This window comes from Planococcus sp. TJ-302, from assembly GCF_058268455.1.
In genome coordinates this window covers 2,130,177-2,245,519 of record NZ_JBZDOI010000001.1, presented here as the reverse complement: position 1 = coordinate 2,245,519, position 115,343 = coordinate 2,130,177, and the positions used below count along the sequence as shown (strand labels likewise).

General features: G+C 47.0%; 101 protein-coding genes and 4 riboswitches (2 of these 105 cut by a window edge). Of the genes, 73 read left to right on the top strand and 28 right to left on the bottom strand.

Going from position 1 to position 115,343, the window contains the following annotated elements; translation table 11 throughout:
* The 13 genes from AC4EHB_RS10850 to rlmH all read left to right on the top strand — a co-directional run.
* On the top strand, positions 1-1,962 hold the 3' portion of the coding sequence (locus AC4EHB_RS10850) for a DHH family phosphoesterase (protein WP_490975568.1). The gene continues 15 nt to the left of window position 1, outside the view; 1,962 of the gene's 1,977 nt are visible here — the last part of the coding sequence; its start codon lies off the left edge, out of view; its stop codon occupies positions 1,960-1,962.
* A complete protein-coding gene (rplI, locus tag AC4EHB_RS10845) occupies positions 1,959-2,408 on the top strand; it encodes a 50S ribosomal protein L9 (RefSeq protein WP_490975567.1) in 450 nt (149 codons plus the stop codon). The genes AC4EHB_RS10850 and rplI overlap by 4 nt, the downstream gene beginning before the upstream one ends.
* A 13-nt stretch (positions 2,409-2,421) precedes the next feature.
* Positions 2,422-3,777 carry a replicative DNA helicase gene (gene dnaB / locus AC4EHB_RS10840; RefSeq protein WP_135500517.1) on the top strand — a complete coding sequence of 452 codons (1,356 nt, stop codon included), beginning with the start codon at positions 2,422-2,424 and terminating at the stop codon, positions 3,775-3,777.
* A 132-nt stretch (positions 3,778-3,909) separates the two neighbouring features.
* Entirely contained in the window at positions 3,910-5,196 is a 1,287-nt protein-coding gene (locus tag AC4EHB_RS10835) for an adenylosuccinate synthase (protein ID WP_490975566.1), read from the top strand.
* A 761-nt stretch (positions 5,197-5,957) separates the two neighbouring features.
* Positions 5,958-6,665, top strand: coding sequence for a response regulator YycF (gene yycF / locus AC4EHB_RS10830; protein WP_490975565.1), 708 nt, complete (start codon positions 5,958-5,960; stop codon positions 6,663-6,665).
* A 5-nt stretch (positions 6,666-6,670) separates the two neighbouring features.
* Positions 6,671-8,494 (top strand): cell wall metabolism sensor histidine kinase WalK, encoded by a 1,824-nt coding sequence (gene walK, locus AC4EHB_RS10825; protein ID WP_490975564.1) that lies wholly within the window; start codon positions 6,671-6,673, stop codon positions 8,492-8,494.
* Positions 8,491-9,828 (top strand): YycH family regulatory protein, encoded by a 1,338-nt coding sequence (locus tag AC4EHB_RS10820; RefSeq protein ID WP_490981464.1) that lies wholly within the window; start codon positions 8,491-8,493, stop codon positions 9,826-9,828. The genes walK and AC4EHB_RS10820 overlap by 4 nt, the downstream gene beginning before the upstream one ends.
* Entirely contained in the window at positions 9,815-10,627 is an 813-nt protein-coding gene (locus AC4EHB_RS10815) for a two-component system regulatory protein YycI (RefSeq protein ID WP_490975562.1), read from the top strand. Before AC4EHB_RS10820 ends, AC4EHB_RS10815 begins: the two co-directional genes overlap by 14 nt.
* 12 nt (positions 10,628-10,639) lie before the next feature.
* Positions 10,640-11,428, top strand: coding sequence for an MBL fold metallo-hydrolase (locus tag AC4EHB_RS10810; RefSeq protein WP_490981463.1), 789 nt, complete (start codon positions 10,640-10,642; stop codon positions 11,426-11,428).
* A gap of 523 nt (positions 11,429-11,951) precedes the next feature.
* Complete coding sequence (locus AC4EHB_RS10805; RefSeq protein WP_490981517.1) at positions 11,952-13,169, top strand: S1C family serine protease; 1,218 nt, start codon at positions 11,952-11,954, stop codon at positions 13,167-13,169.
* Between the two features lie 109 nt (positions 13,170-13,278).
* Positions 13,279-13,782, top strand: coding sequence for a DinB family protein (locus AC4EHB_RS10800; RefSeq protein ID WP_490975560.1), 504 nt, complete (start codon positions 13,279-13,281; stop codon positions 13,780-13,782).
* Positions 13,783-14,076: 294 nt separating this feature from the next.
* Positions 14,077-14,241, top strand: coding sequence for a CxxH/CxxC protein (locus tag AC4EHB_RS10795; RefSeq protein ID WP_490975559.1), 165 nt, complete (start codon positions 14,077-14,079; stop codon positions 14,239-14,241).
* Positions 14,242-14,330: 89 nt separating this feature from the next.
* Positions 14,331-14,810 (top strand): 23S rRNA (pseudouridine(1915)-N(3))-methyltransferase RlmH, encoded by a 480-nt coding sequence (rlmH, locus tag AC4EHB_RS10790; protein WP_490975558.1) that lies wholly within the window; start codon positions 14,331-14,333, stop codon positions 14,808-14,810.
* A gap of 178 nt (positions 14,811-14,988) precedes the next feature.
* Here the strand turns inward: rlmH and AC4EHB_RS10785 are convergent, their stop codons facing one another.
* Positions 14,989-15,738: an SDR family NAD(P)-dependent oxidoreductase gene (locus AC4EHB_RS10785; protein WP_490981462.1), complete on the bottom strand. Its 750-nt coding sequence runs from the start codon at positions 15,736-15,738 to the stop codon at positions 14,989-14,991.
* Between the two features lie 367 nt (positions 15,739-16,105).
* Here AC4EHB_RS10785 and AC4EHB_RS10780 point away from each other — a divergent pair, with 367 nt between their 5' ends.
* Positions 16,106-16,501 carry a VOC family protein gene (locus AC4EHB_RS10780; protein ID WP_490981461.1) on the top strand — a complete coding sequence of 132 codons (396 nt, stop codon included), beginning with the start codon at positions 16,106-16,108 and terminating at the stop codon, positions 16,499-16,501.
* A 268-nt stretch (positions 16,502-16,769) separates the two neighbouring features.
* Here AC4EHB_RS10780 and AC4EHB_RS10775 read toward each other — a convergent pair whose 3' ends face one another.
* On the bottom strand, positions 16,770-18,014 hold the full coding sequence (locus AC4EHB_RS10775; protein ID WP_490981460.1) for a DUF4153 domain-containing protein: 1,245 nt from the start codon (positions 18,012-18,014) through the stop codon (positions 16,770-16,772).
* Positions 18,015-18,596: 582 nt separating this feature from the next.
* On the opposite strand from AC4EHB_RS10775, the gene AC4EHB_RS10770 reads away from it, so the two are divergent.
* From AC4EHB_RS10770 to AC4EHB_RS10750, 5 genes are all read left to right on the top strand, one after another.
* Entirely contained in the window at positions 18,597-19,553 is a 957-nt protein-coding gene (locus AC4EHB_RS10770) for a hypothetical protein (protein WP_490981459.1), read from the top strand.
* Between the two features lie 154 nt (positions 19,554-19,707).
* Complete coding sequence (locus AC4EHB_RS10765; RefSeq protein WP_490981458.1) at positions 19,708-20,325, top strand: NAD(P)-dependent oxidoreductase; 618 nt, start codon at positions 19,708-19,710, stop codon at positions 20,323-20,325.
* Positions 20,326-20,756: 431 nt separating this feature from the next.
* Complete coding sequence (locus tag AC4EHB_RS10760) at positions 20,757-21,248, top strand: GNAT family N-acetyltransferase (protein WP_490981457.1); 492 nt, start codon at positions 20,757-20,759, stop codon at positions 21,246-21,248.
* Positions 21,249-21,326: 78 nt separating this feature from the next.
* Positions 21,327-21,809 carry a nucleoside deaminase gene (locus AC4EHB_RS10755; protein WP_490981456.1) on the top strand — a complete coding sequence of 161 codons (483 nt, stop codon included), beginning with the start codon at positions 21,327-21,329 and terminating at the stop codon, positions 21,807-21,809.
* A 147-nt stretch (positions 21,810-21,956) separates the two neighbouring features.
* On the top strand, positions 21,957-23,150 hold the full coding sequence (locus tag AC4EHB_RS10750) for a DUF4317 domain-containing protein (protein ID WP_490975551.1): 1,194 nt from the start codon (positions 21,957-21,959) through the stop codon (positions 23,148-23,150).
* Positions 23,151-23,222: 72 nt separating this feature from the next.
* Here the strand turns inward: AC4EHB_RS10750 and AC4EHB_RS10745 are convergent, their stop codons facing one another.
* The gene (locus tag AC4EHB_RS10745) at positions 23,223-24,191 is read right to left on the bottom strand and encodes a sugar phosphate isomerase/epimerase family protein (RefSeq protein ID WP_490981455.1); all 969 of its coding nucleotides are present in this window, start codon (positions 24,189-24,191) and stop codon (positions 23,223-23,225) included.
* Between the two features lie 199 nt (positions 24,192-24,390).
* Between AC4EHB_RS10745 and AC4EHB_RS10740 the strand changes: the two genes are divergently transcribed.
* From AC4EHB_RS10740 to AC4EHB_RS10720, 5 genes are all read left to right on the top strand, one after another.
* Positions 24,391-25,380 carry a LacI family DNA-binding transcriptional regulator gene (locus AC4EHB_RS10740; RefSeq protein ID WP_490975549.1) on the top strand — a complete coding sequence of 330 codons (990 nt, stop codon included), beginning with the start codon at positions 24,391-24,393 and terminating at the stop codon, positions 25,378-25,380.
* A 117-nt stretch (positions 25,381-25,497) separates the two neighbouring features.
* Positions 25,498-26,481 (top strand): substrate-binding domain-containing protein, encoded by a 984-nt coding sequence (locus AC4EHB_RS10735; protein WP_490981454.1) that lies wholly within the window; start codon positions 25,498-25,500, stop codon positions 26,479-26,481.
* Positions 26,482-26,887: 406 nt separating this feature from the next.
* The gene (locus AC4EHB_RS10730) at positions 26,888-28,402 is read left to right on the top strand and encodes a sugar ABC transporter ATP-binding protein (protein WP_490981453.1); all 1,515 of its coding nucleotides are present in this window, start codon (positions 26,888-26,890) and stop codon (positions 28,400-28,402) included.
* Complete coding sequence (locus AC4EHB_RS10725) at positions 28,395-29,369, top strand: ABC transporter permease (RefSeq protein WP_490975546.1); 975 nt, start codon at positions 28,395-28,397, stop codon at positions 29,367-29,369. The genes AC4EHB_RS10730 and AC4EHB_RS10725 overlap by 8 nt, the downstream gene beginning before the upstream one ends.
* Before the next feature lie 11 nt (positions 29,370-29,380).
* Entirely contained in the window at positions 29,381-30,439 is a 1,059-nt protein-coding gene (locus AC4EHB_RS10720) for a Gfo/Idh/MocA family protein (RefSeq protein ID WP_490981452.1), read from the top strand.
* An 81-nt stretch (positions 30,440-30,520) separates the two neighbouring features.
* Here AC4EHB_RS10720 and AC4EHB_RS10715 read toward each other — a convergent pair whose 3' ends face one another.
* On the bottom strand, positions 30,521-31,090 hold the full coding sequence (locus tag AC4EHB_RS10715) for a YdeI/OmpD-associated family protein (RefSeq protein ID WP_490981451.1): 570 nt from the start codon (positions 31,088-31,090) through the stop codon (positions 30,521-30,523).
* A 227-nt stretch (positions 31,091-31,317) separates the two neighbouring features.
* Here AC4EHB_RS10715 and AC4EHB_RS10710 point away from each other — a divergent pair, with 227 nt between their 5' ends.
* Together AC4EHB_RS10710 and katG are read left to right on the top strand one after the other, a co-directional pair.
* Positions 31,318-32,097 (top strand): nitroreductase family protein, encoded by a 780-nt coding sequence (locus tag AC4EHB_RS10710; RefSeq protein WP_490981450.1) that lies wholly within the window; start codon positions 31,318-31,320, stop codon positions 32,095-32,097.
* 217 nt (positions 32,098-32,314) lie between these two features.
* Entirely contained in the window at positions 32,315-34,564 is a 2,250-nt protein-coding gene (gene katG / locus AC4EHB_RS10705; RefSeq protein ID WP_490975542.1) for a catalase/peroxidase HPI, read from the top strand.
* Positions 34,565-34,740: 176 nt separating this feature from the next.
* Here katG and solA read toward each other — a convergent pair whose 3' ends face one another.
* Positions 34,741-35,883 carry an N-methyl-L-tryptophan oxidase gene (solA, locus tag AC4EHB_RS10700; protein WP_490981449.1) on the bottom strand — a complete coding sequence of 381 codons (1,143 nt, stop codon included), beginning with the start codon at positions 35,881-35,883 and terminating at the stop codon, positions 34,741-34,743.
* A gap of 256 nt (positions 35,884-36,139) precedes the next feature.
* Positions 36,140-36,246: riboswitch (SAM riboswitch) on the top strand.
* 113 nt (positions 36,247-36,359) lie between these two features.
* On the opposite strand from solA, the gene AC4EHB_RS10695 reads away from it, so the two are divergent.
* From AC4EHB_RS10695 to mmuM, 4 genes are read left to right on the top strand one after another with little or no spacing between them, the layout of a single operon-like run.
* On the top strand, positions 36,360-37,169 hold the full coding sequence (locus tag AC4EHB_RS10695) for a transporter substrate-binding domain-containing protein (RefSeq protein WP_490981448.1): 810 nt from the start codon (positions 36,360-36,362) through the stop codon (positions 37,167-37,169).
* Between the two features lie 23 nt (positions 37,170-37,192).
* The gene (locus AC4EHB_RS10690; protein WP_490975539.1) at positions 37,193-37,915 is read left to right on the top strand and encodes an amino acid ABC transporter permease; all 723 of its coding nucleotides are present in this window, start codon (positions 37,193-37,195) and stop codon (positions 37,913-37,915) included.
* Positions 37,912-38,652 carry an amino acid ABC transporter ATP-binding protein gene (locus tag AC4EHB_RS10685; RefSeq protein ID WP_490975538.1) on the top strand — a complete coding sequence of 247 codons (741 nt, stop codon included), beginning with the start codon at positions 37,912-37,914 and terminating at the stop codon, positions 38,650-38,652. Before AC4EHB_RS10690 ends, AC4EHB_RS10685 begins: the two co-directional genes overlap by 4 nt.
* Positions 38,653-38,692: 40 nt before the next feature.
* A complete protein-coding gene (gene mmuM, locus AC4EHB_RS10680; RefSeq protein ID WP_490981447.1) occupies positions 38,693-39,631 on the top strand; it encodes a homocysteine S-methyltransferase in 939 nt (312 codons plus the stop codon).
* A gap of 61 nt (positions 39,632-39,692) precedes the next feature.
* Here the strand turns inward: mmuM and AC4EHB_RS10675 are convergent, their stop codons facing one another.
* Both AC4EHB_RS10675 and AC4EHB_RS10670 read right to left on the bottom strand, forming a co-directional pair.
* The gene (locus AC4EHB_RS10675) at positions 39,693-40,064 is read right to left on the bottom strand and encodes a VOC family protein (RefSeq protein ID WP_490975536.1); all 372 of its coding nucleotides are present in this window, start codon (positions 40,062-40,064) and stop codon (positions 39,693-39,695) included.
* Between the two features lie 69 nt (positions 40,065-40,133).
* Positions 40,134-40,859 (bottom strand): DUF4386 domain-containing protein, encoded by a 726-nt coding sequence (locus AC4EHB_RS10670; protein WP_490981446.1) that lies wholly within the window; start codon positions 40,857-40,859, stop codon positions 40,134-40,136.
* A 476-nt stretch (positions 40,860-41,335) separates the two neighbouring features.
* Here AC4EHB_RS10670 and AC4EHB_RS10665 point away from each other — a divergent pair, with 476 nt between their 5' ends.
* Complete coding sequence (locus tag AC4EHB_RS10665; RefSeq protein ID WP_490981445.1) at positions 41,336-42,880, top strand: malate:quinone oxidoreductase; 1,545 nt, start codon at positions 41,336-41,338, stop codon at positions 42,878-42,880.
* 97 nt (positions 42,881-42,977) lie between these two features.
* Here AC4EHB_RS10665 and AC4EHB_RS10660 read toward each other — a convergent pair whose 3' ends face one another.
* Positions 42,978-43,520, bottom strand: coding sequence for an ECF transporter S component (locus tag AC4EHB_RS10660; RefSeq protein ID WP_490975533.1), 543 nt, complete (start codon positions 43,518-43,520; stop codon positions 42,978-42,980).
* A gap of 559 nt (positions 43,521-44,079) precedes the next feature.
* Here AC4EHB_RS10660 and AC4EHB_RS10655 point away from each other — a divergent pair.
* Entirely contained in the window at positions 44,080-46,122 is a 2,043-nt protein-coding gene (locus tag AC4EHB_RS10655; RefSeq protein WP_490981444.1) for a GAF domain-containing protein, read from the top strand.
* A gap of 20 nt (positions 46,123-46,142) precedes the next feature.
* Here AC4EHB_RS10655 and AC4EHB_RS10650 read toward each other — a convergent pair whose 3' ends face one another.
* Positions 46,143-46,349: a hypothetical protein gene (locus AC4EHB_RS10650; protein WP_490981443.1), complete on the bottom strand. Its 207-nt coding sequence runs from the start codon at positions 46,347-46,349 to the stop codon at positions 46,143-46,145.
* A 131-nt stretch (positions 46,350-46,480) separates the two neighbouring features.
* Between AC4EHB_RS10650 and AC4EHB_RS10645 the strand changes: the two genes are divergently transcribed.
* Entirely contained in the window at positions 46,481-47,422 is a 942-nt protein-coding gene (locus AC4EHB_RS10645; RefSeq protein ID WP_490981442.1) for a Gfo/Idh/MocA family protein, read from the top strand.
* Between the two features lie 79 nt (positions 47,423-47,501).
* Here the strand turns inward: AC4EHB_RS10645 and ptsG are convergent, their stop codons facing one another.
* Positions 47,502-49,568: a glucose-specific PTS transporter subunit IIBC gene (gene ptsG / locus AC4EHB_RS10640; RefSeq protein WP_490981441.1), complete on the bottom strand. Its 2,067-nt coding sequence runs from the start codon at positions 49,566-49,568 to the stop codon at positions 47,502-47,504.
* 185 nt (positions 49,569-49,753) lie between these two features.
* Positions 49,754-50,593, bottom strand: coding sequence for a glucose PTS transporter transcription antiterminator GlcT (gene glcT / locus AC4EHB_RS10635; protein WP_490975528.1), 840 nt, complete (start codon positions 50,591-50,593; stop codon positions 49,754-49,756).
* Positions 50,594-51,226: 633 nt separating this feature from the next.
* On the opposite strand from glcT, the gene AC4EHB_RS10630 reads away from it, so the two are divergent.
* On the top strand, positions 51,227-52,090 hold the full coding sequence (locus AC4EHB_RS10630; protein WP_490975527.1) for an HAD family hydrolase: 864 nt from the start codon (positions 51,227-51,229) through the stop codon (positions 52,088-52,090).
* Between the two features lie 52 nt (positions 52,091-52,142).
* Here the strand turns inward: AC4EHB_RS10630 and AC4EHB_RS10625 are convergent, their stop codons facing one another.
* Both AC4EHB_RS10625 and AC4EHB_RS10620 read right to left on the bottom strand, forming a co-directional pair.
* Entirely contained in the window at positions 52,143-54,032 is a 1,890-nt protein-coding gene (locus AC4EHB_RS10625) for an LTA synthase family protein (protein WP_490981440.1), read from the bottom strand.
* 29 nt (positions 54,033-54,061) lie between these two features.
* The gene (locus tag AC4EHB_RS10620) at positions 54,062-54,604 is read right to left on the bottom strand and encodes a recombinase family protein (RefSeq protein WP_490975525.1); all 543 of its coding nucleotides are present in this window, start codon (positions 54,602-54,604) and stop codon (positions 54,062-54,064) included.
* 178 nt (positions 54,605-54,782) lie between these two features.
* Between AC4EHB_RS10620 and AC4EHB_RS10615 the strand changes: the two genes are divergently transcribed.
* The 5 genes from AC4EHB_RS10615 to AC4EHB_RS10595 all read left to right on the top strand — a co-directional run bounded on the left by AC4EHB_RS10615 (position 54,783) and on the right by AC4EHB_RS10595 (position 60,295).
* Complete coding sequence (locus tag AC4EHB_RS10615; protein ID WP_490981439.1) at positions 54,783-56,243, top strand: SulP family inorganic anion transporter; 1,461 nt, start codon at positions 54,783-54,785, stop codon at positions 56,241-56,243.
* A gap of 21 nt (positions 56,244-56,264) precedes the next feature.
* A complete protein-coding gene (locus AC4EHB_RS10610; RefSeq protein WP_490975523.1) occupies positions 56,265-56,684 on the top strand; it encodes a universal stress protein in 420 nt (139 codons plus the stop codon).
* Between the two features lie 64 nt (positions 56,685-56,748).
* The gene (locus tag AC4EHB_RS10605) at positions 56,749-58,026 is read left to right on the top strand and encodes an MFS transporter (protein WP_490981438.1); all 1,278 of its coding nucleotides are present in this window, start codon (positions 56,749-56,751) and stop codon (positions 58,024-58,026) included.
* Positions 58,027-58,132: 106 nt separating this feature from the next.
* Complete coding sequence (locus AC4EHB_RS10600; protein WP_490981437.1) at positions 58,133-59,125, top strand: Gfo/Idh/MocA family protein; 993 nt, start codon at positions 58,133-58,135, stop codon at positions 59,123-59,125.
* 120 nt (positions 59,126-59,245) lie between these two features.
* Positions 59,246-60,295 carry a lipid II:glycine glycyltransferase FemX gene (locus AC4EHB_RS10595; RefSeq protein WP_490981436.1) on the top strand — a complete coding sequence of 350 codons (1,050 nt, stop codon included), beginning with the start codon at positions 59,246-59,248 and terminating at the stop codon, positions 60,293-60,295.
* Between the two features lie 224 nt (positions 60,296-60,519).
* Here AC4EHB_RS10595 and pgeF read toward each other — a convergent pair whose 3' ends face one another.
* Together pgeF and AC4EHB_RS10585 are read right to left on the bottom strand one after the other, a co-directional pair.
* Positions 60,520-61,278, bottom strand: coding sequence for a peptidoglycan editing factor PgeF (pgeF, locus tag AC4EHB_RS10590; protein WP_490981435.1), 759 nt, complete (start codon positions 61,276-61,278; stop codon positions 60,520-60,522).
* Positions 61,279-61,409: 131 nt separating this feature from the next.
* Positions 61,410-61,859: an SRPBCC family protein gene (locus AC4EHB_RS10585; protein WP_490975518.1), complete on the bottom strand. Its 450-nt coding sequence runs from the start codon at positions 61,857-61,859 to the stop codon at positions 61,410-61,412.
* A 197-nt stretch (positions 61,860-62,056) separates the two neighbouring features.
* Between AC4EHB_RS10585 and AC4EHB_RS10580 the strand changes: the two genes are divergently transcribed.
* The 6 genes from AC4EHB_RS10580 (at position 62,057) to AC4EHB_RS10555 (ending at position 67,581) form a co-directional block, all read left to right on the top strand.
* Positions 62,057-62,842 (top strand): nucleotidyltransferase domain-containing protein, encoded by a 786-nt coding sequence (locus tag AC4EHB_RS10580; protein ID WP_490981516.1) that lies wholly within the window; start codon positions 62,057-62,059, stop codon positions 62,840-62,842.
* Positions 62,843-63,116: 274 nt separating this feature from the next.
* Positions 63,117-63,299, top strand: a riboswitch (Lysine riboswitch).
* A 133-nt stretch (positions 63,300-63,432) separates the two neighbouring features.
* Positions 63,433-64,278 carry a transporter substrate-binding domain-containing protein gene (locus AC4EHB_RS10575; RefSeq protein WP_490981434.1) on the top strand — a complete coding sequence of 282 codons (846 nt, stop codon included), beginning with the start codon at positions 63,433-63,435 and terminating at the stop codon, positions 64,276-64,278.
* Positions 64,279-64,342: 64 nt separating this feature from the next.
* On the top strand, positions 64,343-65,110 hold the full coding sequence (locus AC4EHB_RS10570; protein ID WP_490975516.1) for an amino acid ABC transporter permease: 768 nt from the start codon (positions 64,343-64,345) through the stop codon (positions 65,108-65,110).
* 30 nt (positions 65,111-65,140) lie between these two features.
* Positions 65,141-65,875, top strand: coding sequence for an amino acid ABC transporter ATP-binding protein (locus AC4EHB_RS10565; protein WP_490975515.1), 735 nt, complete (start codon positions 65,141-65,143; stop codon positions 65,873-65,875).
* Between the two features lie 181 nt (positions 65,876-66,056).
* Entirely contained in the window at positions 66,057-66,392 is a 336-nt protein-coding gene (locus tag AC4EHB_RS10560; RefSeq protein ID WP_490975514.1) for a zinc ribbon domain-containing protein YjdM, read from the top strand.
* Between the two features lie 364 nt (positions 66,393-66,756).
* Entirely contained in the window at positions 66,757-67,581 is an 825-nt protein-coding gene (locus tag AC4EHB_RS10555; RefSeq protein WP_490981433.1) for a YxiH-YxzG fusion protein, read from the top strand.
* A gap of 220 nt (positions 67,582-67,801) precedes the next feature.
* Here AC4EHB_RS10555 and AC4EHB_RS10550 read toward each other — a convergent pair whose 3' ends face one another.
* Positions 67,802-68,590 (bottom strand): lipid II flippase Amj family protein, encoded by a 789-nt coding sequence (locus AC4EHB_RS10550; RefSeq protein WP_490981515.1) that lies wholly within the window; start codon positions 68,588-68,590, stop codon positions 67,802-67,804.
* A gap of 827 nt (positions 68,591-69,417) precedes the next feature.
* Between AC4EHB_RS10550 and AC4EHB_RS10545 the strand changes: the two genes are divergently transcribed.
* From AC4EHB_RS10545 to AC4EHB_RS10515, 7 genes are all read left to right on the top strand, one after another.
* The gene (locus AC4EHB_RS10545; protein WP_490981432.1) at positions 69,418-70,047 is read left to right on the top strand and encodes a class I SAM-dependent methyltransferase; all 630 of its coding nucleotides are present in this window, start codon (positions 69,418-69,420) and stop codon (positions 70,045-70,047) included.
* 63 nt (positions 70,048-70,110) lie between these two features.
* Positions 70,111-70,467, top strand: coding sequence for a hypothetical protein (locus tag AC4EHB_RS10540; protein WP_490975508.1), 357 nt, complete (start codon positions 70,111-70,113; stop codon positions 70,465-70,467).
* A 357-nt stretch (positions 70,468-70,824) separates the two neighbouring features.
* On the top strand, positions 70,825-71,349 hold the full coding sequence (locus AC4EHB_RS10535; RefSeq protein ID WP_490981431.1) for a sigma-70 family RNA polymerase sigma factor: 525 nt from the start codon (positions 70,825-70,827) through the stop codon (positions 71,347-71,349).
* Complete coding sequence (locus AC4EHB_RS10530) at positions 71,342-72,226, top strand: hypothetical protein (RefSeq protein ID WP_490981430.1); 885 nt, start codon at positions 71,342-71,344, stop codon at positions 72,224-72,226. The genes AC4EHB_RS10535 and AC4EHB_RS10530 overlap by 8 nt, the downstream gene beginning before the upstream one ends.
* A 227-nt stretch (positions 72,227-72,453) precedes the next feature.
* A complete protein-coding gene (locus AC4EHB_RS10525) occupies positions 72,454-75,603 on the top strand; it encodes a DEAD/DEAH box helicase (RefSeq protein ID WP_490981429.1) in 3,150 nt (1,049 codons plus the stop codon).
* Positions 75,604-75,617: 14 nt separating this feature from the next.
* A complete protein-coding gene (locus AC4EHB_RS10520; RefSeq protein WP_490981514.1) occupies positions 75,618-76,232 on the top strand; it encodes an NUDIX hydrolase in 615 nt (204 codons plus the stop codon).
* A gap of 655 nt (positions 76,233-76,887) precedes the next feature.
* Entirely contained in the window at positions 76,888-77,922 is a 1,035-nt protein-coding gene (locus tag AC4EHB_RS10515) for a branched-chain amino acid aminotransferase (RefSeq protein WP_490981513.1), read from the top strand.
* A 133-nt stretch (positions 77,923-78,055) separates the two neighbouring features.
* On the opposite strand, the gene AC4EHB_RS10510 is transcribed toward AC4EHB_RS10515, so the two are convergent.
* Entirely contained in the window at positions 78,056-82,018 is a 3,963-nt protein-coding gene (locus AC4EHB_RS10510; RefSeq protein ID WP_490981428.1) for a PxKF domain-containing protein, read from the bottom strand.
* 421 nt (positions 82,019-82,439) lie between these two features.
* On the opposite strand from AC4EHB_RS10510, the gene AC4EHB_RS10505 reads away from it, so the two are divergent.
* The 10 genes from AC4EHB_RS10505 to AC4EHB_RS10460 all read left to right on the top strand — a co-directional run bounded on the left by AC4EHB_RS10505 (position 82,440) and on the right by AC4EHB_RS10460 (position 94,038).
* Positions 82,440-83,312 carry a proline iminopeptidase-family hydrolase gene (locus AC4EHB_RS10505; protein WP_490981427.1) on the top strand — a complete coding sequence of 291 codons (873 nt, stop codon included), beginning with the start codon at positions 82,440-82,442 and terminating at the stop codon, positions 83,310-83,312.
* A 167-nt stretch (positions 83,313-83,479) separates the two neighbouring features.
* On the top strand, positions 83,480-84,175 hold the full coding sequence (locus tag AC4EHB_RS10500) for a hypothetical protein (protein ID WP_490981426.1): 696 nt from the start codon (positions 83,480-83,482) through the stop codon (positions 84,173-84,175).
* 93 nt (positions 84,176-84,268) lie between these two features.
* The gene (locus AC4EHB_RS10495) at positions 84,269-85,177 is read left to right on the top strand and encodes an HD-GYP domain-containing protein (RefSeq protein WP_490981425.1); all 909 of its coding nucleotides are present in this window, start codon (positions 84,269-84,271) and stop codon (positions 85,175-85,177) included.
* A 245-nt stretch (positions 85,178-85,422) separates the two neighbouring features.
* The gene (locus AC4EHB_RS10490; RefSeq protein WP_490981424.1) at positions 85,423-86,628 is read left to right on the top strand and encodes a multidrug effflux MFS transporter; all 1,206 of its coding nucleotides are present in this window, start codon (positions 85,423-85,425) and stop codon (positions 86,626-86,628) included.
* A gap of 220 nt (positions 86,629-86,848) precedes the next feature.
* Positions 86,849-88,246 (top strand): alkaline phosphatase, encoded by a 1,398-nt coding sequence (locus AC4EHB_RS10485; RefSeq protein ID WP_490981423.1) that lies wholly within the window; start codon positions 86,849-86,851, stop codon positions 88,244-88,246.
* A gap of 68 nt (positions 88,247-88,314) precedes the next feature.
* A complete protein-coding gene (locus AC4EHB_RS10480) occupies positions 88,315-88,956 on the top strand; it encodes a hypothetical protein (RefSeq protein ID WP_490975498.1) in 642 nt (213 codons plus the stop codon).
* A gap of 178 nt (positions 88,957-89,134) precedes the next feature.
* Positions 89,135-89,485 (top strand): PadR family transcriptional regulator, encoded by a 351-nt coding sequence (locus tag AC4EHB_RS10475; protein ID WP_490981422.1) that lies wholly within the window; start codon positions 89,135-89,137, stop codon positions 89,483-89,485.
* Between the two features lie 305 nt (positions 89,486-89,790).
* Positions 89,791-91,227: a carbon starvation CstA family protein gene (locus AC4EHB_RS10470; RefSeq protein ID WP_490981421.1), complete on the top strand. Its 1,437-nt coding sequence runs from the start codon at positions 89,791-89,793 to the stop codon at positions 91,225-91,227.
* 417 nt (positions 91,228-91,644) lie between these two features.
* Positions 91,645-92,766 carry a glutamate 5-kinase gene (proB, locus tag AC4EHB_RS10465; protein ID WP_490981420.1) on the top strand — a complete coding sequence of 374 codons (1,122 nt, stop codon included), beginning with the start codon at positions 91,645-91,647 and terminating at the stop codon, positions 92,764-92,766.
* A 3-nt stretch (positions 92,767-92,769) separates the two neighbouring features.
* Positions 92,770-94,038, top strand: a complete 1,269-nt coding sequence (locus tag AC4EHB_RS10460) for a glutamate-5-semialdehyde dehydrogenase (RefSeq protein WP_490981419.1) — start codon at positions 92,770-92,772, stop codon at positions 94,036-94,038.
* Between the two features lie 31 nt (positions 94,039-94,069).
* Here AC4EHB_RS10460 and AC4EHB_RS10455 read toward each other — a convergent pair whose 3' ends face one another.
* From AC4EHB_RS10455 to AC4EHB_RS10435, 5 genes are all read right to left on the bottom strand, one after another.
* Positions 94,070-94,483 carry a DUF4395 domain-containing protein gene (locus AC4EHB_RS10455; protein ID WP_490981418.1) on the bottom strand — a complete coding sequence of 138 codons (414 nt, stop codon included), beginning with the start codon at positions 94,481-94,483 and terminating at the stop codon, positions 94,070-94,072.
* A gap of 477 nt (positions 94,484-94,960) precedes the next feature.
* Positions 94,961-95,494 (bottom strand): 1,2-dihydroxy-3-keto-5-methylthiopentene dioxygenase, encoded by a 534-nt coding sequence (locus AC4EHB_RS10450; protein WP_490981417.1) that lies wholly within the window; start codon positions 95,492-95,494, stop codon positions 94,961-94,963.
* Between the two features lie 15 nt (positions 95,495-95,509).
* On the bottom strand, positions 95,510-96,127 hold the full coding sequence (locus AC4EHB_RS10445; RefSeq protein WP_490981416.1) for a methylthioribulose 1-phosphate dehydratase: 618 nt from the start codon (positions 96,125-96,127) through the stop codon (positions 95,510-95,512).
* Positions 96,124-96,789: a 2-hydroxy-3-keto-5-methylthiopentenyl-1-phosphate phosphatase gene (locus AC4EHB_RS10440; RefSeq protein ID WP_490981415.1), complete on the bottom strand. Its 666-nt coding sequence runs from the start codon at positions 96,787-96,789 to the stop codon at positions 96,124-96,126. The genes AC4EHB_RS10445 and AC4EHB_RS10440 overlap by 4 nt, the downstream gene beginning before the upstream one ends.
* 5 nt (positions 96,790-96,794) lie before the next feature.
* Positions 96,795-98,009, bottom strand: coding sequence for a 2,3-diketo-5-methylthiopentyl-1-phosphate enolase (locus AC4EHB_RS10435; protein WP_490981414.1), 1,215 nt, complete (start codon positions 98,007-98,009; stop codon positions 96,795-96,797).
* A 79-nt stretch (positions 98,010-98,088) separates the two neighbouring features.
* Positions 98,089-98,198: riboswitch (SAM riboswitch) on the bottom strand.
* A gap of 601 nt (positions 98,199-98,799) precedes the next feature.
* A riboswitch (SAM riboswitch) is annotated at positions 98,800-98,954 on the top strand.
* 77 nt (positions 98,955-99,031) lie between these two features.
* Between AC4EHB_RS10435 and mtnK the strand changes: the two genes are divergently transcribed.
* The 8 genes from mtnK (at position 99,032) to AC4EHB_RS10395 (ending at position 107,304) form a co-directional block, all read left to right on the top strand.
* On the top strand, positions 99,032-100,216 hold the full coding sequence (gene mtnK / locus AC4EHB_RS10430; RefSeq protein ID WP_490981413.1) for an S-methyl-5-thioribose kinase: 1,185 nt from the start codon (positions 99,032-99,034) through the stop codon (positions 100,214-100,216).
* Positions 100,216-101,277, top strand: coding sequence for an S-methyl-5-thioribose-1-phosphate isomerase (gene mtnA / locus AC4EHB_RS10425; protein WP_490981412.1), 1,062 nt, complete (start codon positions 100,216-100,218; stop codon positions 101,275-101,277). The genes mtnK and mtnA overlap by 1 nt, the downstream gene beginning before the upstream one ends.
* Positions 101,274-102,356, top strand: a complete 1,083-nt coding sequence (locus tag AC4EHB_RS10420; RefSeq protein ID WP_490981411.1) for a sugar ABC transporter substrate-binding protein — start codon at positions 101,274-101,276, stop codon at positions 102,354-102,356. The genes mtnA and AC4EHB_RS10420 overlap by 4 nt, the downstream gene beginning before the upstream one ends.
* A gap of 62 nt (positions 102,357-102,418) precedes the next feature.
* Entirely contained in the window at positions 102,419-103,975 is a 1,557-nt protein-coding gene (locus AC4EHB_RS10415; protein ID WP_490981410.1) for a sugar ABC transporter ATP-binding protein, read from the top strand.
* Positions 103,899-104,936, top strand: coding sequence for an ABC transporter permease (locus AC4EHB_RS10410; RefSeq protein WP_490975484.1), 1,038 nt, complete (start codon positions 103,899-103,901; stop codon positions 104,934-104,936). Before AC4EHB_RS10415 ends, AC4EHB_RS10410 begins: the two co-directional genes overlap by 77 nt.
* A gap of 293 nt (positions 104,937-105,229) precedes the next feature.
* Positions 105,230-105,628: a cytochrome-c oxidase gene (locus AC4EHB_RS10405; RefSeq protein ID WP_490975483.1), complete on the top strand. Its 399-nt coding sequence runs from the start codon at positions 105,230-105,232 to the stop codon at positions 105,626-105,628.
* Positions 105,629-105,767: 139 nt separating this feature from the next.
* Positions 105,768-106,163, top strand: coding sequence for a cytochrome-c oxidase (locus AC4EHB_RS10400; protein ID WP_490981409.1), 396 nt, complete (start codon positions 105,768-105,770; stop codon positions 106,161-106,163).
* 151 nt (positions 106,164-106,314) lie between these two features.
* A complete protein-coding gene (locus AC4EHB_RS10395; RefSeq protein ID WP_490975481.1) occupies positions 106,315-107,304 on the top strand; it encodes an EAL domain-containing protein in 990 nt (329 codons plus the stop codon).
* A 126-nt stretch (positions 107,305-107,430) separates the two neighbouring features.
* On the opposite strand, the gene AC4EHB_RS10390 is transcribed toward AC4EHB_RS10395, so the two are convergent.
* The 4 genes from AC4EHB_RS10390 to AC4EHB_RS10375 all read right to left on the bottom strand — a co-directional run bounded on the left by AC4EHB_RS10390 (position 107,431) and on the right by AC4EHB_RS10375 (position 111,249).
* Positions 107,431-108,438 (bottom strand): FecCD family ABC transporter permease, encoded by a 1,008-nt coding sequence (locus AC4EHB_RS10390; RefSeq protein WP_490981408.1) that lies wholly within the window; start codon positions 108,436-108,438, stop codon positions 107,431-107,433.
* Positions 108,435-109,433, bottom strand: coding sequence for a FecCD family ABC transporter permease (locus AC4EHB_RS10385; protein ID WP_490975479.1), 999 nt, complete (start codon positions 109,431-109,433; stop codon positions 108,435-108,437). Before AC4EHB_RS10385 ends, AC4EHB_RS10390 begins: the two co-directional genes overlap by 4 nt.
* A gap of 100 nt (positions 109,434-109,533) precedes the next feature.
* Positions 109,534-110,451 (bottom strand): iron-hydroxamate ABC transporter substrate-binding protein, encoded by a 918-nt coding sequence (locus tag AC4EHB_RS10380; RefSeq protein ID WP_490975478.1) that lies wholly within the window; start codon positions 110,449-110,451, stop codon positions 109,534-109,536.
* A 6-nt stretch (positions 110,452-110,457) separates the two neighbouring features.
* Positions 110,458-111,249: an ABC transporter ATP-binding protein gene (locus AC4EHB_RS10375; RefSeq protein ID WP_490981407.1), complete on the bottom strand. Its 792-nt coding sequence runs from the start codon at positions 111,247-111,249 to the stop codon at positions 110,458-110,460.
* A gap of 126 nt (positions 111,250-111,375) precedes the next feature.
* Here AC4EHB_RS10375 and AC4EHB_RS10370 point away from each other — a divergent pair, with 126 nt between their 5' ends.
* Together AC4EHB_RS10370 and AC4EHB_RS10365 are read left to right on the top strand one after the other, a co-directional pair.
* Positions 111,376-112,425, top strand: a complete 1,050-nt coding sequence (locus AC4EHB_RS10370; RefSeq protein WP_490975476.1) for an NAD(P)/FAD-dependent oxidoreductase — start codon at positions 111,376-111,378, stop codon at positions 112,423-112,425.
* A 79-nt stretch (positions 112,426-112,504) separates the two neighbouring features.
* Positions 112,505-112,921 carry a cupin domain-containing protein gene (locus tag AC4EHB_RS10365; protein WP_290212370.1) on the top strand — a complete coding sequence of 139 codons (417 nt, stop codon included), beginning with the start codon at positions 112,505-112,507 and terminating at the stop codon, positions 112,919-112,921.
* Between the two features lie 47 nt (positions 112,922-112,968).
* Here the strand turns inward: AC4EHB_RS10365 and AC4EHB_RS10360 are convergent, their stop codons facing one another.
* Positions 112,969-114,168: an MFS transporter gene (locus AC4EHB_RS10360; protein WP_490981406.1), complete on the bottom strand. Its 1,200-nt coding sequence runs from the start codon at positions 114,166-114,168 to the stop codon at positions 112,969-112,971.
* Positions 114,165-114,599, bottom strand: coding sequence for a MarR family winged helix-turn-helix transcriptional regulator (locus AC4EHB_RS10355; RefSeq protein ID WP_490975473.1), 435 nt, complete (start codon positions 114,597-114,599; stop codon positions 114,165-114,167). Before AC4EHB_RS10355 ends, AC4EHB_RS10360 begins: the two co-directional genes overlap by 4 nt.
* Positions 114,600-114,800: 201 nt before the next feature.
* Between AC4EHB_RS10355 and AC4EHB_RS10350 the strand changes: the two genes are divergently transcribed.
* Positions 114,801-115,343: the 5' portion of a PP2C family serine/threonine-protein phosphatase gene (locus AC4EHB_RS10350; RefSeq protein ID WP_490981405.1), read on the top strand. The gene runs 261 nt beyond the window's last position; 543 of the gene's 804 nt are visible here — the first part of the coding sequence; the start codon lies at positions 114,801-114,803; the stop codon falls past the right edge of the window.

Sequence of the window (115,343 nt, the reverse complement as noted above, 5' to 3'; positions counted from 1 at the left end):
AGACAAAGAAAACTTCGGTATCCGCTCTTGGCGCTGCTCCTCTTAGGAGCGGCCGCAATCATTTTGATCACCCTTTGGTCCGAATGGGCCGCCGGCATTTTTACGTTATTGTTCGGCTTGGCTTTTACAGCTGCATGGGTGACAGAAAAACGGGTATATGAAGAAACTGAAAAACACATAGAGACCTTGTCCTACCGGATGAAAAAGGTCGGAGAAGAAGCGCTCCTCGAGATGCCGATTGGAATTCTCCTGGTCAATGAAAATTTTGATATTGAATGGGCAAATCCATATATGACATCGACTTTGGAGTACGATACGCTGATCGGCGAATCGCTTTACAGCTTATCGGATGAATTCCACACATTGGTGAAATCGGATGAAATAAAAGATATGACCGTCACGCTCGGCGAACGCAAATACAAGGTTTATTACCGGGCGGATGATCGTTTGTTCTATTTGTTCGACATTACCGAGCAAGTGGAAATCGAGACGCTGTATTACGCGGACCGCACTGTCATCGCCACTTTGTTCATTGATAATTACGATGAATTGTCGCAAGGCATGGATGATCAGACGCGAAGCAATTTGAATAGCCTGGTCACGTCGCTGGTCAATGAATGGGGAGCGAACCATGGCATTTTTGTCAAACGGATTTCGTCAGACCGCTTTCTTGCTGTATTCAATGAATCGATATTAAAAGACCTTGAGCTATCAAAATTTGCGATTCTCGATGATCTGCGCGAAGTGACGTCGAAAGACAATCTCGCTTTGACGCTGAGCATCGGCGTCGGCGCCGGTTCGGCATCGCTTGTCGAGCTTGGCAGCATGGCACAGTCCGGCCTGGACCTCGTCCTCGGCCGCGGCGGCGACCAAGTGGCCATCAAGCACCCAAGCGGAAAAGTGAAATTTTACGGAGGCAAGACCAATCCTGTCGAAAAACGCACCAGAGTGCGCGCACGCGTCATTTCACATGCGCTGCGCGACCTTATCCAGGAAAGTGACCAAGTCTTTGTCATGGGCCATAAAATGCCCGATATGGACGCAATCGGCGCAGCTGTCGGCGTTGCCAAAATGGCTGCGATGAATAAAGTCAAAGGACGCATTATCCTTGATTTCAATGAATACGACCGCAGCGTCATGCGCTTAATGGAAGAAATTGAAGAGGACGACGAGCTGTACGAGCGGTTTATCACGCCGGAAGAAGCGCTGGCGGATATGACAGAGAACTCTTTGCTTGTCATCGTCGATACACATAAGCCCTCTATGGTCATTGATGAGCGGCTGCTCCAGCGCATGGAGCGCGTCGTGCTGATCGATCACCACCGCAGAGGCGAAGAATTCATTACCAATACGCTGCTCGTCTATATGGAACCTTACGCATCGTCTACGGCGGAGCTGGTGACCGAATTGCTTGAGTACCAACCGAAGCACGAAAAGTTATCGATGCTTGAAGCGACAGCGATGCTTGCAGGCATCATTGTCGATACCAAAAGCTTTACGCTGCGGACAGGTTCGCGGACCTTTGAAGCGGCATCGTACTTGCGCTCGAATGGCGCGGATACCGTATTGGTCCAGCGTTTGCTGAAGGAAGATTTGGAAACATATATGGAACGCGCGAAAATCGTCGAAACCGTCGAGTTCGTCGAGGATGGCATCGCGATTGCCAGAGGCGAAGCGGGTAAAATCTACAGCCCGGTGCTGATCGCTCAAACCGCGGATATCCTGTTAACGATGAAAGACGTAAATGCATCGTTTGTCTTAGCAGAGCGATCGGAAGGCGGCGTCGGCATTTCAGCCCGTTCGCTGGGAGAAGTCAACGTCCAGATCGTTATGGAAAATATGGGCGGCGGCGGCCACTTGACGAACGCAGCGACCCAAATGCCGGATGCAACGATCGATGAAGCAATTGCCGAATTGAAACAAGTGATAATGGAACAATACGAGGGAGGCCAAACAGAATGAAAGTGATATTTTTAAAAGACGTTAAAGGCAAAGGCAAAAAAGGGGAAGTCAAAAACGTGGCGGATGGCTACGCGCATAACTTCCTGTTGAAGAATAATTTTGCGATTGAAGCGAATACGGCGGCCGTCAGCAAATTGGACGGCCAGAAGAAAAAAGAACAAAAAGAAGCTGCGGCTGAGTTGGAAGAAGCACAAAAGCTGAAAGCGACATTAGAAGCCCTGACCATCGAATTGACAGCGAAATCAGGCGAAGGCGGCCGTTTATTCGGTTCAATCACGACGAAGCAAGTGGCCAAGGAACTTGAAAAGGCACACGGCATCAAATTGGATAAACGCAAAATGGAATTGGACGATGCCATCCGCGCGCTCGGCTACACGAACGTTCCGGTTAAAGTCCATCAAGATGTTGTTGCTACGCTTAGAGTCCATGTAACAGAAGAAGCGTAAGGTGATGAACTCGATGAATGAAGCAATAGATCGCGTCCCGCCGCATAACCATGAAGCCGAACAATCGGTCATCGGCGCCATTTTCCTGGAACCACAGGCGTTGATCACGGTTGCAGAGATTGTAAATCCTGAGGATTTCTATCGCATTGCCCACCAGAAAATCTTCGATACGATGATCAATTTGTCCGACCACGGCAAAGCGATTGACGTGGTAACAGTGACAGAGGAATTGTCGGTCAAAAAAGAGCTGGAAGATGTTGGCGGCTTGTCGTATTTGGCGGAAATCGCCAATGCTGTCCCTACCGCAGCGAATGTCGTGCATTATGCACGCATCGTTGAAGAGAAAGCGCTGCTCCGGCGTTTGATCCGTGTAGCGACAACGATTGTCGAAGACGGCTTCACGCGTGAAGACGAAGTGGAAACGCTTCTCGCAGAAGCGGAAAAAAAGATGATGGAAGTATCGAGCCGGAAAAATGCTGGTGACTTTACCCACATCAAAGACGTTCTTGTAAGCACGTATGACAATATTGAATTGCTGCATACCCGCAAAGGCGATGTCACCGGAATCCCGACCGGCTTCCGTGACCTCGACAAAGTCACCGCTGGTTTCCAGCGCAATGACTTGATCATCGTGGCTGCACGGCCATCTGTCGGTAAGACGGCATTCGCGTTGAATGTCGCGCAGAATGTCGCCACAAAAACCGACGAGAACGTCGCTATCTTCAGCCTGGAGATGGGCGCTGAACAGCTCGTCATGCGTATGCTGTGTGCAGAAGGCAACATCGACGCGCAAGTACTCCGTACAGGGGCTTTGCAGACGGAAGACTGGCGCAAGCTGACGATGGCAATGGGCAGTTTGTCGAATGCCGGCATCTTCATCGATGACACGCCGGGCATCCGGGTCAACGACATCCGTGCCAAATGCCGCCGCTTGAAACAAGAGTACGGACTTGGCATGATTATGATCGATTACCTGCAGCTGATCCAGGGGCCTGGACGCTCGGGCGAAAACCGCCAGCAGGAAGTATCCGATATTTCCCGTTCATTGAAAGGGCTGGCGCGTGAACTTGAAGTGCCGGTCATCGCATTGTCGCAGCTATCGCGTGGAGTGGAACAGCGCCAGGATAAGCGGCCGATGATGTCGGATTTGCGAGAATCCGGATCAATTGAGCAGGATGCCGATATCGTTTCCTTCTTGTACCGGGAAGATTATTATGACAAAGAAACCGAAGACCAAAACATGATTGAAATCATCATCGCTAAGCAACGTAACGGCCCGACCGGTACGGTAAAACTGGCTTTCGTCAAAGAATACAATAAATTCGTCACCATCGACTGGAGCCAGCACGAATCCGGCGGAGACTTTTAAACACGAACATTAAATGTGAAGACACATTTATATGTTCGTGTTTTCTTCTGTTTATTATTGACTAAGGGTGATTTCGTTGATACAATGAAGACTGTTTGAAACAAGGGCATAAGCCTAACGGAGGTGCGGACGATGACATCAGTCGTAGTAGTAGGAACGCAATGGGGAGACGAAGGAAAAGGGAAAATCACTGATTTTCTATCTGAACACGCAGAAGTAATTGCGCGTTACCAAGGCGGAAATAACGCAGGACATACCATCATTTTCGGCGGAGAAACGTATAAATTGCATTTGATTCCATCAGGGATTTTCTATAAAGACAAAATTTCAGTAATCGGCAACGGCATGGTCGTAGATCCGAAAGCGCTTGTAAAAGAATTAAAAGGCCTTCATGAGCGTGGAGTGACAACTGAGAACCTGCGCATTTCAAACCGCGCACACGTTTTGTTGCCATACCACATCAAGCAGGATGAAGTGGAAGAAGCACGCCGCGGAGTAAATAAAATCGGAACAACGGGCAAAGGCATCGGCCCTGCTTATATGGACAAAGCAGCACGTGTCGGAATTCGCATGGCGGATTTGTTGGACCATGTTGTGTTCGAAGAAAAGCTGCGCATGAACTTAACAGAGAAAAACCGTCTGTTCGAGAAATTCTACGAGACAGAAGGATTCACTGTAGAAGAAATCATGGAGGAGTATTTTGCGTACGGACAGGAAATCGCGAAATACGTAACCGATACGTCAAAAGTGCTTAACGATGCAATCGATCACGGCCGCCGCGTATTGTTTGAAGGCGCGCAAGGGGTCATGCTCGATATCGACCAGGGTACATACCCATACGTTACATCTTCGAACCCGGTAGCGGGCGGCGTGACAATCGGAGCCGGCGTTGGGCCGACTACGATCCAACATGTCATCGGCGTCTGCAAAGCATATACATCCCGCGTCGGCGACGGACCGTTTCCGACCGAATTGTTTGACGAAGTGGGCAACCGGATCCGCGAAGTCGGCAAAGAATACGGCACGACAACAGGGCGCCCGCGCCGCATCGGCTGGTTCGACAGCGTCGTTGTCCGCCACGCGAGACGTGTCAGCGGATTGACAGACCTGACAGTCAACTCAATCGACGTATTGAGCGGACTGGATACGGTGAAAATCTGTACTGCTTACCGCCACAACGGCGAACTGATCACAGAATACCCGGCAAACTTGCGCATGCTAGCTGAATGCGAACCGGTATACGAAGAGCTTCCAGGCTGGTCTGAAGACGTAACAAGCTGCAAATCATTGGATGAACTTCCTGACAACGCACGCCATTACCTTGAGCGTATCGCGCAATTGACAGGCGTCCAGATTTCCATCTTTTCAGTAGGACCTGACCGCAACCAAACAAACATCGTCACAAGCGTGTGGCGCTAACGAATAAGATCCAAAGGAAAGAGCTGAAACGGCATCGTTTCAGCTCTTTCGGTTTAAAGAGCCGTTCGCAGAGGCGAACGGCTTTTCATATTCAGCTTTTGAACTTAGAATATGGATGGCACTAGCTAGCTAGTGCTGGTTAAAATTCGAGCAATGTCTGATGATTCTCTAATAGTGCATGTTAACTTCAAGACAGTGCCTGATAACCAAGAACTAACTCCTAATAATTGTTAACAGTAGAACCTTCTCTCAAAAACTAGACAGGCTCAACAAGAAACTACAGCAAGCTTTGTCTTGAAGCTCTTTGATCACAGAACTGGTTCATTATTAAGAACACCCTTTAAATGGAGCGAAAGGCGCTCGACTCCTGCGGGGACAGCACGAGCCGAAGACCCTGGACTGAGCAGAGCGAGGGAAGCGGCTGAGGCCGTGCCCGCGGAAAGCGTCTGCCTGAAGCGCAATGAAAAGAGTTAACAACGTCTTTTATCTTTTTCTTCGAAGAGCATTCCACTGGCGCAAATGAGCGTTTTGAAGTATCTTTAAAAGGTATTCTCAACAATCCATCAAAATATAAAGCTTCAAAGATCGGCCAGCAGCTTGGGCCGATCTTTTTCAATTCTCCGCTAATTATTTCCCGGGAAATAACCGCCGGGGAATGAGAGGTGCGAAACCTTCAAAACAGTGATAAAGTAAGGGTAGAAAAGAATGCATAGCGGAGGGAATTCCATATACAAAAGTTGGAATACGAAGGGGAGAAAATGATGAATAAGACGATTTTAGTTGTAGACGATGAAAAGCCGATTGCAGATATTCTGCAGTTTAATTTAAAAAAAGAAGGCTTCAATGTAGTGTGTGCTTATGACGGTGACGAAGCGGTCAAACTGGCTGAAGAACTTCAGCCGGATTTGATGCTTTTGGATATCATGCTGCCGAACCGCGATGGCATGGAAGTGTGCCGTGAGATCCGCAAGAAGTTTGATTTCCCGATCATCATGCTGACTGCCAAAGACTCGGAGATCGACAAAGTGTTAGGCCTTGAACTAGGAGCGGACGATTACGTTACGAAACCGTTCTCGACGCGCGAATTGATTGCGCGGGTAAAAGCGAACTTGCGCCGCCAGAACGTCGTGCCGCTTGAAGAAGGCGGACCCAATTCGAACGATATCGAAGTGGGCGTGCTGACGATTCAACCGGACGCTTATCTGGTCCAGAAACGCGATGAGACAATCGAATTGACGCACCGTGAATTTGAATTGCTGCATTACCTTGGCAAGCACATTGGCCAAGTGATGACGCGTGAACATTTGCTGCAGACGGTATGGGGATATGATTATTTCGGAGACGTCCGCACAGTGGATGTAACCATCCGCCGCCTGCGTGAAAAAATAGAAGACAATCCGAGCCACCCGGCCTGGATCGTAACCCGCAGAGGAGTAGGCTATTACTTGCGGAATCCTGAACAGGAGTAGGTTGAATGCATAAAGTAAGTTTTTTCAAATCGATTCACGTTAAGTTTGTGCTTATTTATATCCTGCTGATTTTATTGGCGATGCAAATCATCGGCCTTTACTTTGCCCAGCAGCTTGAAGAAACGCTGATTGATAACTTCAAAAGCTCGATTGAAGACCGCATGAACATTGTGGAGTTCAGTGTGCGGGAGGAATTGATCAAAGAACGGACGGATGAGGACTTGACCGCTGAGCAAAGCTTGCGGTCAGTCCTTAACGGCTTTAAATCGGACGATATCGACGAAATTCGCGTAATTGATTCACGCTACCGGATTTTGGCATCTTCTGCTGTGGAAAATCAGTCGCTTGTCGGCCAACGTTCGACGCACGACATTGTCATGCAGTCGATTGTCGGAGAAGCGGCTTATGACCGGAATTACGTCAATGCCCAAGCTGAGCGTATTTGGGTCCGCACTCAGCCGATTATGGCTGAAGGCGGCGAAGTGCTCGGCACTTTGTATATGGAAGCGGATATTGAAAATGTCTATAATCAGATGGACGATATCAACTCGATCCTGGCAGGCGGGACCGCCATCGCATTGGCGGTCACCGCAATTCTCGGCGTACTGGTCGCCCAGACGATCTCCAAACCGATTTCGGATATGCGGAGGCAGGCGCAGGCAATGGCCAAAGGGAATTTCTCGCGCAAAGTGCGCGTTTATGGGGACGATGAAATCGGCCAATTGGCGAAATCGTTCAATAACCTGACAAATCGGCTGCAGGAATCCCAGCAGTCTACGGAAAGCGAGCGACGCAAATTGGCGTCGGTACTGTCGAATATGACAGACGGCGTCCTATCGACCGATAGGCGCGGCCGTGTCATCCTCATCAACGACCCGGCGCTGCGCTTGCTCAATGTTTCACGTGAAACGGTTATCAACCGCCCGATCACCTCAGTCCTGAAACTGGATATGGAGTACACGTTTGAAGATTTGATTCACTTGAAAGAAGCCATTACACTCGATTTCAGCAAATACGATGAAAGCACGCTTCTGCGTACGAGTTTTTCGGTTATCCAGAAAGAGACTGGCTTCGTCAACGGCGTCATCGCTGTGCTGCACGACAATACCGAGCAAGAGAAAATCGATGTCGAGCGGCGCGAATTCGTGGCCAATGTTTCGCATGAGCTGCGTACGCCGCTGACGACGATGAGAAGCTACCTCGAAGCGTTGGCAGATGGTGCATGGGAAGACCCGAACTTGGCTCCAAACTTCTTGAATGTGACGCAGACTGAGACTGAGCGTATGATTCGCCTGGTCAACGATTTGTTGAAGCTTTCGAAAATGGATGCCAGCGAAACCGAGCTCAACAAAGAGATGGTCGAATTCGGCCGTTTCTTTAATCGCATCATTGACCGGTTCGAGATGTCGAAATCGCAGAAGCTCCGCTTCGAGCGTTATTTGCCGAAAGAGCAGTATTTTGTTGAAGTCGATCCGGATAAATTGACGCAAGTTATTGATAACATCATTTCCAACGCCTTGAAATATTCTCCGGAAGGCGGGAAAGTCCGCTTTGACATGACCGTTGAAGACGGCTTCTTGCTGATTCGTGTCAGCGATCAGGGCATGGGGATTCCGAAAGAAAACGTCGACCGCATTTTCGACCGTTTCTATCGCGTCGACCGCGCCCGCTCGCGTGCAATGGGCGGGACCGGACTGGGCTTGGCAATTTCAAAAGAAATGATCAACACCCATGGCGGCGCTATTTGGGCAGAAAGTGAATTTGGAAAAGGCACAACCATCTTCTTCACGCTGCCATTCGAAGAGGATGACGGAGGTGAGTGGGAATGAAATACGTTGAACAAATAAAAACGATCTTTTTATTCCTACTGATTTTCTTGAGCTTGGCGCTAACTTTTACCATCTGGACATTTACGCCGACATTCCCGCAAATTGAAAGTACACCGGCCACAGAAGTGGAGCTTGGAGCGAACAAGGACGTCGAAGAAGTGGTCCAGGCGACGAAAGTGCTTTACCACTCGGAAGAAGAAGCGAAAGGCACAACAAGCCAGCAGCAGATTGATTTGCTGCTGGATGTCATGAAGCAATGGCAAATCCATGATATTACGACGATTTCAGAAGATACACCGGTCAAGAAATTGGCTTCATTTATGCACGGGCCAGACCGCGCAACAATCTATTTCCCCGGCCCCGTGCCGTTCCCGGTCATCGATAGCATCCTGACCATCACAGATGACAGCATGCCGGAGGCGTCATTCGACCGCATTGTCGTTGCATGGGAAGAAGCGAGTGAGACGGATTTCATGTTGTATTTCATCAATTCCAAATCCGGTCGCGTGCACCAGGGCAATGTTTCGACCACAGAGCTGGAGAACTTGATGAACGCCGTTGTGGAACCGGCTTTCGGAAATTACTCAACCTACATCACCAGCAAAAAAGTCGGCGTGCTGCCGATTTACGTCCCGGAAAGCTCGGAGGTGCTGAACACTTACCGCTATCTGCAGGAAGACATTCCGGAACAGAAATTGGTTGACGGCCTGTTCGAAAATCCGGGCAGCGTGACGACGACTGGGGATTTAGTGAACCGGGAGTACAGCGATGAATCGGATGCCCTGATGAGCTTTGATGAAAATGCTAAAAGCGTCAATTACGTGCAGCCCCAAGCAGAAACAAATGACCCGGCCATCCCCTCCGAATTGATTTTTAAGACGGCGGATTTTATTAACAGCCACAGTGGCTGGACAAATGATTACCGGTATTTCGGCATGGAGCCGCTGAACCAGAAAATCGACTATCGCCTGTATCAGGATAATCTTCCGGTCTTCAGCCAGACATTCGAAACCGACCTTGAAGTTGTTTGGGGTGTGGAAGCTGAAATGGAAAAAGTATTCCGCTATAAGCGGCCCTATTATGTGCTGGAGTCGTTGGGCGCATCGGGTTCGCTGGAATTGCCTTCCGGCGCAGCTGTATTGCACGCCATTGAACATATGGACATCGAACCTAAAAGCGTTTCGGAAATCGTCCAGGGCTATTCAATGGCCCGTGATGAAAAAGAACCGGAGCGGCTGATCAGCCTGCAGCCTGCCTGGTATTACAAAGCGGATGGCGTTTGGACGCAGCTGCCAGCAGAAGTGTTAGGAGGCGATCCCTTTGGATTGGAATAAAACCAAATCCATTTTCATCATTGTCTTTGCCATACTGAACGTTTTCCTGTATTCGCTGTATCTTGACCGCTACAACGAATCGCAGAACGTCGTCTTTCTTGTCGAATCTTCCAACGAAGAAAAGCTGGAAGCCGATAAAATCAGCTATTCCAATCTTCCGGAAGGGGTGGAAAGCCAGCCATACGTAACCGGCAAGATGAAATCTTTTGTCGCAGCAGATGTTCCGGGTCCGGATTCCACAGGGGACGTGTCGAACGACAAATCCTTGGCAGTGAGATTCAATGAACCGATGCCGCTTGGAGAAAAAGTGAGTACAGAAGTGTTGCAGGAATTTGTGGACAAAACGGTCTACAGAGGCGACAATTACGTCCTCTGGCGAATTGATGAAAAAAATCGCCAAGCGGTCTTTTTCCAGGAAATCAGCGGCCAACCGCTTTATTACAGCGATGGCGGCAAGTTGACGGTTTACTGGAACGACAATGCAGAAGTGGTGAATTACGAACAGACGATTTTTGAGAATGTGGAAGAAAGCGAACAGCAGAAAACCTTGATTCCGGCTATCCAAGCGATTCATACGCTTTACCAGAAACGCCTGCTGCCGACGAATACGGAAATTGATTCGGCGGAAATCGGCTATTCGGAGTATGTGACCGTATCGGAAGAAACGCAAATGTTCTTGCCGACATGGCGCATCCAAGCGACGCTTGAAGACGGCACACCGCAAGAGTTTTTCGTTAACGCTGTGAAAGATGGCGTTATCGAGCTGAAGGAAAAGGAAGAGGAAGAACCTGCACAATAAGGAGTTTTTATTATGCGTTTTAGTGTATTAGCAAGCGGCTCTAAGGGCAACGCTATATATATAGAAAGCGGCAGCCAATCGTTCTTAGTCGATGCCGGACTGAGCGGACGCAAGCTGGAAGCCCTGTTTGCTTCAATCGGCAAAAGCATGAGCGATCTAGACGGCATCCTGGTTACGCACGAGCATAGCGACCACATCAAAGGGCTTGGCATTGTGGCGCGAAAGCATAAGGTGCCTGTATACGCCAATGCCAAGACCTGGACGGCAATGGACGGGCTCGTCGGCGCGATTCCCATTGAGCAGCGATTCCATTTTGACATGGAGACGGTGAAAACTTTCGGCGGGCTCGACATCGAGTCGTTCGGGGTGTCGCATGATGCTGCCGACCCGATGTTTTACGTATTCCATGAAAATGGCCGCAAGCTTTCGCTTATCACGGACACGGGCTATGTCAGCGACCGCATGAAAGGCATCATCCAGGCCTCGGACGCGTTCGTTTTCGAAAGCAACCACGACGTGGGCATGCTGCAGATGGGGCGCTATCCCTGGTCCGTTAAGCGGCGGATTTTAAGCGACGTGGGCCACGTATCGAATGAAGATGCAGCAGTCGCTATGAGCGAAGTGATGGCTGAAAAGCCGACGCGGATTTATTTGTCCCACTTAAGCGCGGATAACAATATGAAAGATCTGGCGCGCATGAGCGTCGAGCAGACCTTGCAGACAAAAGGCATTATTGTCGGCGAGTATGTCGATCTCCTGGACACAGACGCCAATATCCCGACCGAGCTTGTTATTGTATAGAGGAACCAAAAGGCTGCACCGAAACCCGGTGCAGCCTTTTTTCTGTTATAGCTGATATTCCGCCAAAAAGCTACGCTTGCCGCGGGCGAGCGCCAAGCCTCCTCAGTCACTTCGCTCCCTGCGGGGTCTCGGCTGTCTCGCTATCCCGCAGGCGTCTCCGCTTTTTGGCTCCATATCAGTTACAAGTGTCAGTGCATCTTTTAGAATTGAAAGATGAATTAATAACAAAAGTGATAGACATGTTCCAGTGATTCAAGATTTTTAGCGTCGAGCGACTAAGGGCCTGGCTTCCTGCGTGAGCCAATGAGATGGCCAAATGGAATTTGGACCATTTCATTTGCGACGAACTTGCGCAGGAGCAATCATCTTTGCCCCACCCGAAGCGTCAAAAGCGAGTGGCAACACGAATAATACACATTCTCCAATTTGTCTAGCGGCCAGCAGTTGCTGTGGCTTGCCAACGCCGGTTCGGATTCTTAAACTAAGGCTATACAACAGTAAAGAGCAGGAGAGGATGGGTGCAGTGGGATATTACAATCAGCCGCCAGAGGGTCGGCGCCGGCCTAGGCGCACGAGTTCGTTTCTAGCCGGACTGGCCGGAGTTGCTGTCGGGGCTTTGCTGGTTTGGTTTTTGTTTCAGTCGGTGCCGCAATTGATGCCGGGTGCAGGCAATAATAACGCAGGAAATGGGACAGGGAATAACGCAGGTGCCGGCCAGGAGGAGCGGCAGTCCGAATCCGTGTCGGTGGATGTGACGACCGATGTGACAGAAGCGGTGGATAGTGTGGCGGATGCGGTTGTCGGTGTGACGAACCTGCAGGAATCGTCCGATTTCTGGTCGCAGACCGAGCCGCAAGAGGCAGGGACAGGGTCTGGCGTTATTTATAAAAATGACAACGGACGGGCGTTTGTAGTGACGAACAACCACGTCATTGATGGCGCCAATAGCATCGAAGTGACGCTCGCAGACGGGACGAAGGTAGCGGCGACTCTTGTCGGGACAGATATTTGGACCGATCTCGCAGTCATTGAAATGGACGGCGCAGCTGTCCAGGATGTGGCGGAATTTGGCGACTCGGACGCATTGAAGCGCGGTGAACCGGTTATCGCGATCGGCAATCCGCTGGGTCTTGATTTTTCCGGTTCGGTGACGACGGGAGTAGTGTCCGGCAAGGATCGTGCCATTCCTGTCGACTTGGATGGCGATGGGACGGAAGACTGGCAAGCGGAAGTGCTGCAGACGGACGCAGCGATCAATCCAGGCAATAGCGGAGGTGCGCTGGTCAACCTCAGCGGCCAGCTGATCGGCATCAATTCGATGAAGATTGCCACGTCGAATGTCGAAGGAATCGGTTTTGCGATTCCGATCAATTCGGCAATCCCGGTTATTGAATCGATTGAAGAAAATGGCGAAATGATCCGTCCTGCAATGGGTGTGACCTTGATTGATTTGGCGCAAGTGCCGCAAGCACAGCGCGAGGAGACCTTAAGCCTTCCTGCAGAGGTCAAAGAAGGTGTTGTGGTCAATTCGGTGCTCGATGATTCAGCAGCTGCTAAGGCGGGCATGCAGCAGTTTGACGTCATCATCGAGTTGGACGGCAAAGCTGTGGGCGATTTGATCGAGCTTCGCAAGCATTTGTACAATACAAAGGAAATCGGCGACACGATGGCCGTCAAAGCCTACCGCAATGGGGAATTGATGGACTTTGAACTGGAGCTTGTCGATAATTCCGCTTTATAGCATTCAATAGAGATTTGGAAGCCCTTGCTTCCAGATCTTTTTTTGGGGCAGGAAATGGCGGGCCGGCGGCGAATAAAGGAAAAGACACGACATGATGTGGAGGGATTGGATGTTTAAAACATTGGATGATTTTTTCAAAGAATGGAAGGCCGAAGAACAAGCGACGCAGAAAGTTCTGGATGTGTTGACGGATGAGTCGTTGAGCCAGCCGGTCGCAGATGGCTACCGAACGCTTGGGCGACTCGCCTGGCATCTCGCGACGGCGCTCGATGAAATGGTTGGCCATACTGGCCTGCAGTTTTCAGCGGCGCGATTCGGCAATCCGGTGCCGGACACGGCGCAGGAAATTGCGGAAGCGTACCGTTTTTCCAACCAGTCGATGGTGATGGCGATGCGGGACAATTGGACAGATGACACTTTGGTGGAAGAACATAATATGTACGGCGAAATGTGGAGCGTCGCAACCATTTTGAAAGTGCTGATGACGCACCAAATCCACCACCGCGGACAAATGACAGTGCTGATGCGCCAAGCAGGTTTGAAAGTTCCCGGGATTTATGGCCCAGCAAAAGAAGATTGGGCAGCGATGGGAGCAGAGCCGCCGGAAGTATGAAAAAAGTCCACGATGCCAACCTGCGTATCGTGGACTTTTTCGTCCCTTTTTCTTGTGTATTGTTATTGTAAGTTTTGTAAACAATCCGACTGATTTTGATAAGCAATGTTCGTGAAAGCAAAAAAACGTCATGTGGATAACTTATTTCTATCATCGAAGGAAATAACTATCCACAGGGCTTTCGAAGCTTTGCTATTCCCGGGCTTTCACTTCTGTTAAAATAGGGTGTGGATAAACATGAACGAAATGTGTATAACTATGTAGAATATTCGGAAATCGAAAGGATTTGATAAAATGAAGATTTATTGCTGCAAAACCCATGTGGAGCATGCGTTAGACGTGTTCGTGGCAAAGACAGAAAGTTATCCGATTTTAACGGAATTGCCAGACGAAGAAAAGTTATCCACAAAGTGCGAATACTGCGAAGAGCCCGCGATGTATCTTGTGGCAAGTGAATGAGTCAACACAATATGTAGAAACACCTGTGGATATGTGTATAACATCTGGGGGTAACTTGTTTGTAAATTTTAAGTAAAGGGGGATAAGTTGTGAATATCTCAATTATCAGTGTCGGCAAACTAAAAGAGAAATACTTGAAAGCCGGCATTGAAGAATACACGAAACGGCTGGGAAGCTACACGAAGATCAATGAAATCGAAGTGGCGGACGAAAAAGCGCCCGAGCAATTGAGCGAGGCCGATATGGAAATTGTAAAGAGGAAGGAAGCCGACCGAATCCTGGCAAAAATTTCCCCAGATGCCTATGTTATCGCGTTGGCAATTGATGGCAAGATGAAGACTTCCGAAGGGCTGGCAAAAGACATCGAATCTCTCATGACTTACGGCCGCAGCAAGATCGTATTCGTCATCGGCGGCTCGCTTGGCCTCCACGATGAGGTATTGAAACGCGCCGATGAGAAATTGTCGTTCTCGAAAATGACGTTTCCCCATCAATTGATGAAATTGATCTTGGTGGAGCAGGTTTATCGGGCTTTTCGGATAATGAAGGGTGAACCTTATCATAAGTAAACTAAACTATGAAGGGACTCTAGCAGGTCCCTTTTATATTTATTAGCTGAAATAGAGCTTATCGACCAAATATGTAGCTGCTGTCCGAGCGTTATCCTAAAATCAAGGCCAATCCTGGTAGCATAAAAAAGGGGACAGGGACTGTGTCTTAAAACAAAGTCCTTGCCCCTAAATCTATTTATTTTAACGAGTAGCCGCCATCTACGACTATTTCTGCACCGTTTATATATGATGCTTTGTCTGATGCTAAGAATAGAACGACTTCTGCAATCTCACTGGGTTTCCCGTAACTTCCTCTAGGATGTCCCTTTGATTGTTTTTCATAATTCTCTATTCCGCCATATGCAGTAATGGCCAAATCGGTTTCTGTAGGGCCAGGGGATATGCAATTTACTCGGATTCCTACGTTAGCAAAGCGAAGTGCAGTGCTTTGCGTCATCGCGACAACCGCTGCTTTTGTCCCGCTATAAGCTGGCAGCATAGAATTGACCTTATGGTTTCCAAGGATGGCTGCATTATTAATAATGACTCCATTTTTTTGTTTATTCATTACAGCTAAAGAATATTTCATGTAGAGGAAGATCGCCGTTTGATTGACGGCAATCAACTGATTCCAGTCAGCCAGCTTTACCCGAGACAATGGCCCCATTCCTGTGGACAGAATACCGGCATTGTTGAATAGAATGTCAACATTGTGCCCATCATTTTCAAGTGCTTTAAAAAAGTTTTCGATTTCTTCCGCGTTTTCGTTTTGGACTTGGTAAAAATGAGCCTGCCCGCTGCATTCACTCTCTACCTGAGAGCCTTTGTCGCTATCTCTTCCAGTAAAATGAACGGCAGCCCCTTCTTTGCAAAAGAAACGAACCACTTCCTTGCCAATTCCATCCGTTCCACCATTAACAATGACTACTTTGTTTTCGAATATCATGAGATCCCCTCCGAACGTCATAGTAAAGTCATAGTGCATGTAATCAGTATATAACATTTGTATAACCATAGGAAATCCAGGTACTCACTGCCATTTGACTAAAGTTAATGTTTTATCCTATTCCAACATTAAAGTGAACCTTATCATAAGTAATAGGCGAGTTTCCCAAAATGAAAGGTCTTTTTTAAAGAAGAATTATAAATTCGAAAAGTGCCTCTAAGTTAAGAAAAGATATTACCACAGACACTACCTCTGGATTTTGAGAGAATGCGACAGGCAAAAGTCATTTATACTAATTCATAGGGAAGGTGCTGTAAGCATCTGACATATTATTTTAGGTTTATATTCGATTGGGAGGTGGACAAGTTTGAGAGGACTATTAAATCATGTTGAAATATATGTATCGGACCTGGAGAAAACGAGAGAATTTTGGGGATGGCTACTACCGAAACTAGGATATAAAGAGAAGCTTAATTTAGATGTAGGTATTATCAATTATGTTTTGGGTGAAACATATATTGTATTTGTTCAAACACAAGAAAGTTTTCTTGATATTTCCTATCACCGCTGCAGAGTTGGGCTAAATCATTTAGCATTTCATGGTGATGGGACAGCTTTTGTAGATGAAATCACCGAAGAATTAAGAAGAAGAGGAATAAAAATTTTATATGAAGAAAAACATCCTTATGCAGCAGGGCCTGATTATTATGCGGTCTTTTTTGAAGACCCGGATAGAATTAAAGTGGAAATTACGGCACATTAAGGAATCTAAATAAAAATAAACGATCTAAAAAACCTATGCTATTCTGTATAGGTTTTGTTTAAAGGAGTAACCATCTTTTACTGGAAGTTCAACAACTAAAAATTATTTTGAAACATTACAGTGAACTTTATCATAAGTAACTAAGATTTTATAAAAACAAAAAAAGCCAAGAACACCAAGCAAGATAGAAAAATTGCCTGGCATTCTTGGCTTTTGTAAATTCATGATAAAAAGAAAAAGTCTCATTAAACAAACAGAACTTTTCTGATCAAAAAATTATCGGGAAAGTAAAGATAACGAAGGCTGCCCAAATTCCGTAGACCGGCAAATATTTCGTAACGGCATCTTGGATGGTGGAAGGGCCGGTTTTATTTCGCAGAAAACGCAGATAGGAAAGCATGATCCAGATTAAATTGGCCCAAACCAGGATGTTTACGCCTAAAACCGCAAGGCGGTTGGGCGTAATGCCATAAGAAGTCAGCCTGAACATGATGGCGGATAAAGCGACGCTGTCGATGATCAGCGCCAGCACAATCAAGGCAACATTTACATAATCAGAGATGTTCTTTTTCTCGTCTGAGCCGCTTTCGGTAATGGAAAAGATGGTGACGGCCAGCACACCAAGAAGGATGCCGTTGAAGATTATCAGGAAATCACGGTCCAAAAATGGATTTTTCCCGAGCCAAATAATTGCGATGAGATAGGCTATTAATGTTGCCAGGACGAGCGGGCTGAAAATCTTCGCTATATACGGGGCAACATTTTTAGCGAGTTTCAGGTTCCGTGAAACCACGTATGCTGTCACGACAGCGAGAGCAGCAGCTCCAAATAAAACGATATTGCTGAAATAGAATTCTTCTATGTCTAAGCCAACAAAGCTGAATAACTGCGTAGTAACTGCCGCCAGCAGCATGCCGCTGATCGCCAAACTGGCGTAGAGCATAACGAAATTCAAATTGAATTTGAGATAGGCTACCCGGGTGCTGTCATTGCTGTATTTATTCCCAGCGAATGCAAGGCCAACCAATGCCCATAGGAATATGGGAAGGTGCAAGTAAGCAAGAATGATGCTGTCTGTATATTCTAAGGGCAGCATGTTGAGATAAACTCCTGAGATTAGGAATAGCAGCATAAGGAAGTACAGAACACTTTTTTTCGGTGGATTTTTATAGACAAAATAGGCGGCAATAAAGGGAAGTACGCAAAAAGCAAGGTTAATGGGGGCAATTGCCTGCAGTTCGACAAAATGGAAGATGATCCGGGTGCTTATGCCGGACAGAATTGCTAACATGCCCATGAATAAAAATTCCTTTTGAAGAAAGAAATTTTTATCTGTATTTGCCACCTCCTTGAAATGCAACCTTTCATACCAAACGGCAAGAACCGGTGAATCAGGATTTTGCTCGAAAGCTTGTACAAATGCATTTTTAAAAGCTTTTGGGTCTTCTCTGAACAATCTTTCCAGCGCGTTGGGATCAGCAATATTTTCGATAATCATATTGTAACTGTCCACAATTTTTACCTCCTCTTTTAATTGTCATTAATTAATGTTTTGGGTTTTATGAAAAGCAGCTCACATAGGTATCGTTTATATGATTTTAACAGATTATTTATTGATTAACAATAAATAATTGTCTATTATCATGATATTTTTGTTGTTTACGAATTAATTTAAAAAATAAAAAGCATTCATCTATCAAAGAATGCTTTAAAAATTTAACTGTTATTAGGGGGATTTTCAGTCGCAATGGGGTTCTTTGTAAAGATTTTAGGAATGGATTTAAGGCGATTATCGTATGTAGGAAAATGTATGTGAAGTAAAAATTGTGTTCTCTAAAATTAAAAACCTCATTAAAATATCACCATGGCCCTTATCATAAACCACCATGAAATTTTAATAGATATAATGTAAAGCGCCTACATTTATGTGGACGCTTTTTATTACAAATAAATTTTTATTTGTAAATTATTAGGACAATTTATGGTAGATAAGTGATATAATATAAAAAATATTTGCTACTGAAATATTTTCTATCAATCTCGGCCAAAATTTTTTATTGTGTTATTCCAATCGTACATTAGGAGAGAGCTGCAAATGGAGTCGGAAAAGAAGAGGGCTAGGTCTAACGCGAAACAATCAATTCGAAGATATTTGTTTCCAATTACATTAATTTCATCGATTTTGATTTCAGGGGCAGTCGGGTATACAGCTAGTCATGTAGCTGTCAATAATGGTTCTAGTGACTCAGCAGAGATAAACACCATGAAGAACCAAGTAACTGAGGCTAAGAAAGACTCAGTAAAAGTACTAGAAGCAGAAATACCAAAAATAATTAGCGATCTAGAAAAATATAATCAGGATATAAATTTGATAAGTAAAAATGTTAACTTTCTAAAAGAAAATTTAGATCCTGTAAAAGATGCAATAGGTAAATTTAATACAACTATTTCGGTCATAACGGGAGTCAACAATTTTGTAGATGTTCCTTTTGTAAGTAAAATGGAAAATGAGCTAGCTTTTGCACAAAGTAGGCTTGAAGATATTGATAATATATTACTTCATATGGAGAACTTAACAGTTATTCAAAAAGAGATGAATGATTCTCATCAAAAATTAAATTCATTATATGAAGAATATCAAGAGGAAAAAAGTGTTGAACAGTTACTTCTAATTGAACAAGAGTTAAACTCGAACTTGATTTATCAAATTGAAGATCTAAGAAATATTACTGTAGAAGCCCATGAAGTTTTTGAATTATCTTCAAGTATTTTAATTACCGTAAATAATGCTAAATCCTTTTTTAATTCCATACAGGAAAAGGGTGGAGCTGCACTAGATGCAATTCAGTTTTGGAAAGACAATGAAGAGGATATTAAAATTGAGACGAATATAAAAAAGGATTTAAAAAAGGATTTAGAAGCTTCTAAAGAAGAGATTAAAGATTTGCCTAATGAATTAGCTCAACAATCCAAGGACAGTATTACATCAATAAATAAAGTCCAAAAGGAGCTGCAGACTCTAAGAATAGCCGAAATGGTTATTGGTGAATGAAGAGCATATGGATAGATTCTTCTTTTAACTTTTTCCGTATACAGACGATTAGATTAAGGCGTCTCATAAGTTAAAATACGTATCTACTCGTTTTTCTTTTGGAATAAGACTCTTTAGAAAGAAGAAATAAGTATGGGAAAGGAAGGCGACGACTATGAAAATCATCATCTTTGGCGCAAGCGGCGGAGTAGGTCAATCCGCCGTGAAGCAGGCAGTAGAAAACGGTTTTGAGGTCACGGCATTCGTCCGGACACCAGCAAAGCTGGAAGTTGCCCATGAGAATTTAACGGTTATAAAAGGAGATGCCTATAATCCAGCAGAAGTTTCAGACGCAATTGCTGGCCATGATGCTGTCGTGTCGTGCTTAGGCTCGGATAAAGGGATGAAAAAATCGACGGCGCTCCAGGATATGCTGAAAAACATAGTCGCGGGCATGCAGGAGCATGGCGTGAAACGAATCATCTACACCGCTTCTGCAGGCGTCCATAATGAACTGATAGGCGTGAGCGGGAAACTGATGATGGGCATGTTGAAGAATGCCCTAGCCGATCACCGTGCTGCTGTAGATCATATTGAAGCGCATAGACTGACCTATACGATTGTCCGGCCGATGGGCTTGACCAACGGTCCTTTTACAGGCAAGTACCGAGAAGCTGCATCGGGTGTGCCGGAAAAATCCAAGACCATTCCCCGTGCGGATGTTGCACATCTCATTCTGAAAACATTGAACAATGCAGAATATGAAAACAGATCTATTGGAATTGCGACTTGAACCGCTGCAGAATTCTGCGTATGGTCCCGCTGATTTTTAGTTAGGTTTTTCAAGTTGAACTGACCCCCAAATGGTAGACACTTTAAAAAAAGTGACCCATTTGGGGTTTTTTCTGTTTTCAGACCCCGTTATACTAACTTTAGCTAACTTGGACGGGAGAAGATCAGAGGAGTAAAATCATATTCAATGAATACCAACAACAGGTCTTGGAGGCGAATCCCTATAAGCAACTGGCCAAAGCTACACAGGAACACGCGGTCTGTGGAACATGAGTCAGCAACTTCGAGAGAGAAACTTCAATACCAGCCTGATAAATTGGCTCAACAATCCAAAGATGCCATTACATCAATAAATACTGTTCAAAAGGAACTTCAGACGATAAAGATAGCTCAATAATCATTGGTGAATGAGGAGAGAGGGTGAAAGAGTCCATGATAAACGATGAAATGAAAGTAATCTTTGAATCCGAAAGATGCTACACAAGACGTTTTGCCGAAAGCGATCTGAATGATTTTGTATCATACCGCAACGATCCAGAATGGATGAAATTTCAATTCTTTAAAGGGTTATCGCGGGAGGAATACGAAGAGATCCTTTTGAAGAGAGCGACTGTGGACAGCGGCGCGCAGTTTGCGATCATCAGGAAAGATGATGAAATTCTCATCGGGGATGTCTTTATTAAAAGGGAAGCTGACACTTTCTGGATTGGCTATACCGTCAGCCCGTCCTTTAAAAGGCAGGGTTATGCATATGAAATAACCCAAGCAATGATCCAGTGGATCCAGCAGCAAGGCGAATTTAAGATTATGGCCGGAGCGGCGCCCGAAAATATTGCGTCGGTTCAGCTGCTGGAGAAATTGGGATTTGCGCAGGTGGATGAGGAGAACGGGGAATCCATTTTTTTATTGCGTCAACGTTCATAAGGCTCCATACAGAGGACTCCATTGAACAACAAAAAATAGTTTGAATTCCAATGATAACTTTTTAAGGAGGACTTAAAAATGATCGGAGAAACGGATTTAAAGTATTTACAGCGTTGTGTGGAATTGGCGGAAATAGCTTTGGACAAAGGCGACGAGCCATTCGGGTCCGTGCTGGTGTCAGCTGCCGGCGAAGTGCTGTTTGAAGACCATAACCACGTGGCGGGAGGTGATCATACGCAGCATCCCGAGTTTGCGATTGCGCGTTGGGCAGCAAATAACCTGTCAGCGGAAGAAAGAAGCAAGGCGACGGTTTACACATCGGGCGAGCATTGCCCGATGTGTGCGGCGGCGCATGGCTGGGTCGGTCTTGGCCGGATTGTCTACGCCAGTTCGTCGGAGCAGTTGTCGGGATGGATGAGTGAATTGGGTGCACCGCCTGCGCGAGTCCGCAACCTGGCCATTAGAGATGTCATCGTGAATGCAGAAGTGGCTGGCCCCGTGCCGGAACTGGCGGAGCAAGTGCATGAGCTCCATCGGCGGTTGCACGCGGCAAAGCGTTAAACCGGCCACTTCGTTGTTTTCTGTATCGTGATGTCTGTTTCATCCGAAATCTTGTTATACTGTAAGGGCACCAAAAGCTGAACAAAGCTTTGGTTGCTCTTTTTTTGTACATACCACGTATTTTGAATCAGGGAGTTGGAATTATAAATGAACAATAAAGATATCGCAGATATTCGCAAACGATTTAAGTTGGATACGGATTTATTGAAAATCGCTGAAATTTACAATGTCTACATCCAGCAGGAAAGCAGTGAGATCTTCCATGAGGAGGGCCGCTCGTTTTCCTTATTGGACCGTGAGCAGCAGGAGCTGTTCCTTGCCAATTTCAAGAAGGTCCTGGGCGGAAAAATGGATGTGAAGCTGTTTGAAGTGAAGTTCCAGCCGCAGGAAGAAGGACAGGCGGACCATACGCAGCGGCTCCTGTATGAAGGACTGGAGGCAGAGGACGCAGCTGAATGGAAAACGAATATGCAGCGCATCGCCTTGAAGATGGTGGAAGAGAAACCGTATGAAAAGGACATGGTAGTCACGTTCATCCGGGGGACTTATTTTAAAACGACGAAGCGCCAGGCGGATGAAACAGAAATCGATCTGCGCGATGAGGTGTACACGACGCCGTTCATCCTCTGTAGCATGAACGAGACGGAGCTGCCAAAAAGTTCGTTGGTGTTTGATTTTGTCGAAAAAGAATTCAAGTCGAATGTGCTAGTCGACCCGGTCATTAAATTGGCTTCGCCTGTCGGAGGCTTCCTATTTCCGAGTTTCACGGACAACGCCGCGGATATCCATCACATCGTCTATGCTTCGGGCAAAGCGAATAAACCGGATTTCCAGTTTATCGAAAATGTCTTGAACGGCAATGAAATCATGACGGCCGAAGAAGACAAAGCGGTGTTTGAGGAAATCGTCAAAGCCGTGATCGGCGACGAAGTGAATTCGCGGACGCTCGCCGGCCTTTATGATGAAATCAACATCATGCTGGAAGTGGAAAAAGAAGCGGAGAAAGAAGATGTGGAAACGCCGGTTTTGGATACGGTGGAAGTGACGCGTGTGCTGAAGGCGAGCGGCGTGAAAGATGTCAGCATCGAAAAAGTGGAACGGGCTTTTCAGCAGGTCGTTGAAGACCGAAGCTATGAAATGAAAGCCAGCCATGTCGTACCAAGCTACGCCTCGAAATCCATCAAAATCAGCACGAAAGTCGCGGAAATCAAGATCAGTCCGCAAGACTTACGTTACGTCAAAGAAGTCAATTACAACGGCAAGCGCTGCATTTTGATCGAAGTGGAAGAAGACACGATGATTGAAGGATTCAAGCTGCTTGCGGAAGAAGAGCTGGAATAGAAAAAGAAATAAACCTCATTTAGCCCTGTTGCAGGGAGCTAAATGAGGTTTTTCTTTTGGCTGGCAACAGAATCACGCCCACCACATCGCCCCAACCGATTCTTTCACCATCACCGGCTTTAAATTTTCCACCGCTTTGGTAAAGCCTTCGTTGATCGACATCAATCCGTCTTCGTGCTCGATGCTGACGACGTAATCGTAGCCATAGAGGCGCAGCGTGCTGATGATGTCGGCCCAAGTTTTTTGGTCATGGCCGAATCCGACTGTCCGGAAATACCAGGCGCGGTCTTTCATCTGGGAATAATCGGTCATGTCCGTCAAGCCGTTTCGGTTCATATTCGTTTGGTCGATGATGGTGTCTTTGGCGTGGAAATGGTGGATCGCGTTTTCGCGGCCCAGAATTTTGATGGCTTCCACCGGATTGATGCCTTGCCACCACATATGGCTCGGGTCCAGATTGGCGCCGATGTAAGGGCCGCATGCTTCGCGCAGCCGCAGCATTGTCGCCGGGGTGTGGACGGAAAATCCGCCATGCAGCTCCAAGCCGATTTTCACGTTGAGCGATTCCGCCAAGCTGTTTTTTTCTTTCCAGTAAGGGATCAGCTTCTCCTCCCATTGCCATTTGAGGACTTCCTGGAAATCGTGCGGCCAGGCGGCGACTGGCCAATTCGGATAAAGCGCGTTCTCGTGGTCGCCTGGACAGCCGGAAAACGTGTTGACGACCGGCACGTGCAGTTTCGATGCCAGTTGCATCGTCTTGATAAGCAATTCATCCGCTGGGCCCGCAACTTGTTTTTGCGGATGAAGCGGGTTGGCGTGGCAGCTGAGAGCGCTGATGATCAAGCCGGCATCTTCGATTTGCTGCAGAAACGCTTGCTGCTTTTCTTCATCGGCCAGCAATTCGTCCAATTTGCAATGGGCATCGCCCGGATAGCCGCCAGTGCCCAGTTCAATTGCCTCGATGCCTTTTGACGATACATAAGCCAACATATCTTCAAAGTTTCGATCGGAAAACAATACAGTAAAAACTCCCAGTTTCAAAAAATCCCCTCCTATCTAAATTTCTGAATATACTGTCATGTAAACCGTTACATTATTAACATATAGAAATAAAGCGTTAAAATCAACGTATTTCTAATAAAAAAATACTTATTGACAGATAATTCTGATTAATTTATTATGAAAATGTAATCGATTACATTTTGAAGCAAGAGTGTCGTGTCAGAAAGAAGGAAAGAATATGGCAAATATCCAACAAGTGGCTAAGCATGCAGGGGTTTCGGTGGCAACCGTCTCCAGAGTGCTCAATGGCCAAACGACAGTAGCAGCAAAAACCAAGCAGAAAGTAGAGGAGGCGATCCAATACTTAAATTACGAGCCGAGCATGCTGGGCCGGAACCTGCGGAATTCAGAAAGCCGCATTGTGCTGATTTTAATCCCGACTATTTCCAATCCGTTTTATTTTGAAATCATCAAAGGAATTGAAAATATGGCATTGAGCCAGAATTACAGCATTTTGCTATGCGAAACGGATTCGAAGCCAGAAAAAGAGGAAATCTATTTCGACTTGCTGCGGAAAAAGATGGCGGATGGCATTATTTCGATGGATCCGGCTGTAAACGTCGAGACCTTGAAAGAATTGGCTGAAAACTACGCCATCATCCAGTGCAGCGAATACGGCGGCGGTGTGGACATTCCTTACGTCACGATCGACAGCGAAGAAGCTTCTTACCGGGCCGTTAAGCACTTGATCCAAATCGGCCATCAAAAAATTGCGCTGATGAATTCCGACGAGAAATTCCTCTATGCCCGCGAGCGGCGGATGGGGTATGAGCGCGCGCTCCAGGAAACCGGCATTCCGCTGAATAAGGACTATATTTTTTATACGCAGGAATTGGGCTTTGAACAAGGGCAATTGGCGGTGAAAAAAATCCTCCATTTAAAAGACCGTCCGACAGCAGTGTTTGCTGTATCGGATTTATTGGCAATCGGGGCCTTGAAAGAAATAAAAGCCGCGGGGCTCCAAGTGCCGCAAGATATTGCCGTAGTCGGTTTCGATAAAATCGATTTCTCCAATATGACGAACCCGGCGCTGACGACAGTCGCCCAGCCGATGTATAAGATGGGGACCGTTGCTGCGCGGATGCTGATCGACAAGATACAAGGAAAACCCGTAGACAGCGTCGTCTTGGGCTTTGAATTGGTCATACGGGAATCGACTACCGGATAAGGCAGCTGAGGCCGGCGCTCTATGATTAAAGGGATTGATAATAGAGCGCTGGTCTTAGCTAAGAAAAAGATCGTGTGCAGTGAAGGGTGCTTTAAAAAACTTAAAGGGGTGGATACAGTGAAGAAATTATGGCTCATTTTATTGTCTTTCGTAACAATTTTCGGTTTGGCAGCGTGCGGCGGCGGTACAGAAAGCGGCGGTGAGACCGGTTCAACGGACGAAGGGGGAGACGAGCAATTGACGATTGGCATCTCCCTCCCTTCAGCAACGCATGGATGGATGGGGGCTTTGATCGACAGCGCTGAAAAACAGGCGATGGCTTTAAAAGAAAGCGATGGCATTGACTACGTCATGACCAATGCGGCAGACCCGAACAAACAAGCAAACGATGTCGATGATTTAATCGCGCAGGGCGTTGATGTGATTGTCATGCTGCCGATTGAATCTGCAGCTTTGACCCCGGTCGGCCAAAAGATAAAAGATGCCGGCATTCCGCTCGTCATTGTGGACCGGGAACTTGAAAACGATGCGGCAACGGTTGTAGTAAAAGGGGACAATGAAGGAATCGGCGTCAATGCCGGCAAATACTTCGTGGAACAATTGGATGGCAAAGGGAAAATCGTTGAAATCACCGGTCCTCCAAGTTCGGTGACCGAACAGCGGGGCGCTGGCTTTAAAGAAGCTGTGGAAGCTGCACCAGGCATGGAAATCATTGCATCCCAAAGCGGCGACTTTTCTACTGAGAAGTCATTGGAAGTCATGCAGAACATTTTGCAGGCGAACCCTGAAATTGATGCCGTCTTCACGCAAGATGATGGCATGGCACTAGGTGTCTTGCAGGCTATCAAAGAAGCTGGCCGTACGGATATCCAATTTGTCACAGGTGCAGGCGGAGCTAAGGGTGTCTTTGAAGATATTCAAAACGACGGGCTGATGAAAGCGACGTTCCTTTACTCACCGACGATGGTAGAAGATGCGGTGACAATCGCGGCAGGCATCGCTCAGGGCGAAGATCCGGCTGAAGCGATGGTTGTAAAAGAAGCGACGCAAGTGACAAAAGAAAATGTGGAAGAATATTACGATCCAGAATCGAAATTCTAAACGGACTGCCAGGAAATGCAATGGAATAATTGCATTTCCTCAGACTGTCGAGAACCTTAGATGATTGTTTTGCATTTCGCTTCAGGCGGACGCGTTCCGCTTCATTCCAAGGTATTTCTTATTAGCGAGTTATTTCTTTTACTGAAGAACAAGAGAAATACACTTTTGCAGTTTCTTTCGTGTTCTCCAGATATGGAGCATAACAGCGTAGACGCCTGCGGGAAAGCGAGACAGCCGAGACCCCGCAAGGAGCGAAGCGACTGAGGAGGCTTGGCGCTCGCCCGCGGCAAGCGCAGCTGTTATGCGGAATATCGGCTCTATCAGAAAAAGGATTTACCTTTCTCGACAAACTCAGGAAATGCAATGGAACCATTGCATTTCCTCTTTTCCTATAGGGGGGTAAGACATGGCAATGCATCCTTTTGTGGCAATGAACGGAATCGAAAAATCGTTTAACGGCGTGCCGGTTTTGAAAAAGGTGACGCTGGAAGTGGAACGGGGCGAAATTCATGCTTTGCTTGGCGAAAACGGGGCAGGCAAATCGACACTGATGAATATTTTAGGCGGCGTCCACCAACCGGACAACGGGCAGATTTTGATCGACGGCGAGGAAATCAAACTGGCGAATCCGCATGTTTCGCAGGCACAAGGCATCAGCTTTATCCACCAGGAACTGAATATGGTCGGCGACCTAAGAGTCTATGAAAACATGTTTCTAGGTTCAGAAATTCGCACCAAATTCGGGTTTTTGAACGTGGAAGAAATGTGCCGCCAAACCCATGAAATTTTAGCGCAGCTTGGAGTTTCCATCGATCCGAAAGAATATGTGCGGAATCTTGCGACCTCCTACAAGCAATTGATCGAGATTTCAAAAGCATTGCTGCATAAATCACAATTGATCATTATGGATGAACCGACAACGTCGCTTGCAGAACATGAAGTGAGCCGGCTTTTTATCTTGATGAAAAACTTGAAAAAGTCCGGCGTTTCCATCATCTACATTTCCCATAAATTAAAGGAAATCCAGGAAGTTTGTGATCGCTACACCATTTTACGGGACGGCCAGCTGGTGAAAACGGATGTGATGCAAAACGAGAATCTGGAAGTGATCACCAAGCTGATGGTCGGGAAAGCCATTTCGCAGGATCGGTACGTGCATGAGCATGCGTTTGGCGAATTGGCGTTGGAAGTGGAAGGATTGACGAGCGCGGGTTTATTCAAAAACATCGATTTTACCGTCCAGCAAGGCCAAATCGTGGGCTTTACCGGGCTTGCGGGTGATGGCCGAACAGAGCTTTTTGAAAGTTTGTTCGGCTACCGGAAAAAATACACGGGCATTGTGAAAGTGAAAGGCAAGCTTGTGAAAATAACGCATCCCCGAAAAGCGCTGCAAGCGGGGATGGGCTATGTGCCGAAAGACCGCAAAGAAAATGCCATCATCAAAGACTTGAGTGTGATCCACAATATGACCCTGTCGTCGATGGGGAATTTTGAGCGGATGGGGTTTATTCAAGACAAAAAAGAGCAGCAGAAATTCAATACGTATAAAAAAGCATTGAATATCAAAGTGCACAATCCGCGCATCACCATCGATAAGCTAAGCGGCGGAAACCAGCAGAAAGTCATCATCGCGAAATGGCTGGAAGCGGAAACGGACATCCTGATTTTCGACAACCCGACACAAGGAATCGATGTGGGCGCGAAACAAGAAATTTATCAGCAGATCCTGACGCTCGCGAAGCTCGGCAAAGCCATCATTATCCTGTCATCTGAAGCCCCGGAAGTGATGCGGATCTGCCACAACATCTACGTCATGTACCACGGCGAAATCACTGCGCGGTTCACTGGTGACGAAGCGAGCGAAGAAGAAATCATGCATTATGCCACTGGAGCGAAAAGGGAGGGAGAGAAAATTGGCTAACATCGACACAAAAGAATACAGTCCGGAATCGCCAAGCGTGAAAAGCCGGCTGTCCTGGCTCTGGTCGGAATACAGTGTCATTATCGCATTCGTCATTATTTACATCGGCGCTTCCGCGATGAACCCCAGATTTCTTGATATCAATAACCAATTGAACATCTTGATGCAGGTCTCGATCATCGGCATTATCGCACTCGGCATGACAGTCGTCATGCTGTCAGGCGGCATCGATTTATCCGTAGGCTCTGTCTTGGCGCTTGCCGGCGTGATTTCCGTGCTGGCATTAAATGCGTCCGGCAGCATTTTAGTGGGAGTTTTCACGGCGCTGCTCGTCGGTTCATTTGCCGGATTCCTGAATGGCCTGATGGTCGCAAAAGGGCGGATCGCTTCATTTATCGCCACGCTTGGGATGATGGCAGGCGCGCGTTCAATCGCGCTTTATATCGCCGAAGGCGGCAGTGTCTCCGGTGAAGTCAGCGGTTTTACGGCAATCGCCAATAATAATTTATGGATTTTCGATTTTCCGGTCATCATTTTCTTCGTGATGGCGGTGCTGATTTATGTATTGATGCACAAAACCCGCTTCGGCAGGTACGTCTATGCCTTGGGGTCGAACGAAAAAGCAGCGATGCTGTCAGCAATCCGCGTGGACCGCATCAAAATCGGTGTATATACACTGATCGGTACGCTCGTCGGCATCGCGGCGGTCATTGAAACTTCGCGCCTGAATTCGATTTCTTCTTCCAGTTCAGGGTCGCAATACGAACTCGACGCCATTGCCGCCGTCATCATCGGCGGCACGCGGATGACCGGCGGACGCGGAAAAATAATCGGTACGATTTTCGGCATCCTGATTTTGGGTATCCTGAATAATATGATGAACCTGATGAACGTCTCTCCCCATCTTCAAGGGTTCGTTAAAGGGCTCATCATCATCATTGCAGTCGTGTTCCAAAAAAGAGAATAGGAGGAAATCCGATGGGCATCAAAGTAGGTATTATCGGGTGTGGGTCCATCACAAAAATGCGCCACGCACCGGAATATTCAGCGAATCCATATGTCGATGAAATCGTCTTTTACGACCGGAACCTCGACCGTTCCGAAGCGATGGCGGCGATGTTCGGCGGAATGGTCGCAGAAAGTGTCGATGAATTGTTTGCCGACCCCGACATCGTAGCCATCAGCGATTGTTCATCGAATGAGCATCATCATGTATTCTCCACCCAAGCGCTGTTGAGCGGAAAGCATGTGCTGTGCGAAAAACCGATTTCCCTGACGGTGGAATATGCCAAAGAAATTCTGGCGGCCCAGAAAACATCCGGCAAAAAACTGATGGTTGACCATAACCAGCGTTTTACGCGCGCCCATCAGAAAGCGAAGGAAATCATTGCCAGCGGTGAACTCGGCAAAGTGCTGACGTTCCGCACGGCATTCGGGCATTCAGGCCCGGAAGCCTGGGGCATCAATAAAACCAAGTCCACCTGGTTTTTCAAGAAAGAACGGTCCGGATTCGGCGTCGGCGGCGATCTCGGCATCCACAAAATCGATTTGCTGCATTACCTGCTCGACGATCAAATTGTCCAAGTCAGCGCGTTCCAAGGCGCGCTGCACAAGGTGGACGAGAACGGCGAAGCGATTGAAGTCTGCGACAATCTGGTGTGCAGCTTGGTGACAGAAAAAGGGTGCCTCGGAAATGCCGCTTTCTCCTGGACGTATTACGGAGAAGAAGACAACAGCACCGTGGTCTATTGCGAGAAAGGCATTATGAAAATTTACCACGACGAAGAATACCAGCTTCAAGTCATCATGCAATCCGGCGAAAAAATAAATTACCAGCTGGAAGCGATTCAAACAAACGACAACCAGACAAAAAGCGGAGTCATTGACGCTTTTATCGATTCCATCCGCTTGGATCAGGAGCCGATTGTCACTGGCGAAGATGCACTCCGGTCGCTGAAAGTCATTTTAGGCATCATGGAAGCTGCCGAAACAAAACAGGTCGTCACGATCGAAAAAGAATCGCTTCTTTATAAATGAACAAGACTCCGGCTGCCTGCTTTAGAAAAAACGGGCAGCCAGGGTTCTGTTTGTAGAAGGGTCTTTTGATTTCATGATTCTTCAATAATCGATCAAACGGCCATTGTCATTCCATTGGCCGTACATTTTGTTTTCTCTTGTATTTTTAATAAACTTATCCAGCCTTTTATTGAAAATAGCAGGGTCATTTCTAGAACTTTGAATGGTATCAATTCGGATCCTCCGGTACAGTTCAGGAAAGTTCAGGAAGTTCTCGTATACCTGGCTGTCTTCTTTCAGACGGGTTTCAATATCCTTGTCTATAATAAAAGATTCAGGCCGCATATCGGGGAGAATTTTCAACCCTTCCTCTTTCATCCTTCCCAAGTTAACTAATCTTCGTACCCGTTCCTTATTCAATTCTGTCCAATTGCTTGTTTTCTTTCGCGGAGAAAACCGTTGAGCCAATTCAGCAGCTGATATTTTCTTTGCTATGCCATCGATCCAACCAAAACACAAGGCCTCTTCCACTGCATCTAGATACTGAATGACACCTGATCGTTCAGGTACACTTACGATTACCCAACAACATTTTTCTGTTGTTGAATTTTCCTCAAGCCAATTTCTTAATTCTTGCCTTGTCTTAACTTTGAGCAGATTCTCAATTTCCAATGTGGATGCATCCTTTCAAATTAGTTTTGGCAGGAAGTTAGTGATAGTTACTAATAAAATATATTCTCTCAAACAGTTCAGTCAAATCGACTGAACTGTTTTATTACTAAATGACGGTAATCTAGTTCTGCAGAGCCTGATCATCATCCAAAAAAGCTTTTAACATGCAATCTTTAATTTCAGAACATTCTTATTTAATGCTATCATTTGAATAAGGAGTGATGATTTTGGAGTTGAAAGATGCTATTCATAGACATAGATCCATAAGAGAATATGAGGATTGGGAAATCAGTCCGGAACTGCTGGACGAAATATTAGAGGCGGGCATTCGTGCTTCTTCAAGCGGCAATATGCAAACTTATTCGATTGTTGTTACGCAAGACAAAAAACTTAAAGAAAAATTATACACAGCACACATGGAACAATCGATGGTAGTTGATGCTCCAGTGCTGGTCACATTCTGCGCTGATTTTAATAGAATGAGAAAATGGCTGGCTCTCAATGATGCGCCTGTCCATTTTGATAATTTCATGAGCCTGATGATAGGTGCCATTGATGCAACTTTAGTGGCGCAGAACTGTGCATTGGCAGCAGAGGATGCGGGACTGGGCATTTGTTATATGGGCTCAACGCTTGCGAATTGTGACCAAATTGGCGAACTCTTGAACTTGCCGGAAAATGTTGTGCCAATAGTAGGCTTTTCTTTAGGATATCCGGCAGAAAATCCTGCTCCGCGAGACCGGCTGCCAATGCATGGAATTGTTCACTACGATCAATACCGTGATTATTCGGAGGAAAAAATTCTGGAAATTTATAAAGAAAGAAATGAAAAGGGATGGGACCGCTATATGGAGGTTCCCAGGCTAAAGGAAATGACGGAACAGCTAGAATTAACGAACCTTGCGCAAATCTATTCAGTGGCCAAATATACGAAGGAACCTCATCTTGAATTTTCCCAAACGGTGCTGGACTACTTGGAAAAGCAAAATTTCATGAATAATAGATGAAATTTCCTTGATTCCTAAGAACGGAAAGACATGAATTTGAAGGAGTAAAATAGAAACTTCCTTTAAATCTAAAACGGAGAACCTTATTGCTGTTCAGTCTATATCTACTTTAGTATAATTCTAATGTAAGAATTATTGTATGCCGTTAACAATAGTTGGCCTCAATAATTATGGATTAGAGTTCACCATTTTCATTATCATTAGGAGGGTTTAAAAGATGGATAACAATGACCAAAAGCGTCACACAGCTGCATCAGATGCACAATGTCCGATAACGGGCGCAGGAGGCGGGCAGCCAACCAGCCAAACAGGTGGGCACAGAGATAGTGCCATTACAACTTCGAACAAACCAGGCAAAACCCAAAATAAAGACTGGTGGCCGAACATGCTGAACGTCAACATTCTGCATCAGCATGATAAAAAATCCAATCCTCTAGGAGAAGAGTTTGATTACAAAGCAGAATTCGAGAAATTGGATTATGATGCATTAAAGCAAGATCTTCACGCTTTGATGACCGACAGCCAAGACTGGTGGCCGGCTGACTATGGCCATTACGGTGGTTTATTTATCCGTATGTCATGGCACGCCGCAGGTACTTACCGTACATTGGATGGCCGTGGAGGCGGTTCTACCGGAAATCAGCGTTTTGCACCGCTTAACAGCTGGCCGGATAACGTAAACTTGGACAAGGCCCGTCGTTTGTTGTGGCCGATCAAGAAAAAATACGGAAACAAAATTTCCTGGGCTGATTTACTCGTCTTGACGGGCAACGTGGCACTTGAATCAATGGGCTTCAAAACGTTCGGATTCGGCGCAGGCCGTGAAGACATTTGGGCACCGGAAGAAGACGTTTATTGGGGCAATGAAAAAGAGTGGTTATCGGATAACCGTTATTCAGGAGACCGCGAATTAGAAGAACCTCTTGCTGCAGTTGTAATGGGCTTGATTTATGTGGATCCGCAAGGACCAAATGGCAAGCCTGATCCTCTTGCAAGTGCTTACGATATCCGTGAGACCTTTGGCCGCATGGGAATGAACGATGAAGAGACAGTTGCGTTAATCGCAGGTGGACATACATTCGGTAAAGCTCATGGAGCTGGAGATGCTTCTGAGGTAGGTGACGATCCGGAAGCAGCTGTTATGGAAAACTTGGGAATGGGCTGGAAGAGCACATACGGTTCAGGAAAAGGCCGCGATACGATTTCAAGCGGTATCGAAGGGGCTTGGACTGCCAACCCGACACAATGGGATAATGGCTATTACGAGCAATTGTTCGGCTACGAGTGGGAGTTAACGAAATCTCCTGCTGGTGCATACCAATGGACGGCAAAAGATTTGCCAGAAGATCATATGGCGCCTGACGCAGAAGATGCATCCATCAAAGTGAAAACAATGATGACAACGGCAGACATGGCGTTGCGCATGGACCCGGCATACGAAAAGATTTCCCGCCGTTACTATGAAAATTTGGAAGAATTCCAAGATGCCTTTGCTCGCGCATGGTTCAAGCTTCTCCACCGTGACATGGGGCCAACAGTGCGTTACTGGGGACCAGAAGTTCCAGAAGAAGTATTGATTTGGCAAGATCCAGTACCGGAAGCACCAGGTACATTAAAAGACAAAGAATTGGATGAGCTGAAAGTGAAGATCCTTGAAAGCGGACTAAACCCACAGCTATTGGTTAAAACAGCTTGGGCTTCTGCCAGCACGTACCGTGATTCAGACAAGCGCGGCGGCGCCAATGGAGCACGCATCCGATTCGCTCCTCAACGCGATTGGGAAGTAAATGAGCCAGAAGAATTGGCCAAAGTTCTTTCTTTCTACGAGCAGTTGAAAGCAGAAACCGACAACAAAATCAGCATCGCTGACTTGATCGTGCTTGGAGGAAACGCTGCAATTGAACAATCTATAAAAGCAGCTGGATATGATATCGCTGTGCCATTTACTCAAGGTCGCGGAGATGCACTCGAAGTACACACCGATGCAGAAAGCTTCAAAGTGTTGGAGCCGATTTCAGATGGTTTCAGAAATTACCAGAAGAAAGAATATGCAACAAGCCCAGAAGAAATGCTGCTTGATAAAGCGAGCTTGCTTGGCTTAACAGCTCCAGAAATGACTGTGTTAGTCGGCGGCATGCGCGCATTCGGTGCAAATTACCAAGGGGCTACAGAAGGAATCTTGACCGACAAAGTCGGCGTGTTAACAAACGATTTCTTCGTTAACTTGTTGGATATGAACATCGAATGGACGCCAGTCAAGTTCAATAAATACGAAGGCAAAAACCGTACGACGGGCGAAGTCGTACGCACAGCAACACGTTTTGACTTAGTATTCGGTTCGAATGCGATCCTTCGTGCAATTGCCGAAGTTTACGCACAAGACGACAGCAAAGAAAAATTTGTTCGCGATTTCATCAAAGCATGGAACAAAGTGATGAATGCCGATCGTTTTGATGTAACAAACTAATTAGAAAAAATCCTGGCCAGGAGCATCATGCTGGCCAGGATTTTTTTGCCGTAAGCCCTCTTTGAGACGAGGTGCTTACGGTTTTTTTATTTCTGATAGTTAAAGGAACGAGATATTTGTAAGCATGAGAATAGGATTTTCCTGTCAGCTGCTTTAAAATACACTCTCATTTAGCTTCACAAACCAAATCTCTTAAGCGAGAAGATGGAAATATCAAATTCGCTCCGGCCTGCTAAAGCCATTTGGCTTAACACTTCCCCCATCACACTGCCAAACTTGAAACCATGCCCAGAAAAGCCGCAGGCAAAAATTACGCGGTTATTTTCCGGATGAAAGTCGACGATAAAATCATTGTCGCTTGATAGTGTATACAAACAGGTTTTCCCTTGTTCAAGTTTCCCGTTTGCTTCAGGCAGGTAGCTTTCAAGAAAATGCCTCAAATCGCCTTCATCTGCATCGTATAATCCGAAATTCTGTTTTTGCAGATGCGGATCAATTGCTTGTCCTCCATCCGATCTACCGATTTTAAGCCCAGTGCCATTCAGGCTAGGAAAACCGTAAAACTTTTTATCATGGTCTTCTACGTAAAAGGAAGGGAAATGGGCCGCATCGTATAGGGAATGAGGGGCTTCGAACCAACCGACGGCTTTGCGTGTCGGCTGAATGGGCAGCTTTAAATCGGGCAGTAGTTTCGCAGCCCATGCCCCGGCAGTGACAATCACTTTCTTGGCAAGGAATTCCGCATTTCCGGTTGAAATTTTAACGCCTTTCGCATCATGTAAATCGATGTGCTGAACGGGTGTATTGGGCATAAAATGTGCTTCGTTCGCAAGCGCAATTTCTTTATACGCCCGAATCGCATTCTCGCTGTAAATGACACCGGATTCCGTTTCAAAGCAGCCGATAAAATGGTCCGGCACTGAAAAGCCGGGCCATCGCTCTATAATTTCAGTGCTGTTGAGAATCTCTAACGATAGGTCATACTTTCTGGCAGCTGCAATAGTTTCCTGTAGAAAAGGGGATTCCTTCGGGCCAAGGCCAATCACTCCGGTTTTTTCAAAAATCTTGGTGCCGGTCTGCCGCTCTAATTCCTCCCATAGCTGCTGGGCACGCAGCACTAACGCAACGTATTGTCGGCCTTCGCCATAAGCATGCCGGATCAAGCGGGTATCCCCGTGGTGGCTGCCATTAAGGTGAGGCGGGTCGAAGGCATCGATCAATAGCGTTTTTGCGCCTTGCTGTGCTAAAAAGGCGCCGGCCGCCATGCCCATGGTTCCGGCGCCGATGATGGCGACATCGTAAAGAGATTCGTTTGTCATTTTTATATCACTCCCATACTTGCTGAATTTGAAACGTTTTAAAGAAGGCAGGCTGGCCTGTAAAATAAATGGATATGAATTATTATTAGAATAGTAGTGAAGATTTGAATCATTGTCAATCAGCCATTGTACGCCCAGCAATCATAAATTTCGGATTTCCACAAAAATGATTTGTGTAAATTCAAAATAAAAGAAAAATAGGTTTGACAGGAGAGTCAATGTCAAATACTATCGTTAATATGTAAAAAAATTAAATAACTTATCAAGAGAGACTGAGGGACAGGCCCTGTGAAGTCCAGCAACCATCATTTTTATGAGAGGTGCTAATTCCTGCAGAATGGTTTTCATTCTGAGAGATAAGAAATTGGTCGAGCCTCTTTCCTATTGAAAGAGGCTTTTTTGCATCAAAAAACAGGGAGATTTCCCGCGTGCTTCGCAAAGATAACACCACTTAGACAAAGAAAAGGGGCTTGAACATGAAAAGAAAACATTATTTATTCGTATCGCTTTTTTTATTAGTAGGCAGCGCACTCGGCGGCTGTTCGTCAAAGGAAGCGACAAGCGCAACGGGCGACCAAGTGATTTTGGTAGGGACGCAGAATGATTATCCACCGTTCGCTTTTGCGGATGATAACAACGAATTGACCGGGTACGACATCGAAGTTGTAAAAGCGATTGATGAACAATTGGATGGCTACGCATTCGAGTTTGTCGCCGTTCCGTGGGACAGCATGTTTCTTGCTTTGGAATCCAATAAAATCCAGGCAATAGCGGACCAAGTAGCGAAGACGCCTGAACGCCAGGCAAAATACTTATTCACCGACGAGTCTTATTTTGCCGCTGAAACGGTCATTGCCGTGAAATCAGGAAGAGAAGATATCCAAACAGTCGAAGATCTGGAAGGCAAGGCGGTCGGCGCATTAGCGGGCGATTCATATACGCTTTTGCTGGAGGAATACAACGAAACGGCGAAAACCCCTATCGACTTGAAATACAGCGAAAGCGGCAACCCTTCAGAAATTTTGCAGGATGTCCAAAATGGGCGTGTGGATGCCTATGTTAATGATCCGATTATGATCAATGCGGTGTTGGAAAAGAACGATTTAGGCGTCGAAATTGTGGGCCAGCCCTTGGTCAATGATGATATGGGAATTGTCTTGAAAAATGGCGAGCAAGGCGAAGAGTTGAAAGCATTGGTTGATCCGATTCTGGAACAGCTTAAACAGGACGGCACCTTAGCAGAACTATCGAAAAAGTGGACTGGCGGAGAATATATTCCTGAATAAAAGTTCCTGGAAGGAAAGAGAAAATGGAGAATTTACTGGATCTGAATTTTTTAATCGATAGTTTTCCTGCGATTGTTTCACGGCTGCCCATTACGATCGGAATAGCGGTCGGCTCATTGGTATTAAGTTTGTTTATCGGCGTTTTTACGGCATTGATTAAAATATATAAGGTTCCGGTATTAAGTGTAATTTCATCGATATACGTATCTTTTATAAGGGGAACGCCTTTGCTGGTTCAAATCTATCTCGTGTTTTATGGAATACCGAAGATCATTTACTTTCTGCAGATCGAATACGGTTGGCTGCAATCCGCAGACGTCAATAGCATTGCGCCTGAAGTATATGCGTTAATGGCATTTTCCATCAACCTCGGCGCGTATTTATCCGAAACGATCCGTTCCGCAATTGAATCGGTGGACCGCGGCCAATTTGAAGCCGCGAAAGCGATCGGCATGAGCCCGACGGCTATGATGCTGAAAATCATCTTTCCGCAGGCTTTGGCCGTAGCCATACCGAACCTCGGCAATATGTTCATCAGTACGATCAAAGACACATCTCTTGTGTTCATCATCGGCGTCGTGGACATTATGGGGCAAGCCAAAATTCTTGGTTCGCGCGGCTTGGCATTTTTTGAAGTATATATTGCGGTATCCATTGTCTATTGGATTCTTTGCATTATCGTGGAGCGGGTGCTAGTGAAAATAGAGAAGCGGGCGCGCAGATATGAAAGAGGGATTGCGGCATGATCAAGTTAGAAAACATCCACAAATACTATGACAGCCAACACGTCCTGAAAGGAATCAACCTAAAGGTCTCTAAAGGTGAGATTGTATCGATTTTGGGTCCAAGCGGATCAGGAAAATCGACGCTGCTGCGCTGCATCAATTTCCTGGAACAGCCGACGAGCGGAATCGTGGAAATCGGCGGCAAAAGAGTGGACGTTGAATCTGCAAGCAAGGCAGATATTTTCGCGTTAAGGACGTCGACCGGTATGGTCTTTCAACAATATAATTTATTTAAAAATTTGACCGTGCTGGATAATGTGATGATCGGCTTGACGAGCGTCAAGCAATTGAAGAAAGACGAAGCAAAAAAGAAGAGTCTGGACATCTTGGAACGTGTGGGATTGACGAATCGGCTCAGCTATTACCCGGCACAATTATCCGGCGGCCAGCAGCAGCGGGTCGGCATTGCCCGTGCGCTTGCGCTGAATCCGGAAGTTTTATTGTTCGATGAACCGACGTCTTCACTTGACCCAGAGCTGGTTGATGAAGTTTTGGCCACGATTAGAAGCGTAGCAGCTACTGGGAAGACGATGTTTATCGTGACCCATGAGCTCCAGTTCGCCCGTGAAATCTCGGACCGCGTCATTTTCATGGAAGACGGCGTGATTGTCGAAGAAGGAACAGCAGAACAGCTTTTCACTCAGCCGAAAGCGGAAAGAACAAAGCAGTTTTTAAGTAAAGCAAGCCGAAATAAGTAGAGATGATAAACGAACCTGGACATAGGAAGGATGTTTTGAAATGAACCCGATCGAACAAATTTTGAAAAGCTTTCCAATTGTCATTCTTGACGGCGCAATGGCGACAGAGCTTGAGAATTACGGCTGTAACTTAAATGATCGTTTATGGTCAGCGAAAGTTTTGATGGAAAATCCGGAATTGATAAAGAAGGTCCACCTCGATTATTTCCAAGCCGGCGCAGATTGCGCGATTACGGCCAGTTACCAGGCAACGATCGAAGGCTATAAAGAAAAAGGGCTGACAGCGGACGAGGCAGCGGACTTGATCAAAAAGTCGGTTGGACTGGCACAAGAGGCGCGCGATGAATTTTGGGCGGAGCTGGACGATCAGTCGAACCGGCCGAAACCGCTGGTGGCCGCTTCCGTGGGTCCGTATGGTGCATTTCTTTCGGATGGCTCTGAATACCGCGGCGATTACGGTGTGGGCAAGGAGGAGCTGAAGGATTTTCACAGAAGCCGCATGAAGCTGCTGGCAGAAGCAGGCGCTGACCTATTGGCGTGTGAGACAATCCCTTCTTTGCTGGAGGCGGAAGCGATTGTGGAAGTGCTGAAGGAATTTCCGGGAGTGTACGCGTGGATCTCTTTCAGCGCGAAAGATGCTTTCCACATTAGCAACGGAGAAACGGCTGCTGAATGCGCCAAGTACCTGGATGGCCAGGAGCAGGTAGCGGCAATCGGCATTAATTGCACCGCGCCAGCTTTTATCGAATCACTGATAGGGGAAATCGCGGAGCAGACCGCAAAGCCGATTATCGTTTATCCGAATTCCGGTGAAGCGTACGACGTTGCGAGCAAGACGTGGGACGGAAAGGCGCTTGAAGAGCGCTACAGCTCCCTTAGCCAAAGATGGCATAAAGCCGGGGCGACAGTAATCGGCGGCTGTTGCAGGACCTCTCCGCAAGATATCGAAGGCATTGCCGCGTGGGTGCGCAATTCCTAAAGCTGCAAATAAAAAGGAAGGCTTTTATGCGGCGCATAAGAACCTTCCTTTTTTATCGGTATCAGCGGTGCTGGTCGAGCAGGATTGGGTTGCCGTCCGGATCTTCGACAGTGAAGCTCGCAGGGCCTTCGCTCGTTTCATCCGCTTCGCTGAGAAATTTTACGCCGCCGGCTTTCAGTGTTTTCTGGAGCTCGCGAATATCCGCAAACTCCCCCAGGTTTTGCGCATTTTCATCCCAACCCGGATTGAATGTCAGGATGTTCTTTTCGAACATGCCCTGAAATAGGCCGATAATCGTCGTGCCGTTTTTCATAATGAGCCAATTTTGCTCGATATCGCCGGCGAACGTTTCAAACCCCAGCTTTTCGTAAAAATCTTTCGAGGCGTGGATGTCGCTGACGTTTAGACTGACTGAAAAAGCGCCCAATTGCATGTTGTTGCCTCCGTTTCACTTTTTAATAGTAGGCATTCGCCTTCCGCTCTAATCAAGAATCCACATTATTTAGTCCAGTGCTGATTCAGCTGGATTCTTCTTCGCAGACAGGGAAGCAAGCACAGATTCATCGAATCCTTTTACGATGAGCCATACTGCTAAAATCATTTCCGTGGCTGCTACCGGCAGCGCCAAAATGCCCCCCCAGAAAGATACTTGTTCAATTACTCCGAACATGACTAACAAAGCACATATAAAAACGAATATAGCACCTGTTATTCCTAAAATAGATATAAACCTGGGTACGAGCCTGGTTCTATAAAAAATATAGCTGTACATAATCGTGTTAATCCCTAGAAAGAAAAGTGGTCCAAGCATAAATGTCCAATCATGGATAGCAATCAATGAAGTTCCGGCAGCTTCAAAAGAGGCAGTATCCGGAGAGCCTGCTGCTGCAAATTCCCGGCTTAAGGTTAGTAAAGATAGTACACTGATTACACCAATAGTAATGACAACCGCTTCAAGAAACCGAAAGCAAACATGCCAAAGAGCAATTGTTTCGTTGTACTTTCTTAAAATTGGAAACATGGTCGTCGCTGTGCCGACCGCTGATATGACGAGAACCAATTCCATAAGCGCTCCAAATATGATTTGGTTGTCGTGTTCGGCACCTTCAACCAGGTAATTGGGTACGTTTAGGATAGGAGCGTATAAAAGGACACCGGCAACCGCTGAAACTGCTGCCAGTAGAAATAGCACACCCACAATTTTTGCCGCTCTTTTGTTAGAATTCATTTCCTGCCTCCTTTTTTAAAACCTCATAAAAAATAAAGCAAAACAATCGGTGTTCTTAGCGCCCCATCCCTGTAAAATATCTCTGGCTGCGGCAAGTTAAAGATCCGAGCAATGCGAAAAGCCAGTTCTAGAGATGACAGAAGTTTCTCTTTTGAGGCTCTATTCAACAGCATAGCTGGAAGTTCCTGCTAAATTCAGATAAAAAACTTCTCTTCTCTAAAAGTTTCTGGGTTGAAGGGAATTATGCCTTGCAAGCTTCTTCCTAGCCTTGGTTTTTGTTTGTTATTAGGCCATTGCAAAAGGGCTTTCCGCTTTATAACGCGCTTTAAATAGTTTATAATTGGGAGTTGGTAGCAGATATTTAATGTAAATAGCCAATATGGATTATGATAAACTTATAAAAAAGGCAGAAGAGCTGTACAGCCGGACTAGGCATGCATCTTGATCTGCAAATATACGGGATAAGGAAGGGTATAATGAGCAACCGACATGAAAAAACAGATGTTATCTTAATTGGTGCGGGAGTCATGAGCGCAACTTTGGGCGCAATGCTTAAAGAAGTAGCACCGGAATGGGAAATCAAAGTGTTTGAGAAGCTCGAAAAAGCGGGAGCGGAAAGCTCCAATGAGTGGAATAATGCCGGTACGGGGCATGCGGCACTGTGCGAGCTTAACTATACACCCGAAAAACCGGATGGCTCTGTAGAAATCAGCAAAGCGATCAATATCAACGAACAATTTCAGCTGTCCAGACAGTTCTGGTCTTTCCTGGTGAACAATAAGCGGATCAGCAATCCGCAGGACTTCATCATGCCGATTCCGCATATGAGCATGGTGCAGGGCGAAAAAGACGTGAATTTTTTGGAGAAGCGTTTTGAAGCGCTATCTAAGAATCCGCTGTTCAAAGGCATGGAATACTCTGCTGACCCTGAAAAGCTGAAGCAATGGATGCCGTTGATCATGGAAGGGCGCACGTCGAACGAACCGATTGCGGCAACCAAAATCGACTCCGGCACAGACGTCAATTTCGGCGCGTTGACGGAAATGTTGTTTGACCACCTGCAACAGAAAAATGTCGAGATCAATTACAAGCACAGCGTCAAAGACATCAAACGCACGAGCGAAGGCCTTTGGGAAGTCAAGGTCCAGAACCTCGCCGACAATAAAATCGAGTACCACACTGCGAAATTCATCTTTATCGGTGGCGGCGGCGGAAGTTTACCATTGCTGCAAAAAACCGGTATTCCGGAATCCCGCCATATCGGCGGATTCCCAGTGAGCGGAATGTTCCTGGTCTGCACGAATCCGGAAATCGTCGAACAGCATCACGCGAAAGTCTACGGCAAAGCGAAAGTCGGCGCACCGCCGATGTCCGTGCCGCATTTGGACACACGCTTTATCGATAACAAAAAATCCTTGCTGTTTGGGCCATTTGCTGGCTTCTCGCCGAAGTTCCTAAAAACAGGTTCGAACATGGACTTAATCGGATCGGTTAAACCGAACAACGTCTTCACGATGCTTGCTGCTGGGGCGAAAGAGATGTCATTGACGAAATACCTTGTTCAGCAAGTTATGCTGTCGAACGAAAAGCGCGTTGAAGAACTGCGTGAATTCATCCCGACTGCGAAGCTTGAGGACTGGGATGTCGTAGTGGCTGGCCAACGCGTTCAGGTCATTAAAGATACGGAAGCAGGCGGCAAAGGCACCTTGCAATTCGGCACCGAAATCGTCAGTAGCGCTGACGGTTCGATCGCTGCGTTGCTGGGAGCTTCTCCAGGCGCTTCGACTGCCGTTCACGCAATGCTTGAGATCTTCGACAAATGCTTCCCTGAGCACAAGCAGGAATGGGAACCGAAGATCAAAGAAATGATTCCTTCATACGGTACAGCGCTTGCTGAAAACCCAGCGCTGTTCGAAGAAATCCATGCGGCTACAGCGAAATCGCTGGGCTTGAACGAAACAAACGTGACCGCATCTCCAGTTTCCGGTGCACAAGCGGCATTGGTTAATGAAAAAGCTTAAGAATTTCTCTAGACAAAGAAAAGAACCTCTAAGCCGCTCGCGGCTCGGAGGTTCTTTTGCTGTTTCCGGCAAAATGCCGGCAAGGGTGATTCGGATTTTATTTGAAGAACGGCGTTTTTTTCAATGCGATCGCCACAGGTATTGCGACTAAAAGACCGACGACATTTTGTACGATATTGCCCGGAATCGACGCTGCCGGCACCACGAAGTTGCCGTAAATGATCGCTTCGCCGACGTAGTAGATGGCCAGCATGAATGGGATGGAGACGATTGCCGCCAGAATGTTGTAGCCGACGCTGTTTCCGTCGCGGCCTTTCGACCAGGCGATTTTTCCGACCAGATAGCCTTGTAAGCCGCGTGCAAGGATGGTAATTGGCGCCCATAACGTCCAGCCAGATACCAAATCGAATAACCCCATGCCGACTGCGCCTGCGATTGCCGCTTTTTTAGGGCCGAAAACGATGGCGATGATAAAGAGCATCGCAGTTCCAAGGTGGACCAAGCCGCCATTTGCCGTGATTGGCAATTTGATGTTCAATAATAATGTGGCAACAAAGACGAGTGCGATGGACATCGACGTCAAAATAAGATTGAATGTGCGCTTATTGGAATAAGACGCTGCAGGAGCTGTTTTTTGCATAGCCATAACCTTCCTTTTCTTAAAAGGCCGGGGAACCGCGTGAGACGGGCTGTTCCGCTGCTTTTTGTTTTAAATTTACTGATAACACTAGCAGAGGACTGGCGTAGTGGAAAGTATCAATTTGGGATAATGTTTAGGGGTCAGTTTTATCTAAAAGGATAGAAGCATGAAATGCCAGGCTGGAAGAGGCGAAATTTATTGACACATTCGCTGCCATGCCTTATTGTTAAAGACGCGATGAGCTCGTTTACGTAAGACGGACAAATACTCCTTTTAGGAACACGTTGTGAACCGTGATTTGGACGCCGTAAAGCAGCACCTTACCTCCGGGTAGGGTGCTTTTTCTATTTCATATGATAAAAAAAGCCGGAAACTGCAGCGATTTTACTGCGGTTCCTGGCTTTATTGTGCTTTCAGTTTTATTTTGTTGACCGAAACCGGATGCAGGCGTAGAAATTTGATTTTGATTAGCTGACTTTTCTAGCAGTTACTAGCAAAAAGGGATAAAATAGCAGAAAGGCATGGAAACGAATTATGCCAGTGATGGGAGACCACATGTATGTTAGCGGAACAAACCCGATATTCCAGACTTGCCAATATAACGAAGATCATCAATACGAAGCTGGAACTGCGTGAGGTGCTGCAGCATGTCACACAGGCGATTTCAGAAGAGATTGTGCAATGCAGTTCAGTGGGAGTTTTCATGGCCCAAGATGACGGTACCTTCCGAGCAGTTGCGGGAAAACCGGATGTCATTAACGGGCAAAAGCTTGAAACGCAGGTGATCGACCCGGCTACAGACCTGTTGGCCAAGCAAGTGATTGAAACGCGGAAAACAATCTACATTCCTGATACCTTAAAAGACAAGCGGCCAGACCGCACGCCGGTCGAAGCTTTTGAAGTGAAATCGCTGCTGGCGCTGCCAATTTGCTTTGAGCAGGAATTGTTTGGTTTGGTTTTCTTATTCGATTTTGGAAAGCCGATGTATTTAACGGAATCGGAAATTCAAAGCGTGGAAGCTTACGTCAATATGGCGGCAGTCGCCATCCAGAATGCGAAAACGTTCAAACAAAAAGAAGAGCTGATCACTGAAAATCAACTGCTGCTCAATGTGACGCGTGAGCTGTCGATGTGCTCATCGATCCAGCAATGCTTGGATAAATGTTTCTACTATTTGGCGAAAATCTTAGGCAGCGAAAAAATTATTGCCCATCTATTGGAGCCGGTGGAGAAAAAGACGGTCGGCCTTACCAAGATGAATAAAAACTGCGCTTGGACAGAAGCAGAGTGGAGCAGGAAGCTTGCAGGCGCAGACCCTTCCCGGAGCTACGGGGAGTTGGCGGAGGAAGCGATTGCTTCAAAAAACGTCATGCTCATTCCGGGTGAAAGCCAGGCAGGGCTGCTGATGATTCCGCTTGTATCCATGGGAGAAGTGTTAGGGGTTATTGCAGTGGCCGAAGTGGACGTTGCGGGCTCCGAAGATTCCCAGGTTAAGATGGCGCAGTCGATTGTTGACACGACGGCTCCGACGTTCTCGAATTTATTGCATATGGACCAGCTTGAGAACATGGTCGAAGAGCGGACGAGTGAGCTTGCGGCTGCCAACGAAAAAGTGGCGAGCGTCATTGAAAGCATCACAGACGGCTTTTTCGCGTTGAACAAGGATTGGGAGTATATTTATATCAATAAACACCAATTCCTGCCGCATAACAAAACGGCGGAAGAAGTAATAGGCAAGAATATGTGGGAAGTATTCCCGAGCGCTGCCAAAACAGCGATGTATGAAGAATTCCACCGCGCCATGAATGACCGGGTGTCAGTGCATTTTGAAATCGATTCGTTGGAGGGTTATTGTTTTGAGGCAGTGGCGTATCCTTACGATGAAGGCATTTGCTGCATGTTGAAGGATGTCACGGAAAAAAGGAAGTATGAGAAGGAATTGAAGCGGCTTGCCAATTTGGATCTGATCGGCCAGATGGCAGCGGGCATCAGCCACGAGGTCCGCAATCCGATGACGACCGTTCGGGGCTTTCTTCAATTGTTGCAGCAGGAAGATGGGCTGCAGGAGCACGCAGGGCATTTCAACCTGATGATCGAGGAATTGGATCGCGCCAATGCCATTATTACAGAATTCCTGTCAGTGGGAAATACGCGGACATCCGATTTGCAGATGTCGAACCTGAATGCGATCATCGAAGGCATTTCCCCGTTGATCAAAATTGATACATCCAACCAAGACAAAGAAATTGAAATTGAAACCGAAGAAATCCCTGAACTGCTGCTGAACCATAACGAAATCCGACAATTGATCATCAATATTTACCGTAACGGCCTTGAAGCGATGGAGGCGGGAGGGCTGCTGTACATCAGCACCTATTACAGGGCGGACGAAAACTGTGTCGTGCTTGCTATACAAGACCAAGGAGAAGGAATCCTGCCGGAGGTAATGGAGAAAATCGGAACGCCGTTCTTCACGACGAAAGACAATGGGACGGGCCTGGGGATGGGCATCTGCTACGCCATCGCCGCCCGCCACAATGCCAAAATCGAAATCAAGACGGGTCCGAAAGGCACAACCTTCTTCACCAAATTCTTTTTATAGAAAAGTAAGGCACGGTAAAGTCAGCCATCGCCACCGCCACCGCCACCGCCGCCATCACTTCCGCAGTCTGAAGAAGAGGATTCGCCGCTGTAATAATGGGTGGAGTTTCCTGAACTATTGTCCGGATGATCGAACCGGTGGGGAGAATGATTGATTTTATTTTTTCGCCAATCGAGCAATGCTGCAAAACCGATAATCGAGACGAGCGATACGAAGAACCACATCATGAAAATCACTCCTTCATCAATTTGTAAGGATTGGAAAATGGCCTTTCGGTTTTATTTACGGCTGGGCATCGCTGAGGTTTCAGTTTATTGCAAAAAAAGAACGGCGTTATCTGCAGAAAAGGAGATTGTATATGAGATTTGGCATTATCGGAACGAATTGGATTACCGACCGGATGATTAAAGCGGCAAAAGATTTGCCGGAGTTCAGCATCGGCGCCATCTATTCCAGAACGGAAGAGACAGGCAGAGCATTTGCTGAAAAATATGGCGTGAAATATGTTTACACGGATTTGGCTGAGATGTTCGAGAGCGGAACAATCGATGCGGTCTATATCGCTTCCCCTAACGCGTTTCACGTGGAACAAAGTGTTCTTGCAATGAAACACGGCATTCACGTGCTTTGTGAAAAGCCTGCTGCCACATCTGCTGAGGAATTCGACCGCATCATTGAAGCCTCACAACAGTATGGAACAACGTTTATGGAAGCGATGAAGTCAACCGTGACACCGACTTTCCTCAATGTGAAAAAGAACCTGGACAAAATCGGACCGCTGCGCCGTTTTGTTTTCCATTACAACCAGTATTCGTCGCGCTACGACAAATACAAAGAAGGCATTATCGAAAACGCTTTTATACCGGAACTTGGCAATGGCGCCAAAACCGACCTGGGCGTTTATTGCATCGCGCCGATTGTCCACCTTGCCGGCGAGCCGCAGGCAGTTTTGAAAAATACGCACCTGTTATCGACCGGAGCCGAAGGGCAGGGGAGCATGATCCTCAATTACGACGGTTTTGAAGCAGTGGCGATGTATTCGAAAATATCGGACTCGTACATGCCAAGCGAAATCCAGGGCGAACTCGGCGTCATCGAAATCGACCGCATCAGCGACCCGAAGATTGCAACGATTAAATACCGCGACGGCAGCACTGAAGACTTGTCTGTGGAACACAGCTTTGACACGATGTATTACGAACTAAAGGAATTCATCGACTGTGCGAACGGCCAGAAACTGGAATCTCCAGTCAATACCCATGAAATATCCCGGATCACTGTCAAAATCCTGGCACTCTGAATAAAATGAAAAAAGCCAATGCGGCTGCGGAGTTAACTCGCAGCTGCATTGGCTTTTCTATTGTTTTATTAGTTGAAGATTAGTTTGATGCAGAGTCGCCTTCAATGATAGCAACGATGTTTTTGTCATTCGCTTTTACATGGCCTGTTGCTTGGACGGAGATTGATTGTCCTTCTTCCAGGTTTGTAAAGACGACTGGCGTAATGATTGAAGGTGCATTTTTTCCGACATAATCCAAATCCACTTCCATCAGCAATTGGCCTTGTTCGACAAGGTCGCCTTGCTCAATCTTCGAAGTGAAGCCTTCACCTTTCAGGTGGACCGTGTCAATACCGATGTGGATCAGAATCTCTGTGCCGTTGTCCGCCACGATGCCGATTGCGTGCTTCGTAGGGAACACCGTCACGACTTTGCCGTTGACCGGAGAAACTACTTTGCCATCTGTTGGGCGTATCGCAAAACCGTCGCCGACCATTTTGCCGGAGAACACTTGGTCAGGAACTTCGCTGATCGGCAAAATTTCACCGGTCATCGGACTGCTGAACTCGAATGCCGCCAAATTAACTGCTGCTTCTTCTGCGCTTGCTGCAGGAGCTTTTTTCGCACGCGGCGTTTTGCCGTCCATGATATCCTGCATCTGGCCGCGCAGGCTATCCGACACAGGGCCGAAGATGGCCTGGATGTTATTGCCGACTTCCATGACGCCGGAAGCGCCAAGTTTTTTCAAGCGAGCTTTGTCTACATTGTTTTTGTCTTCAACGCTGACACGCAAGCGTGTAATACAAGCATCAAGGTTCGCAATATTTTCTTTGCCGCCCATAGCTTCAAGGATTTCATAAGGCAAGTCGCTGATTACTTCATCAACATCATCGCCTTCTTCATCCGCTTCACGCCCAGGAGTCATCAAGTTGAACTTCTGGATGGCGAAACGGAAACCGAAGTAGTAGATGACCGAGAATACCAGTCCGACAACGATGACCCAGAACCATTCTGTACGGCCCGGCATAACGCCGAACAGCAGGAAGTCGATCAAGCCGCCAGAGAAGGTCATTCCGATCTTAACGTCGAGCAAGTGCATCGTCATGAACGACAGACCCGCAAAAACTGCATGGATACCAAACAGGATAGGAGCAACGAACAAGAACGAGAATTCAAGCGGTTCCGTGATACCCGTCAAGAATGAAGTTAATGCGCCGGACGCCATGATGCCGCCGACAATTTTCTTTTTCTCAGGGCGCGCTGTGTGGTAGATTGCCAAAGCAGCAGCCGGAAGGCCGAACATCATGAACGGGAATTTCCCAGTCATGAATGTACCAGCGGTAAAGTCGACGCCGTCTTGCAGCTGAGCGAAGAAAATGCGCTGGTCGCCGCGGATGATTTCGCCCGCTGCGTTTGTATAAGAACCGAACTCAAACCAGAACGGTGAGTAGAAAATGTGGTGCAGGCCGAATGGGATCAATGAACGTTCGATTGTCCCGAAAACAAAAGCCGCAAGCGTGCGGTTCGTTTCAAGCATGAAATGGGAAAGAGCATTCAAACCGTTTTGGGCGAATGGCCAAACCAGGAACATCACGATGCCCAGGAACACCGCCGAGAAAGCAGTGATGATCGGCACAAAGCGTTTTCCGGCGAAAAAGCCGAGAAACTGTGGCAATTGGATATTAAAATATCGATTGTATAGGAAAGCTGCCATGATACCAACAATGATACCGCCGAAGACGCCTGTCTGCAGCGTCGGGATACCCAACACTTCCGCGTACTTGGGATCCGTCGTCATTTCAGGCGTAATATTGCCGAACGCCTTCATCGTGACATTCATGATCAAATAGCCGATGATGGCTGCGAGGCCCGCTACGCCGTCGCCTTTGGAGAGTCCGATGGCAACGCCGACCGCGAACAGCAACGGCAAGTTAGCAAATACGATGCCGCCGGCTTCCGCCATGACGAATAATAATTTCTGAAGCCAGTCAGCGCCGAAGAATGGCACCGCTTCCAAAAAAGAATCTTGGGCAAAGCTAGTACCGAATGCAAGCAGGATACCCGCAGCTGGCAAAAGCGCGACCGGCAGCATCAATGCTTTACCGACTTGCTGCATAAGGCCGAAAAGATTTCGGGATTTTGCAGGTTTTGCAGTTTTAACTGACATAAAAATTCCTCCTTATTAATAAAATGGGCTATCTTAGATGCGGCCAAAGTGAACGGTGCTGGCAAAAGAAAAGGCATGAGCAGAAAAGACGCGATTAAAAAAGGATGGAATTCCCCTTTGGATTAATCTTTGAATCTTTTCATACTCATGCCTGATCGTATCAGTAACACGTATGTTTGGCTTATTTAATTATTGAGCAAGCGTTGAAGGTGAATCGTCAAATAAAGCACTTCAGCTTCATCAATCGGCTTGTTCAATTGGTTTTGCATCACTTTAATCAGCTTCCACGCAAGATTATAGCACACCGGATATTCCTTTTTCAACAATTCTTCGAGTTTGCGTTCCTCGGCGATGGAATTGCCTTTATGGGCACGGTCGATAGCGCGGTGCAGGTGCTGGATCAGCCGGTGGTAATCGACATCGTCTCTTTGCAGCTGAATCGACAAGTTCGCTTCAATGATTTCCACCAGCTGTGAGATGAGCGCATTGTAACGATTGATGTCGCGCAGCGATTTGTCGGTCACTGCGCTATGGATATGGAGCGCGATAAAGCCGATTTCCCCTTCAGGAAAAGTGATCCCGATATGCGATTCGACTTTTTTCACGACCTCTTTGGCGACACGGTATTCTTTCGGGTATAGCGCCTCGATTTCGTAAAGGAACGGGTTCGAGAACTGCATGTCTTTTTGCGCCCGGCTGATGGCGAACGCCAGATGGTCTGTCAAAGCGACATGGATATGCTCGTTCAGCTCTTTGCCCATGCCGTCTTCGATAAACAGCAGCAAGTCATGGATGAAACCGAGAAGGTTCTCCTCGATATGGGGCAGCAGGTTGACGTATTGCTCCATTTCTTTTTCATCTTTCAGCAAAAAGGTTTTGTCGGCGGTGTCGAAAGGGATGCTGTCGCCTTTTTTCCGGTTGAAGCCAAGCCCATTGCCGATCAGCACGACTTCTTTATAGGTGTCATGGCGGGCGATGACGACATTATTATTCAATACTTTTTCTATAATTAAAATCTGTTCCATTTCAACCTCCATCCGCCTGGCTTCGTGTATCTCTTTTCATTGCGCTCTTGCGGACGCTTTCCGCGGGCCTGGCTTCAGTCTCCTCGTCGCTAGAAAAAGAGCTGCTCCTGCATCGCTTCGCTAGCTTCGTCGCAAACGAGGTTCTACAAACCTCGTTTCCTGCGGGGCCTTCAGCTCAGGCTAGTTCCGCAGGAGTCGCCGCCTTCCGCTTCATTCAAATGTCTTTCTTGATAGTGAACTTTTTCTTTTGTCAAAGAAAATGAAAGTTGCAGTTTCAGCATGTTCTTTAATTTCTCTAGATATGGAGCAAAACAGTGAAGAAAACCTTACTGCTCCTGCATCGCTTCGCTGCTTCGTCGCAAAGACTTGCCCTCGTTAGCTTCGGCCAATGTCTTGCCCGCGGCAAGCGAAGCTGTTTTGCGGAATATCGATACCTATTATAAAAAACTAAAACGCCCATAAAACTTTTTTGATTAGCATTATTCTATCATTTATTGCCATATTGCAATAGCAATTAAGATGCTGTCAGAACGGTTAAGCTTTTGTAAACTTGGTCTGCATTCATTGAGTTTGGAAAAATTCAGGCGTATACTGGCTTAATAGTTTCTATTTGTATAATGAGGAGGCAATAATGTGTCAATCAAACCGAAAGCAGTATTTTTGGACATGGATGGAACCATCCTGAATCACCACAACAAAGTGAGCATCCACACGAAAGAAATTATAGACGAATTGCGCAGCGAAGGCGTATTTGTTTTTATAGCAACAGGGAGATCGGCGGCTGAATTAACAGAGATGTTGCCGCCAGGCTTTGCGGTAGACGGCATCATCACGGCGAATGGTATGTCGGGCTATATTGGCGAAGAGACGGTATTCGAGCATTCTTTATCGCTGGAATTGGTGGAAACGATTATTGGGAAAGCACGCCAACATGAAATCTATTACGAACTTTTCCCTTATGGCGAATCGCGGATCGTCCTCCAGCAGGACCGGGATTTTGTAGAAGCGGCCATCCGTGAACCAAAGCCGGACTCGGTGCAGATCAACGAATGGATTTCGCGCCAAAAAGCGCTTGCGGAAGAAATTGCGTGGACGGAAACAATCGTCGGCAGCCATTTCTCCAAATTTTATTTTTTTGCGAGAACGAAGGAAGAAATCGAAAACTGGAAAGTCGTACTTGCGGAACTGCAGCAGGACATGGACTTTACGATGACGCCGTCTTCTCCGCATAACGCGGAAGTGATGGTGGCGAATGTCAGCAAAGCATCGGGCATTGAGCAGATGCTGGAACGCTTCGGCTTAACAGGTTGCGACACATTGGCGATCGGCGACAGCGACAACGATTTGAAGATGTTCGAATTTGTTACCCATTCAGTGGCAATGAAAAATGCACATGACCACATCAAGGCAGTCGTCGATGAAGTGACGGAATTCACGTGTGACGAAGACGGGGTCTACCATTTTTTGAAGAATCGTGTATTGGCATTGAAGGTATAAAGAGTAAGCAATAAAAAAGAGGGCTGCGGTTTTTAGGCGCAGCCCTCTTTTTTTATTGCTCAGAAATATTCAAGTTGCCGGTTTCTTCATCATAGAACCGCAAAAGGTCGCCGATGATGATTTCCTCTGAAAATTCCAGTTCCGTTCGTGCCTGCTCCGTGAAGGGTGCACACAACATCGGGTCAATTTCTTCGCCTGTGCCATTTTCATAGCACGTATTTGCGGCGTAGACATAGTCTTTCGTAACGTAGCGACCATCGCGGAAAATAGCGCTCTCTTCATGTTCTTCTGAGAACAAGTCACTGCCGAATTGCATATCGTTGTCTGTCTCAACACCCATTAAGTTGAGGATTGTCGGGCGCATGTCAATCTGGCCGCCGATTTCTTCGTTCACATGTCCTTTGCCGGAACCGGGAATGTGCACGAAGAACGGTACGCGCTGAAGCTGTGCGGATTCATAAGGCGTAATTTCTTTCCCAAGATATTGCGCCATCGCTTCGTTGTGATTTTCCGAAATGCCATAATGGTCGCCATACATGACGATGATCGAGTTTTCGTAAAGGCCGCTTTCTTTCAATTCATCAAACAATTCTTTTACTGCCTCATCCAGGTAGCGCGTCGTCTGGAAATAACGGTTGAGCGTACCGGAGTTCGAATCGAATTCATCGATCATTTTGTCTTGCTCATCCAAAGTGAACGGATGGTGATTGGTCAGTGTGATTAAACGGCTATAAAATGGCTGCGGCATTTCGGCCATATGGGCAACTGATTGTTCGAAAAACGGAATGTCTTTCATGCCCCAATTGACCGCATCGCCTTCGCCTACGGTAAAGCTTTGAATATCTAGGAATTCATCAATTTCCAGTGATTCATACATCATGTCGCGATTCCAGAAACTCTTTGTATTGGCGTGCTGGACGTTCGTGACGTAGCCTTCGCCACCCAATTTTTCAGCCATCGAATTGTAGGTATTGCCGCCGTGCGTAAAGAATACAGCGCCTCCGCTCAGCGGATACAGCGAGTTTTCAAGGATGAACTCGGAATCCGATGTCTTGCCGAGCCCTGTCTGGTGATAGAGATTCGGGAAGTAGATGGTATCTTCATCAGTCGTCAGTTCGTTCAGGAAAGGGGTGATGGTTTGCCCGTTCATTTTTTCATTGATGGCAAAGCTTTGCATCGATTCCAGCGTCACGACAATCAAGTTTTTGCCTTCTGCAATCCCAGCCATGTCGCTGGATGGATCGGCTTGATTGGCATGGACGTAATTCTGGACATCCGTCAGTTCAGAACCATCGGCAAAGGCACGCTGTGCTTGTGATTTGGACTGAATGTAGACGTCGTAGAGGTGGTAATTGTACATGCCGATATTCTTCACCAGCATCTCGCGGTCAAAACTGCGTGTCAGCAGCTGCGGACGTTCCGCCTCGGCTAAACCGAGATTAAGGAACAGCACAGCTGCCGATAATACGAAATAGACACGGCGATGGATTTTCAAGCCCATTTCATTCGTTTGCTTCGTGCGGAGGAACTTAATAGCCAGCAGGACGACTAAGAGATCGGTGAAATACAAAACGTCGGTCGGGTAAATGCTTGCGGCGGCGCTGGATCCAAGATCGCCGAAATTATCAGTCTGGAACAGCACCGGCAATGTGATGAAATCGCTGAAAAAGCGATAAAAAGCGACGTTGCCGTAAAGAATGACCGAAGTGAGCAGCATTGCCGCCACTAAATAGCGGTTTTTGTTTTTTTCGGATTTGAAAAATAGGGATACTCCGTACAGGAACAGCAAAAGGCTTAAGGGGCTGATGAACAGGATCAATTCCTGCATCGGATTGTCAATCGTGATCGAGAAGCCGGTTTTGTAGACGAAATAGGTTTTCAGCCAAGTCGCAAGGACGGCGATTGCCAAAATCGTATGTTTCGGCCATTCTTTTTTCAGCATATAAAATCTCCTTTTAAAAATACCGGGCATTAATTTTCCAAATAACGATAAAGTGTCGATTTGCTGATGCCGGTTTTTTCTTTAATGTCAGCTAGGCTGTATTGTTTGCTTTCGTACATCTCAATGGCTTTTTTAACATTTTCATCCGCTTTGCGTGGACGTCCGGATACAGCGCCTTTTTCTTTGGCCGCCGACAAGCCGGCTCTGGTTTTTTCACTGATAGCATCGCTTTGGAAATCGGCCAAACAGTGGAGGATTTTTTGAAACGGGTATTGTTTCTCGTTGGCGGTGTCGATTTCTTCGCGCATTGACAAAAGCGACAGGCTTTTGGCTTCCATAGTGTCCAATAGCTCAACTAAATGGCGTGTAGAATCACCTAAAGTGTACAGTTTTGAGACGATGATTTTGTCGCCGGCACCAGCTTTTTCAAGCAGCTCGTACAGACGAATTCTTTTTTTGGGAGAAGCATGTTCTTCTATATAAATGTCTTGGCAGCCTGCATTTTTCAGCTGTGCAACCTGATTTTCGCAAACCGGATCTTCTGCACTTGGCCTTGCGTATCCTATCAACACGGTAAAATCTCCCTTACATAAAACGAATTCCATCCATTATACCATAAATAGAATAAAAAAGTTCCAAAAAGGTTCTCTTTTAGGAACGATGATGATACACTATTGCTATTGCAAAAAAGGCTCGGCTTTTATGAGAGTTAAAAGCCATAAAAATATAGAGTAAAAGGGAGTAAGGGCTGTGTTAGAAAAAATTAAAACTCAATGGTTTGGCAATGTGAGGGGAGACATCCTGGCAGGGATTGTCGTAGCGCTTGCATTGATTCCGGAAGCAATCGCATTCTCGATCATCGCGGGGGTTGACCCGATGGTGGGACTTTACGCCTCGTTCAGTATCGCCGTCATCATCGCATTTGTCGGCGGGCGGCCAGGAATGATTTCCGCAGCTACGGGCGCTATGGCTTTGCTGATGGTGCCGCTTGTACGCGACCACGGGCTGCAGTATTTATTGGCGGCCACTATTTTAACAGGGGTCATCCAATTATTATTCGGGGTATTTAAAGTTGCGAAATTGATGAAGTTCATCCCGCGGGCTGTCATGATCGGCTTTGTCAACGCACTGGCTATCCTGATTTTCATGGCGCAAGTGCCGCATTTCCTTGGCATCAATACACTGACGTATGTGTTTGTCGCCATCACGTTGGCGATCGTTTACATTGTACCGCGATTTTTTACAGCCATTCCGGCTCCATTGATCGCATTGGTGGCATTGACTGCCGTTACGATTTATTACGGTTTTGATATGCGCACGGTGGGGGATTTAGGCACTATCAGCCAGACATTGCCGACATTCCTGCTGCCGGACGTGCCATTCAATCTTGAAACCTTAATGATCATTTTGCCGTATTCATTGGCATTGGCTGTGGTCGGCTTGTTGGAATCGTTATTGACCGCCAATATTGTTGACGATATGACGGGGACGTCGAGTGACAAGAACAAAGAGTCGAGAGGGCAAGGAATCGCCAATTTTGTCAACGGGTTTTTCGGCGGCATGGCCGGCTGTGCCATGATCGGCCAATCGATCATCAATGTTAAATCTGGAGGCCGCGGCAGATTGTCTGCGTTCGTAGCCGGTACGTTTCTGATGTTCCTGATTATCGTTCTGGGCAACGTCGTCATTCAAATTCCGATGCCTGTGCTTGTCGGCATCATGATCATGGTGTCGATCGGCACATTCGATTGGTCTTCGTTCAGCTATTTGAAAAAAGCGCCGAAAGCCGATGCGATTGTCATGGTGGCAACCGTTGCGATTGTGGTATATACGCACGATTTGTCAAAAGGTGTTTTTGCAGGTGTTTTATTGAGCGCGATTTTCTTTGTCGCTAAAATTTCAAAGATCAAAGTGGAGAAGGAATTGCAGGAAGCTGCCCGTTACCGGGTGGTCGGCCAATTATTCTTTGCTTCGGTCGATGATTTCCTGGAGAAATTCGATTACGAAGTCGAAGGACAGCAAGTGTACATCGATTTCACGGATGCGCATATCTGGGATGATTCCGGCGTCGGCGCTGTCGACCGGGTCGTCTTGAAATTCAAAGAAAACCGCAACGACGTCGTAATCACCGGCCTCGATTCAGGCAGCCAGAAACTGATTGACCAATTGGCTATTTTCAATAACGATAAGGCCAAATTGCCAACCCATTAAACCAATGAAGGAGTGCTGAATATGTATAATCGGATATTGCTTGCGGTGGACGGCTCGGACCATTCGGTGCGCGCGGCGAATGAAGCGGTAAAGTTAGCGGCGGGTTCTCCGGAGTCCCAGGTGACGATCGTCTTTGTTGCAGATTACGACAACGCTAAAAACGAAGTGCTGCACAGCGGCAGTTCACTGGAGCTGGACATGCAGCGCAGAAAAAAACTTCAGCCGGTCGAACAAACTTTGGCGGCGGAGAACATCCCATACAAAGTCGAGATCCTTCATGGCACACCGGGTCCGGCAATCGTCGAATATGCCAATAAAGAAAAATTCGACATACTGGTCATCGGCAGCCGCGGATTGAACTCGCTCCAGGAAATGGTGCTGGGCAGTGTCAGCCACAAAGTCGTGAAACGGGCGAATTGTCCGGTGCTGATCGTCAAATAACAATGAAAAGGTAATTGGAAAAGGAGCTCTCCGGGGCTCCTTTTTTATGCAAAGGAGCTTGGACATGCAAGGCATAAAAAGCACACACCCAAAGAAACCCGGTTTAATCCAAACGCCCTTTTATTACGGCTGGCTGATTGTCATCGTTGCAGGGCTCTCTCATTTCTTCTCAGGCCCGGGACAAACGTATTCGAATGCCATTTTTATCGATTATTACATAGAAGAATTCGGGTGGAGCCGCTCGGCGGTTTCCGGTATTTACTCAGCGGCGACCTTGCTTGCAGGGCTTATGCTGTTCATGGTCGGCCGAATGGTCGATAAATTCGGTGCACGCAAAATGGCGGTCATCGTTTCCATCCTGTTAGCAGCGGCAAGTGTGTTCAACAGCCTCGTCGTCAACTGGGCGATGCTGTTTATCGGCTTTTTTGCTGTCAGGTTATTCGGGCAAGGCTCAATGTCGCTCGTGCCGAATTCGCTGGTGCCGCAGTGGTTCATTCAGAAGCGCGGCAAGGCCTTGGGATTGGCGGCGCTTGGAGGGATGATCGGTTCCGCCGCATTCCCGCTGCTCAATGTCTGGCTGATCGAATCGTTTGGCTGGCGCGCAACGTGGCAGATTCTTGGTGCTTCGGTAATCCTCATATTTACGCCGCTGGCTTTTTTCTTCATCCGCAACCGGCCGGAAGATTTCGGATTACGGCCGGACAATGGTCCAAGTGTCAGCAAAAAAGAGCATCAGCGGCAATTGTCCGCTGATATCAGCTGGACGGTGAAAGAGGCCCGGACGACTCGGACTTTTTGGCTGCTGCTGTTTTGTGTAGCAGTTCCGGCGCTGGTGAATACCGGCATGACGTTCCACCTCGTTTCCATTTTTTCGCTCCAGTCGCTTGAGCCTGAAACGGCTGCTGCCGTCTTAAGCCTCATGGCTGTCATCGGTTTTCCGGTGACTTTCCTGGCAGGCTATTTGCTTGATAAGATCCGGGTACAATGGATGCTTGCTGCTGTTTTTGCCGGGGAGATCGCATCGATCTTCTTGCTGAAAGAAGCAAGCGCCTTTTCCTCAGCGATTCTGTTTGCCGTTGTTTGGGGATTCATGCTCGGCATTGAACGCGTGACGCTCAGTGTGATCTGGCCGAATTATTTTGGCCGGCAATACTTGGGCAGCATCACAGGGATTTCCATGGCGGTGATGGTCGTCGGTTCTGCTCTCGGGCCATTGCCGTTCGGCCTGTTCTTTGACCGTTTTGGCGGCTATGATGAAGTGCTATGGGTCATCATGATTTTTCCGCTATTGGGAATAGTGGCGTCGCTGCTGGCCGATCCGCCGCAAAAACAAGCTGGATAATCAGCGCAAGCCGTGAAATGCAAAAGCATTTCACGGCTTTTTTATATGGAAAAGGGCTTTTTTTGACGGTCTTGGTATATGATATGAAGAAAAAAGGAGAGGTCATATGAAAAAAACAAATGTCTGTTTCATTGGAGCCGGCCTCCATTCGACGACGAATATTTACCCAGCGGCACTGGAAGCGGGAGCGGAAATCCAAGCGATTGCCACGCGCAGTTTTGAGCGTTCCCGCAATGCGCTTCAGCGGCTGGGAAGCGAAGGCAGCGCTTATGATGATTACCGAAGCATGCTGGAAGCGGAAGAATGTGCGGGTGTGGTGGTTGTTGCCCAGCCTGAAGACCATGCCGCGTTAGTGCTTGACTGCATCCATGCAGGGAAAAACGTCTTTGTCGAAAAACCGCTTGGCATGACGGAGGTAGAAGCGGCTGACATTGCAGCCGCTGCTGAAACAGCCGGAGTCCAATTGATGGTCGGGTTCATGAAGCGCTACGCACCGATTTACCAAAAACTCAAAGAAGTGATTGATGGCGGAACGCTCGGTCCAGCCCGCTCTTTCCAAGCGCGCTTTGCTGTCGACAGTACTTTGTTTTGTGAAAATGACGAGCAGTTCATGAAGTTCGCCGCCATCCACATGGTGGACCTCGTGCGGTTCCTGTTCGGCGAAGCGGTGGAAGTGAAAGGGTTCAAAAACAGCAGCAAAGGGTTTATTTCACATAGCATCTCGTTGAAGTTTGAAACGGGCGTGGTCGGCAGCCTGTATTTCAGCGGCATGACTGCCTGGACGCGTGAAAGTGAGAATATCACGGTGACGTTTGATGAAGGATTCGCTTTTGCGGATGAAATCAATGCGTTGACGATTCATAAATCCCAGCATCACGAAGAACAGCCATGGCAATCGATCGAAGAAGCGGACACCCATTACAAGCCGTCCGCAACGCCGATGTCCGGAGCTTACCGGGACCTGTACCTCCGCGGTTTTGTCGGTGAAATGGCCCATTTCTTTGAATGCTGTACAACGGGTGCGATGCCCTTGTCGAACGCACGCGACAACGTCCAAACGATGGCGCTTTGCGACCGGATCCTCGACAGCCTTTCGTAAAATGCAAAAAAAATTAAAACCCCTGCATAATTTCACCTGAATTTCATTTGCGCCCTTTAAAGTATGGAATAAGAACAGGTGAATCAGCCGACACCTTTTCAAAATCAGGGGGGTCATATTATGCAGGTGCAGGAAACAAGATTACTCACAGTCATTGATGGCAAGGACAGCGTTCGCTGGAATCGCCTTGTAGCCGGCTTTTCGAATACCGACATCTATTTCTCGCATGAATATTTTATGAGCGCCCTGTTATTGGATGAGGGGGAGGCGATGTTGTTCGTTTTTGAAAATGCTTCCGGCAAAATTGCGTATCCGGTCATCAAACGGACGATTGCCAATGAAGGCGATTTGGAATTATACGATATTACGACACCATATGGCTACGGTGGACCGCTGATTTCATGCTGCGGCAGCGAGCAGGCTTTGCTGTCGGAATTCCGAAAAGAATTCGGCGCATATTGCCAGCGCCATCACATCGTCTCGGAATTTGCCAGATTCCATCCGTTATTAGGCAACCAGCAAGGTTTCGAAACCGAGATGGAGATTTCCTACGTCAGCGATACAGTGGCAATCGGGCTGCAGCAGGAAGGCGATTTGCTGAGCCGCATTCCGGGAAAAAACCGCAACATGATCCGCAAAGCGATAAAGAACAACATCGAAATCAAAAAAATCAGCACGGAAGATTACCTCGAGGAATTCATCTTGATGTATTACGACACCATGCGCCGCAACAACGCGACCCGTTATTACTTTTTCACCGAGGATTATTTCCGAAAAACCATCACGCTGTTCGGATCGGACCTTCATTTCTTCGGCGCATTCCTGGATGGGAAAATGATTGCGGCGACCTTAGTGTTGAGCCAGGGCAAATTCATCCACTATCATTTATCAGGATCATTAATGGCATATCGGAACCTGGGTGCGAACAATTTGCTGCTTTTCAAAATCGCCGAATGGGGCCAGGCGGGGGGCGCGGAAGCGTTTCATCTGGGCGGCGGCTATTCAGGTCAGGACGACAACCTTTACCGCTTCAAAAAGACTTTCACCCAAGACGCACCGCTGGAATTCCATATCGGAAAGAAAATCCACAATCCTGCGTTGTACCAAATGCTTTGTTTTGAAAAAGAGAAAGACGAAAACAGCTCCTATTTTCCTTTGTACAGAGCTTGAGGCAACATTAAATACGAATAGATTTGGCAGGTGCGTCCTTTCGGAGACGCCCCTTTTTGCGTGCGGAAAGTATTTGGCAGTTGAGAGAAAGTATTTCGCTCGGCAAGGGAAGTGAATCCAAAACTATCCAATTAAAATACGCTATTTGCAGCAATTTTGATTAATATCTATGAAAAAAAGCATTCCAGCTTTCACTGGAATGCCTTTCGCGATTGGCTTTGCCTCTATTTTTTCATAATGAATGCCATATGGCGGCCGGCTTTCCGGTTTTCTCGGTAAGAAAAGCCGGAAGGATCCTGATACGTGCAGATCCGGTCGACCGCTATGGAATCTGCAGGGATGCCTGCGAGTTCACATTGCTTTTTCACCACAAGCTGGTTGTCGATGTGGTATTTGCCGGTTTCTTCATTGTAATACGCAAAGCTGTCCGCATAGCCAAGCGCCTTGAATTTCAAATACACGTCTTCATCGACTTCGAATTTCTCCTGACTCAGGGCAGGTCCAATCTGGATGCGAAAATCCTCCGGTCGGCATTGTTCCACTTCAATCAGGTGTTGGAACAATTTCAATGAAATCTCTTTTGCCGTCCCTTGCCAGCCGGAATGGACGGCGCCGACAACTCCCGCCGATTCGTTGAAAAACAGGATCGGCACGCAGTCGGCAGCAAAGCTGGACAACAAGATGCCCGATTCGTATGTATAAAGAGCGTCCGTATCCGGTATGGCGCTCGCCAAATCCAATGCGCCGCGGCCTTTGTCCGACGTTTCCACGCGGTGGAAATTGGCGCTATGGGTTTGCTGGGCGCAAACGAGATCATTCATGCTGCTATTGACTGATGTTGTAAGAAGTGCCCGGTTTTCGGCAATCTTAGCAGGATCCATGCATGCGTGGAGCGCCATATTATTGGCTTCCGGTGCTTCTTCGTTCTTCATCGTAATGCCTGCAAGAAACTTGTTGTCGTCCGTATAAATAATCGATTTCATCTTCGCACCTCTTTTCAACAATTTTACCAGGGCTCTGAAAAAACTTACTGCCTTTCCTAAAATATATAGCAGCAGCGGCCAGAAGCCAACCAAAAAAGGAAAGTACGCTTTGCAGCGCGCTTTCCTTTTTGCTACTCGGAACTTTCACAAATGGCTTTGATGTTTTCCAAGGTATGGGAGGCAGAGTTCCGGCTCAGCCGTTCGTAGATGATCCGGTCGGTGATTTTTCCGAACAAGTCATCCGGGATATAGCTTTCGATTTCAAAACTGACCTCTGTCCCAGAGTCTCTCGTAACGTAATAGCTGGATTGTCTGGCATTGAAACTGCCGCTCATCATGCCCGTCCATTTGGCGGTGCTGTCGGTGATTTCGCATTCTGTGACTTGAATGGTTTCAGGGAAATGCATGCCCATGATGGCATACTCGGCTTCAACGACGGTACCGACCTCACCGTTGCCATCAATTTTTTTCGGAGAAGCCAGATTGTTGTAGAAATGTGCCCAATTTTCAGGATTGATGGTGTAGCGAAAAACTTTTTCAAGTGGAGCATTGATGAAGATGGTCTGTTTCGTGTGAGCCATGCGTTCATTCGCCTCCTGGAATGCAAGATGATTTCTGCTTTCATTATACAACGAAGAAATCATTAAACTTCTAATTTATCGGAATATTTAAATAAATTATTATGGTGTATATGGGATGTGTGGGCAAATTGGCATTCCGTGGCAAATCAATTATGCTAATCAGATAAGAAGTGAAATTAATGAAAGCGGTGGCGTTGATGGATCAGGTGATACAGGAAAAGTTAAAAGAAATCGAAGAACAGTTTCAAGTGAAAGTGCTGTTTGCGGTTGAGTCCGGCAGCCGGGCGTGGGGATTTCCGTCAACGGACAGTGATTATGACGTCCGTTTCGTCTATATTCATCAGCCGGAGTGGTATTTGGCCATCGACCCGCAAGGCATCGGCGAGAAGCGGGATGTCATTGAAATGCCCATTAGCGACATGCTCGACATCAGCGGATGGGAAATTACGAAAGCTTTGCGGCTGTTCCGTAAAAGCAACCCGCCATTTCTAGAGTGGATGTACAGCGAAATCCGGTATTACGAGGCCTATTCGTTCAAGGAGAAGTTAAAAGGGCTGGAAGATGAAGTTTTTTTCCCGAACGCGAGCCTCCATCATTACTTGAACATGGCCAAAAACAATTACCGAACCCATCTCAGTAAAGAGGAAGTAAAGATAAAAAAATATTTTTACGCATTGCGTCCGGTCTTGGCAGCCACTTGGATCAAAGAGCGCCAGACCATTCCTCCGATTGATTTTTATGAGTTGATGGAAGCGCTTGTGCCCGAAGGAATTTTGAAAGAAGAAATTCTCGATTTATTGGAGCGCAAGAAAGCGGGGGAAGAGCTGGACCTGGAACAGCGGATTCCTGCGATCCATCATTTCTTGGACAGTGAAATTGAAAGGCTGGAAGCTTATGCAAAAACATTGCCGCCGCGCATTGGAGACCCGACAGATAAGCTTGATTCATTATTTAGGGAGACTTTAGAGCAAGTATGGAAATAATTGCGCAAACAAAAGGCAGACCATCTTTAAAAAAGCCGATTCGCTTTTTTCAGTCCTTTGGTTTGGAAGGTGAAATATTTTTATGCTTTCATTTAAAACAAGCATAATAATAAATTTGGATATTCGCTTAATTACTACAACTACTTTTTCTTTGAATAGTTTTGATTGATGATAAGGCGCGGAAAAAGAGCTCAGAACAGAATTTGGAGCGGCGTTGACAGGAAAAAAGTAATAATGTAGACTATGAAAAACAAGTGAATATGACCTCACTTTCCGGTGAGGTAGAGGCGCGGAATTTATTAGTCCATAGAGGAGTTTGAGAAACAAGGATGCTATGGAGAAGGGAAGACCGCCGAAGTTTGTAATATTTCTCATTATTACTTGCTGGGTCTGCAGTGAATAATTGCAGGACTGCCGCATTGGACTTCCCAGTCTTTCGCGGTGTGCTATCTCGATACGGGAAAAGAGGATTTAGGGCAACTATGCATATAGCGATCTGAGTCTATCTCAGGTCTTTTTTTGTACATAGCTGCCCTTTTTGGCCTATTCAGAATTATTTTACTTAAAACACAAAGGGGGAGAATGAAAAGATGAAAAAGAAATCAGGATTGATGTTAACAGCCGTGCTGTCACTGGGCATGTTGCTTGCGGGATGCGGATCGGAAGAAGACGCAGCTTCAGGCGGAGGTTCAACCGAAGAAGGCGGGACGTTTAAAGTAGGGATGGAAGCGGGCTACGCGCCGTTCAACTGGACGCAGAGCGATGATTCCAATGGCGCTGTGAAAATTTCCGGCAATGCGGAATACGCGGGCGGCTATGATGTGGAAATCGCGAAACAAATCGCGGAAGGTCTCGGAAAAGAATTGGAAATCGTCAAAACGGAATGGGACGGCTTGGTCCCAGCACTGAACTCCGGCAAAATCGATGCCATTGTGGCGGGCATGTCGCCGACAGCGGAACGCAAAGAAACCATCGATTTTTCCGAGCATTATTACACATCGGAATTGGTGATGGTTGTGAAAAAAGGCGGCGAATTTGAAGGCGCGAGCGAGCTTGCTGACTTCAGCGGCGCGAAAATAACGGCGCAATTGAATACGTTCCATTATACGGTTATCGACCAAATTGAAGGGGTTTCCAAAGAGACGGCAATGGAAAGCTTCCCAGCAATGCGGGTAGCGCTTGAGTCGGGCATGATTGACGGCTATGTTTCAGAACGCCCGGAAGCGGTCAGCGCTTCAGCAGCGAACGAGAATTTCGCGATGGTGGAATTCACAGAAGGCTTTGAGACTTCAGAAGATGACACGGCAGTAGCTGTCGGCTTGAAAAAAGGCAGCGAGTTTACAGAACAGATCAACGAAACATTAACTGGCATCTCAGAAGAGCAACGCCAGGAAATCATGGATACGGCTATTCAAAACCAACCAGCTGCCCAGTAAAAGTTTAGGCGGTGCCGGCTGCAGCTAAATGCAGCCGGCTTTAAATTTTTTTAGGAGGAAAACCATGAGTCTTGAGTGGGTTATCACCATACTTACAAATAACTGGCCAATGTTCCTGCGCGGAGCAGGGATGACATTGCTGATTTCCATCATCGGCACGTTGATCGGTGCCGCAATCGGTTTGATTATCGGCATTGTCAATACAGTTCCGATGCCGGAGCGCGGCGTGAAGCGTTTGTTCCAGAAAACGATCAATTTCTTGCTGTCCGCGTACGTGGAATTTTTCCGCGGCACGCCGATGATTGTTCAGGCAATGGTCATTTTCTACGGCTCGGCGATGGCTTTCGGCATTGATATGGATGTCTTTACGGCGGCGATTTTCATCGTCTCCATTAATACGGGCGCTTATATGTCGGAAATCGTCAGGGGCGGTATCATTTCTGTCGACAAAGGACAGTTCGAAGCGGCACAGGCAATCGGCATGAATCATTTCCAGACAATGATGAACGTCGTCATGCCGCAGGTAGTGCGCAACATCCTTCCGGCAACCGGCAACCAGTTTGTCATCAATATCAAGGACACCGCCGTATTGAACGTTATCGGCGTCACGGAATTGTTTTTCCAGACCAAGTCGGTGTCGGGCAATAATTTCCGGTATTTCGAATCGTTCTTCATCGCCTGCGTCTTGTACTTTGTCATGACATTCACCATCACGCTCCTGCTGCGCAAGCTTGAGCGCAAAATGGCAGGGCCGTCCAATTACAGCATGATCGGCGGCTTGCCAATGCAAGTGGTCACGGCAGAAGACACAGAACATAAAATCAAAGAATAAGAAATCCGCAATAGCAGAAGAGGAGACCTTATGGAAAAAGTTATTGAAATCCAGCATTTAAGCAAATCCTTCGGAACGCATGAAGTGTTGAAAGACATCGATTTCTCTGTCAGCAAAGGCGAAGTAGTGTGCGTCATTGGGTCATCAGGCTCCGGTAAATCGACGCTGCTCCGCTGCGTCAACCTGCTCGAAAAACCGAGCGGCGGCAAAATCATCTACAACGGCGAAAACATCCTCGATGACCGTCATGACATTCATTCCTACCGCACCAAACTTGGCATGGTGTTCCAGCAATTCAACTTGTTCAATAACCACAATGTCTTGAACAATTGCGTCGTCGGGCAAATGAAAGTGCTGAAGCGCAAGCGGCAAGATGCCGAAAAGACAGCGAAGCAATTTCTGCAGGTCGTGGGCATGGACCAATACATCAATGCAAAGCCTGAACAGCTTTCTGGCGGCCAGAAACAGCGTGTGGCAATTGCGCGTGCGTTGTCGATGGAACCGGATGTGATGCTGTTCGATGAGCCGACATCGGCACTCGATCCCGAAATGGTCGGCGAAGTGCTGAAAGTCATGAAAGACTTGGCGAAAAGCGGGCTGACAATGCTGATTGTTACGCATGAGATGGAATTTGCCAAAGAAGTAGCAGACCGGGTTGTCTTCATGGACAAAGGCGTCATCGTTGAAGAAGGGCCGCCTGAACAAATTTTCAACAACCCGAAGAAAGAGCGGACTCAGGAATTTTTGAAGCGGACCTTGCGTTAAGCGAAAAAGAGAACAAAATCCAGCCTGCCGGGCATTGCGCCCTGCAGGCTTTTTATGCGATTGACTGGGCAGTAGCTGTCCCAAAATTCGTTTCATATTCACTTTCTGAAGAGGCTCAAGGCGTGGTAATATGGAAGGAACGTCTTGAGATATTGCTTAGATGATGGGAGGAATTGAAGAAATGAAAACTTTGCCAAATTGCCCAGAATGCAAATCGGAATATACATATGAAGATGGAGATCTATTGGTGTGTCCGGAATGCGGACACGAATGGACGGTTGTAGTGGAAGAGGAAGAAACAGTGAAAGTTGTGCGCGATGCAAACGGCAACGTTCTGGTAGACGGCGATTCCGTAACAGTGATAAAGGACCTGAAAGTAAAAGGCAGTTCGTCGGTGCTGAAAATCGGCACAAAGGCCAAGAACATCAAACTTGTCGAAGGCGACCACGACATCGATTGCAAGATTGACGGTTTCGGGCCGATGAAGTTGAAATCGGAATTCGTTAAAAAAGGCTGATTTTGTTCCACGTGAAACGGATACAAATTAAAACCCGGGCATCTAGCCCGGGTTTTATGCTGTCGAGAAAAGACTCGGCGGCTTTTTTTGCTGGAGCTTGTTTGTCTATGGGAATTCTCCGTTCTTTAGATGAGACGGAAACTGTTCGAAAAAGTGTATGGAGGATAGCGAACGTTCGTAAAGTGTTTGGACATGTTTACGAACGGTTTTTTTAGCGGTTTTGTGCTTTTTTAGAGTGTTCGTAAACGTGTACTTTTACGAACGCTTTTATTACTAGAATTATATAGCCTTCATTTCGTTCTGTTGGTATATTGAGGAGAAAGAGGAATGAGACCATTTGGCGTGAGGATTAGGGGGAGTTTTTTTGAGCCAAGGACTAACAAAAAAAATCATTTATTCGTCTTCTTCCCATCAAGGAGAGTCGGTGGAAGTTGTTGATGCGGACTGGAAGGGCCGATACGGAACGGCCGTGATTCTCCAGAAAAATAACAAGACAGTCATTCAATTGAAGGGTGTCGAAATAGATGTTTCCTTTACGCGGTATAGCTTATCGCGTATCCGGTGGGTTGATGACCTTCACATTTTGGTAGCTACCTATGAAAATGAGGAAAACGAAGAAAATGTATTTATCATCAATCTGACCGGCCACCTCATCCATTCCTTTAACGGGGGAGAGGCAATTGAAGAGATAGCTGTTGGAAAAGAAGGGATATGGATCAGCTATTTTGATGAAGGGGTCTATGGAAACGGCATTTCCACCGAAGGGCTCGTGCTTTTTAACCTTATGGGAAAAGTCCTCTTCCGCTATCATTCCGATTTGTCGGATCCGTGCGTAATCGATGATTGTTATGCACTTTGCAAAGGCGAAGGGGACAACGTATGGCTCTTTCCATACACCGATTTTCAGCTGGTTGAAGTGAACCCCAAGACACGGGATTTCTGTTCCTATTCAATTCCTGAAATATTGCATGGATCTCACGCCCTTTGCGTCAGAGGGGATTATGCCTACTTTTTTGATTCTTACGATGCCGATCAAGTAATGTATCAATTAGAAATCGGCGCACAGGCACCGCTGCTTCTAGGAACGGTTCAAGGAGTCTTGAGAGGACTAAATCCATCAGAGATTCATCACTTCATCTCTATTTCTGACTACGAAGTAAGTCTTTATCAAGTGTTAAATGAAGACTAATATAAATATTCTTGAAGCGTCAGGTTGTTTGTGTCTGAATGTAACATTACAATCTAAGCTCTGTGCTCTAGGATTAAAAGAGCTTTGGCGTGAATTCGGTTTACATATCAACATTTTATCGGAAGAACAAAGGAAGACTGGATGCGTATAATTTTGCATCCAGTCTTCCTGTATTTATGAAGATAATTTTGATTTTGAATCATACCTTGTATTTGTTGTATTACACAATAAATTTCGTGAACCATGCTATGTATCTTGCCCCAGGTAAAAAGAATAATTGAGCAAGTATCGTACCCAGCAAGCGGGAAGCGATCATCATTACAGCGATGCTTTTTAGATTCAGGTAGCTGCCGCGCCGATTGAGGACATCATCGGCTAACACAGAGATTTTCGGATCGACAAAAACAATGAGTAGAATAGTGGCCAATCCATTGATTAGACCCGAAGCCATTATTGCTGTAGCAGCTCTTTCTGGAACAATGATGGCTGCATAAAGCGCAGAAAGAACGCCAATTGTGTAAACAGCGGTAATGATCATATTGATAAAAAATAACTGGACCGGAATATCTTTTAAACTGACACCCTTTAAGTAAGACAGTTTTGGCAGATGAATGTGACCGATTCCTCTTCTAATATAGCCAATATTCATTCCTTTTTTGACGAGTCCGGGTATAGATCCTCTTTCGGCTGAAAGATGAATGATAGCACGCGAAAATATAGAAATGAAAGTTGGAAGCAAAAGAATCCCTATTATAGTTCCCACAGTAGAAGAACCGATGATTATTCGGTATTGTGCTTCGACAAATTCAAATGTATTCGTCTCTGGAGCAGAATCAATTAAACTCCCGGTAAATGGTTGCTGCATCATATTCGCCAAACGAGAGACCATTACCATGACATTGAACAAGGAAAGAGCAGAGGCCAGCAGGCGTACTCTTACGCCTGATAAGCGAACGGCATAGGCCAGTGTTTCAATAGAATGGATGATCAAGACAAATAGGGCAATCATTATCAATTTTTCTGTGAAAAGTTCCAAATGAAAACCTTCTTTTATTTTTATCCTTATATTACCATAGCCTTACAATTAAAAAATAAAAAATGGAAATATTGATTGCCAATTTTGATATTTCAATGGAATGATATTCCTAAAAAACTATACTAGTTAACATATGAGGGATTACCGGAAGCTACCAACTAAATGTATATAAAGAAAGAAGCTCATCATTCTTGTGTAACAACAAGTTTGTTGGGTTTTCTCAGTTTATAGAAAAACACAACTCAAAAAAAACGCAAGTGAGCTATAAATGGAAGTTGTTCGTGCTCATCATGCGCCGGGACAACAAAGTCAGAGAGTCGCAAACTGCAACAAGCTGTCCATTGTACAGAAAGAAAGATTTTAGCGATACTGGAGGATACAAGAGATGGACGGCAAAGGGGCAAAACCATGAATTTTTCTTTAAATTGTGGTTCCCAGGGAGCATAACAATTAAAACTCAACAAAAGAAGCTATGGACGATGTGATATCCGAATTCGAACTGAAAGAAAAACAGAACAACGAAAAGAGAATCAACCTCACAACAAAACAAATACAGATGAAAGGTGAACCAGGCCCCATCTGGAGAACGAGTGAATACAAGTAGCCAGCAGCTTTCTGTTGCGATAAGATGATTCCCGCATGGTGTCCGGGGTCATCTTTTTTGTTTCATTATTTGAAGGTGTTTTGTTCCACATGAAAGGGAAGAGAATCGGAAATTTTTTAGCTGTTTTAAAGCGCCCGTATCGGTATACTTTTACCAACACTTATTTTTTAACACAATAAAGTAAAGTTGGTGAGTCATGGAGTTAATGAGCCGAGTTAAAGCGTTTATTGATGGGCAGTACAGAACACCTAAAGGGTTGATCGGAGCTTACATAGGTGAAAAGATGGTGTGGCAGCATAAGCCAGAGACCTTATGGACGATTGAGTTGCTGGATATACAACCGGGAGAAAATATCTTGGAACTTGGATGTGGTTCAGGGTACGCAATTAAGTTGATCTTAGAAAAAAATGAAGCTGAGAAAGTAGTGGGATTGGACCTTTCGCCTGCGGTAATCCGCTCAGCTGCGATGAGAAACAAAAAAGCGCTGAAGGAAGAAAAGGCAAAACTGGTACATGGAAATGTGAAAAGCCTGCCTTTCGAAAACGAGCAATTTGAAAAAATATTCAGCATCCACACCATCTATTTTTGGGATGAATTATCTGCCGCCATTTCAGAGATATCTAGAGTTTTAAAACCTGGCGGTGCTTGTGTAATTACGCTTTGTAATGGCAAGAATGAGGAGAAGTGGGAAGGAATTGATAACATGATAAACGATCAACTAATTCCCCTTATGAAGGACAACGGATTTTTAGAAGTGGCATTAGTAAAAGGCCCAAATTCAAGACAATTTCACACGGTAGCGGTTTCTGGGAAAAAGAGGATTTAACTGGTATGTACTTAAATGAAACTTCTTAAACTATTCAAAACGCCATGAAGGAGATGGCTAACAGTGAAAGATTACTTGGTTGGCGCAATTATATCGATCTGCCTGTTTGCTATATTATTCTTCTTTAATAGAGCCATTTACGATAACGTGATAACGCTAAGTTTCTCGATTGTGTTCTTAGTGGTGCATGTGACGATTTGCAAGCATCTTATACCTGCAAAAAAATACGGAAGGTACGCCTTTTTTATGCTGATTTTGGCTGCCGGCGTCTTCCTTTCGCTTCCGGAATTTACCCTCAACAAGCCCAAGAACAGATTCTGGTTAGTACGACAAACTGGAGCTGAGGGAAGAGGATATCATGCCCACCGAAGGGCAAAACCCTGGGAATCCTTTCACTACCAGATGGGCTTATGCTTTTGAAGGTACTTCTTCGCTCTAAGAAGAAAAAACTTTGTTTCTCGTCATTTCCGATACTGGCAAGGTTTTTGTAAAAGAATAACAAAAAAATTGAAGACATGGAACGTTTATAGCAGGTAAAAGTTTGGGTGGAAGACAAAAGCAAAAATAAGAAGTTCATAAAAAAGCGTCACTGTTGAAGATTAAATTGAATAAGCTCTTCAGAAACCCTTGTGCATTTAGGCATAGAAATTCATCTCCTGAGGGAACGAAATTAGTTAACTCGTTTAGCTGCAAAAAGCTGAACGAGTATTTTTTTGAGAAAAACGAAACGGCGGGGCATTGAGCTTTGTCTAACAGATAGTAAAAGGGGGAGAGGGCTTGGAGAAATACGAAAAGGATCGGTTGCTTACGGAAGCGATGGATGAGTACGGGCATTATTTGATGCGGTTGGCGTATTCGTTTGTGAAAGAACGGGCGAAGGCAGAAGACATCGTGCAAGACGTCTTCATCCGCTATTATACGAATCTCGAGAAGTTCGAAGGGCGTTCGAGCGTCAAAACTTTTCTGTACCGCATCACCGTGAACGAATGCCATAACTATTTCAAAAGCTGGGCACATCGCAAAATCGAATTGACAAACAAGCTGAGCCCTCTCTTGCCGAATAAAAGCTCAGCTGAAGATACGGTGCTGGCAACAGAGAAAAGCAGTGAAGTAGTGGAAGCAGTCGGCAAGCTCCCTCTGAAATACCGGGAAGTGCTGTGGCTTTATTATTATGCGGAGCTATCGGTACGGGAAATCAGCGAAGTGCTGAAGATGCCGGATAACACAGTGAAGACACGGCTTGCTAGAGGACGCCAACAGATGGGCAGTACATTTTCGGAGGAGGGGATTGACCATGCGTGAGGATTTGAAACGGCTATTGGATGAATCGGTTCCGAAAGAAGTGACCTTATCAGAAGCGAAAAAAGGACAGATCTTGAAAGCTGCACAGGAGCGAAACAACGTTCGGAAACCAGTGCGTGTGCCTAAATTTATCCCTGCGCTTGTAGGGGTAGCTGTAATCGGAGTGTCCGGGCTTTGGGTCTACCCTTATTTAATAGAAGAAGACGCGCCAACAGAAATTCAAGGTGGTAAAGAAAATCAATCGCCTTCTGAAGAAAATCCGGAATTGCCATTGGTGGAAGATGAAAGTTCTAAAGAAAATACAGATAAAACGATTGAAACTGTAACGGAAGATTCCATGGAGGAAAAGGCAGTAGAAGCGGAAGATAAAAGTTCAGAAGAGAAAATGGACGAAATGATTGAAGCTCCACCGGAAGATTCCACAGAGGAAACTACAGTGGCTGCAGAAAAAGAAACCGAGCAGCTTGCCCCCCAAAAGCAACTCCAAGTACTTTTAGGCCATGCATATTTTGACACCGGAATCAGTCTCGGTGATGAAGTGGTTGAGGTGGAAGCGCGTTATCCAAATTGGATTGAAAAAGGGGAATACGAAGGCGGCGTCGCTTTACGCTACGAAAGCTTTACACTTTTCCATGGCTTTTTTGAAACAACCATCAACAATGTCAACCTTCGGGGCTTTACCCAACTGACGGTTTCCCAGATGGAAGAGGCAATCGGACAGGACATTAAAATCACTGCCTACTTCAATGAAATGGAAGACAGAGAAATCGTGTCGGGTGAATTTATTTTGGAAAATGAGCGTTACGTTGTGGTGGCAGAATCAGAAGATAAAAATGCGCGGGTAAAAGAGATCTCGATGTCTCTTTATACGGAATAATAGATTTCTGGATTGGAGAGCAGCGAGAAGCAAGGTTTCTCTAGCCTAGTAAGCAATATAGAAAAACCTGCCAGACTCGCGATCCTGCAAGTTTGGCGGGTTTTTCTACGTTTATAAATAAATAAACTCAGAGAGTCCGCTACCCGGAACAAGCTGTCCATTGTACAGAAAGAAAGATTTTAGCGATAATGGAGAATACAAGAGATGGACGGCAAAGGGGTAAAACCATGAATTTTTCTTTAAATGACAGACTCATAAAAAAATGTTGCGGCGATGCCGCTTATAAAAAAGGGAAGGCTTATTTTCTGGCTGGAAAAGTGGAGCTCATGCCACAAACGGAAGAACTTGCGGAAGCGCGCGTTTACAGCGGAGAAGTATGCACTGTCACGGTACAGCCGGATCCCAATGGATCGTTGAAAGCATTCTGCAGCTGCCCACCTGTTGGTTTTGTGAAAACGTATTGCCAGCACATTGCAGCAACGCTATTGGCACTCGAGGAACGGCAGCAAGCGGAGCAGCCGCTGGCAGATCGCATGCTGGGCTTATTCGGCAACGAGCCTAAACGCCCGAGCGGCAAACAGCTTCATTTCGATGCACGGCAGACACTTAATGTCGAATTTACGTGTGTGGCGGTTTCGCTCGGGGACGCTGGAAATGGCTTTGGCATCCGCCTGGCTGCCGGGCAAGTGGAATTGCAGGAGATTGCGGAGCCTTGGAGTTTTCTCCAGCACCTTGGGCAACGAAAAATCACCGAGTTTGCGCCGGGTTCGATTTACAATCCCGAACGCCATAACTTCATGCGCGAAACCGATGCGGTGCTGCGCTTTCTCTTGAAAAGCCAGCCGCTTGGACCCCTAACCGAAGAAAAGACTTTATTGATATCCGCAGCTGCTTGGGAATTGCTGCTGCCACTGCTTGAAGCGGCGCCGGGCGTAAAATTTATGCAGGACAGCAGCTGCTATAAGGGTATTCGCTACGGCGAACGGCTGCCGCTGTCGTTTGAAGTGGACCGGGCAGGCGAAGGCTATGGATTGGAAGTCAGTGGGTTGGAAGAGATTTCGGTCTTCCGGGCATATGGCTGTGCTTTGGCCGACGGACAATTGTTCAAGCTGGCGGAGGAAGACTGCATCCGGCTTGCTGAATTGAAAGAAATGCTCAGCGGCGAAGGGCTGCAGCGAATGGATATATCTGCTCAGCAGCTCAGCCATTTCATGGAACACGCGGTTCCCGGCTTGATGCGGCTCGGCCAAGTCGATATAGCGGATCCGGTTTCGAAAACCTTGAAAGAAACGCCATTGACAGCAAAAGTTTTCCTGGACCGGGTCAGCAACCGGCTATTGGCCGGAATAGAGTTTCAATACGGTCAGTTCACCGTTAATCCGTGCGAGGAGCAGGAGCATGAATACCGTTCCATTCCCGGCGTACGGCGCCGGTTGGATATCGAACAGCGCATCATGAAAATCATGGCTGACAGTTTATTCATCCAGACGCCTGGCGGTTTTTTCATGCAAGATGAAGAAGCGGAATACGAGTTTCTTTACCACACCGTGCATGAGCTGGAAGAACTGGCGAAAATTTTCGCGACAACGGCAGTCAAGCTGCGCGTGCAAAAAGCGCCAAACATACCGAAAATGCGAATTGAAATAAAAGAACGGACCGATTGGCTGTCGTTCCGCTTCGATTTGGAGGGGATTCCGGAAACGGAAATTCAGCAACTCATGAAAGCAATCCAGGAAAAGCGCAAATATTACCGGGTGCCTACGGGTACATTGATGTCGCTGGAAACACCGGAATTCTGGGCGCTTCATGAATTTATGGAAGAAATGGACCTGTCCACTGAGGATTTGGAGGAAGAGGAAATCCGTGTACCGCTGCTGCACGGCATGCGATTGGCAGAAGGGCTCGAAAAAGGCGGGATTGCGGAACCGGGAGAAGAATTCGCGAAGCTCTTGAAAAACTTTGGGAATCCGGACGCTTTGGAAGCGGCTGTGCCGGAATCGCTGCAGCTGGTGCTCCGCGATTACCAAAAAGCCGGTTTCCACTGGCTGAAGCTTTTGGCGCAATACCGGTTCGGCGGCATTTTGGCAGACGATATGGGGCTCGGCAAAACGCTGCAAAGCATTGCATTCATCGTTTCGGTGCTGCCGGAAGTCCGGGCGCGAAAACTGCCCGTGCTGGTCGTTGCGCCTTCGTCGCTGACCTATAATTGGCTGAACGAGCTGAAGAAATTCGCGCCGCAGGTCAATGCACGCATCATCGACGGCACGAGTGCCATGCGTGCATCCAAGCTGAAGGGCGTCTCAGGCTGCGATATTGTCATCACGTCGTATCCGTCGCTGCGGATGGACGGCCACCTCTACCGCGACAAGCAATTCCATACGGTGTTTTTCGATGAAGCGCAAGCCTTCAAAAATCCGGTGACTCAGACGGCGAAAGCGGCAGGCGCCATACAGGCGAAATACCGCTTTGCGCTGACGGGCACCCCGATCGAGAACTCGCTGGATGAATTATGGTCGATTTTCCGTGTCGTCTTTCCGGAATTGTTGCCGAACCGCCGCACTTTCAGTGAATTACGGCGGGACAATATCGCGAAGCGCATCCGGCCGTTCGTTTTGCGGCGCACCAAAAAAGAAGTGCTCGCTGAGCTGCCGGAAAAAGTAGAGACCACCCAGTATTCCGAACTCCAGCCAGAACAGAAAAAGCTATACGCTGCTTATTTAGCAGAATTAAAGCAAGATGCACTGAAGCACTTGGCGAAAGGCAGTTTGCGGAAAAACCGCATCAAGATTTTGGCCGGCTTGACGCGCCTGCGCCAAATTTGCTGCCATCCAGCGCTGTTTGTCGAAGATTACGGCGGCGGTTCTGCCAAATTTGATCAATTGATGGAAATAGTGGAGGAAAGTCGGCTTGCTGGGCGCCGCGTCCTCATTTTCTCGCAGTTTACACAAATGCTCGGTTTGATCGGCAGGAATCTCAACAAGCACGCCATCCCTTATTTCTATTTAGACGGCCAGACGCCGCCGAAGGAGCGCGTGGAATTATGCGACCGCTTCAATGAAGGAGAAGGCAATTTGTTTTTGATTTCATTGAAAGCCGGAGGTACGGGATTGAACTTGACTGGGGCAGATACGGTCATCCTCTACGACCTGTGGTGGAATCCCGCGGTTGAACAGCAGGCAGCGGACCGGGCGCACCGGATGGGCCAGCTGAATGAAGTGCAGGTCATCCGCATGCTCGCTAAAGGGACGATCGAAGAGAAAATCAGCGATTTGCAAGAGCGCAAGAAAAACTTGATCGATGAAATCATCCATTCGGGGCAGGACTCCTTGGCCGCCTTGACAGAAGAGGATATTCGGGAAATACTGATGATTAAGTGAGAGGTGATTGGATGATGGACGCCAAAAAAATTACCGAAAAGATAAAAAGCCATAAACCCCAGGTGCTCGGCAGCCGGGATTTTTCGAAGTTCTCGATTTTGCTGCCATTGATCGAAAAAGACGGCGAAGTGCATGTGCTGTTCGAAACGCGTGCGCATACGCTTCGCAAACAGCCGGGGGAAGTCTGTTTCCCGGGCGGCCGGATTGATCCCGAGGACCATTCGGCCAAATCCGCAGCGCTGCGGGAAACCAATGAAGAGCTCGGCATCAGTGAAGATGAGATTTCCGAAGTGTTCGCACTCGACTACATCGTGTCGCCGTTCGGCATGATCGTTTATGCCTTTGCCGGATTTATCGCACCATCCGCGACGTTCGAACCGAACCCGGCAGAAGTCGACAGCTTGTTCAGTGTGCCCTTATCATTTTTCATCAACACCGGACCGCGGGTTTACCAAATCCAGTTTGATGTGCAACCGGAAGACGATTTTCCGTATGAGTTGATCGAAGGCGGCCGGGATTACAGCTGGCGAGCGCGTGAAATGGAAGAGTATTTCTATCTATACGAAGACAAAGTGATCTGGGGGCTCACGGCCCGGATTCTTGCGCATTTTATCGATGTGGTCAAATGAAAACGTTGCAGCGGCTATCCGAGATGGCGTCGAAGGAGTGCTTTTTAAAAGGCAAGAGAGTGGATGAAGTTAATGGATTAGAGAACTTTTTTTAAGTGGGTCTTTTTTTGTGGAAAATAAATCCAGTGAACAAAGGAAGAACTGCGGGGAGAGTGACAGATGGAAGTGAGCGGCCAGCCGCTCGCGGACCCAGGCAGTTTACCGCGGTAAACTGTTTCCATTCAGGGGGTTGAACTTTCACAGAAAATGCTCGCGGACAGTAAATGGGGTATTGCGGACAGTATTTTGGATTTCCGGACAGTATTTCGGTCCGATCGGACAGTATTTCCTCATAATCGAACGATATATCCATTTTATTGGAAAAAATGGTAGAATAAAAATGGATAATTAGATGAATGTAAGCGGTTAGCTGCTAACGAAACAAAGAAAAGGATCCAACTAATCAGTCGGACCCTTTTCTTTGTGTATTTTTCTGAAGAAAAAACAAAGCAACAGGCCTTTTCTCTTAATTTTCTGCATTTCCAAAAAAATCACTTTAATACTGTGTTGGAGAGGTGTATAATTATTCGCATTACCCAATAAAATTATGGATTTTGAAAAGGAGTGCCTGACATTGGTAAGATTATCCGAGCTTGAAATTGTTAAAAGCACACAGATGAAAGAGAAACCTTTACAGGATCAGGTTCCTTTTGGCACCTTGTTTACGGATCATATGTTTACGATGGAATATACAACTGACCAAGGCTGGCATGAACCGAAGATTACGCCGTATGCTCCGATTACGCTGGATCCGGCAGCGATGATTTTCCATTATGGGCAAACGGTTTTTGAAGGAATGAAGGCTTATCGCACTGAAGACGGGCGCGTTTTGTTGTTCCGTCCCGAAAAGAACTTTGAGCGCCTGAATTTATCAAGCGAGCGTCTAAGCATTCCGCCAGTCGATGAAAAATTGATGCTGGAATATTTGACGAAACTCATTGAACTAGAGAAAGACTGGGTGCCTTCAACACCCGGGACATCTTTATATATCCGCCCGTTCATCATTTCAACAGAAGCCAATTTAGCTGTTGCGCCTGCACAGGCATATAAATTCATGGTGATTTTGTCACCAGTCGGCTCTTATTTCCCAGGGGGTATGAAACCGGTTATCATCCATGTCGAAGATCAGTTCACGCGTGCGGTAAAAGGCGGCACGGGCATGGCGAAGACAGCTGGGAATTATTCTTCCGGCTACCAGGCGCAAGCCCAAGCGAAACAAGCGGGGAATGCAGATGTCTTATGGCTCGATGGCGTCGAAAAGAAATACATCGAGGAAGTCGGCAGCATGAATATCTTCTTCAAGATTGATGGAGAAGTGCTGACGCCTGAACTAAACGGCAGCATACTAAAAGGAATTACACGGACATCAATCATCGAATTGCTCCATTCGTGGGGCGTGCCGGTAACGGAGCGGAAAATTTCCATCCAGGAAATCTACCAGGCCTTTGCGGATGGCAAGATTGAAGAAGTGTTTGGCACCGGAACCGCGGCTGTCATTTCACCGGTCGGTGAACTTAATTGGCAAGGGCGCAAAATGGTCGTCAACAACCATGAAATCGGCGAGTTGTCGCAAAAACTATACGATACGATTACCGGCATCCAGACCGGCAAAGTGGAAGATACACTTGGTTGGACGGTTGAAGTGAAATAAATAATAAATACAAAAAAACATCAGGCCTCTTGCAGGCTGGATGTTTTTTTGCTGTGGTCATTTTTGCCCGGATAAGATTTCAGACGGACTATCGCCTAAAAGAAAACAGCACCGCCGAAGCGGTGCTGGATTGTTATTTCTTAATGCTGAAAAATGGGGATTCTTTAGTGGTGGTCTGACCGTCAAGCGTGATAGTGATCACGGCTTTATACTGGCCGACTTCCAAATCTTTTGTTCCCAAATTGAAGATGTACTGATTATCCGCAAGGTCGTAGCGGAACAGATTCCCGACTGTAGCGTTCGAAGTGGAAGTCACAAGGATTTCTTCCCCAACATCGTTGCCGGAAATTTTAACCAAGTGGATTGTCGCTTTTGCGTCTTTGACAAATAGGCTGCCATCAGCAATCTGGAATTTCACCGGTACGGTTCTGTTTTTCTGGAATGCGCTCTTGCCGTCTGCTTTGATCGGCTCAAGGACTCCGCCGAAGCTGTAAACGTAATAGGACATTGTGTAAGTGCTCACGTTGCCCGCTTTATCAGTTGCAGAGACCGTCACCGATTGTTTCCCGGTTTTTGATGTATCCAATAGCGTTGTTGCCGTTTGGAGATCCTTGTCGAAATTATCAGCAACAACTGGAGTTACCGATACAGTCTGGCCTTGCAGGAAGCGCTGGCCATCGAACAGCCCTTGCAGCCCGCTGATGACTGGAGCATTATTGTCGACCACATAAGTGATGAAGTCTTCGGTTTTGTTGCCCGCAGCATCCACTGCTGAAACGGTCAACGTATGCTCGCCTTCAGTCGTCGCCAATTCATCCGCTTCGACTTTTCCTAGATGTGCATCCGTAGCCGTGAAATAATTGCCGCTGCTCAAAGCGTCAGCCAGCGACTTGCTTGTGTAATGTCCGCCGTTTTCCAAATGGAAGGCAATTTCTGGATTTGTGTTGTCGACTATATACGTGATTGCAGCAGTTGACGTGTTGCCTGCTACATCGGTTGCCGTAACGTTCAATGTGTAGCTGCCGTCCACGTTTGTTACTAATTCTTCTGCATCAACTGTAACGTTGCCATTTTTGTCGGCAGCGTTGTAGTATTGGCCGATTGCATCAAGCGAAGCTGCGTTATAGATGCCGCCTTCATCCAACTCGAATGAAATGCTTGGCGCTGTGTTGTCGACCGTATAGGAAACAGTTTTGGAAGAATTATTTCCTGCTTTGTCGATAGCTGTGATAGCGTATTCGTGCGTTCCTTCTTCGGTTTCCAAGTCGCTTGCGCTATCCGTTGCCGGGTTGGCATCAATAATTGAATAAGGTTTTACACTTAATGACTGAAGGTAAGCCGCGTTGTAGAAGCCGCCGTCTTTCAGTTTTGATTCTTCCAGCTCGATCACCGGAGCTGTATTGTCGACGTAGTATTCAACGGAAACGGTTGTTTCGTTGCCGGCCATATCGACTGCCGTCAAGGTTGCTGTATGCGTGCCGTCCGTTGTAGCAAGTGGGGAAGCATTGGTGTCTGCTAGGTTGGCATCTTCTGCAGTCCAGTATGTCCCGAGTTCTTCAAGTGCAGCGAGGTTATAATATTTGCCTGCCTCAAGGGACAAGGAAACTTCAGGCTTCGTGTCATCGATCGTGTAGCTTGCTGTTGCTTTGTTTGTGTTTTTCGCCAAATCGGCTGCGCTGACAGCCAGGCTATTTCTGCCTTCTTCAAAGCTGACCTCATTAGCGGAAACCGATTCTTCATTCAGGTTTTCGTCTGTTACTGAATAATACGGATCTAGAGTTTTGAAGTTGTTGGAAGTATAGAAGCCGCCGTCTTCAAAATGGAATCCGATGCTTGGTACTGTATTGTCCACTGTGTAGTGGATCGTTTTTTCGTTTTTATTGCCGGCTCTGTCTGTAGCAGTAATGACAGCAGTGTGCTCGCCTTCAGTAAAATTCAGTTCGCTTGCCGAGACGTTCTCTTCATCCAGATGAGCATCAGAAACGCTGTAATAAGTTTCAAGTACCCGAAGAGCGTCTGCATTGTAGTATCCGCCGTCCACTAGTGTGGAAGTGATGGCCGGCGCTGTGTTGTCCAATGTGTACGTAACAGCGTCTTGCCCAATGTTGCCTGCTGCATCAGTAGCTGTAACAGTTGCAGTGTGGGTCGCTTCATCCGTAGTATTCCAGCCAATGGTATTCGTTGTATAAGAATGAGTTTCACCCACAGTGAACGCCGGTTGTTCCGGCAAGTTTGCGGAATTGTAGTATCCGCCATCAGCCGGTGCAGAAATCGCTACTTCTGGCGCTGTATTGTCTACCGTGTACGAAACGCTTGAGGTTGTGCTGTTGCCCGCCGCATCCATAGCCGTCACGGTCAACGTATGGGCGCCTTCAGCAGTTATGAATTCATCAGCGGAAACGATGCTGACCACACCGTTTTCATCCGTCGCGTTGAAATAGCTCGCCGGAAGGTTAGCCGATTGGTAGAAGCCGCCATTTTTCAGGTTGAACGCAATTTCAGGATCGGAATCATCCACCGTATACGTGACGGTTTCAACAGAAGTGTTTCCAGCTTTGTCTGTAGCCGTTACCGAGAAGGTATGCGTGCCTTCTTCGAAATTCAATGCGCTTGCTGTGACTTTGTCCGCATCCAAATTGGCATCTTCCACAGTGTAGAAGCCAGCAAGGCCTTCGAGGTAAGCGGAAGTATAGAACCCACCGTTGCCTAATTTTTCAGCATCGATTGCGATTGCTGGTGCAGCGGTATCCACTACATAATTCACTGTTTTCACCGTTTCGTTGCCGGCCAAATCCGTAGCAGTTACAGAAGCCTTATGTTCGCCGTCTTCTGTTCCAAATCCATCAGCGTTTGTGCTGAAGAGATTGGTGTCCGATACAGAATAAAATTCTTTAACTGTGCTTAACTCGTGCTGGTTATAGAATTTGCCTTCCTCCAGATGGATGGCCACTTCCGGTTTTGTGTCATCGATTGTATAAGAAGCTTGCGCGCTGTTCGCGTTGCCTGCAAGGTCTGCCGCTTCAACAGTCAGCGATTGGGTGCCCTCAGCAAAAACTGGTTCCGCAGCTTTTGTTTTCGTGCTATCCAAATTGCTGTCTAGGATGGTGTAATACGGGTTGAAAGCTTCAAAAGCGGAAGACGTATAGAATCCGCCATTCGTGAAGTTGAATGAAATCGACGGAACTTCGTTGTCAACGAAGTAGGTGACCGATTTCTCCGCTTGGTTGCCCGCTTTGTCTTCTGCAGTAATAGAGACGGTATGCTCACCAGCGGAAGTTTCCAGTGGATCTGCCTGAGAATCTTCTAAGTTCTGGTCGCTGACTTCATAATAATTTTCTTTCAACGCTTCCAAGGTTTCGGAATTATAAACGCCGCCATCTTTCAATTGGGATGTAATGAGCGGTTTTGTATTATCCACCGTATAAGCAACTGAAGCGCTGCCTAGGTTCTGATAAGCATCTATGGAAGAAACCGTCAGCGTGTGATTGCCTTCTTCTTTGCTCCAGCCAGTGTAGCTGTTCGTTGTTGTACTTTCATCAGCTACAGTGAACGCCGGTTCTGCCGGGAGCTGGCTTGATTGGTAAAAACCGCCATTTTTCGGATTGGTTATTGAGATAGTTGGAGCAGTAGTGTCACTAGCAAAAACTAAAAGAGATATATTGTCTACAGTACGATTAAAAAGATTATGGCCATCTCCGGGTTTTCCACTCTCATTATTGATAGCTACATTGATAGGCATGTTATACAACTTGGGTAAAGCGTTGCGCATATCAACCGTAATTTCAACGTTCGTTTTTGATAAAACTTTTCCATCAAAACTGATTACTGTAGGAGTATCGGAGACAATTTTGCTTCCATTCCAATAATAATTGGTATCAACGGTCAACTTCCCTTTTAAATTCGGATTTCCGTCATAAGACAAGTTGATATTGAATTTTTTGGACATGCCCTGTTTTATTTCAACATTTCCATTGCTAGTTGCTGTAAACTCCGCAGCCGAAATCAATTCAACTGCCAGCGTCGAACTGGTCGAAACAATACCTGATAACAATAATGCCGATACCACGGCAAACCCTTTTGATGCTTTTTTCTTCATTCTCTTTCTCCTCCTTCAAGCTACTGTTCTTTTTTCCGAGACTATGGGATCTGGCTGGATGGCTACAAACAACCAGAGGTTCCGGATGCAAGTAGGTGAAACTGATTTCCGAAAGGGACTTATGACTAAAATTGAACAAAAACGACTAAAAAATTAATTATGACTGATATATTATGCCTAGTAATCGGAGTATAGCATCTCTTTATTACAAAATATATACAAATTTTCGCGAACTTACAGAAAAAACGAAAAAATCTTAAAGAAACTGATAAAAAGATCGGTAAGAAGGCTGGAAACAGTATAAAAAGCTGTTATTTATTTCATTTCAGAAGTTTGAACACTGGATCGGTAGGGGCTTTAGAGGGAAATCAGAAGCGATGAAGAATCTAATAAAGACAACATCGGAGGAGGGTATGACAGAATGGAACATATAACAGAAGGGTTTATACCGGTCAAAGGCGGCAATGTCTGGTTCCGCATTACAGGGGACGGTCCAGGAATTCCGCTGCTGGTACTGCACGGCGGTCCAGGCGGAATGAGTTCTGAAATCGATCCGCTGCGGCAGCTCGGCAGCGAACGTCCGGTTATCCAATACGATCAGCTCGGATGCGGCAAATCCGGCCATCCGACTGACACCGATTTATGGACAGTGGAACGTTATGTAGAAGAGCTGGAACATGTGGTCGAAGCATTGGAATTGGAAGAATTCCATTTGCTGGGGCATTCGTGGGGCACGATGCTCGCAGCTTCTTACTTGCTGGACAAGAAGCCGAAGGGTGTCAAGAGCGTTATTTTCTCTGGTCCGGCACTCAGCGCGCCGCGTTGGGAAGCCGATCAGCGGAGTTGCTTAGAGGAATTCCCCGAAGAAGTCCAGGACATTATTGAGAAAAGTGAACGCTTAAAAACAACTCATACTGAAGAATACCAAGATGCGATGATGGCTTATTACAGCAAGCATATGTGCCGCTTGAATCCGTGGCCGAAAGAAATGGTGGCGGAACTGGAAAAGCTCAATACTCAAATCTATAATTTTATGTGGGGCGCGTCCGAGTTTACGGTGACCGGGACGCTGAAGAACTTTGATGTTACTGAAAGGCTTGCTGACATAGATGTGCCCACGCTGTTCACGTGCGGCCGTTTTGACGAAGCAACGCCTGAAGCCACGGAATACTACGCCAGCCTGGTGCCAGGAGCGGAATTTCAAGTCTTTGAAAACTGCTCGCACATGCCAGGGTATGAAGCGCCAGAAATATACAGACACAAAATCCGGGAATTCATCAACCGCCATTCTTGACTAAAAGCCTGTCCACTTTTACTTTGTGGATGGGCTCATTATAATAAAACTGAACATTTTAAATTAATTGACTAAATGAATTAATGTGGATATTATAGAACTTAAGGATTACTTATTATGGAAATAAATGATTTTAATTGCCTAATATATTAAATCGGAGGTCAAGGATGAAGAAACTTTTTACAGCAATGCTAGCGACAGTGTTATTTTTAGGGGTTGGAACAAGTGCCTTGGCGGAAGAGAATCATGATTATGAAAAAGGGCATCAAATTGTCGAAAAAGCAAATGAGCAAATCGATCGGAAAATCGAACAGGCTGTAAAAAAAGCGGATAAACTGCAAGAAGATTACCTGCTGGAATTACGCAGAATCGAAGAGGGCAAAGAAGTAATAGAACTTCAGGAAGAACTGAAAGGTGCGCGGGAACAATTGACCCAAGCTTCTAACGAAGGCGAAGATACGAAGAATCATATCGACAAAATCACCCAGCTGGAATCATCGCTGGCGATCCAAGAAAACCGGATCGCTGAAAAAATTACTGCCCTCGAACAAGACATTGCCGAATTCACCGATTCACTGGAATCTGGCCAAACTCGGGACAGCAAACAAGCAGAAGAGAAAATTGAGAAATTGAAAAAGCAATTGCTTAGCAAAACAGAAAAAGCGGAAGCGAAAACAGAATGGTACCTACAAGAACTCGACAAAATCATTGAAAAAGTCTATAACGAAACTTTGAGAATATCTGAAAAAGCCATCGCAAAAGCAGCTGATTATGGCATCTTGGCCGAATGCACTTGGCGATTGGTACAATTTGCACATAAGTCCGTGTGGATTGATCCGATACGCATAGTTGGCTATAAATAAATTGTATTTAAATATTCCTGAATTTTTTATAATTATGAAAAAAGAGTTCTCATTAAGAAAGAACTCTTTTTTCATGTTACTGAGGTGAGTGGCTTGGAAGGTTTTAAAATAGGGAAGAAGGGCACTGTACTAGATAGTGTTCAATTAGACATTTCAAATATCAGCCTGCTCTCACGCGGGGATGGCACAGAAATAATGCTCCAATTTCTTGAAAAAGAAAAATTGTTTTATATGTATCCAGCTGATAATCCTGAAGTGATGGAATTCTGTTATATCTTGTCCGGAAAAATAGTTGGAGAAGTTGATGGGCAAAAAATAGAATTCGGCCCTCACGAATACTTTTCTGTCAGTGGAATAAAGGAGCCAGTCCATTTCGAGGTTCTAATAGATACAACTTTTATATGGGTAAGTACAGAGCCCGTATTCATTCACCTCAGCAAGGAAATGTCAGCGCTAATGGATATTGTTAAGCAAGTAGAACTAAAAGATCGTTACACATACAACCACGGAGATCGCGTAGTCAATTATTCAATTAAAATCGCTAAAAAAATGAGGTTGAGCAAAGTACAGTTAGAAAATCTTAATATTGCCGCCTCCCTTCATGATATAGGGAAAGTGCACATCTCGGAAGAAATACTCAATAAGTCGACCGCCCTGACGACTGAAGAATTCAATATCATAAAAAAACACCCACTGGATGGTGCTGAAATGTTAAAAGGGACTGTTTATGAAGAGGCTTGTCCTATTTTAGCCCAACATCATGAACGCCTAAACGGGACTGGATATCCATACGGTTTAAAAGGGGAAGAGATTCTTTTGGAAGCCCGCATCATCGCAGTCAGCGATACATTCGATGCCATGGCGGAAGATCGTTCTTATCGGAAAGCCTTTAATGCCCAATTTGCCTTTAGTGAAATTAAAAAGATGACAGATACCCATTATGATAGAAAAGTAGTGGAAGCTTTTGAAGACGTACTAAGAGAAGAGGGCATGATCCAGTAGTTTCTAGAATTGCTTAGACAGATACGGAAATGGCATATAATTAAATTGATCTAGTTTCAAGAACCGGCAAAGAGCTTTAAAGCTCTTTGCCGGTTCTTTTTTTGTTTTTCAAGTCAAAACAAGATGAACACTCCATAAATTATGCTATTGTAGAAAACAGTTATTTTCTTCGCCCCACGTAATAATTTGAGGAAATAAATAAAAAAAGAACGGGAATGGTTTCCTGGAAGAAAGGATGTTTACATATGGGAGACTTGACCGGTTTTAAACGTGCACGTTTCATCATACTTTTAGGGGCGCTTACATCGCTTATCCCTTTTACTATCGATATGTATTTGCCGGCTTTTCCGGTTTTGGCAAATGTTTTCGACACGACAGCTTCATTAGTACAACTCAGCTTAACTGCGACTTTGCTCGGGCTGGCGATTGGCCAATTATTTGCAGGTGCGCTCAGTGATATGCACGGCCGCCGCAAGCCGTTGATCATTTCTTTGGCAATATACGTCATTGCCTCAGCAGCATGTGTTTTTGCACCGAATATTTTCATCTTTGTCCTTTTGCGTTTTGCACAAGGATTTGCGGCTTCGGCCGGACTCGTTATTTCCCGGGCAATAGTGCGGGATGTCAGCAGTGGGGCAGAGCTGACGCGTTTATTCGCGTTGTTGATGGTCGTGAATAATCTTGTGCCTTTGCTTGCGCCTTCTGTCGGCAGCGGAGTGCTCTTGTTCTCGGATTGGAAAGGCATTTTCATGGCACTTTCATTGCTCGGCCTTATCTTGTTGCTTATTTCAGCGTTCCGCCTGCCTGAAAGTTTGCCAGTGGAAAAACGGATTCCGAGCAATCTTTTGTCAACGTTCAGTAGTTTCTCCACTATCCTAAAAAACCGGCAGTTTACCGGTTATGCACTGGCTCAAGGCTTCTTGATCGGCGGCGTATTCGCTTATGTTTCCGGTACGCCGTTCATTTATCAAAATATCTATGGTGTATCGCCGCAGGTTTTCAGTCTGCTGTTCGGCATGAACGGCATTGGGTTGATTATCGGAAGCTATGCGGTCGGTCGGTTCGCCTATCGGATTTCTGAAAAGCAATTTTTGGAATGGGCATTGTATGCTGCAGTAGTGGCAGGAGCAGTCCTTCTTGCTATGGTAAGTTTCAATGGACCATTATGGGCTGTTGTCATCCCGATTTTCTTTTTCGTCACATCAATCGGTGTGGTCGGCACAGCTTCGTTTACGCTGGCTATGGAAAGCCAGAGCCAAGCAGCGGGCAGCGCTTCCGCACTGCTCGGCTTGCTGCCATTCATACTCGGAGCAATTACGGCTCCGCTTGTCGGCATTGCCGGGGAAGAAACAGCTGTGCCGATGGGGCTTACCATTTTCACGATGTGCCTGATCGCATTGCTCGCCTATCTTTTCCTTGCAAAAAATGCAGTTCCGCAAAAAACGAATTAATGCATACAATCCATAAAAAGCAAAAAACCATCCCCTAAAGCCATATTCCTTGGCATTGGGGGATGGTTTTTTATTGCCTAAAAGATAGAAACGGCGTGGTATGCAGTGATGTTTGTAATCTTATTTTAAAATAATTTACACAAAACATAAATAGCATTTATGTGGCCTTAACAATAAAAAAGTATGCTGTTCTAGCAACTAACTTATTGGAGGCGGAAAAATGACCAGCAAACCGTTCAAGAAGAAAGTACTTCCATTCATCATCGCATCAGCAGTCGCATTGTCAGGAATCGCCGTTTCAGTTCCTAGCGCTGAAGCTCAGGCACCTGAGAAAAGCCAAGGGAAAGCACATAGCCAAGGGAAAGTGAAAAACGTCATCTTCCTGATCGGTGATGGCATGGGCACTTCTTATACTTCAGCTTACCGCTATATGCAGGACAATGCCGGAACAAAATTCGCTGAAGGCACGGCATTCGATTCCCATCTTGTCGGACAGCAAATGACTTATCCGGAAGATCCGGCACAAAACGTTACGGATTCAGCATCGGCTGCAACTGCGATGTCTGCTGGGATTAAAACATATAACAATGCAATTGCTGTCGATAACGATAAAAGCGAAGTGAAAACGGTTCTTGAAGCCGCGAAAGAAAAAGGCAAAGCAACAGGCCTCGTGGCGACATCTGAAATTACGCACGCAACTCCAGCATCATTCGGCGCACATGACGTGGCACGCAAAAATATGAACGCCATCGCGGATGATTATTATGATGAGATGATTAACGGCAAGCATAAAGTGGATGTACTTCTCGGGGGCGGAACGGATTTATTTGATCGCCAAGACCGTAACCTTACGGAAGAGTTTGAGAAAGACGGCTATAGCTATGTAACTGACCGGGAAGCGCTATTGGCCAATGATGACGAGCAAGTTCTCGGTTTATTCGCTCCGGCGGGATTGCCGAAAATGATTGACCGTGAAGAGACAGTGCCGTCGCTTGAAGAAATGACAACATCGGCAATCGACAGGCTGGAAAAAGATAAAGACGGCTTTTTCCTGATGGTCGAAGGAAGCCAAGTAGATTGGGCTGGACATGACAATGACATCGTCGGTGCTATGAGCGAGATGCAGGACTTTGAAAAAGCGTTCGCAGCGGCAATCGAATTTGCGAAGAAAGACAAGAATACATTGGTCATCACAACAGCTGACCATTCAACAGGCGGATTCTCAATCGGCTCTGACGGCATCTACAACTGGTTTGGCGAGCCAATCAAAGCTGCTAAACGTACGCCTGACTTTATGGCACAGCAGATTGTGGACGGCGCTAGTGTAGAAGAGACTTTGAGCGAGTTTATCGATTTGGAGCTGACTGACGCAGAAATCGGAACGGTCAAAAAAGCTGCAGAAACGAAAAACCTGACACAAATCGATAACGCGATTGAAGAAATCTTCAACGAGCGTACGCATACTGGCTGGACAACCGGCGGACATACGGGTGAAGATGTTCCGGTTTACGCATTCGGGCCTTCGAGCGAGAAGTTTGCCGGCAATATTGAAAATACCGACATGGCCAAGGGTATATTCGACTTGCTGAAAGCGAAAGTCGAAATCAACGACAAATAAATTTGGAAAACTGAAAAGCATCCCTCTGCCAATCGAGGCCGAGGGGCTTTTTACAAGGAGGAGCCGCTATGAAAAAGCAAGCCATCTACCTCGTTCTGGCATCGGCGATTTTGCTGTCAGGATGCTCGGATAAACAAGAAAGCCAAGTTGCTGAAGCTGCAGAACCAAGCAGTGAAGCTCCGGCCTATTACAAAGACTATGTGCAAAATCCGCAAGTGACGGCGGACCAGAGCCTGTTGAAAGCCGGGCAGAGCATCCGGGATGATAAAGGCGAAATCGTGCTGAACGCTGCCAGCCAGGAATCCGGCACACAAGAGATTGGCGGCATCAATCTGACGATTCAAGAAGCCAAGCTCTTCCATTATAAACCGTCTTATGGCTTGATCGACTTCTACCATTCCTATACGCATGACACGGATTTCCATGTGGTGAAATTCTTCGTGGAAATTAAAAACACGACAGAAGAGCCGTTGAATTTCGCTCCGGTCGCGCTGCTGGAAACAAATGCAGGCGAAACGAAATTATGGGAAGACGATATTTACCTTGAAGAACTGAACGGCGAAATCGCCCCGGGGGAAACCAAAAAAGGCAGCATCGGCTTTATCGTTGAAAACCCGGATATCGACGCTGTCAGCATCACTACCAGTGATTTGTTCGATGGAAATGAAAAGAAAATCCAAGCTGCCAAAAAAATTGATATCGCTTTTTGATTCTCAAGCCCCTTCATGGAGGGGCTTTTTTTTATTGGCAACACGTGCAGAAATCAGTAGTGTCCTATGTTTAGTTTACGGAATCATCAGTTTATATTTTGCCATTGTTTTTCCGATGCTTTAGGATACATAGTATAAGCAATTCGATAAGCATGGATTAAACCTGGAGGTGAATAGGATGGACAAATCATCTTTGGACGGCTGGGCATCCGAGCTCCGCAGCGGCGTCTTGGCGCTCGCAGTCCTGAGCCAATTAAAGACACCGCAATACGGCTCTGCCCTAGTGAAGTTATTGGAGCAGCGTGGGCTGTTATTGGATCCCAGCACCTTGCCGCCATTGCTGCGGCGTCTTGAAAAGCAGAAGCTGCTGACAGGAAGCTGGGATCAGACAGGAAACAGGCCGCGCAAGTATTACGCATTGAGTGAAGCGGGGATGGAAGCATTCACACAATTGAACAGTGATTGGCAGAACGTTACGCAGGAACTTCAACTTCTCATCGAAGGAGATGGCAGCCATGGCGTTGATTGACCGTTATATCAGCGAAGTAACGCGAAGGCTGCTCATTCACTCCCACTTTATTACCGAATAACATTTTTGCAGGAATTCGATTGTTTTTCTTGAACGAAAATAAAGAGTTATGAATTAAAATATCTTTAATTAAAGGGATAAAGCCGCGTCATGGGGGCATTTATGCCTTCTTTTTTATTTTTTAAGAGGGAAAAAAAGGGTCAAATTGATTAAAATTGAAAGAAAATATTATTTTTTCAAAATATTATATTTTATTCGTGTTATCATAATCATATCTTTAAACATACAACAGGAGGACACAGCATATGGTAACTTTCTTTGGCGCACTTTTGTTTCTTATTCTCGGTTACGTATTTTATTCGAAATTCATCGAAAAGGTTTTTGTGGTGGATGACAACACACCAACACCTGCATATACCAAAAGGGATAATCTGGATTTCATCCCGATGAGCTGGTGGAAAGGAAACTTGATCCAGCTTCTAAACATCGCCGGGCTCGGGCCGATCTACGGAGCGGTCGCCGGGGCTTTGTACGGACCGGTTGCGTTTATCTGGATCGTTGTCGGCTCGATTTTTGCAGGAGCTGTACATGATTATTTCTCAGGCATGATGTCGATGCGCCACGGCGGCGCTCAATTCCCAACACTTGTCGGCCGTTATCTAGGCAAGCACATGAAAATCTTCATCAACGGCTTGTCGCTAGTGCTGATGCTGCTGGTGGCAGCTGCATTCACAGCAGGTCCGGCCCAGCTGATTTCCCAAATTTCACCGATCAGCTTTACGGTAGCGTTGGGGCTCATTTTCTTCTACTTCATCCTTGCGACCATCTTGCCGATCAACCGCATCATTGGCCGCATTTATCCACTTCTCGGCGGCATCTTGCTATTCATGGCAATCGCCGTGGCGGTTGCGCTAGTATTCTCGGGCAAGCCGATGCCAAACCTGACATTCTCTAATCTGCATCCCGGCGAACTGCCAATTTGGCCGCTTCTGATGGTCACCATTTCCTGCGGTGCCATTTCCGGTTTCCACTGCACACAAAGCCCGATCATTGCCTGCACAATGAAGAAAGAAACCGATGGCCGCAAAATCTTCTACGGAGCGATGATCATTGAAGGCGTGATCGCCTTGATCTGGGCAGCTGCCGGAATGACATTCTTCAGCGGTACAGAAGGATTGGCAGCGGCGCTTGCTGCAGGCGGACCTTCTGGCGTAGTCAACGAAATCTCCATCTCGCTTCTTGGCACAATGGGCGGCATCCTGGCAATTTTTGGCGTCATCATCCTTCCAATCACAACAGGCGACACAGCATTACGTTCATCCCGCATGATTCTCACTGACATCCTGTCTAAATTCACGGACATGGAAGGCAAGTGGAAAATATTATTGGTGACAATCCCCTTGGCGATTCCGACATTCTATATGGCGACAATCGATTATACATTCCTATGGAGATATGTCGGCTGGACCAACCAAGTCGTAGCGACCGTCATGCTGTGGACAGCGACGGTCTATCTACTAAGCAATTTCAAATTCCATTGGATCACCGGTATCCCGGCAAGCTTCATGACAGGCGTCGTAGCGACATACATCTTTTACGCGCCGGAAGGGCTGAATATGGATTACCAGCTTTCCATGATCATCGGCGCCTGCATCACATTGGTAGTTCTTCTATGGTATGCAGCGCAAATCATCAAATACAAATCACTGAAAGCCGCTGACGCGGAACCTAACACTGCATGATTTTCTAAAGCCCCGGATTCCATTGAATCCGGGGCTTTTTTTATAGAGTGACTCAGATATTGCGCTATTGAATCTAAATCGCAGAGTGAGACTTATAGTTAGTGCCGGTTGAATTTCAAACAGTTCATGTTAATGGTTAGCTTGTAGTTGTTAAATCTTTCGCAAGTCATGTCAACTGGCCGCTTCGTCATGTTAAGACTGATTTACTCCTTGTTAACGAAAAGGCCTATTTCCTGGAATTACAGATTAATTCCTCTCACGCTGGCCAAGAAGAATATACGCAACTTATGCTTATTTGTAAAGATATTGTATAAATAATCAAAATATATTGACTAAAAATACATATTAACGCATAATAATGCTATTATTGATTTTCGGATGAGACGGAGACTTATGAAGGACAGGGGGTGACAGTTTGTGAAAAAGAAGAGGATTGTCGTGAAAATAGGCAGCAGTTCATTGACCAATACTCATGGCGGGCTTTGCATTGAAAAGCTTCAGGAGCATGGCCATGCTTTGGCGCGGCTGAAAGCGCAGGGGCATGAAGTGATTTTGGTATCTTCCGGAGCAGTCGCTGCCGGTTTCACCGATTTGGGCTACTCAGCGCGGCCGGTCAGCATTGTCGGCAAACAAGCTGCCGCTGCAATCGGCCAAGGGCAGCTGCTCCACGCCTATTCAGAGGAATTCAAAAAGCACGGCATCGTCACGGCCCAACTATTGCTGACGCGCCAAAATCTCCTGGCAAAAGACCTTTACCATAACGCCGGCGCTACGCTAGCGGAGTTATTAAAGCGCAATATTCTGCCGATCATCAATGAAAACGACTCGGTGTCAGTTGAAGGGCTGACGTTCGGTGACAACGACATGTTGTCGGCGTTGGTCAGCGGATTGGTGCAGGCACAAATGTTGATCATTCTGACAGACATCAATGGCATCTACAGCGACAATCCGCGCAACAACCCCGATGCGGAACGCTATGGCTTCTTATCGGAAATACCGGACCAGCTCATTGAAGAAACATCAAGCGAAGGATCGATTGTCGGCACTGGTGGCATGAAATCGAAAGTGGAAGCGGCGCAGACTGCACTCGCGCTGGGCACGCATATTTTCATTGGCGCAGGAAGCGGGCCAGACAAACTGCTCGACATTGTTGAGGGCACTGGCGATGGGACGTATATAGGCGATGAGCCGCAGGCAACAGTGAAAAATTCAAAACAATGGCTGGCGCTGCATTCGGTAGCGCATGGCAAGATCGAAGTAGATCACGGCGCGGCACTGGCAATCTCGCAGCAAGGAAGGAGTTTATTGCCAGTGGGCATTACGGAAATCTTCGGGCGCTTTACTGCTGAAGAGGTTGTGGAAGTCGTCGATCCTGCGGGGGAAGTCATCGGCCGAGGGCAAGTGAACTTTTCTTCTGAGGAATTGCAGGAAATCAAAGGGCTGTGCAGCAAAGCGGCCCGGGTCATTACAAAGACCGGAAAACGGCAGGTGGTCATCCACCGAAGCCAGTGGTTCAGCCACGCAGGAAAGGGGATCTGATAGATGAGTGGAGTTTTTGAAACGGTTCAAAAGGATAGCCTGATTGAAAAAGGCCGAAAAGCGAAAGCTGCGGCAGCGATTATGGCGCAAATGACAACGGCGCAAAAAAATGAAGCGTTGGAGCGGATTTCGGCGCAATTGCTGGAAGAACAGAAATTCATCTTAGAGGAGAACGAAAAGGATGTAGAAGCGGGGCGGAAAGCGGGAATGAGCGAATCGCTTATCGACCGCTTAAAATTGGATGAAAGCAGGCTAGCGGAAATTGCTTCGGCATTGCTTCAAGTAGCAGAGCTTGAGGATCCCGTCGGTGAAGTGCTCGAGCAATGGGAGCGCCCGAATGGCCTGCAGATGGAAAAAATCCGTGTGCCGCTCGGCGTTGTAGGCATGATTTACGAAGCGCGCCCGAACGTCACGGTCGATGCTTCCAGCTTGTGCTTGAAAACAGGCAACGCAGTCGTGCTGCGCGGCAGTTCGACAGCCATCCATTCCAATAAAGCGCTTGTCAAAGTAATCCACCATGCGCTCCAAAAAAGCCCGCTGCCAGTCGATGCCGTTCAATTAATCGAAGACACCAGCAGAGAGACGGCGGCGCAGATGTTCAAGCTAAACGATTATTTGGACGTGCTGATTCCGAGAGGCGGAGCCAAGCTGATCCAGACCGTCGTCGCGAACGCCACCGTGCCGGTGCTTGAAACGGGCGCAGGCAATTGCCACGTCTATATTGATGAGACGGCGAATGTCGACATGGCGCTTGGGATTGCGCTCAATGCGAAAGTCCAGCGCCCGTCCGTGTGCAATTCCTGCGAAACGGTTCTGGTCCACCAAGCCTGGGCAGATAAGCACCTTGGGCAGCTGATAGAAGCGTTCCAGCAGCAAGGCGTGGAAATCCACGGAGACGAAGCGGCCCGGCAATGGGACGGTGTATGCGCTGCGACCGAAAGTGATTGGGCGACGGAATACCTGGGGCTCGAAGTAGCTCTGAAAGTTGTCGACACAACCGGACAGGCAATTGACCACATCAACACTTATGGCACAAAGCATTCAGAGTCCATTATCTCGGAGACAAATGAAAGCATTTTGGAATTCTTCAATCGAGTGGACGCGGCTGCTGTCTACCACAATGCGTCGACCCGTTTTACGGACGGCTTTGAATTCGGATTCGGAGCAGAAATAGGCATCAGCACGCAAAAACTGCATGCACGCGGCCCAATGGGCTTGCCGGCGTTGACTTCGACAAAATACCTGATCCGCGGCAACGGCCAAATTAAATAAAACAAAAAAACCGAAAGCATCCGCTTTCGGTTTAATACTGGATTTTTGTTTTATTGTGCTTCCACATCATATAGCGGTAGCGGATGGTGCAGCCGATGCAATAGCCCATCAGCGCCACTCCTGAAGCGATCAGCACCATGATGCTGAACACGTAGCCAGCCGTTGTTGCACCGAGCGCAAACAAGAGCAGGGACAACCCTAAACAGATTGTGGCAATCCATTGATTGAAAATCTGCTGATCGCGATCTTCCTGGACATACTGGTTCGCAGGTTTTTTCAGAAATCGTTTATTGAACTGGATGACAGGATTCTTCTTGGTGATTAATGTATAAACGCCGACTAAGAATGGTAGCAATAAGATCGCTTTATGGAAAATAAGGGCAAGGATGACAGTGAGGACGATAAATACTTGGTTGGATTGCACAAGCGGTTTTGGAATAGACATACAGAAGCCTCCTTTGATTATTGATTATTATACCAAGTTGTTTAGTAGGTTTAAAGAGTAATGCCTCAGTTTCGAAACTTTTTTGATTATTAAAATCAAATTATATAAGTTGAATTAAAGAAGTATCATATTAAAAATCGCTCCGGTCGCTTTGGGCAGAGCAAAGATTATTGCTCCTGCGCAAGCTCGTCGCAAAGGTGTTGCCGGAAGTGCTCGGCACCTCCTTGGCTCTCGCTAGGAGACGAGAAGAACACTCGTCTCCTAGCTTCGCCTAGCCCCTTGACGCGCCTCCGCTAAGATATCTCTTGATATGGAGCAAAACACAGAGACGCCCGCGACAAGCGTAGCTGTTTTGCGGAATATCGATTATAAATATTCTCTTGTTCAACTTTTATGGGTTATGGATAGGACGGAATAAGTTAAGGAAAGAAGCACAATAAAAAAGAACCGGCGCAATTGCCGGTTCTAGGATTTTTATTAAGATTGTACGCCTTCTTCTTGGTAAACAGGAACCCAGCCTTCAGTAGTGACGAAGATGCGCACTGCGACAACTTTGCGGTCGTCGGCCAATGTGAAGTAATGCGTGATGTTTTCAGGGACGGAGATTAAGTCGCCAGGCGTCAAATGGACTTCAAAAAAGCGCTCATCTTTGCCTTGGATGATAAAGACGCCGTGGCCGCTGACGATATAGCGGACTTCATCGTCTGTGTGGATGTGCTTGCGCTGGAAGTTTTTCAATAGCTCGTCCAGCTTCGGATTGGAATCGGAAAGAGAGATGATGTCCGATGCCTGGTAGCCGCGGCGCTCGGAGATGTCATTGATTTCGGCTTTGAATGCCGCTAAGATTTCTTCTTTTTCAGCGTCGCTGAGGTCGAACTTCTCACGCAAATGCTCCGGTAATTTTTCAATGTCCCAATGTTCGTAGACGACTTCCTGTTGCTCTAGAAATGCTGCTACTTCATTCTGCGCTTCGATTGTTTCGTTTGTGCCTTGGATTTTGATGATTGCCATGTTAATCTTCCTCTCTTAATGGGATTGTATTTGATATAAAGCGAGCTGGTATTGAAACAAGAACTCGCTTGCTTCCAATAGTTTCTTAGCTTCAAATGGATTTTTGCCCCACACCGTGATGCCGTGGTTGCGGATCAACACTGCACCGCTGTCAGCAGAAAGGTGTTTTTCAAACTCTTCCGTTAGGTCGGGGATGTGGGCATGGTTTGGAATGATGGGAATCGTCAGAACGGCGTCTTCTTCCCATAAACCAAATGCCTTGATAAGCTCGAGGCCTTGAAAGTTGATCTTGCCCCGGTCGCCGTAAATTTCGGAAATGACGTTATTGGCAACCGTATGGATGTGCAGGCTGCAGCCCGCACCGGTCTTGGCATAGACTGCACAATGCAGCAACGTTTCAGCTGAAGGCTTCAGCGGCGTTTCTTCCACCGCTTTGCCGTCCGCATTCACCAGCAGGAAATCCTCGGATGTGCGTTTACGCTTGTCTTTGCCGCTCGCTGTCACGAGAAATTCCAGCGGCGCGTCCTGAACTTTAATTGCCAGGTTTCCGCTCGTTCCCATAAACCAATCGCGCAATGCCAATTCGTCTTTGATGTCTGCGAGTTCCTGCCATCTTTCCAGGAATGCGGTCATGACTTCACCCCCAGTTTTTCATCGATGATCGACATGACGTCATGGAAGTTTTCAAATGGCTTGTACGGCAGGTCAAGCTCTTCGCATTTCCCAACAAGATAGTCGCGCGCGATGACGAAATCGGCTTGCTTCGCCGCTTCTAAATCACTGATGGAATCACCGATGACGATGCTTTGTGCGCCGTCCTCGAGCAATTGGCGAATGATCGAGGGCTTGCAGCAGCCGCAGCCCTGGCTCGGGCATTGTTCGTCGCAGCCATGTGGAAATTCAAGGCGGATCGACTCGCCCGAGAAATCCGCTTCGTTGCAATAAACGCCGGAAAAAGGGCCAAACGGTTTAATGAGCGGATGGACAAAAAAGTCGATGCCGCCGCTGACGACATAAAGAGGAATTTCGCGTTCGCGTGTATAGGCGACAAAATCGGCGAAACCTTCACGGATTTGCGCCTGTTCCAAGACAAACTTGATAATTTCATTTTTTTTTGCTGCAGGCAGCAGCGAGAACATTTGCGCAACGCCGTCGCGGATGGATATTTCCTGAGACAGGATTTGGTCTTTTATCGGATTCCATCCCGGCGGATCAAAATGCTGGAGGATGGCGATGATGTTGTCTGAATTGGTGATGGTGCCGTCAAAATCACAGAAGATGACCGTTTTATTCATGGTTGTTACCCCCATATATCCAATGCTGTTTTTAATTCATGATTTTGTTTTGCTGCTTCGGCAAGTGAATGTTCGTTAAGCACGGCGTCAATTGCCTGGCGGAATGCTTTGCCGCCGCCTGCCGCGCCGTCCGGATGGCCGTGGACGCCGCCGCCTGCGTTAATGATGCTGTCAATACCGAAATCTTCGAACAGCTGCGGCACGAGGCCGGGATGAATGCCAGCTGAAGGCACCGGGAAAGAGCGTTTCAACGCGCTTGCTTTCACAAGCTCTTCGCCAAGCGCCAAGGCCTGGCTTTTTTCAAGTGCAACACTGCCGTAAGGGGAGGGGAACAACGAGAAGTCCGCTCCGGCAATGCGCGTCAATTTGCCGAGTGCGAGCGCTGTCGCTAATCCGTAAGTCGGAGAAGAAGTGAACGCCCCGCTGAATGCCGGATGGGCCATCAATGGAAGCTGAATGTCCGTGTCTTCCGCCAATTCCTGCAGAACGTCGAGCCCATAAGCGTGGACATTGAAGAGCAACGCGTCAGCCCCCAGTTCTCGCGCTTTTTTCGCTTTGTCGCGAAGTGTAGATGTGCGCCCTGAAAGGTTCACGGCATACAAAGTGCGGTGGCCCGTTTCTTCGAATACGCTCTGCAGCACGCTTTTGCCAGCAGTAATCCGCTGCTCAAATGGCGTCAACGGATTGTCAAAAAGGATTTCGTCGTCTTTCACAAGATCGACGCCGCCAAGCGCCTGCTGGCGGAGCTGGGCTTTCAAAAATTCCAAGTCCCGGCCGATCACACCTTTGAAAATACTCATAACAAGCGGGCGGTCATGGACGCCGATCAAACTGCGGACGCCTTCGATACCGAAATGCGGCCCGGGGAAATGCCCAAGCAGTTCATCGTCGAACGCCAAATCAAGCAGCTTCACTTCGCCGTCGAGCGACAACTTTCCAAACACCGTCGTCAGGATGGCGGGCAGGTCCGGCGAGAAATTTGCGCTCGGATAAGAGATTTGCGCTTCGGCGCGAATCAGTCCCGGTTTCAGCGGATGCGGTGCATCATCAAACTCGGTGACCGAGACCACCTCGCCTTTATGCTGTTTTAATTGCTCCTGCTCAAGCAACGGCAAATCGGTCCACGAGCCGATCGTCAAGCCAAGCGCGATGCCTTCCGCCTTTTTCTTGAAAGAGCCGGGTTTTCCGTAAAGCTGGTAAGTAGCTGTCAATCTGCTCAAATTATCCACACTCCGTTTACATTGATTGAAAACATAAAAAAACCTCTTCAAACAAGAAGAGGTTAATGGGCTTAACAACTTCTTATTTCTCAGCCTGTCAAACGGGCTGCAAGAATTAGCACCGTGTCCATTGCTGGACCGGTTGCCGGGTGTCATAGGGCTTGTCCCTCCACCTGCTCTGAATAAGAATGCGTATTCAATTGGTTTCGATATACAAAGTAATTCTGATTATTCCACGATTAAAACTTTCTGTCAATAATTATCTGTAAATTGTGGATGAGAGGCAGTCTGAATATTCGACCGATATTCCGCAAAACAGCTGCGAAGGCATGGACCCAAGCATTGGGGCAATGCCTTTGCGACGAAGTGCGCAGCACTGCAACGCACTTTAATGTCTCGAAGCTAGCGCAGCGATGCAGAGACAGGAGCAGTAAGGTTTTCTCCGCTGTTTTGCTCCATATCTCGAGAATCGAAAGCAACTTCAGAAAGTGTGTCTTTCATGTTCTTCGTTAAAAGAAATGATTCTGTATTAAAATATATCTTTGAATGCAGCGTAAGGCGGCGAGGGCAAACATACTGCTCCTGCATCGCTGCGCTAGCTTCGTCGCAAAGGCTAGGCCTAGCCTAGCCTTTCCTGCGGGATCAGTGGGTCAATGGAGGCTCCATGCCCACCCCGCGGTAAGCGTCCGCCTGAAGCGAAATGAAAAGGAATATTGAAAAAAGTTATTGACACTCAATTCTGAACCATGATAGGATTCTTTTCAAACAGCATACACATACGCATTAAAAACTCTTATCAAGAGCAGGCAGAGGGAAATTGGCCCTATGACGCCCAGCAACCGACCGTAATACCTTCGTGAGAAGGGGCGCTTCAGCGCCGGGATGAAAATCCCGCAAGGCACGGTGCTAATTCCATCAGAAATGTACATTTCTGAAAGATAAGAGGCATGGAATCTATATTTCTGAGCCTCTTTCTTTTGGGAAAGAGGCTTTTTATTTTGCATTCGAAAGGTAGATGACATATGGCAACAGCAGCTAAACAATACGAAGAATTGACAGTAGAGTCCGCCATTGAGCTTGCGAGAACGCATTATCCATTCCCGGCTGGCGCGGCATTGCAATGCGACGAAATCGGCGATGGCAACTTGAATTACGTATTCCGCGTGACGGATCAGGAAAGCGGCAAGAGCGTTATTTTGAAACAGGCGCTGCCGTATGCGAAAGTCGTCGGCGAAAGCTGGCCGCTGACGTTGCAGCGCGCACAGATCGAGGCAGATGCCCTTCGGAAACACGGTGAATTCGTGCCGAATCTGGTGCCGGCTGTTTATGCCACGGATGCGGTATTGGCTTTGACGGTCATGGAAGATTTATCGCATTTGACGATTGCCCGCGAAGGCTTGATTGCCGGAAAGGCGTATCCGCAGCTGTCGACGGATATCGGCGAATACTTGGCGCGCACCTTGTTCCAGACATCGGATTTTGCGCTTCATCCATTTGAAAAGAAAAAGCTCGCTGCGGCTTTCTCGAATCCGGAGCTGTGCAAGATTACCGAAGACCTGATTTTTACAGACCCGTTTTTTGATAATGAAACCAATGATTTCGAGCCGGAGCTGAAAGAGGCTGTGGAAGCGCGATGGGCTAACAAAGCGCTTCAGTTGGAAGCGGCGAAGTTGAAGTTTAGTTTTTTGACTGAAGCGGAAGCGCTGCTGCACGGCGATCTCCATACCGGCAGCATCTTCGCCAGCGACAGCGAAACGAAGGTTATCGATCCGGAATTCGCTTATTACGGGCCGATCGGCTTTGATGTCGGCTTGTTTCTCGCAAATTTGATTTTCCAATCACTGACGCGCAGCGGAGACCAGCGCACAGTGATCCATTCGCATATTGAACGCACGTGGGAAACGTTTGAAGCAAGATTCACGGCCCTTTGGGAAAACAAAGGCATTGAAGCTTATCAAGGAACGGAAGGCTATCGCGAATTCATCATCGAGAAGATTTTCCGGGATGCACTGGGCTTTGCGGGTTGTGAACTGATCCGCCGGACAATCGGCCTGGCGCATGTTAAAGACCTCGACGGCATCGAGGACACTGGCCGCCGTATTGAATTGAAAAAAAGGGCATTGCAGTTTGGCGAAAAGCTGATTTTGCAGCGTGCTGAAGTGAAAAGCATCTACGAAGTAACAGCGTTAATCGGGGAGGCGGAATAATGGCGATCCCGTTATCAATTTCCTGGAAAGACGGCAAGCTGACGATTTTGGACCAGCAGAAACTGCCTCATGTGATCGAGTACGTGGCGCTGGAAACCTTGGAAGACGTCTATGAAGCAATTTTGACGCTGAAAGTACGCGGCGCGCCGGCAATCGGTATAGCGGCTGCGTATGGATTGGCGCTAGCTGCAGTCCGCCACGACACGGATGAACTCCAAACTTTTTTCCATTTGGTTGAAAAAGACGCGGCGCATTTGGGCAGCTCGCGCCCGACAGCGGTCAATCTGGTATGGGCGCTAAAGCGGCTGACGGCAAAAGTGAAAGGTGCTGCAACCGTCGAGCAAGGAAAAGTGCTGTTGCTTGAAGAAGCGGTGCGCATCCATGAAGAAGACGAAGCGGCAGGCCGGAAAATCGGCGAATACGGCCTGTCTTTATTGGAAGGCAAAACGCGCGTCATGACGATTTGCAACGCCGGGTCAATCGCTACTGCAAAATACGGCACAGCGTTGGCGCCGTTTCATCTGGGCAGCGAACTAGGACGGCAATTTGAAGTTTATGCTTGTGAAACGCGTCCGGTTTTTCAAGGGTCCCGGCTGACGGTGTGGGAGCTGCAGCAATCGGGCGTCGACGTTACGCTGATCACTGACAGCATGGCCGCCCACACGATTGGTGCAAAAAATATTGAAGCGATCATTGTCGGAGCCGACCGCATTGCTGCGAACGGCGACACCGCGAACAAAATCGGCACTTTGAATTTAGCGCTGCTCGCTGATGCGTACGGCATTCCGTTTTATGTAGCGGCACCGGCATCGACATTCGACTTATCCATTTCTTCCGGCCGAGAAATTCCAATCGAGGAACGCAAAGCGGAAGAAATCACGCATATTGCCGGCATACAAATAGCGCCGGAAGGCACGAAAGTATTCAATCCCGCTTTCGATGTCACACCGGCACGGCTGATCAAAGCCATCATCACCGAACAAGGGGCCATCACCCCGGATTACAAAAAAAATATACCTGCCGTTCTCGGCGCTTACACAGGAAAAGGAGCAAATTCATGAAAAAACAATCGCTTTTATTCATCGCCTTATTATTGATCCTCAGTGCCTTTTTAGCAGCTTGCCAGCCAAAAGGGGAAGTCAGCGAAGAAGGCACGTCAGACGCAACAAAAGCGGAAGCATCGGACCACCCGTTATCCGGCAAAAAAGTAGCATTGATCATGCAAATCAACCTCGGGACGTTTTCTGCCCAATATATTGAAGGGGTAAAAGAGCAGGCCGGAAAATTCGGCGGCAGCGTGACAGTCTTCACTTCTGAAGGCGATTTGGCGAAAATGGCATCGAACCTGGATGCGGCGATCAACCAAGGCTTTGATGCCATCTTGATCGATCACGGCACGAAAGAAGCATTGAACCAAGGCGTTGAAAAAGCAGTGGAACAAGGCATTCCGGTTGTGGCATTTGATGCAGGCGTAGATGTAGAAGGCGTTGTTTCTCTTGAGCAAGGCGACCAGAAAATGGCTGAAATGACATTGGAACGTTTAGCTGAAGACAGCGGCGGCGAAGCGAACATCGTGAAAATCTGGGTAGCGGGCTTTGCGCCGATGGAACGCCGCCAAGTAGCTTATGAAAAATTCTTAACGGATAACCCGGGCATCAAAGAAATTACGGCATTTGGCGGAGCGACTAAAAACACCGCTCTAGATACACAGGCACAGATGGAAGCGGTTTTGAAACAATACCCGAACGAAGGTGACATTACAGCTGTTTGGGCAGCGTGGGACGAATTTGCAAAAGGTGCAGTGCGCGCGATTGAACAGGCGGGGCGCACAGACATTAAAGTGTACGGCATCGACATGAGCGATGAAGATTTGCAGATGATCCAAAAAGAAAACAGCCCTTGGGTGGCTTCAGCTGCAGTTGATCCGATGGACATCGGGCGCATCCAGGTCCGCTATGCATACCAATTGATCAATGGCGAAACACCGGAAGAAAAAGTGGTGCTGGATCCGGTATTCGTGGATGCTGAAAAACTTCCAACAGAAGCGATTACAACGAATGAATTGAGCGAGTATATTGAAGGATGGGGCGCGAGCGACCAAGGCTATACAGATGATTTGAAGGAACTTGAAGGCAATTAAAAAACGCAACGGAGCTGTCCTGCATGGCGGGGCAGCTCTTTTCTAAGAAAGGAGGCGGGCAGATGGAGCAACCGCTGCTGGAAATGACGGCTATCCGCAAATCATTCGGCAATGTCACGGCTTTGGAGCAAGCACAGTTCAGCCTTCAAAGGGGCGAAGTCCATGCCTTGCTCGGGGTTAATGGAGCCGGGAAAAGCACATTGATGAAGATTTTATCAGGCGTCTACAGCCAGGACGAAGGGGAAATAACGTTGAACGGCTCGCCGCTGCGGCTGCGTTCGCCGAAAGAGGCAAAAGAGCAAGGGATTTATACGGTCTATCAGGAAGTAGACACGGCCATCGTCGCTGAATTGTCTGTGGCAGAAAATATCCTCCTCGATACGTTTGCTGGAGGGAGCTCTTTTTTTATCTCCCAAAAGAAACTCTACGACGATGCGCGCAGGGTTTTGAAAGAGCTGCAGTCGGACAACATCGCAGTCGGCCAAAAAGCGGCCGATCTGACCTTAGCTGAAAAACAGCTGGTGCTGATCGCAAGGGCACTGGTCCATTCGGCCAAAATCATTATCTTCGATGAACCCACCGCACCGCTGTCGCTGCACGAATCGGCAAAATTATTTTCAGTTATCGAAAGTTTGAAAGCCCAAGGCGTCGGCTGTATTTTCATCTCGCACCGGCTGCCGGAAGTGTTTGAAATCGGCGACCGCATCACCGTCATGGCTGAAGGTAAATGGGTTCAGACCTTTGATGCTAAGGCTGTTTCACAGGAAGAAGTCGTCGAATCAATGCTCGGCGCAAAACTGAGCAATGAATTGGTGCACCGCGACCATGAAATCGGCGCACCGCAATTGACGGTGGAAGGTTTGTCTGACGAAGGCAAATTGAAAAATCTATCGTTCAGCGCAGCGGCTGGCGAAATTGTCGGCGTCGTCGGATTGGTCGGAGCGGGCAAAACCGAATTGGCGAAAGCACTGTTCGGAGAATCGAAGCTCACCTCCGGAAGCATTAGCCTCGGCGGCAAACTTTTGAAGTTGAAGCATCCATCAGATGCCATCAAGGCAGGCGTCGCGCTGGTACCGGAAGAACGGCGCAAAGAAGGCTTGTTCGTCCAGGAATCGCTGTCGGCCAATGCATCTTTCCCGAACCTCCGAAGATTTTCGCCGAAGTTCTTCATGGACAAAAGAGCGGAAAGGGCGTTTGCCAAAGACATCATCGGACGCCTCCAAATCAAGACCGACAACACCGAGACGCCGCTCATCCATTTAAGCGGCGGCAATCAACAGAAAGTGGCAATTGGCAAATGGATGTCGCTCGATTCCAGGCTTTACCTATTCGACGAACCGACCAAAGGCGTCGATATCGGCGCAAAGGTGGATATTTTCAAATTGATCCGCCAATTGGCTTCAAGCGGCAAAAGCTGCATTTATTTTTCCAGTGAAATTCATGAAGCGATCGGCATCTCCGATCGGATTTTAGTAATGTACAATGGTCAGATCGTGAAGGAGTTTTCACGGCAAGAAGCGACCCAGGAAAGGATTTTATTATATGCAAGCGGTGGAAAAGAAGAGCGCAGTGAAAATTGGCAGCAGCCCGAAAGAGAAGGCCATACAGTTTCTGTTTAAATATGGTGCCATTGCGTTGCTGGCCATCATCATTTTTTACTTCAGCACAGTCAGCGATGCCTTTTTGACATATGGCAATTTCAGCGACATCATGCGGTCGATTTCGATTGTGACCTTGTTGGCGTTAGGGGTTACGTTCACGCTTGTCGTCGATGGCTTTGATTTATCGGTCGGCTCGACGATGTCGCTGTCAACCGTCGTCACAGCGTCGCTCATGGTGTGGTACGATATGCCGCTATGGCTCGTATTGCTCTTGCCACTGCTGATTGGTGTGCTGGCTGGCGCAGTCAACAGTTTCCTCATTGTCGTCCTCGGCATACCGGATTTGCTCGCAACGCTCAGCATGATGTACATTGTCGCAGGCTTGCACCGTACGTATACGGAAGGCTATTCCATCTACAATAATATGCCGCTGACTTCCGGCGGCACAGCACCTGGGCAGTTGTCGGATGCTTTCTTGTGGATCGGCCAGGGTCAGATGCTCGGATTGCCTGTACCGGTCTGGATTATGGTTGTGTTAGTGCTCGCTTCATACCTCATCTTGAACCACACGCGCTGGGGACGGGTTTTGTATATGACTGGAGGTAACGCAGAGGCGGCAACATTGTCCGGCGTCAATGTGAAGAAAGTGAAATTTACAGCATATGTCGTATCTGGTGTCTTCGCCTCTATGGCGGGCATCTTGTTCACGGCACGTGTCGGCTCTGGCCAGATCGATGCGGGAGCTCCGCTGATGATGGAAGCGGTAGCCGCGGTCTTCGTTGGCTATTCCGTACTTGGCGCTGGCAAGCCGAATGCACTCGGCACGTTTTTCGGAGCGGCAGTCATCGGCATTTTGCTGAATGGCCTGACTATCCTCAATTTGCCGTATTATGCTTTCGACATCATAAAAGGCGGCGTGCTGGTAGCGGCTCTTGCTGTTACTTATGTCTATGCGAAAAAGAAGTTTTCTAAAAGCTGAATTTGCTCTGATCCACCTCTTTCAAAGAGGTGGATTTTTTTATGGCAAAAAAATGGCAAGCCGGTCCAAATGTATTTATAATATAGTTATTAGAATATTTAGATTATTTAAAAGAAAAAAAGAACAACAGTAATTTTGGAGTGGATTGCCGGTAAGCCCATTTTTTAAAAGGGAGGATAGGCTTTCTCATATTCGATCACTGAAATACGAATAAACTGAGGCGCGGCTGCACCTACAGTGTTCATTTTTGCAGCGGCCACGCCAAAGTGCATACGAAAGGAAGTGAATAGAAATTGGGAAAAGATTTTATAAAAGTGGCAAGTGTGTATTTATTGATTGGCATCAGTTTCGGGGTTTACATGGGAATCACTGAGAACTTTGATTATGGCCATACACACGCGCATATTAACTTGTTGGGCTGGGCGACAATGGCAGTCTTTGGGGTGATTTATTGTATTTTTCCAAGAGCGGGAAACAGTAAACTAGGGAAAGTTCATTTCTGGATACACAACATCGGAACACCGATTTTAGTGATGGGAATGTTCTTGTTTGCAGATGGGCCGGACGAAACGGCATTAATACTCGCTACTAGCGGCAGTTTGATTGTTTTGGCTGGCACATTGGTTTTTGTTGTAAATGTATTCTCGAATATAAAAGAAAACGCCACTTCACAAGTTCAAAATAACAAATAGAATGTGGTGCAATGCGTTTTCCGTTGCCTGCTAATGCAAAAGAAATAGCAGTTCGGGCTTCTGCCTCCATCTCCAAACGGCGGGTGTCATAAATAATGTGGATTTCTAAAGCGTGTATTCGCGCGGAAGGAGAAGAGCAATGGGAACACATTTTATTAAACTTGCGAGTATTTTTTTGTTAATCGGAATCGGTTTGGGAATTTACATGGGGATAATGGAAGACTTTAAGTATGGCGATTTACATGCCCATATAAATTTAGTCGGCTGGGTGACAACAGGCATATATGGATTGGTTTATTCGTTTTTTCCACAGATGGGCAACAATAAACTGGCAAAAACTAATTTCTGGCTTCATGTCATTGGAACACCACTGCTGCTTATATCAATTTTTTTAATCACCATTAACAATATGGAAGCAGGGATGGCTCTAGGCATACCTGGAGCATTGATTGTTTTGCTGGCTGCCATTATTTTTGCTGTGAATCTATTCAAAAACCTTCATCATACGGTCCGCCAAGCCAATAGCGATCAATAGTAAAAGTTAAAACAGCTACTCGGAGTAGCTGTTTTTGCTTTGAATACAGTTGTTAAGATAGAGAATTATAAAATTCTGCAGTAAAATGTTAACAGGTAGTAAGGCATATAAAGTAAACTATAATTACCAATATTTTTAAGGGGGAAGATTTTTGGAATGTAATAATTGTGCGGTTGCGAGCTTGAAGTTCGAAATTCGCCTGGATGGTGAATTGAACAGCTCGGTTTTGGAACAAGTTGCGGAGTTTTTGGAGAGAAGAGAAATGGCAGTAATCAGAAAAGAGAACAAATTGCAGATGGATGAACAGGGAGCCAGGGAATTCCTTGATTTCTGCAATGACTTGCTTGATCCAGATAAAGTGGCGTTTCGCATCAATCAGGAGTCATGGCAGCCTCTTTCTGAAATTGAACATGTATTCAACATGGCTTGGATTGACGACGTCATCAAGAACGAAAGGCTTATCTGCCATTACCAGCCAATTGTTGATGCCGACAAAAACGTGTTCGCCTATGAGATGCTTTCGCGCTTCCAGAACGAAGACGGCTCGACTATTTACCCCAATGAAATCTTCCCAGCGGCAAAAAGCAGAGGCCGCCTTTACGCGCTTGACCGGGTCTGCCGGATGACTGCTGTGAAACATGCGGCGGTCCTGAATGGGGAAAAGGCGTTTATCAATTTTATCCCAACATCAATTTACTCGCCGGAATTCTGTCTGCGTTCGACGACAGAACTTGCCAATCAATTGGGCGTCGACCCAAAACAATTGGTGTTCGAGGTTGTGGAAACTGAACGAGTGGATGACATGGACCACCTCAAGAAGATCCTTGCCTATTACAAGGAAAAAGGCTTCCAGTACGCGCTGGATGATGTCGGAGAAGGCTATAGCACAGCAGAGGTATTGGCTGAATTGAAACCGAAATACATGAAGCTGGATATGAAGTATGTCCAAGGCGTTGCAGAAGATGCCGCAAAGCAGGCGGTAGCGATGAACTTCCTGCACAAAGCGATCGAAATCGATTCGGTGCCATTGGCTGAAGGCATTGAAGTGGAAGAAGATTTCATTTGGCTGAAAAACAAAGGCTACGAGCTTTTCCAAGGCTATTATTTTGGCAAGCCGTCAGCAGAGCCGCAATTGGTTTAAATTTAAAGGCTTCCGGGACAATCGTTCCGGAAGCCTTTTTAAATGGAATTAACATAATAAGCCCCAGCGCTGAAACGCCTTGAAAAACAGAAAACCCTTGGGAGAAGAGTTTCTTCCCCCGAGGGTTTATTTTTTCATCAGCAAGTACATGAAATAAGGCGCGCCAATCAATGCGGCCATGATGCCGGCAGGGATGCCTGAAGGTTCAAGCAGGTTCCGGCCGAGCGTGTCCGCGAGCAGGAGCAGCCAGCCGCCAATCAGGATAGCGAGCGGCAAGAACAATTGGTGGCGCGGACCGACAAGTGATTTTGCGATATGCGGAGCCATTAAGCCGATAAAGGCGATGCCGCCCGTTACCGAAACCGCAGCGGCCGCTAATGCAACAGCAGTCATCAGCAAAGTAAGGCGTTCTTTTTCAATGGATACGCCGAGTCCTACAGCAACCGGTTCGCTTAAATTCAGCATATTCAAGCGGTTCGCCTTATACAAGGTGAACGGAATGAGCACCAGCAGCCAAGGAAGGATAGCGAGCACGAAAGGCCAGTCTGTGCCCCAGATATTGCCGGCCAGCCAATTGGCGATGAAATCCACCTTCTCGCGTTCGGCGGAGGAAATCAAGACAATCATGATGCCAGACAACGCCATTGAAAAGCCAATCCCGACCAATACCAGACGGATAGGCTGAAGGCCCGTTTCTTTATTATAGGAAAATGCATAAATCAGCAGCGCTGTGAGAAATGCGCCTGCAAAAGCAACAGCCGGCAGCAAGTAGACGAATAAACCCGGATCGACCGGCATAAACAGAAAGAACACTGCAATCGCCACGCCGGCTCCCGAATTGATGCCGATAATGCCCGGGTCCGCTAAATCATTGCGCGTGATGCTTTGGAGAATGGCGCCGGCGAGCGCAAGCGCCATACCGGCCAATAAGGTGATGAAGATGCGCGGCATGCGAATGGAATACAGCACAAAATCTTCTTTGAACGTGCCTTGTCCGATAAACGTCGCGAACAGGCGGTCATACGACAGGGAAGAATAACCCGAACCGAGGCTTACCACTACGGTTGCGGCAATCAGCAGCATGAACGCATAAAAAAAGCACCGCTGTTTTTTTACTAAAGCAGCCTGGATCATGTGAATGCTCCTCCTCCTTTACGTACAATAAGCAGGAAGAAAGGCAAGCCCAGCATGGCGACAATCGCCGCTACCGGAGTTTCAAAAGGTGCATTGATCGTTCTTCCAAGCAGATCTGCGAAGAGCATGAAAATGGCTCCTGCAATAGCTGACATGGGAATGATGTGGCGGTAATCGACGCCGACGATGGCGCGCACGATATGCGGCACCAGAAGGCCGACAAAAGCCATATTGCCGGCAAGCGCTACGGCCGCACCGGCAAGCATGGTAATGGCAACGAACAGGAGCGCTTTCGTCTGCATCGTTTTTTGGCCAAGGCCGATCGCTGCTTCCTCACTTAAGCTAAGAATCGATAATTGCCGCGCGAGCAGCAAAGCAATTACCAATGAAACGGCGATAAAAGGGGAAATCACTTTTAGCTGCCCCCACGTCGTGCCGATCAGGCCGCCGGCAGTCCACATCGAAACATCTTTTGAAATCTTGAAGTAAATGCCGATGCCTTCAGCCAATGCGCTCAAGAAAGCGGAAATGGCCGCACCGGCCAAGACGATGCGAAACGGCGAAAAGCCACCTCTTTTGACCGAACCGAGCCCGAATACGAGCGCCGCACCAACGGCGGCACCGATAAAGCAAGCAATCATGATACCGAAATAATTGGCAGCCGGTATGAACGCCAGCGTGATGGCAAGCGCCGCATTCGCACCGGCAGTCAAGCCGAGCAGGCCGGGATCTGCTAAAGGATTGCGCGTCATGCCTTGCATGATGGCACCGGACACCGCAAGTGCAGCACCGACAAGAACAGCGGCTAATTCCCGCGGCAGCCGTATTTCACGGATCACCGAAATGGCGTCGTTCGACGCGTTTGAAAAAAGCGCTAGTGTAGTGTCTTTCAAACTGATGTCCGCAGCTCCGAAAGCAATGGAAATGACGAACATGGCGGCAAAAGCAACGGCGCCTGCAGCTATTTTTATGAAAAATGAAGTTTGGTTTGGCATAAGGCATCATCTTTTCTATATAGGCTAAGATTCAGTATTGCATAGCATGTGCTTTAACACCAAAGAGGAATCCCTGTTGGCAGGAATTCCTCTCGCAGCGTTATTGTTTCAGAAAATGTTCCAAGAAGAACTCCAACTGATAGTCCAATGAAATTGGATCATTGAAATAGAATTCCTTGGCGTTGGCTTCGAAAACTTGGCCGTTTTTGACGGCTGGCGTATTTTTATAGACATCGGTTTCTTGGAAAGAGTTGTCTTGTTCGCTGTCTTTGCTGAAGATGACGTAATCGCCCATGTACTCAGGAAGCACTTCTTGCGACAAAGCGTAGAAGCCGTCTTTCAAAGCCATTTCTTCAACTTTGGCAGGCATTTTTAGTTTCATTTCCTGATAAAGGATTTCGGTTCCACGTCCCCAGTTGTCTCCGAACACATACAATTGCTTATCGAAGTTTTCGATGACTGAGACAGTTGCGTCTTCGCCGATTTCAGCACGGATATCATCGCCGGCTTGTTGAGCGCGCGTTTTGAAATCGTCAATCCATGTTTGTGCTTCTTGTTCTTTATTCACTAATTTACCAATTTCCAAATGCTGCGTGAGGTAATCAACTTTGCCATATGTATACGTTACGGTAGGCGCGATTTCCTTTAATTTGTCGATGTTTTTGATTGTCGAAAGGCCAATGATCAAATCTGGATCCAATTCGATGATTTTTTCTAAATTATCTTCTGTCACTTCTTCAACACCCTGCAATTCTTCTTCAAAACGCGGGTTCGCTTTCGACCAGGCATCAACGCCTACCAGCGGAACATCAAGCGCCATGACATTTCCTGCATAAGTGGACAGCACCAAGACGCGCTGCGGGTCTGCCGGGACTTCCACGGGACCGCTTTCGGATTCGTATGTAATCGTATCGGACGAGCCTGATGTTTCAGCAGGCTCAGCCGTTTTGGAATCGGAATTGCATGCAGCAAGCAGCAATGCTGCCAGTAAAACAAGGAATAGGGATAGCTTCTTCATAATGGGTCAAGCTCCTTTGATTAAGTTATAGGTGATGCAGATCGGTTTTTGTGTTCTTGGGTCGATGCCGATGTCAGCATCGATACGGAATACGGATTTCAGTACTTCCGATGTAATGACTTCGTGGCTCGTGCCCGACTTAACAATTTCACCGCTTTTCATGGCAATGATGTGGTCGGCGAAACGCGACGCTTGGTTCAAATCATGGAGCACCATGACGATTGTGCGATGTTGATCTTCATTGAGCTTCTGCAGCAATTCGAGGATTTCGAGCTGATGCGCCATGTCCAGATAGGTGGTCGGCTCATCAAGAAAAATCATTTCGGTTTCCTGGGCGAGCGCCATGGCAATCCAAACGCGCTGGCGCTGGCCGCCGGACAAAGCGTCTACCGGATGGTATTTAAAAAACTGTGTTCCGGTGACGTCGAGCGCCCAATTGATGATTTCGTAGTCTTTGGCGGTCAGGCGCCCGAAACCTTTTTGGTAAGGGAAGCGGCCGTAAGAAACCAGTTCGCCTACTGTCAGACCCGGCGCGCTTTCCGGCGTTTGCGGAAGAATCGCCATTTTCCTGGCGAGCAGCTTTGTGTTTTCCTTGGCAATTTCTTCCCCATCGAGCACGATTGAACCGCCTTGATGGGGGATGACGCGGGTCAGCGCTTTCAGCAGCGTCGATTTCCCGCAGCCATTGGAACCGATAATCGTCGTGATTTTCTTGTCTGGAATCTGCAGCGACAGGTTTTTAACGATTTTCCGTTCCCCGTAGCTAATGTCCAAATTCTCTGCGGACAGGCGCACCATGCATTCTCCTCCTTTCAATATTATTTATGTATATAAGTTGATAATGAGAATCGTTTTCAGTACAATGATAACTATAAAACTAATGAGAATCATTGTCAATTATAAATTGGGAGCAGGTGTGTCAAAATGGTTAATGCAGAGATATTCGACGTCACAATCATCGGAGGTGGACCGGCGGGGCTTTATTCGGCATTCTACAGCGGACTTCGGGAAATGAAGGTAAAGCTGATTGAGTTCCAGCCGCAGCTTGGCGGAAAACTCCATGTCTATCCAGAAAAAATGATTTGGGACGTCGGGGGCCAGACGCCGATCCAAGGTGAAAAGCTAATTGCGCAATTGGTGGCACAAGGCCTGACATTCAAGCCTGAAGTCGTTCTCAATGAAAAAATCGAAAAAATCGAGCGGAACCAGGAGGGCCATTTTGAACTTGCAGGCTCTTCAGGGCAGGTGCATCTGTCGAAAACGGTTATCGTGGCAGTAGGGGGCGGCATCCTGAACCCGCAAAAGCTGGAAATCGAAGGCGCTGATCGCTTTGAAGTATCGAACCTGAATTATACGGTGAAGTCGATAGAACGCTTTAAAGGCAAAACAGTGATGATTTCAGGAGGCGGCAATTCAGCCATCGACTGGGCAAACGAACTGGAACCGATTGCCGGCAAAGTCATGGTGACTTACCGCAAAGGGGAATTGGCGGGGCACGAAGCACAAGTTTCCCAGCTGATGAACAGCAAAGTCCATTGCTTCCTTAATACAGCAATTACGAAACTTATCGCGTCAGATGAGCGCGATGTAGTAGAGTCGGTCGAATTGACCCATCAATTGACGGGAGAAGCGCATCTCGAACCTGTTGATGAAATCATCATCAACCACGGCTATGAGCGGGACGCGACATTGCTCGAAGCAAGCGACTTGCCAATCGATATTGCCGACGGCTATTATATCTCAGGCAATGCGAACAGCGAATCCACGGTGCCTGGGCTTTTTGCTGCGGGTGATATCTTGCAGCATCCAGGCAAGCTGAATCTGATTGCGGGCACTTTCCAAGACGCCGCAAACGCAGTGAACAAAGCAAAGCAATTTATACAGCCAGACGCCAACGGCTTTGCCATGGTGTCTTCACATAATGAAGTATTCAAAGAACGCAATAAGGAATTGGTAAAGCAATTGATCACCTGATTCAGAAACCTCTTGTTTGAATGGGGACATTTGAAGGTATATTACAAATGTCGAGGAAAATTCAAAGGAGGAACTTTAAATGGATTTTAAAGATCATGGAAAAGAACCATATGTATTGAATATCGAAGACGCAACAAAAGAAAACAGCAATTTCCGCACAACGATCTGGACGGGTGAAAACCTGCAAGTGACAGTGATGAGCGTGGAACCGGGAGACGACATCGGGTTGGAAAAACACGAAGGCGACCAATTCCTGCGCATTGAAGACGGCAAAGGCTTCGTGCAGATGGGCGACAGCGAAGACAATCTGACGTTCGAAGAAAATGCCGAAGATGATTATGCAATCATGATTCCAGCTGGAAAATACCACAACGTAACGAATACCGGCGATGAGCCGTTGAAGATTTATTCAATCTACGCACCGCCCGAGCATGAAGCCGGCACTGTCCACAAGACAAAAGCCGAAGCGGAAGCTGCAGAAGCGGAAGAAGAATAGAATAAGGAATAGCAAAAGGGCATCCTCAATCTGAGGGTGCCCTTTTTTCATGCAGTTGCAGCAGCGCGGTTAGCGCGGTGTTCTTTTCTTCCGTGCAGAAGATAATACAATACCAGAATAGCAGCTGCGACGGCGCTCAGAATCGCATACAGCTGGCTGAAGCCTGTAACCGAAATGATAAAACCGAGCAGGTAAGGCCCGAAGCCGAGCCCGGCGTCCATAAAGATGAAGAACGTCGATGTTGCTAGCCCCATGCGATGTGACGGCGTCAGTTTTACCGCTACTGCTTGGGTGGTAGATTGGATATTGCCGAAGCCAAGTCCGATCAAGAAGCCTGCCAGCAGAAAAGTGAAGCTGGTTTGGGCTGTGCTCAATAGCAGAAGGCCGGCTGCAAAGATGATGATGGCGGGATACATAACAAAATTGGCGCCTTTGACATCCATCAAGCGGCCAGTGAATGGCCGTGAAATCAGGATCGCGATGGAGTAGACGAGAAAGAAGAACGTTGCCGCTTCGACGAGCTCCCGGAAGTCGGCGTAAAAGCTGATAAAAGACAGCACGCTGGCGTAGCAGAATCCAGCGATAAACGTGATTAACGCAATCGGAACCGCTTTTGGCTCGACATAATCGGAAATCTTGAACCCTTTCGTTTCGTTAATGTTCGGTGGTGCTTCAATCGGTGGCACTGTAACCAGACAGGAAATAAGCAAGCTGATTGCTCCGAAGATAAGGCAAAGCGTAAAAATCATATCAAATGTCGAATTCTGTGACATATAAAGCCCGATAAATGGGCCAATGGCGGTGGCAAGCGTCGTGCTGAGGCTGAAATAGCCAATTCCTTCGCCCTTTCTCGACATCGGGATGATTTGAGCAATAATGGTGCCCGCAGCGGTGCTGGCGATTCCCAGTGTTACGCCGTGCAGAAAACGAGTGGACATAAGGAATGGAAGCCCAAAGTCCAAGAAATAGAAGAGCGTTGTCAAAGTGAACAGGACGAGTCCGAGAACCATCGTTTTCTTGCGGCCGATGCGGTCGATTGCACGCCCCATGAAAATCCTTCCGGTTAATACACCAATAATGAATATACCGGTGACGAGGCCAGCCTCGCTATTGGAAGCGTTGAATTCTTGGACTGCGTAGACGGCAATGGTCACCATTAATAAATAAAAGACAAAGACGAGAAAAAAGTTGACGGACGACGTGAGGATAAAATCCTTCGTCCATAAAGGGGCTCTATTTTTGTTCAATTTGTATGCTCCTTACTGGTTAGTTGATGGCGTATCCCTTTCATGATGCTTGTGGTCTGCTGTTGCTGGGGTTCCGGGATGCCGTAGAGGATTTCCTCTTCGAGCAAATCTACCGCTTTTCGCACTTCTATATATAATGCGGCTCCCGACTCGCTCATTTCGACCCGTTTTTCCCGGCGGTCTTTACCGGGGACGAGCGATAGATAGCCGACTTTCTCCAAGCGGTTTATCGTGCGAGTGATCGTCGGTTTTTCAACGCGCAAATATTGGGCGAGTTCGACTAAAGTGGCCGATCCGTTATTGGCAAGATAATGAAGAATCGACCATTGTGCACGATATAACCCGTAATTGCCCAGTACATCGTTCAAATGGTGCTCAAATGATCGGTACAACAGCATAAACTGCTGGAAAAATTCCTGAGAAGATTTCATGTTATGCCTCCTTGATTATTAATTCGGGAAGCTAATGGTTAGCTAAGGTAACTATTAGATGATAAAGCAAAAAAATAGGATTGTCCATAGTTTTGTACTGATAAATGAGTAATGAAAAAAGAAAAGAATGATAAGGAAATATGTTCCAATTTATAGAAGATTCAATTATACTTTATTAAATTAGAAAGGGGGTTCAGTATGATGGATAAAATCGATTCGGGCTTCCGTTGGGTCGGCAGTGAAAGCAATTTTGTGGATCGTCTGGACGTCCAGGACATAAATGGCTTGGTGGTTGGCCGTTTCGGCGGCAACTCGTCAGCAGGGCAATATAAAAACGAAGATGCATGCCTTGTTTGGAAAGATAGAACCGAAGACTGGGAATTCGTGATGTTGCTGGATGCCCATAATACAGCGGAAAGTGCAGAGGTCGTTCTGGAGCAAGTCGAAACGCATGAACAAGAAGTGAAGCTGCTGCTAGCGCAAGCAGTCAGCGGCGATTTTTTCAGGAACTTGGAGCACATGGTTTTGGAAATGTTCCAACAGGAAGCGTTCTTACAAGCTTGCCGGAATGTGCAAGGGGAGACCGCTTGTCTGATTGTGGTGCGCAAAGGGAAATACGTCTGGTGGTTTTCGGTAGGAGACTGCCTTATGTATTTATTCCATCCGGAACTAAAGGCTCTTGGACAATATCAGCTCAACCAACGCCAGTTCTATGAATGGATTGGCGAGGTAAATACGTTTGAT

Coding starts and splice junctions, on each gene's coding strand:
- rplI (WP_490975567.1), top strand. CDS start 1,959: ATGAAAGTGATATTTTTAAAAGACGTTAAAGGCAAAGGCAAAAAAGGG.
- dnaB (WP_135500517.1), top strand. CDS start 2,422: ATGAATGAAGCAATAGATCGCGTCCCGCCGCATAACCATGAAGCCGAA.
- AC4EHB_RS10835 (WP_490975566.1), top strand. CDS start 3,910: ATGACATCAGTCGTAGTAGTAGGAACGCAATGGGGAGACGAAGGAAAA.
- yycF (WP_490975565.1), top strand. CDS start 5,958: ATGAATAAGACGATTTTAGTTGTAGACGATGAAAAGCCGATTGCAGAT.
- walK (WP_490975564.1), top strand. CDS start 6,671: ATGCATAAAGTAAGTTTTTTCAAATCGATTCACGTTAAGTTTGTGCTT.
- AC4EHB_RS10820 (WP_490981464.1), top strand. CDS start 8,491: ATGAAATACGTTGAACAAATAAAAACGATCTTTTTATTCCTACTGATT.
- AC4EHB_RS10810 (WP_490981463.1), top strand. CDS start 10,640: ATGCGTTTTAGTGTATTAGCAAGCGGCTCTAAGGGCAACGCTATATAT.
- AC4EHB_RS10800 (WP_490975560.1), top strand. CDS start 13,279: ATGTTTAAAACATTGGATGATTTTTTCAAAGAATGGAAGGCCGAAGAA.
- AC4EHB_RS10795 (WP_490975559.1), top strand. CDS start 14,077: ATGAAGATTTATTGCTGCAAAACCCATGTGGAGCATGCGTTAGACGTG.
- AC4EHB_RS10785 (WP_490981462.1), bottom strand. CDS start 15,738: ATGATATTCGAAAACAAAGTAGTCATTGTTAATGGTGGAACGGATGGA.
- AC4EHB_RS10770 (WP_490981459.1), top strand. CDS start 18,597: ATGGAGTCGGAAAAGAAGAGGGCTAGGTCTAACGCGAAACAATCAATT.
- AC4EHB_RS10765 (WP_490981458.1), top strand. CDS start 19,708: ATGAAAATCATCATCTTTGGCGCAAGCGGCGGAGTAGGTCAATCCGCC.
- AC4EHB_RS10760 (WP_490981457.1), top strand. CDS start 20,757: ATGATAAACGATGAAATGAAAGTAATCTTTGAATCCGAAAGATGCTAC.
- AC4EHB_RS10755 (WP_490981456.1), top strand. CDS start 21,327: ATGATCGGAGAAACGGATTTAAAGTATTTACAGCGTTGTGTGGAATTG.
- AC4EHB_RS10750 (WP_490975551.1), top strand. CDS start 21,957: ATGAACAATAAAGATATCGCAGATATTCGCAAACGATTTAAGTTGGAT.
- AC4EHB_RS10740 (WP_490975549.1), top strand. CDS start 24,391: ATGGCAAATATCCAACAAGTGGCTAAGCATGCAGGGGTTTCGGTGGCA.
- AC4EHB_RS10730 (WP_490981453.1), top strand. CDS start 26,888: ATGGCAATGCATCCTTTTGTGGCAATGAACGGAATCGAAAAATCGTTT.
- AC4EHB_RS10720 (WP_490981452.1), top strand. CDS start 29,381: ATGGGCATCAAAGTAGGTATTATCGGGTGTGGGTCCATCACAAAAATG.
- katG (WP_490975542.1), top strand. CDS start 32,315: ATGGATAACAATGACCAAAAGCGTCACACAGCTGCATCAGATGCACAA.
- solA (WP_490981449.1), bottom strand. CDS start 35,883: ATGACAAACGAATCTCTTTACGATGTCGCCATCATCGGCGCCGGAACC.
- AC4EHB_RS10695 (WP_490981448.1), top strand. CDS start 36,360: ATGAAAAGAAAACATTATTTATTCGTATCGCTTTTTTTATTAGTAGGC.
- AC4EHB_RS10690 (WP_490975539.1), top strand. CDS start 37,193: ATGGAGAATTTACTGGATCTGAATTTTTTAATCGATAGTTTTCCTGCG.
- AC4EHB_RS10685 (WP_490975538.1), top strand. CDS start 37,912: ATGATCAAGTTAGAAAACATCCACAAATACTATGACAGCCAACACGTC.
- mmuM (WP_490981447.1), top strand. CDS start 38,693: ATGAACCCGATCGAACAAATTTTGAAAAGCTTTCCAATTGTCATTCTT.
- AC4EHB_RS10675 (WP_490975536.1), bottom strand. CDS start 40,064: ATGCAATTGGGCGCTTTTTCAGTCAGTCTAAACGTCAGCGACATCCAC.
- AC4EHB_RS10670 (WP_490981446.1), bottom strand. CDS start 40,859: ATGAATTCTAACAAAAGAGCGGCAAAAATTGTGGGTGTGCTATTTCTA.
- AC4EHB_RS10665 (WP_490981445.1), top strand. CDS start 41,336: ATGAGCAACCGACATGAAAAAACAGATGTTATCTTAATTGGTGCGGGA.
- AC4EHB_RS10660 (WP_490975533.1), bottom strand. CDS start 43,520: ATGCAAAAAACAGCTCCTGCAGCGTCTTATTCCAATAAGCGCACATTC.
- AC4EHB_RS10655 (WP_490981444.1), top strand. CDS start 44,080: ATGTTAGCGGAACAAACCCGATATTCCAGACTTGCCAATATAACGAAG.
- AC4EHB_RS10650 (WP_490981443.1), bottom strand. CDS start 46,349: ATGATGTGGTTCTTCGTATCGCTCGTCTCGATTATCGGTTTTGCAGCA.
- AC4EHB_RS10645 (WP_490981442.1), top strand. CDS start 46,481: ATGAGATTTGGCATTATCGGAACGAATTGGATTACCGACCGGATGATT.
- ptsG (WP_490981441.1), bottom strand. CDS start 49,568: ATGTCAGTTAAAACTGCAAAACCTGCAAAATCCCGAAATCTTTTCGGC.
- glcT (WP_490975528.1), bottom strand. CDS start 50,593: ATGGAACAGATTTTAATTATAGAAAAAGTATTGAATAATAATGTCGTC.
- AC4EHB_RS10625 (WP_490981440.1), bottom strand. CDS start 54,032: ATGCTGAAAAAAGAATGGCCGAAACATACGATTTTGGCAATCGCCGTC.
- AC4EHB_RS10610 (WP_490975523.1), top strand. CDS start 56,265: ATGTATAATCGGATATTGCTTGCGGTGGACGGCTCGGACCATTCGGTG.
- AC4EHB_RS10605 (WP_490981438.1), top strand. CDS start 56,749: ATGCAAGGCATAAAAAGCACACACCCAAAGAAACCCGGTTTAATCCAA.
- AC4EHB_RS10600 (WP_490981437.1), top strand. CDS start 58,133: ATGAAAAAAACAAATGTCTGTTTCATTGGAGCCGGCCTCCATTCGACG.
- AC4EHB_RS10595 (WP_490981436.1), top strand. CDS start 59,246: ATGCAGGTGCAGGAAACAAGATTACTCACAGTCATTGATGGCAAGGAC.
- pgeF (WP_490981435.1), bottom strand. CDS start 61,278: ATGAAATCGATTATTTATACGGACGACAACAAGTTTCTTGCAGGCATT.
- AC4EHB_RS10585 (WP_490975518.1), bottom strand. CDS start 61,859: ATGGCTCACACGAAACAGACCATCTTCATCAATGCTCCACTTGAAAAA.
- AC4EHB_RS10580 (WP_490981516.1), top strand. CDS start 62,057: ATGGATCAGGTGATACAGGAAAAGTTAAAAGAAATCGAAGAACAGTTT.
- AC4EHB_RS10575 (WP_490981434.1), top strand. CDS start 63,433: ATGAAAAAGAAATCAGGATTGATGTTAACAGCCGTGCTGTCACTGGGC.
- AC4EHB_RS10570 (WP_490975516.1), top strand. CDS start 64,343: ATGAGTCTTGAGTGGGTTATCACCATACTTACAAATAACTGGCCAATG.
- AC4EHB_RS10565 (WP_490975515.1), top strand. CDS start 65,141: ATGGAAAAAGTTATTGAAATCCAGCATTTAAGCAAATCCTTCGGAACG.
- AC4EHB_RS10560 (WP_490975514.1), top strand. CDS start 66,057: ATGAAAACTTTGCCAAATTGCCCAGAATGCAAATCGGAATATACATAT.
- AC4EHB_RS10550 (WP_490981515.1), bottom strand. CDS start 68,590: ATGATTGCCCTATTTGTCTTGATCATCCATTCTATTGAAACACTGGCC.
- AC4EHB_RS10545 (WP_490981432.1), top strand. CDS start 69,418: ATGGAGTTAATGAGCCGAGTTAAAGCGTTTATTGATGGGCAGTACAGA.
- AC4EHB_RS10530 (WP_490981430.1), top strand. CDS start 71,342: ATGCGTGAGGATTTGAAACGGCTATTGGATGAATCGGTTCCGAAAGAA.
- AC4EHB_RS10525 (WP_490981429.1), top strand. CDS start 72,454: ATGAATTTTTCTTTAAATGACAGACTCATAAAAAAATGTTGCGGCGAT.
- AC4EHB_RS10520 (WP_490981514.1), top strand. CDS start 75,618: ATGGACGCCAAAAAAATTACCGAAAAGATAAAAAGCCATAAACCCCAG.
- AC4EHB_RS10515 (WP_490981513.1), top strand. CDS start 76,888: ATGAAAGAGAAACCTTTACAGGATCAGGTTCCTTTTGGCACCTTGTTT.
- AC4EHB_RS10510 (WP_490981428.1), bottom strand. CDS start 82,018: ATGAAGAAAAAAGCATCAAAAGGGTTTGCCGTGGTATCGGCATTATTG.
- AC4EHB_RS10505 (WP_490981427.1), top strand. CDS start 82,440: ATGGAACATATAACAGAAGGGTTTATACCGGTCAAAGGCGGCAATGTC.
- AC4EHB_RS10500 (WP_490981426.1), top strand. CDS start 83,480: ATGAAGAAACTTTTTACAGCAATGCTAGCGACAGTGTTATTTTTAGGG.
- AC4EHB_RS10490 (WP_490981424.1), top strand. CDS start 85,423: ATGGGAGACTTGACCGGTTTTAAACGTGCACGTTTCATCATACTTTTA.
- AC4EHB_RS10485 (WP_490981423.1), top strand. CDS start 86,849: ATGACCAGCAAACCGTTCAAGAAGAAAGTACTTCCATTCATCATCGCA.
- AC4EHB_RS10480 (WP_490975498.1), top strand. CDS start 88,315: ATGAAAAAGCAAGCCATCTACCTCGTTCTGGCATCGGCGATTTTGCTG.
- AC4EHB_RS10475 (WP_490981422.1), top strand. CDS start 89,135: ATGGACAAATCATCTTTGGACGGCTGGGCATCCGAGCTCCGCAGCGGC.
- AC4EHB_RS10470 (WP_490981421.1), top strand. CDS start 89,791: ATGGTAACTTTCTTTGGCGCACTTTTGTTTCTTATTCTCGGTTACGTA.
- AC4EHB_RS10460 (WP_490981419.1), top strand. CDS start 92,770: ATGAGTGGAGTTTTTGAAACGGTTCAAAAGGATAGCCTGATTGAAAAA.
- AC4EHB_RS10455 (WP_490981418.1), bottom strand. CDS start 94,483: ATGTCTATTCCAAAACCGCTTGTGCAATCCAACCAAGTATTTATCGTC.
- AC4EHB_RS10450 (WP_490981417.1), bottom strand. CDS start 95,494: ATGGCAATCATCAAAATCCAAGGCACAAACGAAACAATCGAAGCGCAG.
- AC4EHB_RS10445 (WP_490981416.1), bottom strand. CDS start 96,127: ATGACCGCATTCCTGGAAAGATGGCAGGAACTCGCAGACATCAAAGAC.
- AC4EHB_RS10440 (WP_490981415.1), bottom strand. CDS start 96,789: ATGAATAAAACGGTCATCTTCTGTGATTTTGACGGCACCATCACCAAT.
- mtnK (WP_490981413.1), top strand. CDS start 99,032: ATGGCAACAGCAGCTAAACAATACGAAGAATTGACAGTAGAGTCCGCC.
- mtnA (WP_490981412.1), top strand. CDS start 100,216: ATGGCGATCCCGTTATCAATTTCCTGGAAAGACGGCAAGCTGACGATT.
- AC4EHB_RS10420 (WP_490981411.1), top strand. CDS start 101,274: ATGAAAAAACAATCGCTTTTATTCATCGCCTTATTATTGATCCTCAGT.
- AC4EHB_RS10415 (WP_490981410.1), top strand. CDS start 102,419: ATGGAGCAACCGCTGCTGGAAATGACGGCTATCCGCAAATCATTCGGC.
- AC4EHB_RS10410 (WP_490975484.1), top strand. CDS start 103,899: ATGCAAGCGGTGGAAAAGAAGAGCGCAGTGAAAATTGGCAGCAGCCCG.
- AC4EHB_RS10400 (WP_490981409.1), top strand. CDS start 105,768: ATGGGAACACATTTTATTAAACTTGCGAGTATTTTTTTGTTAATCGGA.
- AC4EHB_RS10390 (WP_490981408.1), bottom strand. CDS start 108,438: ATGATCCAGGCTGCTTTAGTAAAAAAACAGCGGTGCTTTTTTTATGCG.
- AC4EHB_RS10385 (WP_490975479.1), bottom strand. CDS start 109,433: ATGCCAAACCAAACTTCATTTTTCATAAAAATAGCTGCAGGCGCCGTT.
- AC4EHB_RS10380 (WP_490975478.1), bottom strand. CDS start 110,451: ATGAAGAAGCTATCCCTATTCCTTGTTTTACTGGCAGCATTGCTGCTT.
- AC4EHB_RS10375 (WP_490981407.1), bottom strand. CDS start 111,249: ATGGTGCGCCTGTCCGCAGAGAATTTGGACATTAGCTACGGGGAACGG.
- AC4EHB_RS10370 (WP_490975476.1), top strand. CDS start 111,376: ATGGTTAATGCAGAGATATTCGACGTCACAATCATCGGAGGTGGACCG.
- AC4EHB_RS10365 (WP_290212370.1), top strand. CDS start 112,505: ATGGATTTTAAAGATCATGGAAAAGAACCATATGTATTGAATATCGAA.
- AC4EHB_RS10355 (WP_490975473.1), bottom strand. CDS start 114,599: ATGAAATCTTCTCAGGAATTTTTCCAGCAGTTTATGCTGTTGTACCGA.